This is a genomic window from Streptomyces sp. NPDC050416 (assembly GCF_044458845.1).
GTDB lineage: Bacteria > Actinomycetota > Actinomycetes > Streptomycetales > Streptomycetaceae > Streptomyces.
Genome location: NZ_JBITII010000003.1, coordinates 514964 through 629618, shown reverse-complemented (window position 1 = coordinate 629618; position 114655 = coordinate 514964). Strand labels below are relative to the sequence as shown.

Below are 114655 nucleotides of genomic sequence, written 5' to 3'. Positions count from 1 at the left end.
CGCCCCTGGCTACCGCCCGTACCCGTCCGTGACCGCGGGTGAGCAGCGTGATGATCCGGTCCGCCTCACCCAGCTTCTGGGTGCGCAGCACGATGCCGTCGTCGCGGAACAGACTCATGGCGCCATTCTCGCAGGGTCATGGCGTCAAGGGACCTCGCCCCTGCTGCGGGCGTTGGCGTACTGCGTCGCCGCGCGCAGCCGCTCGGCCGGGGTGGCGTGCCGGACGGCACCGGGGTCGGCGTCCCACTCCTTCCCGCCGCGTACGGCCTCAGCTGCACATAGGGCCCCTCATGCCCCATGACGATGCCGATGCGGCCGCTGCAAGTGTCCACGACGTACGCGCCGACCGGAGGCTTCATCGCGGCACCGCCGCGAGCCGCCGCGCGGTCCGAACGGAACACCGGCCCAATTCCACGAGCGGACAGGGGACTTCCCGCACAAGATTCACGGGGTGAAGCCCCGGTGACGTCAGGACAATTCCGGCCCCGGCGAGTTCTGCCCGCAATTCTTCCACCGCATCCTCCGCTTCTTCGGCGCAGAGCGCCGAGTGTCGTGCCACCACCGTGCTCCCCCTTCTTTCGGAGTTTCACTCTTCGCATCCCTACGGTGACTCTCCGCGCCTAGACTCGGGAAAGGTCTGCGCCCTACAACTGCGGGGCAGCACAAAGGGGTTCGGTAATGGCCAACGGTTCTCGACCGGCGGCGTGGGAATTTCGGTACGGAGCTCAAGCGACGGAAGGAGGAGGCGGGGCTCACGCAGGCGCAGTAGAGGTCGCGGGTTTTTGTCTCCGGCGGATTGCGGATCTGCGAGTTTGGTCGGGTCGGCTGCCTGGACGGAGTTCATACGCACTGTCGGGGCCGCCCGCTTCCTGGCCAGTGTCGTGCCTCCACGACCCGAGTAAAGGGCGCTGCGCGTCGCCTTCGGCGATGGCCCTGCGGGCCTACCCTTGACTCGGCCGGGGAAAGCGGGGTCCCAGGCCGGGTGCCGTTTCGGCCGGCCGCATGACTGACCCGCATCGGCGGGCGCACCCGATCTCGGCGGCAGCCGGGTGGGTCGGCGGCTGACGGTGGGCGGATGGTGATCCGCTGGCACAATGCCGCAATGAGTACGGGTAGGAGCGCGGACGGTATACCGACGGCATTTTCCATGCAGTGGGCCATGCGCCCGGCCGAGTCGGCGGATGTCGAGCCGGTCGCGGAGCTCCGGGCCGTCGTGATGCGCCCGGACCTGGAACGACTGGGCCGCTTCGACGAACACCGGGTCAGGCAGCGCCTACGGGACTCCTTCTCCCCACAGCACGCGTCGATCATCGAGGCAGACGGCACTTTCGCAGGCAGCGTCACACTGCGCCCGTCCGAGAACGGCCACCGGCTGGAGCACTTCTACCTCTCTCCGCACGTACAGAGCCGAGGCCTGGGCACGGCCGTACTCCGATCCCTGCTGACCCGGACAGACACCGCCGGCGATCTCGTCCGCCTGAACGTCCTCCAGGGCAGCCCGGCCCGCCGCCTCTACGAACGCCACGGCTTCACCATCGAAACCCAGGACCCGATCGACATTTTCATGCTCCGACTCCCAGCCTGACCCGGCCGCACGCCCGAAGAGCCCGCAAGTGGAGCAACCAGGCCACCCCAACCCGCCGTTCACAGGCCATCCCTGACCCATACGCTCCACTCCGCACCCGGAAAACCCCGTCAGCCGCCGAGACCACCCGCGTTTCCGGGTGCCTAGTTCAACGCTGGGCGAGGGGTGCCGGGGCCTCCTGGACCGCCCAGCCGTTGCCGTCGGGGTCCTGGAAGAAGAGGAAGGAGCTCCAGCTCAACAACCCGGGGGCCATGCGAGGCTGCCCGGGTGAGTCCGGCATCCCGGACTCCAGCACGATGGAGCAGCGGGAGCCGGGCGGGGTGAGCTGGAGAGGCTTTGGCCCGGTCCAGGTCTGTGACCGGGACGACGATCACCTCACGGGTCCATTCCATACGCGCTCCTCCCCAGGCGGCGTCGGCCCCATGGTCCCTCCGCTACGCGGGCCGCGCCCGTCGGGCGTATCGGCGGGCCACCGCGTGGAACGCCTCCTTCGGCTCCCAGTGCCAGCCGGAGGCGGGGTCGTCCGGGCGGTCCTTGATCGCCTTCGTGATGGAGTACGCCGCGATGTCGAGGTCGAGGCGGGGTTCGTCCGGGCGGTGCGGGGCGTCCGCGCTGACGAACTCGAAGGTCATCGCCGCGTACAGGCCCATCGACTCGAAGACGTCCAGCAGGTCGCCCACGTAGTCGGCCTGGACGCGCTCGCTGCGAACCAGGTCGCCCTTGATCTCCGGCGGCTCCTTGTCGTGGTCGACGACGTCCCAGCCCATGCCGGCGGTCTCGGGCGCACCGACGTAGGCGCACGTGCCGAACTCGGTGATGGCGAGCGGCTTTCCCCACCGCAGGTACCGCTGCAGCTCCCGGACGTACTCGGACCGCTTCGGGAAGTACGAGTAGTAGTCGATGCCGACGATGTCGAAGAGGTTCCAGTCCGGGTCGTCGATGGACTGGGCTGCGGCGTAGCTGAGGTCGCCCTTGAAGACGGAGCGGCCGGTCTTCGCGGCCTTCGCCGTGAAGTCGGCCAGGCGGCGCTGCGTCCCAGGCCAGTCGACCGTGCCGTTCTGCAGGTTCCTGATGCGCTCCAGGGCCGTCTCGCCCGGCAGGATGCCGGGGACGAACAGCCAGAACTCGCAGCCGACGCTGAGGTCGACGCTCGCTCCCTGCCGGCGGAGCCGCTCCGCGAACCGGCCGGTTTCGGCCAGGTGCTCCAGGATGTCCCGCTGCGGGGCGTCTCCGAGCGTCGGCTGCAACCAGATGTGCAGCCCGCGTTCGGCGGCCTCGGCGGCGGTGGCGGTGAGCCGCTCGACGCCGTCCCCGGTGACGTCGAGGGTGTCGGCGTGCAAGTCGTCCCGGATGGCCCGGACATGGGCCCGCATCCGGCGAGCGTTCCACGCGGTCCCCGGCGTCTCACCCTCCCCGACCGTGTAGACGACGCCCCGCCGGCGCAGCCCCCTGCCGTGCCGGGGCTCCGTCGCCCGGGCCTGTCCCGCCGGCCCCAGCGCCCCGGCGGCCCCGACCGCCGCCGCTCCGGCCAGGAACTGCGCCCGGCTGATCCCCTTTGTCTGCTTGGTTCCCTTGGTCTCTTCCATGCAGTTCACTGTGCCGAGCGGACGCCCGGCCCGGCTGTCGGCCGTCGGTCTACGGCGGGGCGACCAAGGTATGAACTCCGTCGGCCGTCGCTGGAACGATCGGTGATGTGCCCCGGGCGGAAGGGGGATGCCGCCAGACCCCACCCGTCAGCGGAGCCCGGCCGCGAGCGCGGCTCCGGTGATCTGCTTGGTGAGGTAGTGGGTGGCGTCGTGGGCGTGAGATCCGTTGGGCACGAGATAGCACGCTATGCCGGGGCCGAAGCATGGCCTGAGGTCCTTCACCAGAGCGACGACGTCCCTCTCATCGGCGACGTTCGTCCATGTCGTCGAGGGAGGTCCCGGCCACGAGCCGATGCCGCTCACGGGCACGGGTTCTATGCGGTCGAAGATCAGGTTGCGTATGCCGAGCGGCGAGCCCAGGGTGACGAAGGACCGGACCTCATGTCCCGCGGTCGCACACAGGGCCTCGTAGGCCACGACACTGCCCAATGAGTGTGCGACCACGACGCGGGTGTCGGGGCCGAGGAGCGCTCGCACCCGGTCCCGAGCCGTCTTGCGCAGTTCGGGATCGGTGAGGTAGCGGTGCGTCTGCTTCAGATCGGAGATCAGAGCCTTCTCGGCGAGTCCGGCGAAGAACCTGGACTGCGACAGGGCGAGCAGCGCGGTCTGTACGGTGCGGCTCGTGCCTGAGAGGAGATTCTGGGCGCCTGGGGCCATGATGTGCGGCTCGGCTGCCGCGGCTTGACCCCACCACCCCATCAGGAGGTCTGTCTCCCAGCCGGGGGACACGTCCCACCAGCCCAGGTGAGGATCGTCCCCGTCCAGCCGTTGCCCCGGGGGCAGGAAGAGGTCTCCGTAGAAGGCCATGGTCACGTCGCCGTCCCCGATCGGTGCCGTGACACCGGCCCGGGTCATTCCATCACGCAGCGCCGGTATCCACTCAGCGAGCAGGGTCCGCTCGCCCGACTGTTGTTTCCCCACACCGTGCACGCACAAGATGCGCGCCATGTCGTCCTCCCGACAGGCCACGTGCCGGCTAGCGGCGAGCGAACGGAGCGGACATGCCCATCTCGAACGCGACGACCTCGTGGCCCGTGCCGACGACGAAGTCCCCGTCGGAGCTGAGTGAAACGGCTCGCGCGGGATAGGGCGTGGCCCAGCGCAGCAGTTCCGTTTGCCGGTCCAGGTCCCAGACGCGCACCGTGTAGTCGTCGCCCACGGTCACGGCGATCGGCACCCCGTCGACACGCCGGGTCGCCACGGCATTCACCACGCCGGTGTGACCGGCGAAGACAGCCACCTCCTCGCTGGTCCGCAGGTCCCAGACGCGCATGGCGCCGTCGTCGCTCACGGTGACAGCCAGCTCCCGGTCGTCCACCCGCGTGCACGCCACTCCGTTGACCACGCCTGAGTGAGCGCGGTGAGAGGCCAGTTGTCGTCCGGTGAACAGGTCCCAGGTGCACATCAGTCCGTCGTCCCCGACGGTGACGACGACATGGCGGCCGTCGAGGCGAGTGCAGACGACCGCGTTGACGACTCCGGAGTGGGCGGTGGTGGAGACGAGTTGCTCGCCCGAGCGCAGATCCCAGGCGCGGACGACACCGGAGGCGTCCCCGGTCACGGCGACGGGGCGCCCCTCGGCCACGGTGGTGTCGAGTCCCCAGATCCAGTCCTCGTGTCCGTGCAGTGCTCTTTCGTGCCGGCAGGTCGCGAGGCTCCAGACGTGCAGGGCGTAGTCTCCCCCACCTCCCACGACGGCTGCCGGGGTTCCGTCGACCACCGCGCAGGCGACGGCGTTCACCGCTCCTGTGTGGCCGGCCAGCACCGCCTTCTGCTCCCCTGTCCGCGCATCCCACACTCGTACGGCCCCGTCCCCGTCGCCGCCCACCGTGAGCGCGACCGACGAACCGGCGACCTCGGCGTGGGCCACGGACCACAGCCAGCCCGTGTGACCGCGGAACCCCCCGGAGGGCGCCGCCGGTCCTGGTGCGGGGGCTTCGTCCGGTACGGAGTCTCCTTCGGCGGCGCCGACTGTCCCGGCCGGGTCTGGCCGCTGTTCCATCACCCAGCGTTGTGCGCCGGCCCGGACGTCCCAGACCTGGACCGAGCCGTCGGCTCCACCGGTCACCGCCACGGGGACACCGTCGACCACGGCGGCCGCGACCGCGTTGACGGCGCTGGCGTGCCCTTCGAGCACGGCACGCGGGGTGCCCGAGGCCAGATCCCAGACACGGACCGTGAAGTCTCCACCGCCGACGACCGCGAGCGGACGTCCGTCGGCGGTCACACAGGCCACTCCGTTGACCCAGCCGGTGTCACCGCTCAGCGTCGACAGTGCCGCGCGCCGCTCCAGGTCCCAGACACTCAGGTGCCCGTCGCCACCACCACCCGATACCGCCACGGGGAGACCGTCGACGCGGGTGGACGATACGGCCCAGACCCAGCTGGTGTGGCCGTGGAACACCGCGCGTTCGACGCGGTTCTGCAGGTCCCACAGGCGTACGGAACCGTCGGCGCCCACACTGACCGCGTGGGGCACGTCGTCCACGGTGGCACAGGTCACTCCGTTCACGGCTCCCGGGTGCCCGACGAGCGAGGCCAGTTGATCCCCCGTGGTGAGGTCCCACAGACGTACCGCCGCATCACCGCCGCCGACGACCGCGACCGGCGCCCGGTTCACGACCGTGCACGCCAGTCCGTTGACGGCGCCGCCCTGGCCGCTCAGTACCGCGAGGCTCTCCCCCGTCGAAAGGTCCCAGACCCGCACGGTGTAGTCGTCACCCCCGGTGAGCGCGACGGAGATGCCCTCCACATCGGTGCAGGCGACGGCGTTGATGGCTCCCTGGTGGCCGGAGAGGACCGAGCGCAGTTCCCCGGTCCGCAGGTCCCATACGCGCACCAGGCCGTCGGTGCCTCCGCTGACGGCGACGGGCACACCGTCGGCCTCTCCACAGGCGACCCCGTTGACCGCTCCCGTCCGTTCGTGCGAATCACGAGTGATCTGACTGTCCGTGGCCCACACCGGACGCCAGGCACTGTTCCGGCTGAGCCTGCGGGCGAGATCCCGGTCCTTGAAGCGCAGCGCGTCGATCGCCAGCAGTTCCCGCCGTATCTGCGGGCTGGCGCGACGGTGGTCACCCGCGGAGGTGCGGTAGAGGTCGGCCAGGCGGAGCGCGGAGTCCGTGGTGAGCCGTTCCAAGGCGGGCAGCAAGGGCGTCGGCTCGGCATGGACGAGGTACTCCGGGTCGGCCATGAGCTCGTCCAGCTCACCGGAGATGGACGCATGGGTGGCGAGATGGCTCAAGGTGTACGGGTGCGCACGCGGCCAGTCGAGGGTCCGGTACGGAGTGCGGGGCACCAGGCGCCTGAGCACCTCGACGTACGCCCGCTGGGCTTCCCGGGCGTCGGTGTCCCGTCGCAGGTGCTCGGCCAGGGCCTGGTGGTAGAGGCGGTACGCCGAGTGGCCGGACTCGGTTGCCTCCACCACGTACCGTCCCGTGGAGCGCTGGAGCCACAGCAGATCCTCGTCGTTGTAGGTGTGTCCCGACAGGCGTGAGGCCAGCGCTCCCCAGACGTCCTCCCAGGGCAGGCCCTGTCCCTCGGCGTAGGCGAGGGGCCGCAGAAGGTCCCGGGCACGGTCCGCCTCCGGGCCGAGGCGCTCGTCCAGGTCCTGTGCCATGGCCGAGTCCGCCGTCCGCGGCAGCGCTCGGCGCCATTCCGGGTCCTGCGGGTCGGCGAGGACGTCCTGCGCGGCGAGGGTCCCCGATACGATGCGCGCCACCAGGAAGCTGGGGAACGCCGCCTCGGCCACGGCGCGGGCGACCTCTATCACCAGGGTGGGGGAAGCGACGGCGTAGCGGCTGTCGGGCTGGGATTCGGTGAGTCCACGCCGGGCGTAGGCACCGAGCGCCGCGCGGTCGGCATAGGTGTCGTTGTCCAGGTCGACGATCTCGACGTCCGTCTGGAGATGGCGGAGCAGATGTGGCCGTGTGCCGAGGAGCAGCCGCAGCTTTCCGTTGCTGAACCGGATGAGCGGCTGGAGCAGTTGTGTGGTCAGCGTGTCCGGCGAGGCCGCCTCGTCGAGGGCGTCGATGATCGCCGTGAAGGGCCGGTCCCGTGCCGCCAGCGCGTCCAGCAGGGTGCCCACCGTGGGCGCCCTGACCCGTGCCGCGGCCGCGAGTCCGTTGAGGATGTCCTCGTCGGTCAGGGCTTGGGCGTAGATGACGACGTCGACGGAGCCGGGGCGGGGCACGGCTCGTTCCGGCAGGTCGAGGAGGTGGATGGGCACGCTGTGGTGGCGTTCCGTGTTCGTGAGCGCGGCGATGAGGCCGAGGACCGCTGTCTTGCCCGATCCGGGCCCGCCCGTCACGACCACCGCAGGCCGTAGGGCGTCAGGTTCCCGTAACCAGTCGGTGAGTTCGGTGAGTGTTCGCCTTCGGCCCGTGAACCACCAGCCTCCCTCGTCCCCGAAGGAGGCCTTGGCACGGACCAGCATGCGCCGGGCCAGTTCCGTTTCCCGCCGCACTGCCTGGGCCTGCCATTCGATCGCCTGCTGCATCGCCAGATCCGCTTCGAACGTGCGGCTGTGCCGCCTGGGGTTGGGGAAGAACGCAGGCACGTCACCGAGCATCTTGGCCGCGTGCCACTCGATGCTCTGGGTAGGGGGCCGCTTGACGTTCGCGTTCATGTGCGCGACAAGAGAGCCCAAATTGAGGTGCTCGGGCTTCTCACCCGCTGTGGCAAGACTGTCCACCGCCGCGGTGAGCAGGTCGGGAAAGGCTTCCACCAGCGCGGACTGGGCCGGCTGCGCGGAGGCGACGAAGGCGATTCCCGCGTTGTCGTTGTCCGGGCTGCGGCGCAGGCTCTCCACGGCCGAGGCCACGGCGTCTCCGGTGCCCTGGCCCGCGTGACAGGTGTCGAGCAGGAAGAGCAACTGCTTGATGTCCGTGTCGTCGAGCAGCACCGAGGCGATCTGGGAGGTCGGCAAGGCCTGTTTGGGTCTGGACAGGTCGCAGTCGGCGGGGAAGAACATGTGCCGGCGTGGCGTCGAACCGAGTAGTTGACCGTGTCCTGCGAGATAAACGGCGACGATGTCGTCCGGGCGCCGGTCCGGGGCCGTGGCGAACCGTTCCAACTGGTCCAGGAGAGCGTTCCGGTCGGGGTCGAGTCCGAGGTCGCTGACGTGTGTGTAGCCGAGGCGGGTGGTGAAGAGGTCGATGATCTTCTGTCGTGCGCTGACCAGGCCCGGGCGGTCCCCGGCGGGTGAGCGGGGCAGATGGGCGACGGCCGTGGCGATCAGGAGTCGCCGGGGCTTCGGCGTGTCCGGCGGGTCATTCGGGCTCACCGGCGCGCTCTCCTTCCACGTTCTCCTGTCCGTCCAGGATGTCGCACACCGACAGGGCCGCCGCCATGCTCGCCGCCTCGTTGGCGTCCGCCGTGTTGTAGGCCATCACCGGTACGGCCAGGAAGCGATCGGCCCCGAGCGCTGTCAGCGCCTCCCATTCGGGCCCGCCGGCCCGGCCGTCGAAGGCGCACCTCAGATTCTTGTCCCGCACGGCGGCCAGGAGCGCCGCCGGGTCCACCAGATCGGGGTGGACCGTGTTCACGAGCAGGGCGCTGGGCCGCATCAGACTGAATTCCTGTGCCGTGAGCTCCGGTTGCTCTCCGGGGCCCGGTCCGGGCCGGTGCAGCGACACGATCTCGCTCCATCGCAGCAGTTCGGACTTCGTGCAGTGCCGTATGCCCAGTGCCGCCTCGGTGTCGGTGTCCCGGCGCGGCGCGGCGTAGCACACCTCCATGCCCAGGCCGAGGCGCGCGATCCGTGCCACTGTCTTCCCGATCCTGCCGAGCCCGATGAGACCGAGGCGTTTACCGGCCACAGTCCGGCCGACCGGGGCCGGGGGATTGTCCGGTCGTCCGGACCGGGCGGCCACCGGGGCGAAGGAGCGGAACTGCGTCAGGATCAGCAGGAGAGTGAACTCCGCGACGGACTGTGTGTTGGCTCCCGGCGTGCTCACCAGCGACACTCCCAGCGAGCGGGCTCGACGCCATCCCGGTACGTAGAGCCGGAAGTCGGTACCGACGAAGGCCACCGCCCGCAGCCGGACGGACGACTCGAAGACCTTGTCAGTGGGGGTCTCGTTGCCTCCGATCAGATAGCCGACGGCACCGTCGAGGGCCTCGATCAGCTCGCCCTCGGTGAGGTCGTCCCGCCTGACCCTCCGAGGCGTGTAGGAACGGGAGGTCATGTACTCGACCGTCGCGTCGGGCACGAGGTCCGTGCCCGTGACGAGAATCTCGGGGTTCGGCATGGATTCCCTCTCAGGGCGCTATGCGCAGGTCCGCAGGGCTGAGACGAAGATGTCGGCGCCACGCTGGAATTCCTCGGGGTCACGCAGCAGCGCTATGCGCACCCATTGCCCCGTGCGGGGTTGCGCAGCGCCGTCTGCCGCCCAGAAGAAGGGCTGCCCCGGCAGTATCTGAAGCCCCTGGCTGCGGCACTGGCGGAGAACTCGGTCGCGTTCGGGCCCGACGTGCAGCCACTCGATACTGAGCGCGGAGTCCGGGCCTGGGGACGAGTCCGGCAGGCATCCGATCCGGCCGCAGGACACGAGCATCTCGCGCAAGGTTCCTCGGTTGCGGCGGGACAGGGCGCGGGCGCGGTGTATCTCGTCGCGATCGGGCGGCATCGTGAGGACGCTGGTGAGCAGCCGGAGATCGAGGCACGACACATTGAGCAGGCAGTGGCTGACGACCTCCGAAACAGGTTCGCGCAGCCGGTGGGTAACGGACAGCACGCTGGCCTTGGTGTCTTGGAGGGACACGGTCTTACCGGTGTCGTCGATGGTGACTACGTCCGCGCCCGCGTCCTCCGCTACCGCGATCAGGTCGACACAGGCCCTGGGGTCCAGCAGCCGGAACGAGGCATCGATGACGATCAGGACGCACTGTGCCGCTCCCCACTCGACGAGGCGTCGCAAAGCGGCTCCGTCCATGCCCGCGCCGGTGGGGTTGTTCGGCAGCACGAGAAAGAGAGCGTCGAGTTCCAGGCGACTCAGCTCGTCGATTTCTGGTTCCGGCAACACCAGCTTCTCGGGTACGGGTACCAGTTCGACACCGGTCATGGTCATGAGAGCGGGGAGATTGTCGAAGGTCGGTGTGATCATGCCGGTCCGGTACCGCCGTACGGCGAGGTACTTGGCCATGATGTCGACGCCGACGGAAGCGGAATAGACAATGTGCGACGACGTTGCTGAGTACTGTTGGCCCGTGTGTTTCCCGAGCGCTGACAGGAATTCACGCTCGACTCGGTGGACCAGCCCGTGGCGCTCTTCCTTCAGGGCCGCCGTGAAGGCGTCTTCGAGAACGCTCATGGTCTCTTGGTGCAGGCTGTGGTTCGCGTGCCCGTCAGCGAGGTCGAGACGCGACACCTGAGCCATCAGCTCGAATTCGGTGAGGTTGCGCGGCTGTTGTGCATTCATCGTCAGAACCGGCAGACCACGAGGGAGAGTGTTCCGCCTCCGGAGAAGTCGCCGGTGGCCAGGATGTCGACGACGTTCGCCGCTGTCTCCCGATGGATGCGCTCGGAGAGGACGGCCAGCCTGTTCCCCGCACTGTCGTCGCCGGGTTCGTGTTCGATGACGGCGGTCCCGTGCACGGCGACCGTTTGCATGGCTTGAAGAGCACCGATGACGAGGTCACAGTAGCCGCGGGTCGGTCCGGTTGGTGGGGCGGCGGGTCCGCCGCCCCATGTCGCCGCCACGATGGCGGACGCCTCGGCGCGCAGGGGCGGCGGTACATCGGGGCCACGCCAGTCGCTGTAGAAGGGCGGCGAGGTGAACATGACCGCCTCCGTTTCCGGAAGCTTCATGTCCCTCCAGTTCGCCGGGTCGGTGGCGTCTCCGCAGAACACTGTGCTGCCGGGAACGGGTGCCGGCGCCCGGCTCAGGTCCGCGACGACCTCCTCATCGGTCAGTCCCCCGCCTCCGTCTGTTTCCTGCAACGCTCGAACCAGCCGTAAGCATCGGAGTTGCGGTTCGTCGTTCGTTGAAGAGGGCCTGGACAGGTCGGCGCCGTGCGATGGTCCGCACTGTGTTTTCGCGAGACTGACGCAGGCTAGCACCGGGTCTATGTCCATGCCGGCGAAACGAATGCCGAGCAGTCGGGCCGCCGTGCAGGAACTCCCCGCACCACAGAAGGGATCGATCACGACCGATGGTGTCGTCGGGGTGAGGTCGCTGATCGTTCTGGCGATCACACGCGCGTTTCCGCTGTTGGAAGCGGTGAACCATCGGTCGACAGGCTCGTCGGGATCCGGCAGGTATTCCTCGAGGCGGCTCGGATTTCCGTACGCACGGATCACCTGTGCCATGAACCCCCCTCGCCTCAGCGCCACGCAGCACGAGTACGCCGACCTGTCTGCCTGGCAAGAGAACTATAGGGAAAGGCGACCGTCAAGATGGCCGTTGACCGGCCAAGTACTGTTCCGGCCGGGGCAGTTGATCGATCACGGGAGGGATCAGTTCCGGCGGCGGCCGCAGGCGAGGAGCATGCCTGTATACCCCTCGCGATTGAGATGTTTATCCATCTCCAGGTGATGAAGGGCGAGATCGTCCGCATGATCCGCCAGCCCCTCCAGCACTTCCTCCGCATCGACGTCATGCGCGGCGAAGTGACGCTTTCCTATGCGGAATCCGCTGGAGTGCTCCATGAAGGCCGCGGCGAAGGGGGAGCCGGGCTGGAGAGCGTGCATGAAGCAGGCCAGGATCTTCCGGAACTGCTCGGCCTTCGTGGTGATCGACTCGGCGACGAAGAACATCGTCCCCATGGACCAGCGCCCCTGACAATGCCGGAGATCGAGAACCTCTCCCTGACTCACCTTGACAGTACTGCGGAAGCGGCTCCTGGGGTCAGGTAAGTGCCTGTACGCCGGATCCCGGCTCAGGAGGTCGTAGAACTTGTCCCAGTGCGCGTCGTAGGAGGGCATCTGGCCGATGAGGTACTTCACGTTGGCGGGAGCCATATCGAACAATGTGAGATTCTCGCACCAGGGGAGCATGGCGAGCGCGGGGTAGAGGTTGGGGCCGGTGCCGACGTCGATCGCGCCGCGCGCACCTTGGGAAGAATGCCGGAAATGATCACTGAAATGGTCGCGGACCTTCGCGATGATCGAGGCGTCGTTGGGATGCATGTCAAGGTAGTTCCTGATGACGTACTCGACCGGATCGAATGATTCCCAGGAAACCTGGAGACTCGTCACATGCCGCTTGGCCACTCGAGGCATCAACCTTCCCCACAAGAGACAGTAATGGCCGCTCTCCCCACTGGCCCTTCGCTCATGCGCAGCGCCACCGAAGAGGATCTGCCCAGCCTTGCGCAACTGGACAGGGATGTCTTCGGGGACGCGGCCTATCCCTTCTTCGTCCTACGCCAACTGTTCGACGTCGGCCATACTCTCGTCGCCGCGCAGGACGGTGACGAGCTCTGCGCCTACGCACTGGCATCCGTGAAGGGGGGCGAGGGATGGCTGCTGAGCCTGGCCGTCGCCCCGCGCCACCGGGGCCACGGCGTCGGGCGCAGCCTGCTGCTGCACATGCTGCTTCACCTGCGAAGCCGACTGGTCCGGAAGGTCGTACTCACCGTCGAACCCTCCAACACCACGGCGATGACGCTCTACCAGTCCCTGGGATTCACCTGCGAGGACGCACCCCGTGAGGACTACTTCGGCCCAGGGGAGAGCCGCCTCCTCATGACCTTGTCCCTGTAAGCCACCCGATCCGTGGCTTCACCGTCCGAAGTTCCGCACGTACCGCCGCTGCCAGGGCGTTTCCACCGCATGCCGGTCGTAGTGCCGGCGCACGTACGCCACCGCCTCCCCGGCGGGTACGCCGTCCAGAACCGCGAGGCAGGCCAGGGCCGTGCCCGTGCGGCCGCGCCCTCCGCCGCAGGCGATCTCCACGCGCTCCCCGGCGGCCCGTTCCCAGGCGGCGGCCAGCACCTCGCGGGCGGCCGCCCGGTCCGACGGGAGGCGGAAGTCGGGCCAGCGGACCCAGCACGCCTCCCAGGGGACCTCGGGCGGCTGCCGGCCGAGCAGGTAGACACCGTAGGAGGGGCGGGGCGCGCCGGGGTCCATGGGGTGGCGGAGACCTCGCCCTCGTACCAGTCGGCCGGAAGGCAGTCTCAGGACGCCGGCGCCACGCTCACTCCACAGCTCAGTCACACCCCTCATCATGCCCGCCCTGATGAGCCGTCAACTCCCGTACTGGCCCAGCGCCATTGGTCCCACATGTGGCGGATACGCCATTCGTGTGCGATCCCTTGACCGCCCCCACGGCCCCTCCTATGGTCGCGCTGACCACAGGACGTAGGACGTCGTATCTCCTCAGCCAGTCCCTTCCCCCCAGACCTCTCGCTGGAGGACCCGTGCGCGACGTGACCCCTGACGTGCCGGCGCCGCACCGCCGGACCTTCCTGAAGTACACGGGCGCGCTGGGCGCGGCCGCCGCCGTCTCCGCGTCGCTGTCGGCCTGTTCGTCCGGGCCGGAGTCGACGAACGACACCGGTGGCGGCGACAGCGGGGCGAACCGGACGCTGACGGCGGTGATCGGCTACGGCAACGACGGCAGCTGGGATCCCACCCAGACGGCGTCCGCGTTCTGCATGGCCGCCAACCACCACATCTACGAGGGCCTGCTCGACACCGACCCGATCTCCCGCGAGCCGTACGCGGCCCTGGCGACCGAGGTGCCGAAGGACCCGGACGGCACGTCCTGGAGGTTCACGCTGCGGGCGGGCGCGACGTTCCACGACGGCAAGCCCGTCACCGCCGACGACGTGGTCTTCGTCTTCGAGCGGATCCTCGACCCGGACACCCAGACCCTCGCCAAGGGCTTCTTCGCGAGCTGGCTGAAGGAGGTCCGGAAGATCGACGCGCAGAACGTCGAGCTCGTGCTCAAGTTCCCCTTCCCGGACGGGCTTTCGCGGCTGACGCTCGCCAAGATCATGCCGAAGCACGTGTTCTCCAAGCCCGGGGCCTGGGACGACGCCATCAAGGGCAAGGCGATCGGCTCCGGGCCGTACCGGCAGACCGCGCACCACCCGAAGTCGAACACCGCCTTCGAGGCGTTCGACGGCTACAACGGCCCGCGCAAGCCGGCCTTCCGGAAGATGAACTGGCTGACCATCGTGGACGCGGCGCCCCGCGTCGCGAAGATCTCGGGGTCGAGCGCGGGCGCACAGATCGCGGACAACATCCCGTACGCCAACATCGCGCAGCTGGAGAGCAGCGGCCTCACGGTCGCCGGCGGGGCCGGGATGAACAACCTGTTCCTGATGTTCAACACCCGGCACAAGCCCTTCGACGACGTGCGCGTACGCCAGGCCCTGCACTACGCCATCGACACCGAGAAGATGGTGGAGGTCGCGCTCAAGGGCCATGGGAAGCCGTCGAGTTCCTTCCTCGACGAGAGCAACCCGTCCTACCGCCGGGCGAAGACCGTGTACGACTACGACCCGGACAAGGCGAAGGCGCTGCTGAAGGAGGCCGGGGTCAAGGGGCTGAGCATCGACATCCTCGCGGTGAACGTGAGCTGGATCGTCGACTGCCTGCCCACCGTCAAGGCGTCCTGGGACGCGATCGGCGTGAAGACGACCCTGTCCCCGCAGGAGACCACGGCCGTGTTCACGAAGATGGACCAGAAGCAGGACTACCAGGTCGTCGCCGCCGCCTCGAACCCCAACCAGTTCGGCCTCGACGCCGACCTGATCATGCACTACAACTACGGGCCCGAGAACCTGTGGATGCAGTACACGCGGTGGGCCGGCGACCCCGTCGCCAAGGCGCTCTTCAGGGACATGGACCGGGCCACCCGGGAGCCGGATCCCGAGAAGAAGAAGGCGATGGTCCAGGACTACATCGACGTCGTCGCCGAACAGGCCGTGCTCTACCCGGTCGTCCACAACGAGCTGATGACGGCATGGGACCCGAAGCAGCTCAGCGGTATAAGGGCCCAGCCCTACCCGGGCATCAACCTCCTCCAGGCCAAGTGGGCCTAGCGGCATGACGGCAGTCCTGCGGATCCTGCTGCGCCGCGTCGCCCTGCTCGTGCCGCTGATGCTCGGCATCGTGCTGTTCGTGTTCCTGGTGATGCGGTTCTCGGACGTCGACCCGGCGTCCGCGTTCTTCCAGGGCGCCAACCCGACTCCGGAGCAACTGCACGACTTCCGCGAGGAGCACGGCCTGCTCGACCCGCTGCCCGTGCGCTACGCCGACTTCGTCGCCGACCTGCTCCACGGCGACCTGGGCACCAGCGCGCTGACCCGGGCGCCGGTGATCGACCAGGTCACCACCGCGCTGCCGCTCACCCTCCAGCTGACCTTCCTGGGCCTGGGCGTCGCGGTCGTGCTGTCCCTCCTGGGCGGCGTGACCGCGGCGATCTACCGGGACCGGCTGCCCGACCAGATCATCCGGGTCGTGTCGCTGACCGGTGTCGCGGCGCCCGGCTTCTGGCTGGCGCTGCTGATGATCCAGTACCTGGCGGTCGACCTGGGCTGGTTCCCGACCGGCGGCTACATCAACCCGGCCGACTCCTTCACCGGCTGGCTGAAGACCATGACGCTCCCCGCCCTCGCCCTCTCCCTGCCCGTGGCAGCCCAGCTGACCCGGATCGTGCGGACGGCCGTGGTGGAGGAGCTGGACAAGGACTACGTACGGACGGCGATCGGCAGCGGGCTGCCGCCGCACGTGGTCGTGGGACGGAACGTGCTGCGCAACGCGCTCATCAACCCGCTCACCGTGCTCGGGCTGCGCGTCGGCTATCTGCTGGGCGGCGCGGTCGTCATCGAGACGATCTTCTCGCTGCCCGGCATGGGGAAGCTGATGATCGACGCGGTGAAGAACGGCGATCCGGCCGTCGTCCAGGGCGTCGTCCTGACCACGGCGGCCGGGTTCCTCGTCGTGAACCTCGTCATCGACGTCCTCTACCTGCTGGTCAACCCGCGACTGAGGGATGCGACCACGTGATGACCCGCATGCTGACCCGAAAGAGCCTCACCGAGGCGCTGTCCCGGCCCGGGGTGCGGCTGCGCGGCTGGCGCCGGCTGCCGTTGCTGTCGAAGGCCGCCGTCTGCTTCCTGGCGGTCGTCGTGTTGCTGGCGCTGCTCGCGCCGCTGCTCGCCCCGCACGACCCGCTCGACCAGCAGCCGCCCGTGGACGGCACCGGGCATCCCTCCGCCGGGCACTGGATGGGCCAGGACAGCCTCGGCCGGGACATCCTCAGCCGGCTGATGTACGGGGCGCGCTGGTCGCTGGCGATCGGGCTCGGCGCCACCGGCCTGGCTCTGGTGGCCGGGGCACTGCTCGGAGCGGTCGCGGCAACCTCGCGCAAGGCAGTCGACGAGACACTGATGCGCTGCCTGGACGTCGTCATGGCGTTCCCGGGCATCGCGCTCGCCGCCGTGCTGGTGGCCGTGTTCGGCGGGGGCATCACGGTGCTGATCTGCGCGATCGCGTTCCTGTTCACACCGCCGGTGGCCCGGGTCGTCCGCGCGAACGTCCTCGACCAGTACGGCGAGGACTACGTGACGGCGGAACGGGTGATCGGCGCCCGGACACCGCACATCGTGCTGAAGCACGTGGCGATCAACTGCGCGGCTCCGGTGCTGGTGTTCTGCACGGTGCAGGTCGCCGAGGCGATCGTCTTCGAGGCGTCGTTGTCCTTCATCGGAGCGGGCGTACGGCCGCCGGACCCGTCCTGGGGCAGTGTCATCGCGGACGGCAAGAACATGGTGCTGACCGGCGGCTGGTGGGCGACGGTGTTCCCCGGCCTGCTGATGCTGGTCACCGTGCTGTCGCTGAACATCCTGTCCGAGGGGGTGTCCGACGCGTGGGCGGCCCCGTCGGCGCGCGAGGTGGAGGTCCCCGAGGACGACGACCACCTCCAGGCGCCGGAGCCCGGCAGCGGGGAGATCGTCCAACTGCCCGGCCTGACGGAAGCGGCCCGGCGGCTGCGGGCCCGGGCCCGTCGTCTGCCCCGGGACGGGCAGCCGGTGCTCGCCGTGGAGAACCTCACCATCGGCTTCGACCAGCGGCACGGCGGCGTCGACATCGTGGACGGCATCGGCTTCGAGGTGCGTCCCGGTGAAGTCCTGGGCCTGGTCGGCGAGTCGGGCTGCGGCAAGTCGCTGACGGCCCTCGCGGTCATGGGCCTCCAGCCGAAGGGGGCGCGCGTCGGCGGCCAGGTCCGGTTCGGCGGGCGCGACCTGCTCGCCGAGCCGATGCGCGTACGCCGCAGACTCCTGGGCCACGAGATGGCGATGATCTACCAGGACGCCCTGTCGTCGCTGAACCCGGCGATGACGATCCGCGCCCAGCTGAAGCAGGTCGTCCGGCGGGGCGGGCGGCGCGGTCCCGCCGAGTTGCTGACGATGGTCGGCCTCGACCCGGAGCGCACCCTGCGCAGCTACCCGCACGAACTGTCCGGCGGGCAGCGCCAGCGCGTCCTGATCGCCATGGCCCTGTCCCGCGACCCGAAGCTGATCGTCGCCGACGAGCCGACGACCGCCCTCGACGTGACCGTGCAGGCCCAGGTCATCGAGCTGCTGCTGCGGCTGCGCGAGGAGCTGGGCTTCGCGCTGATCCTCGTCTCGCACGACCTGGCACTGGTCGCGGACGTCACCGACCGGGTGGCGGTGATGTACGGCGGGCAGATCGTCGAGATCGGCGTGACCGCCGACCTGGTGGAGGCCCCGGCCCACCACTACACGCGCGGCCTGCTCGGCAGCGTGCTGTCGCTGGAGTCGGCGCAGGAGCGGATGACCCAGATCAAGGGGGTCGTGCCGTCCCCGGCCGACTTCCCGGCCGGGTGCCGGTTCGCCGACCGGTGCCCGCGGGCGAGCGGTGTCTGCCGGACGACGGCCCCCCTTCTGACGGGTACGCCGGCGCACACGGTGGCCTGCCATCACCCGGCCATAGAGCTGGCGACGACGGAGACCGAGGCAGTGTCATGAGCGCCCTGATGGAGCTGTCCGACGCCCATGTCGTGCACAAGGCCCGCAGCGGCGGCCTGTTCACCCGCGACCGGGTGTACGCCCTGACCGGCGCCGACCTCGCCATCGCGCCCGGCGAGACCGTCGGCGTGGTGGGCGAGTCGGGCTGCGGGAAGTCGACCCTGGCGAAGGTGCTGGTGGGGGTGGAACGGCCGACGCGGGGCACGGTGTCCTTCCGGGGCCGCGACCTGTGGGCGATGCCGCCCGCCGAACGCCGCCGGACCGTCGGCGGCAGCACCGGCATGATCTTCCAGGACCCGTCGACGGCCCTGAACCGCCGTCTGACCGTACGGCAGATCCTGCGGGACCCGCTGGACGTGCACGACCGGGGCGCTCGCGGGCAACGTGACGAGAGAGTCCGGGAGTTGATGTCCCTGGTCGGCCTCCCCCGGGCCCTCGCCGACGCCCTGCCCGGCCAGTTGTCGGGCGGGCAGCGGCAGCGCGTCGCGATCGCCCGGGCGCTGGCGCTGGACCCGGACCTGGTCGTGGCGGACGAGCCGACCAGTGCCCTGGACATATCGGTCCGCGCCCAGATCCTCAACCTCCTGCTGGATCTGAAGGAACGCCTGGGTCTGGCCCTGGTGTTCGTCTCGCACGACATCCAGACGGTTCGGCGGATGAGCGACCGCGTGATCACCATGTACCTGGGCCGGATCGTCGAGGAGTCCCCGGCCGCCCTGGTCACCGACCGGGCCCGGCACCCGTACACCCGTGCCCTGTTCTCCGCCACGCCCGGCCTGCTCGACCCGATCGAGCCGATCCCGCTGGCCGGTCCGGTCCCGTCGGCGACGCGCCCGCCGAGCGGCTGCCCGTTCCGCACACGCTGCTGGAAGGCGGACGGGACGTGCGCCGAGGTGATGCCGGACTTCTCGGCCGCGTCGGCGCCCGCGCACCGCTTCCGCTGCCACCATCCTGTCCAGGAGGACGAGTCGACCCGCGACCTCGTCCGCCGGAGCGACCCGATGGAGGCTTCATGACCCTCACCCCGCTGACCGGTGTCATCCCGCCCGTCTGCACGCCCCTGACACCGGACCGCGAGGTGGACGTCCCCTCGCTGCTCAGGCTGGTCGACCATCTGGTGGACGGCGGGGTGCACGGCCTGTTCGTGCTCGGCTCGACCTCGGAGGCGGCGTATCTGACGGACGCGCAGCGCAGGCTGGTGGTCGAGTCGGTCACGGCCCACGCGGGCGGGCAGCTCCCGGTGCTGGCCGGGGCGATCGACATGACGACGGCCAGGGTGGTGGACCATGTCGCGGCGGTGACGGCGGCGGGAGCGGACGCGGTCGTCGTCACCGCCCCGTTCTACGCCCGCACCCACCCGGCGGAGATCGCCCGCCACTACCGCGCGGTCGCCGCCGCGAGCCCGGTCCCGGTGGTCGCCTACGACATCCCCGTCGCCGTCCACACGAAGCTGCCGGCGGACGTGGTCCTGGAACTGGCCGCCGACGGAGTCCTGGCCGCGCTCAAGGACTCCAGCGGCGACCTGGCCGCCTTCCGCCAGGTCGTGACCGGGGCCAGGGCCCACCCGGACATCAGCGGCTTCAGCGTGCTGACCGGCTCCGAGCTGATCGTCGACGCGGCGCTCGCGGTAGGCGCGGACGGCACGGTGCCCGGCCTCGGCAACGTCGACCCGCACGGCTACGCCCGCCTGGACCGCCTGTGCCGCGCCGGGGAGTGGAAGGAGGCCCGTGCCGAACAGGAACGGCTGTGCGCCCTGTTCGGCCTGGTCGGCGTCGGCGACCCGGCCCGCATGGGCCCCGGCTCCTCGGCGATCGGCGCCTTCAAGGCCGCGCTGCACCTGCGGGGCGTGATCGACTGCCCGGTCACGGCGGAGCCGCAGGTGCCGTTGTCGCAGGACGAGGTGGAGCGGGTCGGGACGTACCTGACGGCGGCGGGGCTGCTCTAGGACCCGGCAGGGGCGCCGCACTACGACGGAGCCCGGCACAGGCGCCGCACTACGACGGAGCCCGGCACAGGCGCCGCCCTAGGACGGCGTACGCGCCGCCGCCGCCATCACCCGTGTCACGTCGTCCGAGCAGATGGTGAGCGCCGCCCCGACCGTCGCGAGCACGTCCCGCTCGGCCGGTGTGTAGGGCCCGTCCGCCAGGGCGATGCGCGCCCCTTGGAGCAGGATCGATTCGCGGCCGACCGTGGCGAGGTGCGGGGCGAGCGGGTCCAGTGCCTCGTGCAGCTCTATGGCCAGTCCCGCACCGCAGGGTTCCCCGGTGATCCGGCCGGTGTCCGCCTCCAGCGCCTCCACGAGGGCGGCCAGTTGCTCCTCCGTGCAGTCGTCGAAGCCGGCCGCGCGCACGGCGAGCACCGCGGACTCCAGCGCCGTACGGGAACCGGCGCCGCCCGCGGCAAGCACGGCGAGGGCGACGGTGTGCACGGCGTCGCGGAGCATCGCGGAGAAGCGGGTGGTGGTCGGGTGGTCGAGGACGTCCGTGCCGAAGTGGCGGCGGCAGGCGGCGCACTCCACGACCGGGCCGGTCTCGCCGCGCGGCAGCACGGGCAGGCCGAGCAGGGTGAAGCGGCGTTGTCCGGTCAGCCGCTGGTAGTTGCGGTCGCCGCCGCAGCCGGGGCAGAAGAACTCCCCGTCACCGGCGGGCGTCCACGCGGTACGGGTGCCCAGGATGCTCGAGAACCTGGCGGCACGGCCGTTTCGTACCCGTCCTGGCAGCACGTCGCACCTCCGTCACGCCGCACGGCAGCGTCGCCGCGCTTGCGTGATGTTAGCCACATCCGTGAGGAGGAGTCAGTACCCCGGAGGAGACCTTTCCGTGACCCTCACAGGGATTGGCCGGTATGCGACGGGGCTCCGACCGCCGGACATCAGCGGACGGAGCCCTCAAACCGCCTGCGGGGCTGGTCAGCGCGTCGCGCGGTTGACGGCCGAGACGACCGCCTTCAGCGAGGCCCGCGTGGTGTTCGCGTCGATTCCGATCCCCCACAGGACCTTGTCGTCGATCGCGCATTCGATGTAGGAGGCGGCCTGCGCGGAGGCGCCCTCGCTCATCGTGTGCTCCTGGTAGTCCAGCAGGCGTACGTCGATGCCGATGGACTGGAGCGCGTCGAAGAAGGCCGAGATTGGGCCGTTGCCCGAGCCGGTCAGGACGGTGTCCTGGCCGTCGACCGTGGCCTCGACCGTCAGCGTGTCCACGCCGTCGGTGTCGGTCGTCGACTGGTTGTTCTTGACCTGGATCCGGCCCCACGGGTTCTCTGGGTTGGGCAGGTACTCGTCCCGGAAGGCCGCCCAGATGTCCTTGGGCGTGACCTCGCCGCCCTCGGCGTCCGTCTTCGCCTGGATGATCTTCGAGAACTCGATCTGCATCCGGCGGGGCAGTTCCAGCTTGTGGTCGTTCTTCAGGACGTACGCGATACCGCCCTTGCCGGACTGCGAGTTGACCCGGATGACGGCCTCGTAGGAGCGGCCGACGTCCTTGGGGTCGATCGGCAGGTAGGGGACCGCCCACTCGATGTCGTCGACGGTGACGCCCTTGGCCTTCGCGTCGGCCTCCATGGCGTCGAAGCCCTTCTTGATGGCGTCCTGGTGGGAGCCGGAGAAGGACGTGTAGACCAGGTCGCCCACGTACGGGTGGCGCGGGTGGACCTCCATCTGGTTGCAGTACTCCCACGTGCGACGGATCTCGTCGATGTCGGAGAAGTCGATCTGCGGGTCGACGCCCTGGGAGAAGAGGTTCATGCCCAGGGTGACCAGGTCGACGTTGCCGGTGCGCTCGCCCTGCCCGAACAGGCAGCCCTCGACGCGGTCGGCGCCGGCCATCAGGGCCAGCTCGGCGGCGGCGACGGCCGTGCCGCGGTCGTTGTGCGGGTGGATCGACAGGCAGACGTGCTCGCGGCGGGAGAGGTTGCGGCCCATCCACTCGAAGCGGTCCGCGTGGGTCGAGGGGGTCGAACGCTCCACCGTGGCGGGCAGGTTGAGGATGATCTCGCGGCCCGGGCCGGGCTGCCAGACGTCCATGACCGCCTCGCAGACCTCCAGCGCGAAGTCCAGCTCGGTGTCGGTGAAGATCTCGGGGCTGTACTGGTAGCCGAACTCGGTCTCCGGGCCCAGCAGCTTCTCCGCGTACTCCATGACCAGCCGCGTGCCGTCGACGGCGATCTGCTTGATGTCGTCCTTGGAGCCCCGGAAGACGACCCGGCGGAAGACGGGGGCGGTGGCGTTGTACAGGTGGACGGTCGCGCGCTTGGCACCCTTCAGCGACTCCACCGTGCGCTCGATCAGGTCCTCGCGGGCCTGGGTCAGTACGGAGATGGTGACGTCGTCGGGGATGGCCCCCGGCTCCTCGATGATCGACCGTACGAAGTCGAAGTCCGTCTGGCCCGACGCCGGGAAGCCGACCTCGATCTCCTTGTAGCCCATCTTGACCAGCAGGTCGAACAGCGCGCGCTTGCGGGCGGGCGACATGGGGTCGATCAGGGCCTGGTTGCCGTCGCGCAGGTCCGTGGAGAGCCAGCGGGGGGCGGTGGTGATGCGCTGGTCCGGCCAGGTGCGGTCCGGGATGTCGACCTGCTCGTAGCGGCCGTACTTGTGGATCGGCATGGAACTGGGCTGCTGGCGGTTCGCCATGATGCGGGGGCTCCTCAGAGTGTCCGGAAGGACGGCCGACGACGCAGCACCAAGCTCCGCGGGGAGGGAGTCGGCCTCGACTACAGGCCCTCGCCGCGGCAGCTAAGGAGAAGCAGCCCGAAACGCATGATGCGCAGCATGCTAGCCGAGGCCCTCCGGGTGCGCGGGTCCGTATCAGTATGCGGGACCGGACACCCATACGGGACAAAAAGTGCGCTATACCACTTCACCACGGAGAGTGAAGGCCCTTGTCCCGGTATTTCACCAATCATGGTGGCGACTAGTGACAGTACCGTCACGCAGTGCAAGGGTGCCGGGCATGACGACTCACGGGGGCTTCGAGCCCGTCTTCTGCACCATCGTTCCACCCCATGTCCTCGACAAGCTCGCCCAGGCCGAGGACCCCGCGCTCGCCGGACCCGCCCGCCGCACCCTGCAGCGTGACGCCTTCGAGCGCACTCAGCGCCGCCTCACCACGGTCATCGGCGCCACCGCCGTCGCCGCGGTCGCCGACGGCAAGCCGCAGCGCACCGTCCACGACGCCCGGCACGGCACCGACCTGCCCGGACACAAGGTCCGCGGCGAGGGCGACAAGCCCGGCAAGGACGCCACCGTCAACCGCGCCTACGCCGGCCTCGGCGCCACCTTCGAGCTGCTGCTGAAGGCGTACCAGCGCGACTCGATCGACGGCAACGGCCTTCCCCTGAACGCGACCGTGCACTACGACCGCGAGTACAACAACGCCTTCTGGAACGGCGAGCAGATGGTCTTCGGCGACGGGGACGGCGAGATCTTCCTCGACTTCACCATCCCGATCGACGTCATCGGCCACGAACTCGTCCACGGCGTCACCCAGTACACCGCCAACCTCACCTACTTCGGCCAGCCCGGAGCGCTGAACGAGTCCGTGTCGGACGTCTTCGGCTCGCTGATCAAGCAGTACACGCTCGGCCAGACCGCCGCCGAGGCCGACTGGCTGGTCGGCGCGGGCCTGCTCGCCCCGCGGGTGACGGGCAAGGCGCTGCGCTCCATGAAGGAGCCGGGCACGGCGTACGACGACGACGTCCTGGGCAAGGACCCGCAGCCGGCGACGATGGACGACTTCGTGCGCACCGGCCGCGACAACGGCGGCGTCCACATCAACTCGGGCATCCCGAACCACGCCTTCTACCTGGCGGCCACGGCCCTCGGCGGCCACGCCTGGGAACGCGCTGGGCTGATCTGGTACGACGTGCTGACCGGCGGCGAGCTGAAGCAGCAGGCGATGTTCGCCGACTTCGCCACGCTCACCGTCAAGGCCGCGCGGGAGCGGTTCGGCGACGGGGAGGAGCTGGACGCCGTGTCGAAGGCCTGGGAGCAGGTCGGGGTGCGGACCCTGTAGTTCCGTACTAGACAGGTGCCATGCGTATTCAGGTGAGGCGCACGGGCGGATTCGCGGGCATCGAGCGGCATGCCGAGGTGGACACCTCCGGCCGCCCCGATGCCCCCGAATGGCACGCGCTGGCCGAGCAAGCGGTCGCCGCCGGCCGGCACACGCCGCCGATCGGGGTCCCGGACGGGTTCAGCTACCAGATCACCGTGGACGGGAAGACGGTGTACGCGGCCGACCCGCGACTGACGGACGAACAGCGGAAGCTGATCTCGCGCGTGCTGAAGGAAGGTGCTTAACAGGTCTTCCGCAGCAGCCTGTTGACTTCCGTTACCGGCGGTACGGATGATCCAGCGCATGGCGACTGACGCAGGCAACCCGATCCCCCGCTTCCCGGCCGGCTTCCTCTGGGGCGTGTCGACCTCGGCGCACCAGATCGAGGGGGCCGCGGACGAGCGCGAGCCGTCCGTGTGGGACGCCTTCACCGCCGAGCCGGGCCGGGTGAAGGACGGCTCGACGGCGGCGGTGGCCTGCGACCACTACCACCGCCACCGCGAGGACGTGGCCCTGCTGGCCGGCCTCGGCGTGAACGCCTACCGCTTCTCGGTGTCCTGGCCGCGCGTGCGCTCCGAGAAGGGCCTGGACTTCTACGACCGGCTGGTGGACGACCTGTGCGCGGCGGGCGTCCGCCCGGTGCCGACCCTGTTCCACTGGGACCTGCCGGCGGACCTCGACTGGCTGGAGAGGGACACGGCCGCGCGCTTCGCCGAGTACGTCTCCCTGGTCGCCGGCCGCCTCGGAGACCGGGTGACGAAGTGGATCACCCTCAACGAGCCCGCCGAGCACACCCTGCTGGGCCACGCCCTGGGCGTGCACGCGCCGGGCAGGCAGCTGCTGTTCGACGCGCTCCCGGCCGCCCACCACCAGCTGCTGGCCCACGGCCTGGCCGTACGCGCCCTGCGCGCCTCGGGCGCCACGGACATCGGCATCGCCAACTCGCACGGCCCGACCTGGGCGGCGTCGACGGAGGCGGAGGACGTGGAGGCGGCCGAGTTCTACGACGTACTGCTGAACCGCCTGTTCGCGGACCCGCTGCTGCTGGGCCGGTACCCGGACGGCATCGGCGAGCTGATGCCCGGGGACGTCGAGGCCGACCTGAAGGTGATCGCCGAGCCGCTCGACTGGTACGGCGTCAACTACTACGCGCCGACGCGGGTGGGCGCCCCGCAGGGCACCGACATCACGTTCGGCGGTGTCGCCATGCCCGCCGAACTCCCCTTCGCGGTCCGCGAGATGACCGGCCACCCGGTCACCGACTTCGGCTGGCCGGTCGTGCCCGAGGGCCTGACCGAGCTCCTCACAGCCTTCCGGGACCGCTACGGCGACCGGCTCCCGCCCGTCGTCATCACCGAGAACGGCTGCTCCTACCCGGACGTCGACGACCAGGACCGCATCGCCTACCTGGACGGCCACCTCCGGGCCCTGCACCGGGCGCTGGAGGCGGGTGTCGACGTGCGCGGCTACTTCGTGTGGTCCCTGCTCGACAACTTCGAGTGGGCGGAGGGCTACGCACGCCGCTTCGGCCTGGTCCACGTCGACTTCGAGACCCTTCGGCGGACCCCGAAGTCGTCGTACGGCTGGTACCGGGAGGTGCTGCGCGCCCAGGGGACGGGGACTACGGCTTGATGCCCACCCCGGTCCACAGGCTGACCTCGGCGTCCGTCGGGGCGTCGCCGTCGGTGGCGTCGGGCCGCCAGCGGTGGCCGACGGTGACGCCGGGGTCGAGCAGTTCCAGGCCGTCGAAGAAGCGGGCGACGTCCGCCCGGGAGCGGAACCGCACGGGCGTCCCGGCCGAGGTGTAGATGTCGGTGACCTTCTGCCAGGTCGCCGGGTCGAAGTCGGGCGTGCAGTGGCTCAGCGCCAGGGCGCTGCCGGAGGGCAGGACGTCCAGCAGGCGGCGCACGATGCCGTACGGGTCCTGGGCGTCGGTGACGAAGTGCATCAGGGCGTTGAGGGACAGCGCGACCGGGCGGCTCAGGTCCAGGACCTCGGCCAGTTCGGGTGCGTTCAGGAGGGTCTGGGGGTCGTTGACGTCCGCCTCTATGTACGTCGTACGGCCCTCGGACGTGCTGCGCATCAGGCGCTCGGCGTACTTGAGGACGAGCGGGTCGTTGTCGGCGTAGACCACGCGGGCGTCGGGGACCACGGACTGGGCCACCTGGTGCAGGTTGGGCTCGGTGGGGATGCCGGTGCCGATGTCCAGCCACTGGCGGATGCCGTGCTCGCGGGCGAGGACGCGGGTGGCGCGGTGCATGAAGGCCCGGTTCTCACGGGCGCAGACGAAGATGGCGGGGTAGGCCTCGGCGACCCGCTCGGCCGCCTGCTTGTCGACCTCGAAGTGGTCCTTGCCGCCGAGGTAGTAGTCGTACATGCGGGCGGAGTGCGGCCTGCTGGTGTCGATGTCCCGCGCGGCCTGCGAGTTGCTCATGGGGGTGCCTCTCGTGGGGGGTGGTGGTGCGAGTCCGGCTCGGTGGGGCTCAGCGGGCCGAGTGGGCGGAGTGGGCCGAGTGGGCCGAGTGGGCCGTGAGATGGTCGGCGAGGCCCTGCTTGACCCCCGCGACGAACGCGGTGATCTCCTCGGGCGTATAGATCAGCGCGGGACCGGCGGGATCGGCGGACTGCCGTACCGCCACGCGGCCGTCGGCCAGTTGCTTGGTCTCCACGCACTGGCCCCCGTTGGGGCCGCTCCACGGACGTTCCCAGCCCTGTTCCCCGAGGGCCGACGCGGGCATCCCGTTGTAGACGGTGCTCTCGGCGATGGTCATGAGTACTCCTTCCGCATGCGGTTCAGCAGCGCCTTGCTGTCCGCGGACGAGGTCTTCAGCGACAGCCGGTTGTGGGCCTCCAGGTGGGCCACGACGTCGGCGCGCTGGTCGAGGTAGACGGACGCGGAGAGGATCTCGCTGTAGACGATGTCGGGCAGCTCCCGCTCCTCGAACCGGAAGTAGGTGAAGGGCGCGCACGCCCCGACGTGGGCGCCCGCGTCGAACGGCACGATGTCGACGCTGACGTGCTCCAGCTCGGAGGCCTCCAGGAGCCGGTCGATCTGCTCGCGCATCACCTCGGGGCCGCCCACGACCCGGTGCAGCACGGCCTCCTCCATCACCACCCACAGCGTGGGCGCGTCCGGCTTGGTGAGCAGGCTCTGGCGGCGCAGCCGCAGCTCCACGCGCCGCTGGAGGTCCTCGTCGTTGTCGTTCGGGAAGCCCCCGCGCAGCACGGCACGCGCGTACCCGGGTGTCTGGAGCAGGCCCGTGACGTACTGCGGCTCATAGGTGCGCAGGGTTCTCGCGCCGGTCTCCAGACTCACGTAGGCGGTGAACCAGGACGGCATGACATCGCGGTACGGGTGCCACCAGCCGGGCCCGTTGGCCCGCTCGGCCAGGGTGACGAACTCGTCGATCTCCTGCTGCTCCGCCCCGTAGGTCTGGAGCAGCTTCTCGACGTAGAGGATCTTCAGGCCGACCTCGGCCTTCTCCAGGCGGCGGATGGTCAGCGGGGTGACGCGCAGGGCCTTGGCGGCGTCGTCGAGGGAGAGGCCCGCGGTCTGCCGGGCCTCCTGGAGGCGGCGTCCGAGGATCATGCGGAGAACGGTGGGCGCGCCGGCGCCGGTGCCTGATCGCGCGTCGCTCACGCCGTGCCTCCCGGGGGGTCGTCACCGGCGCAAGCCTGGCAGGGAGTTGATCGTTCCGCCAAGCGGCCCGGAGCAGCGATACCTTCCTCCTGAAATTATCAGGCAGATGGTTGCAGCGTGAACTGCTCTGCGAGCATAGTTACTTGTGCGAACAGGGCTCCGGAACCCCCAACTCCACTTTCCGGCCGGTCCGGTTCGCGTCTCGCCCCTTCCTTGACTGCGCCCACCCCCCACGGAAGGCGAACGCCGTGTCCCCCCACACGACTTCCACCCCCCGGTTCCTGGACGCGGTGCGCCCGGGCCGCACGCACTGGCTGGAACTGCCGTCCCACCGGACCAGCGTCAGAGTCGCCCGTCATGCCACGCGGGCGCGGCTGGCCTCGTGGCGGGTACCCGACGACGTGTGCGCGAACGCGGTCCTGCTGGTGTCCGAGCTGGTGACCAACGCCGTGCTGCACACGCCCGGCGCGTGGGTCCTGTGCGGCGTCGGCCGCAGGACGGAGGGGCGTTTCCGGCTGGAGGTGCATGACGGCGACCTCACGGGCCGGGGCATCCCCGACCACTGCCCCGGCCTCGACGACGAGGGCGGCCGCGGCCTGCTGCTCGTCCGCGAGATAGCCGACAGCTGGGGAGTCACGCGCTCGCCCCTCACCGGCGGCAACGCGGTCTGGGCGAGCCTCGCGACGGCGTTATAGCGCGCCCTGGACCCTCAGAACCCCAGCTTCCGCAACTGCCGCGGATCCCGCTGCCAGTCCTTGGCGACCTTCACATGCAGGTCCAAGAAGACCGGGGTGCCCAGCAGCGCCTCGATCTGCTTGCGGGACTTGATGCCGACCTCCTTCAGGCGCTTGCCCTTGGGGCCGATGATGATGCCCTTCTGGCTGGGGCGCTCGATGTAGACGAAGGCGTGGATGTCCAGCAGGGGTTTGTCGGCGGGGCGGTCCTCGCGGGGGAGCATCTCCTCGACGACCACGGCGATGGAGTGCGGGAGCTCGTCGCGGACGCCCTCCAGCGCGGCCTCCCGGATCAGCTCCGCGATCATGACCTGCTCGGGCTCGTCGGTGAGGTCGCCCTCGGGGTAGAGCGCCGGGCCCTCCGGCAGGAGCGGGACGAGCAGGTCGGCCAGCAGGTCCACCTGCCGGCCGCCGACCGCCGACACCGGGACGATCTCCGCCCACTCGAAGCCCAGCTCCTTGCCGAGCTGGTCGATCGCGATGAGCTGCTCGGCGAGCGTCTTGCTGTCCACCAGGTCGGTCTTGGTGACGATGGCGATCTTCGGCGTCTTCTTGATGGACGCCAGTTCCTTCGCGATGAAGCGGTCACCGGGGCCGAGCTTCTCGTTCGCCGGCAGGCAGAAGCCGATCACGTCGACCTCGGCCCACGTCGTGCGCACGACGTCGTTCAGCCGCTCGCCCAGCAGCGTGCGCGGCTTGTGCAGCCCCGGGGTGTCGACCAGGATCAGCTGGGCGTCCGGGCGGTGCACGATGCCCCGCACGGTGTGCCGCGTCGTCTGCGGCTGGTTCGCCGTGATCGCCACCTTCTGGCCGACCAGAGCATTCGTGAGGGTGGACTTGCCCGCGTTGGGACGGCCCACGAAGCAGGCGAAGCCGGCCCTGTGGACAGCCTCGGCCGGCTCTTCGGATGACTGGGTACGAACGCTCATGGCGCCCATTCTCCCTGATCCACGGAGCCCTGCCGCACAGGCGCCCGAACCGCCCGCCCCGTGCCCCCGGCCGCAGACGCCCCGGACCTTCCGGCGCACTCCGGGACGGCCTACGATCACGGCATCCCGGGCCACGGCGCCCCGGTCTCCCCGCCCCTCGTCTCCCCTGCCCAGAAGGTCACCCCAGGCATGAAGCTCATCACCGCGATCGTCAAGCCGTACCGCCTCGACGAGATCAAGAACGCCTTGCAGGAGCTCGGCGTGCAGGGCCTGACCGTGAGCGAGGCCAGCGGCTACGGCCGGCAGCGCGGCCACACCGAGGTGTACCGCGGCGCCGAGTACCAGGTCGACCTGGTACCGAAGATCCGTATCGAGGTCGTCGTCGAGGACGCGGACGCGGAGGCCGTCATCGACGCGGTCGTGAAGGCCGCGCACACCGGCAAGATCGGCGACGGCAAGGTGTGGGCGCTGCCCGTGGACACGATCGTGCGTGTGCGGACGGGAGAGCGCGGGCCGGACGCGCTGTAACGTGCGCGCCCGGCCCGGCCGGGATCAGTCGAACACGAACGGGCCCGGCGACTGCGGCCCGGATGCCGTGCAGGTGATGGTGATGCCGAAGACGGTCATCTTCAGCGAGCCGCCGAAGGCCTCCAGGCTGTCGCCGGAGGCCACGGTGCCGTCGAGGGGGCCGACCTCGACGGGGGCGCCGGCGGCCATCGCGGGGTTCTGGGTGCCGGTGAAGTCGACGGTGCCGCCGCCGGCCTTCGCCAGGGTGAGGGTGGACGCGATCGAGTCCTCGCCGAGGGCGATCGGCGCCGTGATCGCCGAGGACTTGACGGTGAGGGTGGCGGCGGTGCCCTCCTGCGTGGCCGTGAGCGTGGCCTCGCCACTGCCGAAGGTGCCGCAGTCGGCACTGATCGTCGCCGTCTGGGGGGTGACGGCGAGTGCGGCGGGGGCGAAGGCCAGCCCGGTGACCGCGAGGGCCCCGGCCGCCAGGGCGGCACCTGCTCCGATTCGCTTGCCTCTCATGGGATTCCGGCTCCGTTTCCGTGTGGGGGGACGCTCGGCGGGTGAGTGCGAGCACGTCACGCGAGCGCCGAACCTGACGGTCCGTCGGAACTTGCGGTTCCCATTGATGCGCCTGGGACAGACGGCGGCAAGGTTGAATTCGCGCCTAAATTACCGCCGGTTACAGCAGGCTTCAGCCGGCCGTCACGGTGGTCCGGACCGTCCCGTCGGGCCCGGCCACCAACACCGGCGTCCGGGCGCCACCGAGATCCCGTACCGCTGCCCGGTCCTCGTCGGACGCGGTCTCCGCCTCCGTCACCACCGCCGCGGCCTCCAGGGACTTCGCCCCCGAGGCCACCGCCATCGCCACCGCCGTCCGGAGGGCACTGAGCTTCAGGGAGTCGAGGGTCACCGTCCCCGCGACATACGTACGTCCGGTCTCGTCCCGTACGGCCGCCCCCTCGGGCACACCGTTGCGGGCCCGCGCGGAACGGGCCAGGGTGACGATCTTGCGGTCCTCGGGGTCGAGCGCGCTGCTGTCGGTCATGATCCGAGCATACGGAAGCGTCAGGACCGGTCGAGGCGGAGGCGGTCCGCTCGCGGCAGGCCCGCGACGACGAGGTCGTACGAGTCCTCGATCAGCTCCCGGACCAGCCCGTCCGGGAGTCCCCCGTCGCACGTGACCGTGTTCCAGTGCCGCTTGTTCATGTGCCAGCCGGGGACGATCAGGCCCTCGTGCTCGCGGCGGAGCCGGATCGCGTCGTCCGGGTCGCACTTGAGGTTGACCTTCAGGGGACGCGCGTCGAGGTGCGACAGGGCGAAGAGCTTGCCCTGGACCTTGAAGACCGAGATCTCCGGGCTGAACGGGAAGTCCTCGACCGCCGCGTTGAACGACAGGCAGAACGCGCGCAGTTCCTGCGGAGTCATTCCGGCTTCTCCTCCTCGTCCGGCGGAGGATCCGCCGGATCCACCGGCTCCACCAGCACCGTCACGATCTTGTTCCGGCGGCCGGCCGCGGCCTCCGCGGTCAGGCGCAGTTCCCGGCCGTCCGGGAGGTCGACGACGGACGACGCGCCGGCGATGGGAACCCGGCCCAGCGCCTTCGCCAGCAGGCCGCCGACCGTCTCGACGTCCTCGTCGTCGAACGCCTCCAGGCCGTACAGCTCGCCCAGGTCGCCGATGTCCAGGCGGGCGGTGACCCGGTAGCGGTCCTTGCCGAGATCCTCCACCGGCGGCAGTTCGCGGTCGTACTCGTCGGTGATCTCGCCGACGATCTCCTCGAGGATGTCCTCGATGGTGACGATGCCGGCGGTGCCGCCGTACTCGTCGACGGCGACGGCGACGTGGTTGCGTTCCTTCTGCATCTCGCGCAGCAGGTCGCCCGCGTTCTTGGTGTCGGGCACGAAGAACGCCGGGCGCATCGCCGTGGACACCTGCTCGGACTCGGCGTCGCGGCTGATGTGCGTCTTGCGGACCAGGTCCTTCAGATACACGATCCCGACGATGTCGTCCTCGCTCTCGCCGGTCACCGGAATCCGGGAGAAGCCGGAGCGCAGCGCGAGGGTGAGGGCCTGGCGGACGGTCTTGTAGCGCTCGATGACCACGAGGTCCGTGCGCGGCACCATGACCTCCCGGACGAGGGTGTCGCCCAGCTCGAAGACCGAGTGCACCATGCGGCGCTCCTCGTCCTCGATGAGCGACTCCTTCTCGGCGAGGTCGACCAGCGCCCGCAGCTCCGCCTCGGAGGCGAACGGGCCACGGCGGAAGCCCTTGCCGGGCGTGAGCGCGTTACCGATGAGGATCAGCAGCGACGGGATCGGGCCCATGATCCGGGCCAGCGGCACCAGCACGTACGCCGAGACCGTCGCCGTGTTCAGCGGGTGCTGGCGGCCGATGGTGCGCGGTGAGACGCCGACGGCGACGTACGACACGAGGACCATGACCGCGATGGCGATCAGGAGGGCCTCGGTCGTGCCGTCGAACTCCTTCAGGCAGCCGTAGGTGATCAGCGCGGCGGCGGCCATCTCGCAGGCGACGCGGACCAGCAGCGCCACGTTCAGATAGCGGGTCGGGTCGGCGGCGACCTGTGACAGCCTGGCGCTGCCCCTGCGGCCGGAGCGCACGGCCTCCTCGGCGCGGAAGCTGGAGACCCGCGCGAGGCCCGCCTCCGCGCAGGCGAAGAGCCAGGCCACGACGACCAGGACGACCGCGCCCAGGGCCAGTTGCGGACTCATCGGCGGCGCTACGAGACCGTCGGCGCCGGGGAGGGCCCGGTCAGGCCCCGCTCCGCGCGCCAGCCGTCCACGATGGCCGCCTGGAGGCCGAACATCTCGGCCTTCTCGTCCGGTTCCTCGTGGTCGTAGCCCAGCAGGTGCAGCACGCCATGGACGGTGAGGAGCTGGAGCTCCTCGTCCATGGAGTGCTGCGTGTCCGCTTCCTTGCCCTGCCTCTCCGCGACCTCGGGGCACAGCACGATGTCGCCGAGGAGCCCCTGCGGCGGCTCGTCGTCGTCCTTGGACGGCGGGCGCAGCTCGTCCATCGGGAAGGACATGACGTCCGTGGGGCCCGGCAGGTCCATCCACTGGATGTGGAGCTGCTCCATGGCGGCGGCGTCCACGACGATCACCGACAGCTCGGAGAGCGGGTGGATGCGCATCCGCGCGAGCGCGTAGCGGGCGATGTCGAGGATCGCCTGCTCGTCGACCTCGGTACCGGACTCGTTGTTGACGTCGATCGACATGCTGGTGCTCGGTCTACTTCCCCTTGTGCCCGGACTTGCCGCGGCCCTTGTGCGTGCCGTTCTGGGTGCCGTGCTTGGTGTCGTACTGCTCGTACGCGTCGACGATACGGCCCACGAGCTTGTGCCGGACGACATCGTGGGACGACAGCCGGGAGAAGTGGACGTCGTCGACGCCGTCCAGGATGTCCTGCACTTGCCGCAGACCGCTCTTCGTCCCGTCCGGGAGGTCGACCTGCGTCACGTCACCCGTGATCACGATCTTCGAGTCGAAGCCGAGGCGGGTGAGGAACATCTTCATCTGCTCGGGGCTCGTGTTCTGGGCCTCGTCCAGGATGATGAAGGCGTCGTTGAGCGTGCGGCCGCGCATGTAGGCGAGCGGCGCGACCTCGATCGTGCCCGCCGCCATCAGCCGGGGGATGGAGTCCGGGTCGAGCATGTCGTGCAGCGCGTCGTAGAGCGGGCGCAGGTACGGGTCGATCTTCTCGTAGAGCGTGCCCGGGAGGAATCCGAGCCGCTCTCCGGCCTCGACCGCCGGGCGGGTCAGGATGATGCGGTTGACCTGCTTGGACTGCAGGGCCTGGACGGCCTTGGCCATCGCCAGGTACGTCTTGCCGGTGCCCGCCGGGCCGATGCCGAAGACGATCGTGTGCTTGTCGATCGCGTCCACGTAGCGCTTCTGGTTCAGCGTCTTGGGGCGGATCGTGCGGCCTCGCGAGGACAGGATGTTCTGCGTGAGCACCTGGGCCGGGGTCTCCTGGCCGTCGCTCTCCCCGTTCTCGCTCGCCTTGAGCATGGCGATCGAGCGTTCCACTGCGTCCTCCGTCATCGGCTGTCCGGTGCGGAGCACCAGCATCATCTCATCGAACACGCGGGCGATGAGGGCGACGTCCACGGGGTCGCCGGCCGCGCTGATCTCGTTGCCCCGGACGTGGATGTCGGCCGCCGGGAAGGCCTTCTCGATCACGCGCAGGAGGGCGTCGCCGGAACCCAGCACGGTCACCATGGGGTGCTGGGCGGGGACGGTGAACTGCGCTCTCGCCTGCTCCTGCGCGGGGGTGTGAGCTGTGGGTGTCTGAGTCATGGGCCGGCGCTGAAGGCCTGCGGTTCCTCCTCTTCACGGCCGCGCAGCTGAGGGCGGCCTCGCGATTCCCAGGGTACGACGGGGGACTGACAACGCCGTAGGGGTTTTGGGGGTGGGGTTTGCAACCGGGGGCGACAGCGGCTCTTGACCGGGCGATTCGGGGCGACGGTCCTTCCCGGCCGACAGCTTCGGGGGCGACAGCGGCTCTTGGCCGAGTGATTCGGCTGGTGGGTGGGCATAGGCCGGGGGTCCAGGGGGCGGAGCCCCCTGGGCGGCCAGGGCGTCACGCCGAGCGCCGAAAGCCGATCGTGGGTACGGCACGCCGCAACGGCCAGGGCCTGACCAACTCCTCGGACACCAGGTCGGCCAGGAACCCGTACCTCTCCAACGCCACAGCCGACTGCCCCTCCACCGACTGCACCCGCCGCCACCACGCCGCGATCTCCGACCACCCCGGCGCCGACAGCGACCCCCCGAACTCCTGCACCGACAGCGCCGCCGTCAGCCCGGCGAAGGCCAGCCGGTCCGCCAGCGGCCAGTCCGCCAGCGTCCCCGTCACGAACCCGGCGACGAACACGTCCCCCGCCCCCGTCGGATCGAGCGCCTCGACCTCGATCGCCGGCACCTCCGCGGTCTCCCCCGTACGCCGGTCCACCGCGTACGCCCCGTCCGCCCCGAGCGTGACCACCGCGAGCGGCACGTGCTCGGTCAGCGCGTGCGCCGCCGCCCTGGGGCAGTCCGCGCCCGTGTACCGCATGGCCTCCTCCGCGTTCGGCAGGAACGCCTCGCAGTACCGCAGGTCGGGCAGCGCCGCCAGGTCCCACGCGCCGGTGTCGTCCCAGCCGACGTCGCCGAAGACCCGCGTGCCCTTGCTCGCGGCCTGGGCGATCCAGGGCGCGCTCACGCCGGGGGCGAGGGAGGCGACGGCGGCACGCGCGCGGGGCGGGCACTCGGGGACGGGCTCCTCCGGGGGCGGCTCGTGGCCGTGGGAGACCATCGTGCGCTCGCCCTCGTAGGCCATGGAGACCGTCACCGGGGAGTGCCAGCCGGGCACCGTGCGCGACGGGGAGAGGTCGATGCCCTCGCCGTGCTCCAGGGCGTCCCAGCAGTAGTCGCCGTAGTGGTCGTCGCCGAAGGCCGCCGCGAGGGACGTGCGCAGGCCGAGGCGGGCCAGGGCGGTGGCCATGTTGGCGACGCCGCCGGGGCTCGACCCCATCCCGCGCGCCCAGGACTCGGTCCCTCGCACCGGGGCGGAGTCGAGCCCGGTGAAGATGATGTCGAGGAAGACCGTGCCGGTGAGGTAGACGTCCCACGGCGGGTCGTCCGGCGCGCGCAGCGGGGCGAGGGGATCGACCTGGCTCTGGCGGTGCGATCCCTTTCCTGCCGGGCCCTTTCCTGCCGGGGCGGTGGACGCGATCACGATGCGCTCCCTGACGTGGTGCGGATCAGGCCAGTCTGCACCACATCGCTGACAACGTGACGCCGATCACGCCGGACCCACCCGTTCCGTCAGCTCGCACCGGCCCCCCGCGCGCCCTCTGAGCGACCGGAGAGCCGGGGCTACCAGCGGGGCATCGAGGGCGTCACCCACTCCGGGTCGGCGACCCGCATGGCCGCCGCGTCGTCGCGGTCGCGCAGCGCACCGTCGTCGTCCAGCCACCGCCGGTGCAGCACGGCCAGTCGCTCCCGGTCGAGCTCCACGCCGAGCCCCGGCGCGTCGGACACGGTCACCTTGCCGCCCTCGAAGGTGAGCCGCTCGGTGAGCACGTCCTCCGACTGCCAGGGGTAGTGGGAGTCGCAGGCGTGGTGGAGGTCCGGGACGGTGGCCGCCACGTGGGTCATCGCGGCGAGCGAGATGCCCAGGTGGGTGTTGGAGTGCATCGACACGCCGACGCCGAAGGTGCGGCAGATGGCCGCCAGCTGCTGGGTGTTGCGCAGCCCGCCCCAGTAGTGGTGGTCGGAGAGCACCACCTGGACGGCGCCCTTGGTGAACGCCTCCTTGATCTCGGCGAAGGTCGTCACGCACATGTTGGTCGCGAGCGGCACCCCGGTCCGCTCGGCGACCTCGGCCATGGCGGGGGTGCCGAGGGTCGGGTCCTCCAGATACTCCAGGACGTCCCCGAGTTCCCGCGCCACCTTCAGCGAGGTCTCCAGGGACCAGGCGCCGTTGGGGTCGAGCCGCAGCGGGTGCCCGGGGAACGCCTCGGCGAGCGCCCGGACGGCCGCGATCTCCTCGTCGGGCGGGAAGACCCCTCCCTTGAGCTTGAAGGAGGTGAAGCCGTACCGCTCGGCGAACCGGCGGGCCTGAGCCACCACCCCGGCCGGGTCGACGGCGGCCCCCCAGTCGTCCTTCTCGCAGGCGACGCCCTTCGGGTGGCCGGCCCACTTGTAGAACAGGTAGGCGCTGTACTCGACGGCGTCGCGCACCTTGCCGCCGAGCAGCGCGTACACGGGCAGTCCGAGGGTCTTGCCGAGGGCGTCGAGGCAGGCGACCTCGAAGGCGGAGACGACGGAAAGGCGCAGCTTGTCGGCGGTCTGGACGCCGCGCAGCCCGCCGACGTCGACGGCGTTCTCGACCCGGGAGCGGTCGACGGCGACCTGGTCCGCGACCGTGAACAGCCCGTTGAGGTCGCTGACCTGCCGTCCTTTCAGCCGCTCGGCGAAGGGCCGGGCCAGCTCCAGGTACTTGGTGTCGCCGTAGGTCTCTCCCACACCGGTGACCCCGTCCGCCGTGACGACCTCGACGATCAACCGGGGCGTGTAGGGCTGGTGCACGCCCTGCGTGTTGAGCAGCGGCGGGTCCGCGACCAGGATCGGCGTCAGCCGTACGTCGGTGATGTCGAGGTTCACAGGGCGGCTCCTACGAGGTCGAGTCCCGCGGTGAGGAGGGCGGTGAGGGCGGCCAGGTCGGCGGGCGAGGGGTCGGTGAGCGGGGCGCGGACGGGGCCCACCGGGTGGCCGCGCAGCCGGGCCGCCGCCTTCACCAGGGACACGGCGTACCCGGGGACGCGGTCGCGCAGTTCGACGAGCGGGACGTAGAAGCCGCGCAGCAGTTTGTCGACGGTGCCGTGGTCGCCGTCGCGCAGGGCGGTGAAGAAGGCGTCGGCGATCTCGGGGGCGAAGGCGTGGACGGCGGAGGAGTAGGCGGGGACGCCGACGGCGGCGTAGGCGCGGGCCTGGATCTCGGCGGTGGCGGCGCCGTTGAAGAACAGGAAGTCCTCGGGCGCGGCGAGGGTGAGGCGCTGGAGCCGGTCGAGGTCGCTGTGACCGTCCTTGAGGCCGATGACGCCGGGCAGGGCCGCGATGCGCCGGAGCGACTCGGCGGTGAACGTGACCTGGCCGCGCTGGTAGGCGATCAGCGGCAGCGAGGTGCGGGCGGCGATCTGTTCCAGCTGGGCGACGAGTCCGTCCTGCGGGGCGGCGACGAGGTAGTGCGGCAGCACGAGGAGCGCGTCGGTGCCGGCGTCCTCGGCGATGCGCGCGAACCGGACGGCCTGCGCCCAGCCGTAGCCGATGCCCGCGACGACGGGGACGCGGCCCGCCGCCTCCTCGACCGTGATGGTGACGACCTGCCGGTACTCGTCCTCGTCGAGCGAGAAGAACTCGCCGGTGCCGCAGGCGGGGAAGACGGCTCCGGGCGAGGCGGCGAGCCGGTCCGCGACGTAGGCGCGGAAGCCGTCCGGGTCGAGGCCGCCGTCGTCGCGGAAGCTGGTCAGCGGGAAGGACAGCACGCCCCCCGCCATGCCCTTCCGCAGCCGGTGTGTGACCGCACCCGGGCCGGCGCTCACGGTCGTCTCCTCGGTCATCCCCTCGCCATCTCCTTATGTAGACGCCATTTATGTATGAGAATGAAGGTTGGGTAGGCGAGCGTCAACCGCGCGGGGCGGCCCGATTACGATCGGCACATGTCAGACACAGGTGGCGTCCGCGAAGTGAAGTCCGCGGCCCGCACGGTCGAGCTGCTGGAACTCCTCGCGGCGCGCGGCGACCGCCCGGCCCGGCTCCAGGAGCTGGCCGACGAACTCGGCGTGCCGCGCAGCTCGATGTACGCGCTGCTCCAGACCCTGGTCTCGCGCGGCTGGGTCCGCACGGACGTCACCGGATCCCTGTACGGCATCGGCATCCACGCGCTGCTCACCGGCACCAGTTACCTCGACTCCGACCCGCGGGTCAGGGTCGTACGGCCGTATCTCGACGAGGCGTCCGAGGCGCTCGGCGAGACGATCCACATGGGCCGGCTGGACGGCCGGGACGTGGCCTACCTGGCGACGCGGGAGTCGCACGAGTACCTGCGCACGATCAGCCGGGTGGGGCGGCGCCTGCCCGCGCACGCCGGGGCCCTGGGCAAGGCCCTGCTGGCACAGCGCCCGGACGCGGACCTGCCCGAGGGGCCGTACGAGCCGCTGACCCCGAACACGCACACCAGCCGGGAGTCCCTGGCGGCCGACCTCGCCCGGGTCCGGGCCCGCGGCTGGTCCGTGGACCGCGAGGAGGGCGTGATGGGCATCGTCGGCTTCGGGTTCGCGCTGCGCTACGACATCCCGGCGCTCGACGCGATCAGCTGCTCGGTGCCGGTGGCCCGGCTCACGCCGGAGCACGAGGAGCGGATCGTCACCGTGATGCGGGAGATCCGGGCGAAGGCGGAGGCGACGGTTCCGGGGGCCGGATCGGTGCACTGGCGTTAACGGAAACGCCCACTCCACCTGGCGAAAGGCGCTCATCTACCCGGCCTTCACCGCACCAAACGCAACGTGTGCCACATCACACCCTGCGGGTTAACTCGTACGACTACTTGCTTGATACAAATTGCCCGCGCGTTCCTGTCCGTCGACGGTCGTCGCCCATCCCCCACCTCCACCGCTCCTTTCGCATGCCCTGGGAACGCCCGTGCTCGCCCCCCGCACCACCCCCTGGCCCCTCGTCGCCCTTTTCACGGCCGGGTACCTCGCCCCGTATCTGCTGCCGACCACCGTCGGCAGACTCGACTCGGGCCTTCCGCTCTCCGCCACCCAGGCCGGCGCCGTCGGCAGTGCGCTGCTGCTGAGTTCGGCCGCCGCCGGATTCGCCCTGGCCTCACGCGTCGAGACCCTCGGAGCCCGCACCCTCGCCCGGCTCGGGCTCGCCCTCGCCCTGCTCGGCTACGGCGCCGCCGCACTGACCACCTCAGTCCCGGCCGTCGTCGCCGGCGCGATGGTCGGCGGCTTCGGATCCGGCACGGCCACCACCGTGGCCGCCACCCTGATAGCCGCCCAGCGGGATCCGCACCGGGCCTCCACGGCCGGGCTGCTCACCGTCTCCGCCCTCGCGGGCGCCGTGTATCTGACGGTCCCGCACCTCGGCCCGGGGCACGGCCTGCCCCTGGCCGCGATCGCCCTCACCGCCCTGGCCGTATGGCCGTTGACGGGCCGCCTGCCCGCCGGCACGCCCACCGCGCCCACGCGGCACCACAAGGCCCGGCTGCCCCACGCCCGTTCGGGCCTGGTGCTGGCCGCCGCCATGCTCTGCTGGTCGCTCGCCCAGAACTCCCTGTGGGGCGTCAGCGGACAGATCGGGCTGACCCAGGCCCACCTCGGAGAGGCCACCGTCGGAGCGGTCTTCGCCGTGGCGCTGGGCTCCGGACTGACCGGTGTCCTCGCGGCGGGCGCGCTCGGGGCGCGGCTGGGACGCGCCGTGCCGATCGGGGCGGGAACGGTCCTGATCGCCGGCTGCATCGTGCTCAGCGCCTCGGCGACCGACCTGACGAGCTTCGCCACCGGCGAGATCGCCTGGAACACCCTGTATCCGGTGGTGCTGTCGTACCTGATCGGGCTCGCCGCCTCGCTCGACCCGCGCGGCCGCTGGGCGGTGCTCGTCGGCTCGGCGTCCTCGCTGGGCACGGCCGCCGGGCCGCTGGCCGGCAGCGTGCTGTCGGCGCAGGCCGGGTTCCCGGTCATGGGCGCGATCCTGGCCGCCGGCCTGCTGGTGATCGCCCTGCCGATGACCGCCGTCGCCCTGCACACGAGCGGGCGCCCGCTGCTCGCCGGGGCGATCCGCCGCCGCGGCGGCCACCCGGCCGCCCTGGTCGCCGCCACCACGGGCACCCCCACCGGCACGGTCCCCGAGATCGGCGCCCGGGAACAGCAGGTGGTGGAGATCCCCGTGGACGCCCCGGCCGTCCCGGCCCAGCGCGCCTACGGCCAGGCGGGGTCGGAGGTCTTCTGAGGCCTACGGGTGGTCCTCAGCGGAACTCGTAGGCCTCCACCTCGGCGAGATACCGCGCCCGCAGCTCCTCGTCGTCCTCCAGGAACGAGGCGAGGAAAGAGTTGCGGGCGAGCTCGCGCAGCCGCTCCTCGCCCAGCCCGAGGGTGTCGCGGACGGCGTCGAAGTTGTCACCGGCGTACCCGCCGAAGTAGGCCGGGTCGTCCGAGTTGACCGTGCACATGAGCCCGGAGTCCAGCATGGCGGGCAGCGGATGGTCGGCCAGGGTGTCGACGGTCCGCAGCCGGACGTTCGACAGGGGACACAGCGTCAGCGGCACCCGCTCCCGCACCAGCCGCTCCACCAGCGCCGGGTCCTCCACGCAGCGCAGCCCGTGGTCGACCCGCTCGACGCCGAGGACGTCCAGGGCCTCGGTGATGTACTCCGGCGGCCCCTCCTCACCGGCGTGCGCGACCCGCCGCAGCCCGAGCGCGGCGGCGGCCTCGTACACCTCGCGGAACTTCGCCGGCGGATGCCCGACCTCGGCCGAGTCGAGGCCGACGCCGGTGATCCGGTTCAGGTACGGCTTGGCCGCGTCCAGTGTCGCCAGGGCCGACTCGGCGGACTCGTCGCGCAGGAAGCACAGGATCAGCCGGGTCGAGACGCCGTGCCGGGACTGGCTGTCGCCGAGCGCCCGCCACAGGCCATCGACGACCGTGCCCAGTTCCAGCCCGCGGCTGGTGTGGGCCTGCGGGTCGAAGAAGATCTCCGCGTGCCGCACGCCCTGGGCGGCGGCGCGTGCGAGGTAGGCGTTCGCGAGGTCCTCGAAGTCCCGCTCGGTGCGCAGGACGGCCATGAGCTCGTAGTACAGGTTCAGGAACGACTGGAGGTCCTCGAACCGGTACGCCTCGCGCAGCTCGTCCGTGTCCGCGTACGGCAGCGTGAGGCCGTTGCGAGCGGCGAGCTCGAAGGCGAGTTCCGGTTCCAGGGTGCCTTCGATATGAAGGTGCAGTTCGGCTTTGGGGAGGGACATCAATTCATCGTACGGCCGTTTCACCGACGCTTCGGAACCGGCACTCTCAGAAGGTCGTGCGCCACGGTCAGCTCGCCGTCGTACCCGGCGTCCCGCGCCTGCCGCTCGAACTCGTCCGGGTCGGTGTAGCGCTGGCTGAAGTGGGTGAGCACGAGGTGCCGCACCCCCGCGTCCCGTGCCACCCGCGCTGCCTGACCGGCGGTCAGATGCCCGTGCTCCACGGCGAGTTGCTCGTCCTCGTCGAGGAAGGTCGACTCGATGACGAGCATGTCGCAGCCCTCGGCGAGCGCGTACACCCCCTCGCACAGCCGGGTGTCCATGACGAACGCGAACCGCTGCCCGCGCCGCACCTCGCTGACGTCCTCCAGCGAGACCCCGCCGAGCGAGCCCTCGCGCTGGATCCGGCCGATGTCCGGTCCCTTGATGCCGTGCGCGGCGAGCCGCTCGGGCAGCATGCGGCGGCCGTCGTGCTCGGTGATCCGGTAGCCGTACGACTCGATCGAGTGGGACAGCCTGCGGGTGTCCAGCGTGTACGACGGCGTGACCGCGAGGACGCCGTCCCCGTCGGCCGGGACCTCGGTGAGGAAGACGGTCGCGCGGTAGGGCGTGGCGTACTGGAGCCGCTCGTAGAAGCGCTGCCCGGACTTCGGGTAGTGGGCGGTGATCTCGTGCGGCACCTGGTCGAGGTTGATGCGCTGGATGACCCCGGGCAGACCGAGGGCGTGGTCACCGTGGAAGTGCGTGACGCAGATCCGGTTCAGGTCGTGCGCGGCGACCCCGGCCCGCACCATCTGGCGCTGGGTGCCCTCGCCGGGGTCGAACAGGATGCCCTCGCCGTCCCAGCGGAGCAGGTAGCCGTTGTGGTTGCGGTGGCGGGTCGGGACCTGGCTGGCGGTGCCGAGCACCACGAGTTCGCGTACGGACACGGCGTTGTCCTGTTATCCGGGGGGCCATTCGAGGCCGCGGCCGCCGAGCACGTGGCCGTGCACATGCCAGACCGTCTGGCCGGCGCCGCTGCCGGTGTTGAAGACGAGGCGGTAGCTGTCCAGCTTTTCCTCGTCGGCGACGGCCTGGGCCTCGCGGAGCACGTCCGCGGTGAGGGACGGGTCGGCGGTGGCGAGGGCGGCGGCGTTCTCGTAGTGCGCCTTGGGGATGATCAGGACGTGGGTGGGGGCCTGGGGGTTGATGTCGCGGAACGCGACGGTCGTCTCCGTCTGGCGGACGATCGTCGCCGGGATGGTTCCTGCGACGATCTTGCAGAAGAGGCAGTCGTCCTGGGGTTCCCCTGCCATGTCTCCTCCGGGGGTTGGCCGAATTTCGGTCTTGCCGGGCATCGTATCGTCGTCGGGTACGGGTGCGTTTGGGCTGGTCGCGCCCACGCGGCGGAGCCGCAAATCGAGACAGCCCCGCGCCCCTAAGAAGTCGGCAAAGTCGGCGGCGTTTTCGCCGGACTGCCCTCCAGACTCTCCAAAGCGAGTCGGATCGCCTCGTCCAGTTGGGGGTCCCTGCCCGCCGCGTGGTCCTGCGGGCGCTGCACCACCTCCACGTCCGGGTCCACCCCGTGGTTCTCCACCCCCCACTCGTAGCCCTCCAGCCAGAAGGCGTACTTGGGTTGGGTGACCAGGGTGCCGTCGACCAGGCGGTAGCGGCTGTCGATGCCGATGACGCCGCCCCAGGTGCGGGTGCCGACCACCGGGCCGAGGCCCAGGGCCTTGATCGCGGCGTTGACGATGTCGCCGTCGGAGCCGGAGAACTCGTTGGCGACGGCCACGACGGGGCCGCGCGGGGCGTCCTCGGGGTAGCTGTAGGGGCGCATGCCGCGCGGCACGGCCCAGCCGACGATGCGGCGGGCGAGTTTCTCGACGACCAGCTGGGAGGTGTGGCCGCCGCGGTTCTCGCGGACGTCGACGACCAGGCCCTCGCGGGCGACCTCGACGCGCAGGTCGCGGTGGATCTGGGCCCAGCCGGGGGCCTGCATGTCCGGGACGTGGAGGTAGCCGAGGCGGCCGCCGGACTTCTCGTGGACGTAGGCGCGCCGGTCGGCGACCCACGCGTGGTAGCGCAGCGGCTCCTCGTCGGCGACCGGGACGACGACGGCGTGCCGCGGGTCGCCGCCGCCGGACGGGGAGATGGTCAGCTCCACCGGCTTGCCCGCCGTGCCGATCAGCAGCGGGCCGGGGCCGGTCACCGGGTCGACCGGCTGTCCGGCGATGGCGAGGATCGCGTCCCCGGGGCGTACGGCGACGCCGGGCGCGGCCAGCGGGCTGCGGGCGTCCGGGTCGGAGGTCTCCGAGGGCAGGATGCGGTCGACGCGCCAGCTGCCGTCCTCGTGGCGGGAGATGTCGGCGCCGAGCAGGCCCTGGCGGGGGCCTCCGCCGAAGCCGCCACGCGGGGTGACGTAGGCGTGCGAGGTGCCGAGTTCGCCCTGCACCTCCCACAGCAGGTCGACCAGGTCGTCGTGGGTGGCGAGCCGGTCCAGGACCGGCCGGTAGCGGTCGAGGACGCCGGCCCAGTCGACGCCGCTCATGTCCGGTCGCCAGAAGTGGTCGCGCATGATGCGGCCGTTCTCGTCGAACATCTGCCGCCACTCGGCGGCCGGGTCGACGAACTGGCGTACGCGGCCCAGGTCGACGGTGATGTTGGTGTCGCTGTCGTCGTCGCCGGAGGCGCGCCGATCGCTGGGAACGACCTTCAGCCGCCCGTCGGTCCACAGCAGCACCCGCTTGCCGTCGCCGCTGACCTCGAAGTGGTCGGCGTCGACGGCGAGATGCTCCACGCGTTGCTGGGCGAGGTCGTAGCGCTCCAGCTCGGACTTGGGCTCGGGGTCGTCGGGGGTGGCCCGGGACGCGCCGAGCACACCGGCGACCGGGTGGCGCAGCCACAGCACCCCGTCCTTGGCGGCGCGCAGGTTGGAGTAGCGGGCGGCCTCGACCGGGAAGGGCACGATGCGGTCGGCGAGGCCTTCGAGGTCGATCCGGGTGGTGGGGGTGCCCTCGCTGTCGGGGGTCTCCTCCCGGTCGGGCGTCTCGAAGGACCGGCCGTGCCGCTGCGGCCCGAACGGGGAGGGCGTGGTGGCCGCGAGGGTGATCAGATGCGGCCGGGCGCCCTCCACGAAGGCCAGGTCGAAGACGTGCTCGTCGTAGACCGGGTCGAAGGAGCGGGTCGACAGGAACGCGAGGTGCTTGCCGTCCGTCGTGAACGCCGGCGCGTAGTCCTGGAAGCGCAGCGGGGTCGCCTCGGTGACGGACAGGTCGGTGGTGTTGGCGAGCTTCAGCTGCGACAGGGGGCGCGGGCCGGGGTGGGACCAGGCGAGCCAGGAGGAGTCGGGCGAGAAGACGAGCCCGGACACGTCACCGTCATCGCTGCGGTCCACCTCCCGCACCTCGCCCGTCTCCCTCTCGACGAGCAGCAGACGACCGTCGTGACAGGCGACGGCCGCGCGGCTGCCGTCCGGTGCCATGGCGAGGTCCAGCACCCTGCCGAGCTGCCCGGCGGCGAGCCGGCGCGGTGTCGCCCCCGGTGCGAGGCCGGTGGCGGGCGCGAACTCCAGGGCGTCGTCGCCCTCGGCGTCCGTGACCCACACCACCCACTCCTCGCCGTCCGCGCGGAACGTCCGCGGCAGCCGGGCCCGGACGCCGGGCGTCGCGGCCAGGGCGCGGGCCGGGCCGGAGCGGTGGGTGACCCAGTGGACGCTGCCGCGTACGGACACGGCGCTGCCGCGGGCGGTGTGGTCCGGGGACGCCGACCCGAACCACCGGGAGGCGTTCACGGGGAACGGCTGGAGGTCGACGCGCTGTCCGCCGAGCCGCACGTCGAGCCGACGCGGCTCGGCCCCGTCCAGGTCGTCCAGCACCCACAGCTCACCGGCGCTGGAGTAGACGACACGGGTGCCGTCGGTCGCGGCGTGCCGGGCGTAGAACCCGTCGAGTGGCGTGTGCCGGCGCAGGTCGGACCCGTCGGCGAGGGAGGAGTACAGCGCGCCGGTGCCCTCGTGGTCGGAGAGGAAGGCGATCCGGTCCCCCACCCACAGCGGATACTCGATGTTGCCGTCGAGTTCCTCGTGCAGCCGGACGAACTCGCCGTCGCCGTCGCGGTCGATCCACAACTTGCCCGCCGTACCGCCCCGGTACCGCTTCCACCAGGCGGCCTCACGCCCCATCGGCGCGGACAGCAGGACGACGCTCGGCCCGTAGGCGATGTCACCGACCGGCCCGTACGGCAGGGTGGTGGCGGGACCGCCGTCGAGCGGGACGGCACGCGCCCAGGTGCGGCGCAGGCTCGCCTGGCCCTGGGTGCTGATCGCGAGCACGTCGCCGTCCGGGGTCCAGCCGCGCACCTGGGTCTTCAGACTGCCCCAGTACGTCAGGCGCTTGGCGGGGCCGCCGTCGACCGGGGCGATGTGCACCTCGGGGGCGCCGTCGCGGGTGGAGGTCCAGGCGACGGTGGTGCCGTCGGGCGAGATACGGGGCAGGGTCACCGGCACGTTCTCGGCGCTGACCCGCCAGGCCCGTCCGCCGTCGAGAGGAGCGAGCCACACGTCGTCCTCGGCGGTGAAGGCGACCAGGTCACCGTGCACGTGCGGGAAGCGGAGGTAAGCAGGCGATGCGGACTGTGTCACCCGATCACCCTATGCAGGGAGGCCGTCGTACGGACAGGGTTCGGATCACTTGCCCTCGACAGGGCGGCAGTCCGGGTACCGGTCGCACCAGATGGTCTGCGTGACGGTCACGGTGACGGTGGGACCTGGCTGCCCGTTCGAGGGCCCGCCTCCGACGGGCGGCGGGCTGGTGGAGTTGCAGTCGCCGAGCCCGTCGACCTCGAACCACACCTTGCCGTCCACCTTGGCGGTGATGTTCCCGCGCACACAGGCGCCGTCCACCGCGTGGGTGACCTTGCCGTCGACGGTGATGTCCTTCCCGTCGTCGGTCTCCCCCTCGCAGTCGACGGTGACGACGGTCCTCTCGCTCGCCGACGGCGACGGCTTCCCGCCCTGGCCGGAATCCCCGTAGGAGCCGGTGCACGTCAGCCAACGCACGCCCGCCTTCTGCCGGTTGAGCTCCTTGGTGACGGCTTCGTCGGTGGTGTACGCGACGGACGCGGAACTGATCCCGGCACCGGGTTCACACGCCACCACGCCGCCGACGGCAGCCACCGCGCAGGTCACCGCGACCATCACCGTACGGTTGCGCGGCCCTCGCCAAATCCTCCTCAGTGCCCCCATGGAGGGGAGCCTGCCACCGTCGGGCGCCGCGCGGTAGGGCGCAAAGGCGTCAGCCGCGCAGCAGCAACCACTCCTGCAGCTCGACCAAGTTGCCCTCGGGGTCCTTGAGGTGGGCGACGCGCAGGCGGTCGGTCAGGTGGGCCGGGCCGTGGAGGATCGTGGCGCCGCGCATCGTGATCTCCTCGCAGTACCCGTCGAGGGCGTCGACGCGCAGGACGACCAGGGAGCGGTGGCCGTTCGCCGTGTCGCCCAGCTCGTCCAGCACTTCGGCCATCATCGAGCGGTCCTGCAAGGCGATGCCCGCGGAGCCCACCGCGGGGCTGAACTTCTCGTACGGCCCGTCCACCGCTCCCGACTGCGGCTTGAGGCCGAGGACCTCGCCGTAGAAGTGGTAGCAGGCGGCGAAGTCGGTCACGAGCAGTCGTACCTGTGCGAGTTCCACAGTGCCTCCGAGAAGAGTTCAGGTCCAGCGGCCGGTGCGAGCCAGGAGCACGGCCGCGGCCGCCGTCCCGGCAGTCGATGTGCGCAGCACACTGCGCCCGAGGCGATACGCCTTGCCCCCCGCTTGTGCGAACAGCGCCAACTCCTCCGGCGCCACGCCCCCTTCGGGTCCCACGACGAGCACGATCTCCCCGGACGACGGCAGTTCGGCCGTCGCCAGTGCCTCGTCCCCGCTCTCGTGCAGCACGGCGGCGAAGTCGGCGGCGGCCAGCAGCGCGGCGACCTGCTTGGTCGTCGCCGCCTCCGCGACCTGCGGGAAACGCACCCGGCGGGACTGCTTGCCCGCCTCCCGGGCCGTCGCCCGCCACTTGCCCAGCGCCTTCAGTCCGCGCTCGCCCTTCCACTGCGTGATGCAGCGCGCCGCCGCCCACGGCACGATCGCGTCCACACCGACCTCCGTCATCGTCTCGACGGCCAGCTCCCCGCGGTCACCCTTGGGCAGCGCCTGGACGACGGTGAGGCGGGGCTGCTCCGGCGGCTCCTCGACCACCGGGTCCAGCCGGACGATCAGCCGGTCCTTGCCCTCGGTGTCGAGCACGACACCGTCCGCCCAGCGCCCGGCCCCGTCCGTGAGGACGACGTCCTCACCGGGCCGCAGCCGCTTCACGGAGACGGCGTGCCGTCCCTCCGGGCCGTCGAGGACGTGCCGGCCGCCCCCGGCCGCGTCGAAGTGCTCGACCACGAACACCGGAGCCGTCATCGGATTCCGCCTCCGCCCGACAACGCTGTCCGCGCCGCGGCGAGTTCACCGGCCAGCACCTCCACGAGCTGCCCGGCGGGCAGCTCCCGCGCCATCCGGTGGCCCTGCCCGGCCCACAGCGCCATGCCCTGAGCGTCCCCCGCCTTGGCGGCGGCCTTGCGCAGCGGCGCGGTGAGGTGGTGGATCTCGGGGTAGGCGGCGGGCGCGTACGGGCCGTGCTCGCGCAGGAACCGGTTGACCAGGCCGCGCGCCGGGCGCCCGGAGAAGGCCCGGGTCAACTCCGTACGGACGAACAGGGGGTTGGTCAGCGCCTGCTTGTGCAGGGCGTTCGCGCCCGACTCGGCGGTGGCGAGGAACGCGGTGCCGAGCTGGGCCGCGCTCGCGCCCGCCGCGAGGACCGCGGCGATCTGGCCGCCGCGCATGATGCCGCCGGCGGCGATGATCGGGATGTTCACGGTCTCCCGGATCTGGGCGACCAGCGACAGCAGCCCGATGCCGGAGCCGTCCGTCTCGGGGATGTCCCGGTGCGTGCCCTGGTGGCCGCCGGCCTCGATGCCCTGCGCGATGACCGCGTCCGCGCCGGACCGCTCGACGGCCCGGGCCTCGTCGGGGGTGGTGGCGGTGACCAGGACGAAGGTGCCGACCCGGTGCAGGGCGTCGACGACCTCCCGGCTCGGCGCGCCGAAGTGGAACGACACCACCGGCACGGGGTTGTCGCGCAGGACCGCGAGCTTGGTCTCGTACCCGTCGTCGCGTCCGCTGTCGGGGTCGCCGAGCTCGGCCTCGTACCAGGAGGCCTCGCCGGCCAGCTGGTGGGCGTAGACATCGATGGCGGCGGCAGAAGCGGGCGCGGCGCCAGCCGCTCCGGTGGAGCCGGTGCTTGCACCGGGGTACTCCGGCTGAGGCATGAAGAGGTTCACGCCGAAGGGCCTGCCGGTGAGGCTCCTCAGCTGCTTGATCTCCTCGTACATCCCGTCGGCGGTCTTGTACCCGGCGGCGAGGAATCCGAGCCCGCCCGCCTCGCACACGGCGGCGGCGAGCTTCGGCACGGAGACGCCGCCCGCCATGGGGGCCTGCACGATCGGGTGGGGGAAGAGATCGGTCAGCGCGGAGGACATGACCGCATGTTGTCACGTCCTCCGGACTACTCCGAAACCGGCCTGCCGTGTGGCATAGACCAGAGGAAAAGCCACCCTCAGCCCCCCTGAGGAGCCGACGTCAGCGCCCGTTGAACGCGTCCTTCAACCGAGAGAACAACCCTTACTGCCCCGGCTGACTGTGCCTGCCCGGGGGCCGACCCCCGGACCCCCAGCAGCAGCCGGACCGCCGACGTCAGCGCCCGTTGAACGCGTCCTTCAACCGAGAGAACAACCCTTGCTGCCCGGGCTGACTGTGCCTGCCCGGGGGCCGACCGCCGGACCCCCAGCAGCAGCCGGACCGCCGACGTCAGCGCCCGTTGAACGCGTCCTTCAACCGAGAGAACAACCCTTGCTGCCCGGGCTGGAACTGGCCCTGAGGCCGTTCCTCGCCGCGTAGCTTGGCCAGCTCGCGGAGGAGGCGCTCCTGCTCGACGTCCAGCTTGCTCGGGGTCTGGACCTCGACGTGGACGATGAGGTCGCCGCGTCCGCCGCCGCGCAGGTGCGTGACACCGCGGCCGTGCAGGGGGATCGACTGGCCGGACTGGGTGCCCGGGCGGATGTCGACCTCCTCCAGGCCGTCCAGCGTCTCCAGCGGCACCTTCGTGCCGAGGGCGGCCGCCGTCATCGGGAGCGTGACCGTGCAATGCAGGTCGTCGCCGCGCCGCTGGAACTGCGAGTGCGGCAGTTCGTGGATCTCGACGTACAGGTCGCCCGCGGGCCCGCCGCCGGGACCGACCTCTCCCTCGCCGGCGAGCTGGATGCGCGTGCCGTTGTCGACACCGGCCGGGATCTTCACGGTCAGCGTGCGGCGGGAGCGGACGCGGCCGTCGCCGGCGCACTCCGGGCAGGGGGTCGGGACGACCGTGCCGAAGCCCTGGCACTGCGGGCAGGGCCGGGAGGTCATGACCTGGCCCAGGAAGGACCGGGTGACCTGCGACACCTCACCGCGACCGCGGCACATGTCACACGTCTGCGCGGAGGTGCCCGGTGCGGCGCCCTCGCCGTTGCAGGTGTTGCACACGACCGCCGTGTCGACCTGGATGTCCTTCGTCGTGCCGAAGGCCGCCTCGTCGAGCTCGATCTCGATGCGGATCATGGCGTCCTGGCCGCGGCGGGTGCGCGAGCGCGGTCCGCGCTGCGACGCCGTGCCGAAGAACGCGTCCATGATGTCGGAGAAGTTCCCGAAGCCACCGGCCCCGAAGCCGCCCGCACCGCCGCCTCCGGCCTGCGAGAGCGGGTCGCCGCCGAGGTCGTAGACCTGCTTCTTCTGCGGGTCCGACAGCACCTCGTAGGCGGCGTTGATCTCCTTGAACCGCTCCTGGGTCTTCGGATCGGGGTTGACGTCCGGGTGCAGCTCGCGCGCGAGCCGCCGGAAGGCCTTCTTGATCTCTTCCTGCGACGCGTCGCGGCGCACGCCGAGTACGGCGTAGTAGTCCGTGGCCACTACGACTCCGCCAGGATCTGTCCGACGTACCGTGCCACTGCGCGTACCGCTCCCATCGTTCCCGGGTAGTCCATGCGGGTCGGTCCGACCACGCCGAGCTTGGCGACAGCCTCGCCGCCCGAACCGTAGCCGACCGACACGACGGACGTGGAGTTGAGTCCTTCGTGGGCGTTCTCATGACCGATCCGTACGGTCACGCCCGGATCCTGCGCCTCGCCGAGCAGCTTGAGGAGCACCACCTGCTCCTCCAGCGCCTCCAGCACCGGCCGGATCGTGAGGGGAAAGTCATGCCCGAAGCGGGTCAGGTTGGCGGTGCCGCCGATCATCAGCCGCTCCTCGTTCTCCTCGACGAGCGTCTCCAGAAGTGTGGAGAGCACCGTGGAGACCGTACCCCGGTCCTCGTGCTCGAACGCCTCCGGCAGATCCTCCACCAGACTCGGCACATCCGTGAAACGGCGGTTCGCCACCCGGCTGTTGAGCCGCGCGCGCAGATCCGCGAGCGAGGCCTCGCCGAAGGGCGCCGGGCAGTCGACCACGCGCTGCTCGACCCGCCCGGTGTCCGTGATCAGCACGAGCATCAGCCGCGCGGGCGCGAGAGCGAGCAGCTCCACGTGCCGCACGGTCGAGCGGGTGAGCGACGGGTACTGCACGACGGCGACCTGGCGTGTGAGCTGGGCCAGCAGCCGTACCGTCCGCGCCACGACATCGTCGAGGTCGACGGCGCCCTCGAGGAAGTTCTGGATCGCGCGCCGCTCGGGCGCGGTCATCGGCTTGACGCCGGCCAGCTTGTCCACGAACAGCCGGTAGCCCTTGTCGGTGGGGATGCGCCCGGCGCTGGTGTGCGGCTGGGCGATGTACCCCTCGTCCTCCAGGGCCGCCATGTCGTTGCGGACGGTGGCCGGGGATACGCCGAGGTTGTGCCGCTCGGTGAGGGCCTTGGAGCCGACCGGCTCCTCGGTGCCGACGTAGTCCTGGACGATGGCGCGCAGCACCTGAAGCCTGCGTTCACTGAGCATTCGCGCACACCTCCAGAAGTCGTCCGCCTCGTGTCCTGCCTGTGGGCCTGGCACTCTGCGCTTGCGAGTGCCAGCATTCCCCGCCCAGTGTACGGCTGTGAGGTACACCCCCGGCAAGGCTGGTCGCGTGCTGTCATGCCCGGGGCGGCGGTCACCGCTAGCGTCGCTGTATGACAGTGACTTGGGAAGAGCTCGGATGGGAGCGCGTGGCCGCGGGAGTGGGCCGGTGCCGCCTCCCGGTGTGGGACTGCACGGTGGGGCTGGTCGCCGGTGAGGGCGCGGTCCTCATGATCGACGCGGGGTCGAGCCCGGCCGAGGGCGCGCGGTTGCGCGAGCAGGCGCGGTCGCTCACCGGTCACCGTGTGACGCATCTCGCGCTGACCCATCCCCACTTCGACCATGTCTTCGGGGTGGCGGAGTTCACGGACGCGGAGGTGTTCGGCGCGGTGGGCGTGGACGCGCTGCTGACGCGCGTACGGGACCGCGAGGAGCTGCGCGTGGACGGCGTGCGAGGCGGCCTGGCGGAGACCACCGCGCGGGAGGCGGCGGACCGGCTGGTCGCACCCCGCCACCTGGTCTCCGGCGAGTGGACCCTCGACCTGGGTGGCGGACGCCAGGTGCTGCTGGCGAACGTGGGCCCCGGGCACACCGCGCATGACCTGGCGGTCCTGGTGCCGGGCGATCCGGAGGTCGTCTTCTGCGGCGACCTGGTCGAGGAGTCCGGCGAGCCGCAGGCGGGCCCCGACGCCGTGCCGTCGCACTGGCCGGCGGCCCTGGACCGGCTGCTCGACCTGGGCGGCGAGGACGCGCTGTACGTGCCCGGACACGGAGCGGTGGTGGACGCGGCGTTCGTCCGCGCCCAGCGTGACGCGCTGGCGGTGCGTTTCGGCGTGTCTCCGTGACCGCCCCCCGCCTTCTCCTATCGTCATTCGAATGCGCCAGTACTCACCCGATCTGACCCCGCCGTGGAAGAAGCCGCAGCCGGTCCCTGAGGTTCCGGCGGAGCCGGGTCTGGTCGTCGAGGAGGCCGGGACCGGCTTCTGCGGCGCGGTGATCCGCTGCGAGGCGGGCACGGTGACCCTGGAGGACCGCTTCGGCAAGCACCGGGTGTTCCCCATGGAGCCGCGCGGCTTTCTCCTGGAAGGCAGGGCCGTGACATTGGTCCGCCCCTCGCCCGCCGGCCCCACCCGGCCCACCCGCACCGCCTCCGGTTCGGTGGCGGTCCCCGGCGCCCGCGCCCGCGTGGCCCGCGCCGGGCGCATCTACGTCGAGGGCCGTCACGACGCCGAGCTGGTCGAGAAGGTCTGGGGCGACGACCTGCGCATCGAGGGCGTGGTCGTGGAGTACCTGGAGGGCGTCGACGACCTGCCGTCGATCGTCGCCGAGTTCGCCCCCGGCCCGGACGCGCGGCTGGGCGTCCTGGTGGACCACCTGGTGCCGGGTTCGAAGGAGTGGCGCATCGCCCAGTCGGTGACGAGCGACCACGCCCTGGTCGTCGGCCACCCCTACATCGACATCTGGGAGGCGGTGAAACCGTCGTCCCTGGGCATCGAGTCCTGGCCCCGGGTCCCGCGCGGCCAGGACTGGAAGACAGGCGTGTGCAGGGCACTGGGTTGGCCGGACAACACGGGCGCGGCCTGGCAGCGCATCCTGTCGGGGGTCCGCTCGTACAAGGACCTGGAACCGGAGCTGCTGGGCAGGGTGGAGGAACTGATCGACTTCGTAACGGCTCCCTAGCTGCGGGCAGTCGTGCCTCCCCCAGTGCCTTAAGGGCCTGGGAGGTGCCCCCAGGCGGCACGGGTGAGCGCAGCGGCACCCCGCTCCGCCGGGCTGCGCAACGCCCCGGCCCCAGCACCAACGCCGCAGCACATCAGTCCACGAGATCCCGAACCACCGCATCGGCCAGCAACCGCCCCCGCAACGTCAGCACAGCACGCCCCTCCTCGTACGGCCCGGCATCCAGAAGCCCGTCCGACAACGCCCGCCGCGACGCCGCGAGCCCCTCCTCCCGCAGCAACGACAACGGCACACCGTCCCGCAGCCGCAACTCCAGCAGAATCCGCTCGACCCGCCGATCCTCCCCCGACAGCACCTCACGCCCGGCCCCCGGCGACCGCCCCGCCGCCAGCGCCCCCGCATACGCCCCGGGATGCTTCACGTTCCACCACCGCACCCCGCCCACATGACTGTGCGCACCCGGCCCGGCTCCCCACCAGTCGGCCCCCCGCCAGTACAGCTCGTTGTGCAGACAGCGCCCGCCCTCCGAGACCGCCCAGTTGGACACCTCGTACCACTCGAAACCCGCGCCCGAGAGAACCTCGTCCGCGATCAGATACCGGTCGGCATGCACATCGTCGTCGGTCATCGGCACCTCGCCCCGCCGGATCCGCCGAGCCAGCTGCGTCCCCTCCTCGACGATCAGGGCGTACGCGCTGACATGGTCCGGCCCGGCCCCCAGCACCGCATCCAGCGACGCCCGCCAGTCGTCGTCGGACTCCCCCGGCGTGCCGTAGATCAGATCGAGATTGACATGCTCGAACCCGGCCGCCCGGGCCTCCGCGACACACGCCTCGGGACGCCCCGGCGTATGCGTCCGGTCCAGCACCTTCAGCACATGCTGCCGCGCACTCTGCATCCCGAAGGAGATCCGGTTGAAGCCCCCCTCGCGCAGGGCCTCCAGATACGCCGGATCCACCGACTCCGGGTTCGCCTCGGTCGTGACCTCGGCGTCCTCCGCCAGCCCGAACTCGTCACGGACGGCCGCGAGCATCCGCACCAGGTCACCGGCGTCGAGCAGGGTGGGTGTCCCCCCGCCCACGAACACCGTACGGACGGGCCGCGGGTCGTCCCCGAGCACCTTCCGCGCCAGCCGGACCTCGTCGACCAGCGTCTCGGCGTAGTTGTCGCGCGAGGCCAGCACACCACCGGTGCCGCGCAGCTCGGTCGCCGTGTAGGTGTTGAAGTCGCAGTAGCCGCAGCGGGTCGCGCAGTACGGAACGTGCAGGTAGAACCCGAGCGGACGGTCGGCGGCCCCGGCGAGCGCGGACGCGGGCAGCGCGCCGTCGTCGGGGACGGGCTCACCGTCGGGGAGTGCGGAAGGCATGTCCTCCATTGTCCAGCACCCGGGCGGTCACTCGGCCTGGAGGACCAGGAGCGCCAGATCGTCCGCCGGGGGCCGCGCCCCGAACTCGTGCACCAGCCGCTTGATCCTTTCGGCTGTCAGCTCCGCGTCCAGCCCCGCGCATCCGGCCAGCGCCGTCGCCAGCCCGTCCCCGTCGTCGAACTGGCGGGAGCCGGAGCGGCGCTCGGTGACGCCGTCCGTCACGCACAGCAGCGTGTCGCCGGACCGCAGCTCGAAGGTCTCACTGGCGTACGTGGCGTCCTCGACGACGCCCAGGAGCGTCTGGGGCTGCGCGGCCGTGTGGACCTCGCCGCCCGCTCCGAGCAGCAGGGGCAGCGGGTGCCCGGCGGAGGCGACGGTGCAGCGGACGCCGCCGTCGAAGGGGACCAGCTCGCCGTACAGCAGGGACAGGAAGCGCGTCTGGGGGCCGTCACCGGGCGGGGTCGGCCGCGCGCCCGCCGCCACCAGCGCCCGGGCCGCCGCGTCCGCGGCCTCCGTGGCGTCGTCGAGCAGGAGCTGGTTGAGGCGGTCGAGGACATCGGCGACCCGGTAGCCCTCCCGGGCCAGCAGCCGCAGCCAGGGCCGGGCCAGGCCGATCACGACGGCGGCCTCGGGGCCCTTGCCCTGGACGTCCCCGACGGCGAAACACCAGCGGCCGTCGCCCGCCGGGAACAGGTCGTAGAAGTCACCGCTGGGCCCGCCCTTGTCGCACGGCTCGTAGACGAGGGCGCTGCGCACCCCGGGGATCTCGGCCACGGCGCCGGGCAGCAGTCCGCGCTGGAGTACGGCGCTGATGGTGGCCTGGCGGGCGTACTGGCGGGCGGCGCCGATGGCGAGCGCGACCCGGCGGCTGAGGTCCTCGACCAGGCCGGTGATCTCGTCGGGGAAACCGGCGGACCCGGACCGTCCGATGACGAGGGTGCCCAGCGGGCGTCCGCCGGCGACGAGCCGGTACGCCAGGGCCGAGCCCGGCTCGCCGGGGGCGTCACCGAGCGCCTCGCCGGGCCAGGGGTAGTCGGAAGGCCCGGACCCTGACGGGTCGGACGGGTGCGGTGTGTCCTTCTCCAGGGCCCGGCGCAGCTCCTCGATGCGGTTCTCGCTGCCGTGCCAGACCCGGGCCAGCCGAGGCCCGCCCGCTCCGGCCCCGCCGCTCCAGCCGCCGGCGGTGGCCTCGTCCTCCAGCCACACCGCGCACCAGTCGGCCAGCCGGGGCACGATCAGCTGCCCGGCGAGGGCGGCGACCAGGTCCTCGTCGAGCTGTCCGGCGAGGAGGTCGGACGCTTCGGCGAGGAAGGACAGGGCCCCGCGGCCCAGCCAGGAGCCGTCGCGTCCGTCACGGCCGTCGCAGTCCTCGTACCGCTCCCGCCAGTCCCGCAGGTCCTGCCAGTCGCGCAGGTCGCCCGAGCCGCCGCCAGGGTCGTGGGGGTGCCCTGCCTCCCTTGGTCCCCTCGCCCGGGCCTCCTGCCCCGGGGGCGGCTCCGGCGCCAGGATCTCCGCCACGCGCAGCCCGCGCGCCAGCGCGTGCTCCCCGGCGTACGCCTCGATCTGATCGTCGGCGTCACATCCCCCGGCGGGCAGCCGCGCCCACACGGTCTTCCGGCCCGTGCGGTACGTGATGCCCCAGGCCTCGGAGAGCGCGCCGACGAGCCGCAGGCCGCGCCCGTACTCCGGGGTGTCGTGCGGCGTTTCCGGCTCGCCGCCGCGCGGGGCACGTGAGGGGTGGTGGTCGGAGACCTCGACGAGGAGCGCGGCGCTGTCCTTGCCGTCGCCTTCCAGCCGGCATTCCAGCTGAACGTCGGTGCCGGCGTGCACGACGGCGTTGGTGACGAGCTCGCTGACGACGAGCAGGGCGTCGTCGGCGAGACGGTCGGTGAGATGCTCGGCGCCGGGCAGGCCGAGTCCGGTCCACTCGGCGATCGCCGCGCGCAGCAGAGCGCGAGCGGAGCCCGGCGCGAGAGAGCTGCCCGACAGGGTCGCGTACGCCCGCGCACGCTCCTTGGCGGGCGCCCCGGAAACCACGACGGGCGCCTCGGAAACGACCCCGGCCCTCTCGGATACACCCACGGGCACCTCCGCCCCGAGCCCCGACGCCTCCGCCCCGAGTGACGAGGCCTCGGCCCTGAGCGCCGACGCCTCGGAAGGCAGCGCACACGCCTCGGAGACGGCCCCCTCGTGCGGGGGGCCAGGCACCTCCGAAGCGTGCGCAGGCGCCTCTGAGGCACGGGAAGCGGTCTCCCGTTGCGTCGGAATGGCCCCCATGGACAGCTCCCCGGGCAGTTCGTACGAATACGCCACAGTCGATGCCGACAGGGTGACAGACTGGCCACGCCCATAAGCGCCGAGTTACCGAAGTGGGCCGTCATGAGTGAGAACAGTGCTACTCCAGTGGTCGAAGACCGGTACGAAGACGGTCAGATTCGTGCATCCGATCTGCGTCCCCTGCTCGCGGCCATGACAGCCGCCCGGGACGGCGACTTCACCAAGGTGCCGGAAACCGGCCACGGGATGGTGGCCGAGCTCACCGCGGTCTTCAACCAGGTCATGGACCGCGGCATCCACTTCACCACCGAGGTGCAGCGGGTCAGACGTGAACTGGTGCGGTACGGCCGGCTCGACGAGCGGCTCTCGGCCAGTCCGGGTCAAGGCCTGTGGACGTCCCGCGTCAACGACGTGAACCAGCTGCTCGACGCCCTCGTCGCCCCGGCGGCGAACGCCACGCGCGTCCTGGACGCGGTGGCCGGCGGCGATCTGACCCAGCGGGTCGATCTGCACGACGGGACGCGGGAGTTACGCGGCGACCTGCGGCGCCTCGGCCGGGCCGTGAACAAGATGGTGGACCAGCTCTCCCTGTTCACCGGCGAGGTGACGCGGGTCGCGCGCGAGGTCGGCACCGAGGGCCGGCTCGGCGGCCGGGCCAAGGTGCAGGGGCTGTCGGGCAGTTGGCGGGACGTGACCGAGGCCGTCAACACGATGGCGTCCCGGCTGACCGCCCAGGTGCGGGACATCGCGGCGGTCACGACGGCGGTGGCACGCGGCGATCTGACCCGCACGGTCACGGTGGAGGCGACCGGCGAGCTGCTGGAGCTGAAGCTGACCGTCAACACGATGGTCGACCAGCTGTCCGCCTTCGCCGACGAAGTGACCCGAGTCGCCCGCGAGGTCGGCACCGAGGGGCAGTTGGGCGGCCGGGCGCAGGTCCGGGGGGTGTCCGGGGTCTGGAAGGACCTCACCGACAACGTCAACTTCATGGCGTCGAACCTGACCTCGCAGGTCCGCAACATCGCCCAGGTGACGACGGCCGTGGCCAACGGCGACCTGTCCCAGAAGATCACGGTCGACGCGCAGGGCGAGATCCTGGAGCTCAAGTCGACGATCAACACGATGGTCGACCAGCTCTCCGCCTTCGCCGACGAGGTCACGCGCGTCGCCCGCGAGGTCGGAACCGAGGGCAACCTCGGCGGCCGGGCGCAGGTCCGGGGCGTCTCCGGCGTCTGGAAGGACCTCACCGACAACGTCAACTTCATGGCCGACAACCTCACCTCCCAGGTGCGCAACATCGCCCTGGTCTCGACGGCCGTCGCCCAGGGCGATCTCGGCAAGAAGATCACAGTGGAGGCCAAGGGCGAGATCCTGGAGCTCAAGTCGACGATCAACACGATGGTCGACCAGCTCTCCGCCTTCGCCGACGAAGTGACCCGGGTCGCCCGCGAGGTCGGAACCGAGGGCAACCTCGGCGGTCAGGCCCAGGTCCGGGGCGTCTCCGGCGTCTGGAAGGACCTCACCGACAACGTCAACTTCATGGCGCTGAACCTGACCTCGCAGGTCCGCAACATCGCCCAGGTGACGACGGCCGTGGCCAACGGCGACCTCTCGAAGAAGATCACGGTCGACGCCCGCGGCGAGATCCTCGAACTGAAGGACACCGTCAATACGATGGTGGAGCAGCTGCGCGCCTTCGCCGACGAGGTCACCCGCGTCGCCCGCGAGGTCGGCACCGACGGCCGGCTCGGCGGCCGGGCCCAGGTGCTGGGCGTCTCCGGCGTCTGGCGGGACCTGACGGACAACGTCAATTCCATGGCCGACAACCTCACCTCACAGGTGCGCAACATCGCCCAGGTCGCGACGGCCGTGGCGCAGGGCGACCTGTCCCGGAAGATCGACGTGGACGCGCGCGGCGAGATCCTGGAGCTGAAGACCACGATCAACACGATGGTCGACACGCTGTCCTCCTTCGCCTCGGAGGTCACACGCGTGGCCCGCGAGGTCGGCTCCGAGGGGCAGCTCGGCGGCCAGGCCCGGGTCGAGGGCGTCTACGGCACATGGAAGCGCCTGACGACGAACGTCAACGAACTGGCGTCGAACCTCACCACCCAGGTCCGCGCGATCGCCGAGGTCGCCTCCGCCGTGGCCCAGGGCGACATGTCCCGCTCGATCACGGTCGAGACCCGCGGCGAGGTCACCGAGCTCAAGGACAACATCAACCTGATGGTGGCCAACCTGCGCGAGACGACCCGCGCGAAGGACTGGCTGGAGTCCAACCTGGCCCGCCTGGCCGCCCTGATGCAGGGCCACCGCGACCTGATGGAGGTCGCCGACCTGATACTCCGCGAGCTGACGCCGCTGGTGAACGCCCAGTACGGCGCGTTCTACCTGGCCGATCCGGAGCAGGACGGAGCGACGGTTCCCACCAAGGGGCTCGCCTTCATCGCCGGCTACGGCGCCGCCCAGGACGCGACCGTCGAAACCGGCGCCCTCCCGGTGCACGGCCTGGTCGCGCAGGCGGCCCGGGAGAAGAAGCGGATCCTGGTCGAGGGCGCCCCGACCGACTACATCAAGATCAACAGCGGCCTCGGCGAGGCGGCTCCCACGACGATCGTCATCATCCCGATCCTCTTCGAGGCCAAGCTCCTAGGCGTCATCGAGCTCGCCTCCTTCTCCCGCTTCTCCGACGTCCACCTGGCCTTCTTCGACCAGTTCGTCAACACCATCGGCGTCGCCATCAACACGATCATCGCCAACTCCCGCACGGAGTCCCTGCTCGGCGAGTCCCAGCGCCTGGCCATGCAGCTCCAGGAACGCTCGGACGAACTCCAGAAGCAGCAGGGCGAACTCCAGCGTTCCAACGCCGAACTGGAGGAGAAGGCCGCCCTGCTGGCGACGTCGTCGCAGTACAAGTCGGAGTTCCTGGCGAACATGTCGCACGAGCTGCGCACGCCGCTCAACTCCCTGCTGATCCTGGCCCGGCTGCTCTCCGACAACCCGGACGGTCATCTCTCCGACCAGGAGGTGCAGTTCGCGACGACGATCCACCGCTCGGGCTCGGACCTGCTCCAGCTGATCAACGACATCCTGGATCTGTCGAAGATCGAGGCCGGCCGGATGGACGTACGCCCCAAGCGACTCCCCCTCATCAAGCTGCTGGACTACGTCCACGCCACGTTCCGCCCCCTCACCATCGACCGGGGGCTCGCCTTCGAGCTGGCGGTCGGCGAGGACGTACCGCGCGAGATGTACTCGGACGAGCAGCGCCTCCAGCAGATCCTGCGCAACCTCCTCTCCAACGCGATCAAGTTCACCGCGTCGGGCAAGGTCGAGCTGCGGGTCGACCGGGTGAAGGACGTCGAGCGTCAGTACGTGCGGGACACCGACGACGTCATCGCCTTCACCGTGTCCGACACGGGCATCGGCATCGCGCCGGAGAAACTCCCGGTCATCTTCGAGGCGTTCCAGCAGGCCGACGGCACCACCAACCGCAAGTACGGCGGCACCGGCCTCGGCCTGTCCATCAGCCGGGAGATCGCGGGCCTGCTCGGCGGCCGGATCGTCGCCGAGAGCGAACCCGGCAAGGGCTCCACGTTCACCCTGTACGTGCCGGTCGTGAGCCCCGGTCACACGGCGCCCGGACCGGCCCCCGAGGATCCTCCCGGACCGCCCCCGACCCTCGAGCCCGCCACCGCCGGCCCCTTCCCGGCCGCGTACGACACGGACGACACCTGGCCCTCGCCGGCCAGGCTGGAGACGTGGACGTCCGGCAGGCCGGGCCGGATCCTGTCCGGGCGGCGGGTGCTGATCGTCGACGACGACATCCGCAACGTCTTCGCCCTCACCCATGTCCTGAGCCGCGTCGGCATGACCGTGCTGTACGCGGAGAACGGCCGTGAGGGCATCGAGATGCTGGAGCGCAGCGAGGGCGTCGAACTGGTCCTGATGGACATCATGATGCCGGAGATGGACGGCTACGAGACCATCTCCGCCATCCGCCGCACCCCGCGCTGGGCGGACCTGCCCATCGTGGCCCTGACCGCGAAGGCGATGCCCGGCGACCGGGAGAAGTCCATCGCCCGCGGCGCCAACGACTATGTGCCCAAGCCGGTGGACATCGACCGGCTGCTGACGGTCGTGTGCGAACTGCTGGACCCGGACGACACACCGGAACCGGAGGGCACGGAGGAGGTGCGACCGTCATGAGCACCGAACGCGCCGGAATCCTCCTGGTCGACGACATGGAGGACAACCTGACCGCCCTGGAGGCCGTCCTGGCCTCCCTCAACGAGCCCCTGATACGCGCCCGTTCGGGCGAGGAGGCGATGAAGGCCGTACTGCGGCAGCCCATCGCCCTCGTCCTGCTCGACATCCGCATGCCCGGCATGGACGGCTTCGAGACGGCCGCCCACATCAAACGCCTGGACCAGACCCGCGACGTCCCGATCATCTTCCTGACGGGCGCGGACGACGACTCGGGCTACGCCTTCCGCGGCTACGCCACGGGCGCCGCCGACTACGTCACCAAGCCCTTCGACCCCTGGGTCCTCAGAGCGAAGGTCGGCGTCTTCCTGGACCTCTACCGCAAAGGCAGAGAGGTGGAACGCCTACGCGCAGAAGTCCAGGACCTGAAACGCCGGGTGGAAAAGGGTACTCAGGGTCCTACGCCTCGCGAGACCCCTCGTACATCTCCTCGATCAGATGCTTGTACTCCCGCTCCACAACAGGCCGCTTCAGCTTCAGACTCGGCGTGATCTCGCCATGCTCCACATCGAGATCCCGCGGCAGCAACCGGAACTTCTTGATCGTCTGCCACCGCTGAAGCCCCTCGTTGAGCTGCTTCACATACCCGTCCACCATCTCCACCGTGACCGGCGAGGAAACGATCTCCGCGTACGACTTCCCCTCCAGCCCGTTCTCCTTCGCCCACTCGGTGATGGCGACCTCGTCGAGCGCGATGAGCGCCGTGCAGAAGTTCCGGTCGGCCCCGTGCACGAGGATGTTGGACACGTACGGGCACACCGCCTTGAACTGCCCCTCGACCTCGGCAGGCGCGATGTACTTGCCGCCCGACGTCTTGATGAGGTCCTTCTTGCGGTCGGTGATCCGCAGATACCCGTCGGGCGACAGCTCCCCGATGTCCCCGGTGTGGAACCAGCCGTCCGCCTCCAGCACCTCGGCGGTCTTCTCGGGCAGCTTGTGGTAGCCCTCCATGATGCCCGGGCCGCGCAGCAGGATCTCCCCGTCGTCGGCGATCCGCACCTCCGTGCCGGGCAGCGGCTTGCCGACCGTGCCGGTGCGGTAGGCCTCGCCCGGGTTCACGAACGACGCCGCCGAGGACTCGGTCAGGCCGTAGCCCTCCAGGATGTGGATGCCGGCGCCGGAGAAGAAGTACCCGATCTCGGGTGCCAGCGCCGCCGACCCCGAGACGCAGGCCCGCAGGTTCCCGCCGAAGGCCTCCCGGATCTTGGCGTACACCAGCGCGTCGGCGACCTTGTGCTTGGCGCCCAGCGAGAACGGCACGGACGCGGTCCCGGTCCGCCGGAAGTTGTCCTGGGAGACCTTGGCGTACTCGCGGGCGACCTCGGCGGCCCACTGGAAGATCTTGTACTTGGCGCCACCGCCCGCCCGGGCCTTCGCGGCGACGCCGTTGTAGACCTTCTCGAAGATGCGCGGCACGGCCGCCATGTATGTCGGCTGCACCACCGGCAGATTCTCGATGATCTTGTCGACGCGGCCGTCCACGGCGGTGACGTGCCCGACCTCGATCTGGCCGGAGGTGAGGACCTTGCCGAAGACGTGCGCCAGGGGCAGCCACAGGTACTGCACGTCCTCGCCGCTGATCAGCCCGGTCGCGGCGATCGCCTTCGCCATGTACGACCAGTTGTCGTGCGGGAGGCGCACGCCCTTGGGGCGGCCGGTGGTACCGGAGGTGTAGATGAGGGTGGCCAGCTGGTCCTTGGTGATCGCGCCGACCCGCTCCCTGATCAGGTCGGGGTCCTTCTCCAGCCGGGCCGCGCCGCGCTTCTCCAGCTCGTCCAGGGTGAGGATCCAGTCGGCGGTCTCGACCCCGGCCGGGTCGATGACCACGACGTGCGTGAGATCGGGCAGCTCGGCGCGCTTCTCCTGCGCCTTGGCCAGCTGCTCCACGTTCTCCGCGATGAGCACCCGGCTCTCGGAGTCCGACAGGATGTAGGCCGACTCCTCGGCGTTGGTCTGCGGGTAGACCGTGGTCGTGGCGGCGCCGGCGCACATGATGCCGAGGTCGGCGAGGATCCACTCGACGCGGGTGCTGGACGCGAGGGCGACGCGCTGCTCGGACTGCACGCCGAGCTCGATGAGCCCGGCCGCGATGGCGTAGACCCGTTCGGCGGCCTGCGCCCAGCTCAGCGACTTCCAGTCGTCCGGCCCCTGCCCCGAGGACGCGGGCACCGGATAGCGGTAGGCCTCGGCGTCCGGCGTGGCGGACACGCGGTCCAGGAAGAGGCCCGCCACGGAGGGCGGACGGTTCTCGATCAGTGTCTGTGTGTCGCTCACGACATCCTCCGGGGCCCGCGACGGCGCGGCTGGCTCAGGTGCGGCTGGTTTTCACTCACGAGCTGCTGTTCGCGAGCCATTGTTTAACTCACGAGTAACTATCGAGCAGGGATCAGAGTAAAGGCCGACCGGCCCCTGCGTAAGGGTCCGCGGCCTGTCACTTCGTACAGAGAGCTACCCCGCATACGCACAGGGCCCGCCGCACTTTCGCACGACGGGCCCCTGTTCTACCCGGTTTGCCGTGTAACCCACGGTAATCCGTGATTACTTCTTGCCCTTGCCCGACCCCGCGCTGTCATCGCTCGACAGGACGGCGATGAACGCCTCCTGCGGAACTTCCACGGAACCCACCATCTTCATCCGCTTCTTGCCCTCCTTCTGCTTCTCCAGCAGCTTCCGCTTACGGGAGATGTCACCGCCGTAGCACTTGGCGAGGACGTCCTTTCGGATGGCGCGGATGGTCTCGCGGGCGATGACCCGGGAGCCGATGGCGGCCTGGACCGGCACCTCGAAGGCCTGCCGCGGGATGAGCTCCTTGAGCTTCGCGACGAGCCGCACGCCATAGGCGTACGCCTGGTCCTTGTGGGTGATCGCCGAGAACGCGTCGACCTTGTCGCCGTGCAGCAGGATGTCGACCTTGACCAGGCTGGACGTCTGCTCGCCGGTGGGCTCGTAGTCCAGCGACGCGTAACCACGCGTCTTCGACTTCAGCTGGTCGAAGAAGTCGAAGACGATCTCGGCGAGGGGCAGGGTGTAGCGGACCTCGACCCGCTCCTCGGAGAGGTAGTCCATGCCGAGCAGGGTTCCGCGCCGGGTCTGGCACAGCTCCATGATCGAGCCGATGAACTCGCTGGGCGCCAGGATGGTGGCCCGCACGACCGGCTCGTAGACCTCCGAGATCTTGCCCTCGGGGAACTCGCTCGGGTTGGTGACCGTGTGCTCGCTGCCGTCCTCCATGACGACGCGGTAGACCACGTTCGGGGCGGTCGCGATCAGGTCGAGCCCGAACTCGCGCTCCAGCCGCTCGCGGATCACGTCCAGGTGCAGCAGGCCGAGGAAACCGACGCGGAAGCCGAAGCCGAGGGCGGCGGAGGTCTCCGGCTCGTAGACCAGCGCGGCATCGTTGAGCTGGAGCTTGTCGAGGGCCTCGCGCAGCTCCGGGTAGTCCGAGCCGTCCAGGGGGTAGAGGCCGGAGAACACCATCGGCTTGGGGTCCTTGTACCCGCCGAGCGCCTCCTGGGCCCCCTTGTGCTGGCTGGTGACGGTGTCACCGACCTTGGACTGGCGGACGTCCTTCACGCCGGTGATGAGATAGCCAACCTCGCCGACGCCGAGGCCGTCGGACGCCAGCATCTCCGGCGAGTTGGTGCCGATCTCCAGCAGCTCGTGCGTGGCACCGGTGGACATCATCTTGATGCGCTCACGCTTGTTGAGCTGCCCGTCGATGACACGGACGTACGTCACCACGCCCCGGTAGGAGTCGTAGACGGAGTCGAAGATCATGGCGCGCGCCGGGGCGTCTTTCACGCCGACCGGGGCCGGGACCTGTTCGACGACCTTGTCCAGCAGCGCCTCGACGCCGAGCCCGGTCTTGGCGGAGACCTTGAGCACGTCGTCGGGCTCGCACCCGATGAGATGGGCGAGCTCCTCGGCGAACTTCTCGGGCTGCGCGGCCGGCAGGTCGATCTTGTTCAGCACGGGGATGATCGTGAGGTCGTTCTCCATCGCCAGGTAGAGGTTGGCGAGGGTCTGCGCCTCGATGCCCTGGGCGGCGTCGACCAGGAGGATGGTGCCCTCGCACGCGGCGAGTGATCGCGAGACCTCGTAGGTGAAGTCGACGTGCCCCGGGGTGTCGATCATGTTCAGGATGTGCGTCTTGCTCTTGTCGTGGGAGGGGGCCCACGGGAGTCGCACCGCCTGGGACTTGATCGTGATACCGCGCTCACGCTCGATGTCCATGCGGTCGAGGTACTGAGCACGCATCTGCCGCTGCTCGACCACTCCGGTCAGCTGGAGCATCCGGTCGGCGAGCGTGGACTTGCCGTGGTCGATGTGCGCGATGATGCAGAAGTTGCGGATCAGAGCCGGGTCGGTACGGCTCGGCTCGGGCACGTGGCTGGGGATCGCGGGCACGCAGGGTCCTGATTCTTGAGGCGTCCGCAGTGTCTGCGGTCTCGGGTCGGATCGGATCGATACGTAGCCTCCATGGTCCCACGGGTGGGGACCATGGACGGGTTTGGGCCATGAATGAGCCCGCTGGTACCGTGGGGGGCTGTGCCTCATGCCCTCTCGCAGGAGGCACTCCTCAAGAAATCACCCGGTACAGGACCGTGCGGCATCCGTGCGGCTCCGTGCCAGAACCTGAGAAGGCTCATTCGTGGCGAACATCAAGTCCCAGATCAAGCGGATCAAGACCAACGAGAAGGCGCGGCTGCGCAACAAGGCCGTCAAGTCCTCCCTCAAGACCGCAATCCGCAAGGCCCGTGAGGCTGCTGCCGCGGGTGACGTCGAGAAGGCCACCGAGTACCAGCGCGCTGCCGCGCGTCAGCTCGACAAGGCCGTCTCGAAGGGCGTCATCCACAAGAACCAGGCTGCCAACAAGAAGTCGGCGCTGGCTCAGAAGGTCGCCGCGCTCAAGGGCTGACGTCTGATGTGACGCCGGAGGGAATCGAGCGGGCCCTCTCTCATCCGCTCCCGTCCGGCACCCCGAGCTCGTCCGCGGCCTGCGTTCGCCACGCGGGGACGAGCTCACCGGCTTCAACCGAAGGCCCCGGCGCCTCGCCCTTCCCCAGGGTGGGCGGCGGGGCCTTCGGCATGCCCGCGCGGCGGCCGGTGGTCACGACCAGAAGGCGTTGCCCTTGTCGATGTCCTCCAGGCACTCGTCGAGATCGCTGATCTTGTCTCCGACGATCCGGAAGACGATGCCTCCGTTCTCGTCGATGTGCTTGTCGCCCCGGTCGGCGGTGAAGCGGTGCACGCTGACGGCGTGTCCGCGGCCGTCGACGAACACGTTGAGCAGCTCGACCCGGAACGACCCGCCGGTCTCCGAGGAGAGCCGGCCGTAGTAGTCGTTGATGATCGAATCGATCCCCTTGAAGTCCCCCGAGAGCGGATGCGAGCCGGGCACATGGTGCGTACAGTCCCCGGTCATGATGCTGCGGAGGGTGTCCATGTCTCCGCGCTGGAAGGCTTCGTATCCCTTGCGGACGAGCGCTGCGTGCGGGTGTTCAGCCATGGCCTTCGCCACCTCTCCGTCACTTGGCGACATACGGCTGATACACCCGATTCTCCTCCTCGACAGGAGGAGGGCGACTCGATCACGGCACAGTGGAGGCATGACCGCAGAGGACGGAAACGTACTGGCCGGGATCCGCGTGGCGACCAGGCTTCCCGCCCAGGACCTGGACCGGGCGCGGCGCTTCTACGCGGAGAAACTCGGTCTGGAGCCGGTCGACGAACGGCCCGGTGGGCTGCTGTACCGCTGCGGCGGCGCGGAGTTCGTGCTGTTCCGGTCGACGGGAGCCTCGCCCGGCACCTTCACCCAGATGGCGCTGGAGGTCGGCGACATCGAGGCCGCCGTGGCGGAGCTCAAGCGGCGCGGCGTGGTCTTCGAGGAGGTCGACGTGCCCGGCTTCCGCACGGAGGGCGGGATCGCCGAGATCGAGGGGAACTACCCGAGCAAGGGCGCCCGGGGTGAGCGCGGCGCCTGGTTCCACGACAGTGAGGGGAACCTGCTGGGGATCGGTCAGCCCCTGTACTGAGTCCCGCGGCCTCAGCCCCGGCCCCGGGAGCGGGCCGCCCGCGCGATCGTGACCACCGCCTTCTCCAGGGCGTACTCGGGATCGTCCCCGCCGCCCTTCACGCCCGCGTCCGCCTCGGCCACCGCCCGCAGGGCCACCGCCACCCCGTCCGGGGTCCAGCCCCGCATCTGCTGCCGCACCCGGTCGATCTTCCACGGCGGCATGCCCAGCTCCCGCGCGAGATCGGCCGGACGTCCGCCACGCGCCGACGACAGCTTCCCGATCGCCCGGACGCCCTGCGCCAGCGCACTCGTGATCAGCACCGGCGCCACCCCGGTCGACAGCGACCAGCGCAACGCCTCCAGCGCCTCCGCCGCGCGCCCCTCGACCGCCCGGTCGGCGACCGTGAAGCTCGACGCCTCGGCCCGGCCCGTGTAGTACCGCCCGACGATCGCCTCGTCGATCGTCTCCTCGACGTCCGCGACCAGCTGGGAGACCGCCGATGCCAGCTCCCGCAGATCACTTCCGATCGCGTCGACGAGCGCCTGGCACGCCTCCGGCGTGGCGGACCTGCCCACCGCCCGGAACTCCTGCCGCACGAACGCCAGCCGGTCCGCCGGCTTCGTCATCTTCGGGCAGGCCACCTCACGCGCCCCGGCCTTGCGGGCCGCGTCGAGCAGTCCCTTGCCCTTGGCCCCGCCGGCGTGCAGCAGCACCAGGGTGATCTCCTCGGCGGGCGCCCCGAGGTAGGCCTTCACGTCCTTGATCGTGTCGGCCGACAGGTCCTGCGCGTTGCGTACGACGACGACCTTGCGCTCCGCGAACAGCGACGGGCTCGTCAGCTCGGCGAGCGTGCCCGGCTGCAACTGGTCCGGGGTCAGGTCCCGTACGTCCGTGTCGGCGTCGGAGGCCTTCGCGGCGGCCACCACCTCCTGCACGGCACGGTCGAGCAGCAGCTCCTCCTGGCCCACGGCGAGCGTCACGGGGGCGAGAGGGTCGTCATTCGCAGTCTTCCTGGCCATCGCGACAAGCATCCCACGCGGCACTGACAACCAGGCCTACGGTCTTGACCGGGCCTGCGCTTCTCGAGCGGGCCTGCGGTTCTCGGCCGGGCCTACGGTTCCTCCCGCCAGCCCTCCCACTCACCGGCGAACCGGTCCAGCTCGCCGGGATCCAGCCGCTCTTCCTCGTCCCTCAGGACGACCAGCCACTGCGCGTCCTCGGCGTCGTCCTCACCGGCCAGCGCGTCCCGCACCAGCCGCGGCTCCTCGACGACACCGAAACGCTCGGCAAGCGCCTGCACCACTTCTTCCGCCGCGTCCCTGTCGGGCAGCACCAGCACATGTCGCACATCACTCACGCCGGCCATTGTCCGACACCGGCTCGCGCACCGGCCGCTCAGCCCTTGCGGACGACCTGCACGTCGAGGTCGACCTTGATGCTCGGCCCCACGACCGCGATGCCGCGGGCCAGCATCGTCTGCCAGCTCACCGTGAAGTCGTCCCGGTGCAGTTCGGTCGTGGCCCGGCAGGCCGCCCGTACCTCGCCCTCCATGCCGTTGCCCAGCCCCAGGTACTCCGTGTCCAGCGTGACCGTGCGCGTCACGCCGTGCAGCGACAGCGCCCCCGTCACCGCCCACCGGTTTCCGCCCTTGTGCACGAACCGTTCGCTGTAGAACTCGAGGGTCGGGAACTTCGCGACGTCCAGGAAGTCCGCCGACCGCAGATGGTCGTCGCGCATCCTCATGTTGGTGTCGATGGACGCCGCGTCGATCACCACGTGCATCGCCGACCGCTCCAGCGGCTCGCCGAGCCGTATGACGCCCGCGAAGGACTTGAACTGTCCGTGGATGCGGGCCATGCCGATGTGCCGCGCGGTGAACCCGATCGAGGAGTGCGCCGACTCGATCTCCCAGTCGCCGGGCTCGGGCAGCTCCGGCGGCCGGGCCACCTGGAGCGTCACGTCACCGAGCGAGGCGAGCGAGTTCTCGGCGACCTGCGTGGTCGCCCGGTGCGGCGTGTACCCCTCCGCCGACACCGCGATCCGGTACTCCCCGGCGGGCACCGTCGTCATGAACGACCCGTAGGGGTCCGCTCCCCCGCTGACCACCGGACGCCCCATGGCGTCGGTGACCGTGAACTCGGCATGCCGCACCGGCTCGTTGACCGGGTCGAGCGCGCGGCAGGCCAGCACGCCGGCGCTGGGCGGCGTCAGCACCGCCGCCAGGGGGCCCGTCCGTTGCACCCGGTTGGTTCTGTTTCCCAGCCAGCGGCCGATCATCTGGACACCTCGTCCGACTCGAAGTCAGCGGTTTGATCACTCTTCACCGAGGAGGCATTCGACCACCGATGAGGCTTTCGAGGCAACACGGGACCACATCACGGGAATCCAGCACTTGTGCTGGGACTACGCACGAGTAGCACCCATGTGGGCCAAGTGGGGTGTCTGGCCCCTCTGCCCCTTCTGGTCCCACCGCTCCCGGCCCGCCCGCGCGGCCCGGATCAGCCGTCCTGGCCGGTGCCCCGGACCGTCGGCACCGAGCCGAGCTCGATCCCGAACCGCTCCCGGTACACCCCGAGCACCTCCTCGTCCGTCCCCAGCTCCCGCTCCTCCCGGCTGCCGTCGGCTCCGGTCACCGTGAACCTGCGGCCGCTGAGCGTGATCCTCCCTCCGTCCTCCGTGACCCGTGAGCAGACCAGCGACCGCGTGAAGTGCGACACCGGCGACGTGCTGTGCCACCACGCCCCGGCGACGAAGTCCCCGAGCACCCGCGGCCGTACCTCCAGGCGGTACTGCGGTCTGCCGTCGCGGATCACGTCCAGGTCCGCCGCCTCCACCGTGTCGTGCCCACCGCGCATCCCGGCCGCGTCCGGCTGCGCCTCGACGATCCGGAACGTGCCCCCGGGGTCCTCCTGTTCTCCCCTCTCCCCGAACGCCAGCGGCAGGTGGCTGTGCGCCCCGAACCCGACGTCGGCCAGCCAGTCGCCCCCGTCCACCGTCCGCACCCGCAGCGCGAGATGGTCGTACGGGATCCCGAGCCGCTCCCCGTCGCCGTACACCCGCCCCGCGAGCAGCGCCACGTCGTACCCCAGGGCGGCGAGCAACGCCCCGAAGGCGCCGTTGAGTTCGTAACAGAACCCGCCCCGCCGGGCGCCCACCACCTTGTCCAGCAGCCGCTTCTCCTCCAGCACGATCTCCTCGCCGAGATGGATCGACAGGTTCTCGAACGGCACGGCCCTCAGGTGGCGCAGATGCAGCTCGCGGAGCACGTCGACGGTGGGCCACGCCGGGTGCTCGGCTCCCAGACGGCGGAGATAGGCGTCTACCTGTGCTGAGTTCATGCCCTCAGTCTCGCGCCACCCTCAGCCTCCCGCCCTCTCCTACGACCGCCAGTGCGCCGTCCCGGTCCGTCCGCAGCACCACCGCACCCCCGGCGCGCAACGCCGCGACCGTGCCCGGCGCCGGATGCCCGTAGCTGTTGCCGGCCCCGCAACTGATCAGAGCCAGCCGCGGGGCAGCCCGGCCCATCAGGCCCGGGTCCTGATACGCCGATCCGTGATGGGCGACCTTCAGCACGTCCACGCTCTCCAGGGCGTCGGCCGCCGGTGATCTCGCCAGGGCCCGCTGGGCCGGGGGTTCGAGGTCCCCGAGGAGCAGCAGGCGCAGTCCGGCCGACCGGACCAGCATGGCCACACTGGCGTCGTTCGGCCCCTCCACAGCCGGGTGGGCCGGGTGGGCCGGGAGCACCTGCGGGTGGGGGCCCGGTGGAGGGGCCGGGAGCCGGCCTGGCGGCGGGCTCGGGGGCGGCCACACCACCTGCCAGGACAACTCCCCCGCGCGACGCTGTTCCCCGGCGGCGGCCCGCGTCACGGGAACCCGCCGGGCCGCCGCGTGTCTGCGTACGAACGCGGCCTGGTCCGCGGGCTCTTCGAAGCCGGTCGTCTCGATCGCGGCCACCGCCCTCCCGCGCAGCACACCGGGCAGGCCCGCCACGTGATCGGCGTGGAAGTGGGTGAGCACGACCAGCGGAATCCTCGTGATGCCGAGTGAGCGCAGGCAGTGGTCGACGAGCTGCGGATCGGGTCCCGCGTCCACCACCACACCGGCGCCCCCGCCCGCCGAGAGCACCATGGCGTCGCCCTGCCCCACGTCGCACAACACCAGCCGCCAGCCGGGTGGCGGCCAGCCCGTGATCACCCGGGTCACCGGTGGGGGCTGCACCAACACCAGCACCAGCACCAGGCCGCAGACCCCGCACCACCACGGATGCCCGAGCAGCCGCCGTCCCACGAGCAGCACGACCAGCGTCACGGCCGCGAGCAACGCCGCACCCGCCCAGCTGCCCGGCCAGTCCACTCCCGCTCCCGGCAGCGCGGCCCCCGTACGGGCGACCTCCGCGATCCACTCGGCGGGCCACTGCGCGCACCAGGCCAGGGTCTTGGCCACGGGCATCGCCATCGGTGCCGTGGCCAGCGCGGCAAAGCCGAGCACGGTGGCCGGAGCGATCGCGAACTCCGCGATCAGGTTGCACGGCACCGCCACCAGGCTCACTCGCGCCGACAGCACGGCGACGACGGGCGCGCACAGGGCCTGCGCGGCGGCAGCGGCCGCCAGCGCCTCGGCGAGCCGCGGCCGCACCCCGCGCCGCCGCAGCCCGGCGCTCCAGCGCGGCGCGAGCGTGAGCAGGGCGCCGGTGGCCGCGACGGAGAGCAGGAACCCGTAACTCCGCGCCAGCCACGGGTCGTACAGCACCAGCAGCAGCACCGCCGTCGCCAGCGCCGGGATGAGTGACCTGCGACGGCCGGTCGCGAGCGCGAGCAGCGCGACGGCTCCGCAGGCGGCGGCCCGCAGCACGCTCGGATCCGGTCTGCACACGACGACGAACCCGAGGGAGAGCACGCCCCCGAGCACCGCTGTCGCCCGCAGGGAGACACCGAGGCAAGGCGCGAGCCCCCTCCGCTCGACGTGCTGCGCCAGGCCCGGCGGGCCGAGCAGCAGGGCGAGCAGGATGGTGAAGTTGGCCCCGGAAACGGCCAGTGTGTGGGTGAGGTCGGTCTCCTTGAAGGCCTCCTCCAGCTCCGGGGTGATCCGCGAGGTGTCCCCCACGACCAGCCCCGGCAACAGCGCCCGGGCATCCGCCGGCAGCCCGTCGGTCGCCTCCCGCAGCCCGGCCCGCAGCCGCCCGGCGAGTCGCTGACCGGCCGACGGTTCCCCGACCACCTCCGGTTCCGCCCGGCCCCGGACCCGCAGCACCGCTGCGACCCGGTCACCGCCCGTCATCGCGGGAGCCAGCCGCCCGCTGACCCGCAGTCGCGTCGACGGCAGCAGCCCCATCCACGGCGACCGCACCGGCCCCCCGGCGGCAGACTGCCCGCCTTCGACGGTCCCGGTCGCAGAGGGGCCGGCCGGCCCCAAGTCGACGATCATCAGCACCGGCGTCCGCGTCCCCACGGTCGCGCCGCCGGCCCCCTGCACGCGCCGCACCTCGGCCTCGATCAGCACGGCGGTCGGAGCGACGTGATCGCCCCGGACCTTCGGCCGGGTGAGCCGGGGATCGGAGGTCAGCTCCACCTCCGCGGTCGCCGTCGCGTACTCCCGCGCCAGGCCGGGCACAGGCCCCCGGCGCAGGTCGGCCCCGTGCAGCCCGGCCGAGGCGGCAGCCGCGGCCACGCACAGCAGCACGGCCGCGGCCGACGCTCGCGGCCAAGAGGCCCACCCCGCCCGCCGGGCGAGCGGCAGCAGGCCGACGGCGGCCAGACAGCCGGCCACGACGCCGAGGACCCACCCCGGCGACGCGTCCAGCACCAATGCCGCCGTACCCCAGGCCGCCAGGGCGGGTGGGACGAGCCGCAGGTCCGTGGGTCCTTCCTGCCGCGGACGGGAGCTGCCCAGCCGCTTGCCGGAAGCGGCGTGCACGGACGAACGGACGGGAGAGACCGACCCGGAACGGGCGCGAGAGGCCGACCCGGTGGGAAGGACCGACCCGGCGGTGAAGGCCTCAGGCGCCGCCTCGTCCTGCCGCGCCGGCGGCTCATGGGCCCTCCTCATGGCCGTACGAGGTTCCGCAAATCGGCGAAGCGCCGGTCGCCGATGCCGTTCACCTCACGCAGCTCGTCCACCGATCGGAAGCCGCCGTGCTGCGTGCGGTAGTCGATGATGTGCTGCGCCAGCACCGGGCCGACCCCCGGCAAGGTGTCGAGCTGGTCGGCGGTGGCCGTGTTGAGCGAGACGGGAGCCCCCGGCATCACACCGCCCGCCGCCACACCGCCGGTTCCCCCGGCCGCCGTACCGCCCCCTCCGGTCCCCGCCCCAGTGCCCGCAGCGGGAGCCGGTGCCCCGACGATCACCTGCTCTCCGTCCACGAGGAACCGGGCGCGGTTGAGACCGTCGGTCTTCGCGCCGGGCTTCACCCCGCCCGCCGCGCGCAGCGCGTCCGCGACACGCGAGCCGGCCGGCAGCCGGTGGATCCCGGGTTCACGGACCTTGCCGCCGACGTCCACCACGATCTCGGCCGCCCCTGCCGCACCCGCCCCGCCTGTCGCCTTCACCGCCCCCGCGGGCGCACCCGCTCCTCGTTCCGGCTCGGCCTGTCCACCCTGTCCCTGCTGCTCGTAGGGTGCCGCCGCACGCACCACCTCGGGCGGCCGCACGGACTGGGTCCGGCCCGCCCAGAAGTGCTGCACCGCGAACGCCGCGGCGACGACGAGCACCACGGTCAACGCCAGCACGCTCCGCGGCTCCAGGCCACACCTCGCCTGCAACCACACCGGCATGCGCTCCCGCACCGCGAGCCCGGCCCGCTCCCGCCAGGTCCCTTCCCCAAGCCGGCCGTCCCCACCGACTGCCCCAGCGCCCGCCCCACCGTCGACACCGGCACCGGCACCGGCACCGGCACCGACGGGGACACGGACGGACTCCGCATCAGTTTCCACACCGCCTTCCGAGATGGCCCCCGGCCGATCCAGCCCGTGCCCAACACTGCCTACGGCAACCGTCTCCTCGGGCGGACCATGCCCCGACTCCCGCCGCTCCCCGGCCCGTTCGGCATGCTCGCCGAAGAGCACCTCCGCGCGCCGGTGGAGTTCCTCCGCCGAGGCCTGACGATGCCGTGCCCGGCCGCGTGCGACAGGCCGGTGGCGGCGGTGGCGGACACGGCCGTCGGACGCCGGTCCACGGCCCGGCCCGCTGGTCACAGTCGCTGTGCGTGAACGTGATCGAAGTGCCATGCGACGAGGATCAGCCACCTCGGCACACTCGCGATGATCTTGGTCAATTCCCGGGGACAACGGACGGCTTGTGGACAACGCGGCCACCCACACGGGTGATCAGAGGCCGCCGTGCCCCGCCGTGACCGTTCACTGCGGCGAAACCACGACCCCCAGCAACCCGGGCCCCGTGTGTGCCCCGATCACCGCCCCGACCTCGCTGACATGCAGATCGGCGAGCCCGGGCACCCGTGACCGCAGCCGGTCGGCGAGGGCCGACGCCCGGTCCGTGGCGGCGAGATGGTGGACGGCGACGTCGACCCGGGCGCTGCCCGCACGCTCGGCCGCGATCTCCTCGAGGCGGGCGATCGCCTTCGACGCGGTCCGCACCTTCTCCAGCGGTTCGATACGGCCGTCGGCCAGTTGCAGCAGCGGTTTCACCGCGAGCGCCGAGCCCAGCAGGGCCTGTGCGGCACCGATGCGGCCGCCGCGGCGCAGGTAGTCGAGGGTGTCGACGTAGAAGTAGGCGGACGTGCCCGCGGCCCGCTTCTCCGCGGCCGTCACGGCCTCGTCCATGGTGCCGCCCGACTCCGCGGTCTCCGCCGCGGCGAGCGCGCAGAAGCCGAGCGCCATCGCGATCATGCCGGTGTCCACCACCCGCACCGGCACCGGCGCCTGCCGCGCGGCGACGACGGCCGCGTCGTACGTACCGGAGAGCTCCGCGGAGAGATGGAGGGAGACGATACCGGTGGCGCCGGACTCGGCGACCTTGCGGTACGTCTCCTCGAAGAGGGCGGGGCTGGGCCGCGAGGTCGTCACCGGGCGCCGCTTCTGCAAAGCCTGGGCGAGGGCCCGGGTCGAGATCTCGGTGCCCTCCTCCAGCGCCCGGTCGCCGAGGACGACGGTCAGAGGTACCGCTGTGATGCCATGGCGCTCCATCGTCCGGGCCGGCAGGTAGGCCGTTGAATCGGTGACGATCGCGACATGGCGGGACATGAGCTGGAGGTTACCTGCCGTAGTGCCCGTGTGGCAGCCCGGCCCCCGCGCCCTGTGACGCGAGTGGCTGGATCAAGTGGTGCTCTCGGGGCGGGGCTTCTTCTGCCAGGGGTAGGTCGGGCGCGGTCCCGACGGGCTGATGGCGGGCCGTGCCGGCTCGTGCGCCGTGCTGGACTGCGGGGTCTCCGGCCAGGTCTGCCCGGGCGTGGCGGCATCGGCGGCGGGCGCCTCGGGCCACGACCTCGCGGCCGGCTCCGGCTGCGGCTCAGGCTTCTGCTTCGGCGGGGCGGCGGGCCGGGACTCCGGCTCCGTCGTCCAGTGCCGCAGCGCCCCGGCCTCCATGTCGATCTGGGCGCTGAGCGTGTCCAGGTCGTCCCCCGCGAAGCGGTGGGCGCGGTCGCGGGCCGCCCAGCGCAAGGCGTCCGCCGACTGTGTGATGCGGTCGGCGCGCTCACGCAGCTCGGGCAGCCGCTCGGTGAGCGTGGTGCGGTCGGGCTCGGACTCCAGGCGTTTCAGCTCGTCGTCCAGCTCGTGCCCGTGCGCACTGAGCCGTTCGAAGAGGCCGACGGATTCCTTCAGGGACTCGTCCTCGGCGACAGCCGCGCGCAGCGCCTCCTGGGTGGCACGCATCGACGTACGCAGTTTCAGCCGGAGTTGGGCGAGCTCCCCCGCGGCGCCCGGCTGGGCGAAGGACTTGGCGCGCAGGGTGTGGTCCTCGACCGTGCGGCGGGCCTGGGTGAGGCCGCGGTCCACGCCGCGCTTGGCGGCGCCGACCACCTTCACCGTGGCGTACACGCCCAGTCCTAGAAAGAGCACGAAGAGCAGGGCGAATACTGCGATCACTGCTTCCACCGGCTCCTCCTCAGGGCGTCTCGGGACATCTCACGCCGCTCTTCAACGGTAAACGCAACAGGCAGGTCCGGAGTTCCAGAAAAACCCCGAACCTGCCCGTAGGGGACCACCCCGAGAGGGTTCCGCGGTGCCCGGCGCCTATGCGGGAACGATGTTCACCAGCTTCGGCGCCCGCACGATCACCTTCCGGATCCCGGCCCCGCCCAGCGCGGCGACGACCTTCTCGTCGGCCAGGGCGACCTTCTCCAGTTCGTCCTCGGCGATCGACGGCGAGACCTCCAGCCGCGCCTTGACCTTGCCCTTGATCTGGACGACGCAGGTCACGGTCTCGTCGACCACGTACGCCGGGTCGGCCACCGGGAAGTCCTGGTGGACCACCGAGTCCCCGTGCCCCAGCCTGCGCCACAGCTCCTCGGCGATGTGCGGGGCCAGCGGCGCGACCATCAGCACCAGCGGCTCGGCGACGGACCGCGACACCGGCCCGCCCGCCTTGGTCAGGTGGTTGTTCAGCTCGGTGACCTTGGCGATGGCGGTGTTGAACCGCATGCCCTCCAGGTCCCCGCGCACACCGTCGATCGCCTTGTGCAGGGCGCGCAGCGTCTCCTCGTCCGGCTCGGCGTCGACGACGGTCACCTCGCCGGTCGCCTCGTCGACGATGTTGCGCCACAGCCGCTGCAGCAGCCGGAACTGGCCCACGACCGCGCGCGTGTCCCAGGGCCGGGAGACGTCCAGCGGGCCCATCGCCATCTCGTACAGCCGCAGTGTGTCGGCGCCGTACTCGTCGCAGATCTCGTCCGGAGTGACCGCGTTCTTCAGGGACTTGCCCATCTTGCCCAGCAGCCGGGAGACCTTCTCACCCTGGTAGTAGTAGGCGCCGTCGCGCTCCTCCACCTCGGCGGCCGGCACCGCGATGCCACGGCTGTCGCGGTAGACGTAGGCCTGGATCATGCCCTGGTTGAACAGCTTGTGGAACGGCTCGGCCGAGGAGATGTGCCCCAGGTCGTACAGCACCTTGGACCAGAAGCGCGCGTACAGCAGGTGCAGCACGGCGTGCTCGGCGCCGCCGACGTACAGGTCGACACCGCCGTGCGGCTGCCCCTCGCGCGGGCCCATCCAGTACCGCTCGATCTCCGGGTCGACCAGCTGCTCGCTGTTGTGCGGGTCCAGGTAGCGCAGCTCGTACCAGCAGGAACCGGCCCAGTTGGGCATGGTGTTGGTCTCACGCCGGAACGTGCGCGGACCACGGCCGTCGCCCAGGTCCAGCGTGACGTTGACCCAGTCCTCGTTGCGCGACAGCGGCGTCTCGGGCTGGGTGTCGGCGTCGTCCGGGTCGAAGGTGCGCGGCGAGTAGTCCTCGACCTCGGGCAGCTCCAGCGGCAGCATCGACTCGGGCAGCGCGTGGGCGATGCCGTCCTCGTCGTAGACGATCGGGAAGGGCTCGCCCCAGTAGCGCTGGCGGCTGAACAGCCAGTCGCGCAGCCGGAAGTTGACGGTGCCCTCGCCGATGCCGGACCGCTCCAGCCACTCGGTGATGCGCGCCTTGGCGTCGACGACCCCCAGGCCGTCCAGGGAGACACCCTCCCCGGTGGAGTTGACGATCTTCGCGTCGTACGACACGAAGGCGGCGTCCCACGTCGAGGTGTCGGTGCCGCGGCCGTCGGTCGGCTCGACGACGCAGGTGATCGGCAGCTCGAAGGCGCGTGCGAACTCGAAGTCACGCGTGTCGTGCGCCGGGACCGCCATGATCGCGCCGGTGCCGTAGCCCATCAGCACGTAGTCGGCGATGAAGACCGGGATCCGCTCGCCGTTGACCGGGTTGGTCGCGTACGCGCCGATGAAGACGCCGGTCTTGTCCTTGGCCTCGGCCTGCCGCTCCACGTCGGACTTGGACGCGGCCTGCGCGCGGTAGGCGGCGACGGCCTCCCCGGGTGTCGCGTGGCCGCCGGTCCACACCTCGTGGGTGCCCTCCGGCCAGGCGGCCGGGGTGAACTTCTCGACCAGCGGGTGCTCGGGCGCCAGCACCATGTAGGTGGCGCCGAACAGGGTGTCCGGGCGGGTGGTGAAGACGGTGATGCGCTCGCCGTCGATGGGGAAGTCGACGCGGGCGCCCTCGGAGCGGCCGATCCAGTTGCGCTGCTGCAGCTTGATGGCCTCGGGCCAGTCCAGCTCCTCCAGGTCCTCCAGCAGCCGGTCGGCATAGGCCGTGATGCGCATGTTCCACTGGCGCAGCTTGGCCTTGAAGACCGGGAAGTTGCCGCGCTCGGAGCGGCCCTCGGCGGTGACCTCCTCGTTGGCCAGCACCGTGCCCAGCCCGGGGCACCAGTTGACCGGCGCGTCGGAGGCGTAGGCCAGCCGGAACTCACCCAGGACGTCGGCCTTCTCGGCGGCGTTCAGCTCGCTCCACGCGCGCGTGTGGCCCGGTACGGGCCGCTCACCCGACTCGAACTGGTCGATCAGCTCGGAGATCGGACGGGCCTTCTTCGCCTCGTGGTCGTACCAGGAGTTGAAGATCTGCAGGAAGATCCACTGGGTCCACTTGTAGTACTCCGGGTCGATCGTGGCGAACGACCGGCGGTTGTCGTGGCCCAGGCCCAGCCGGCGCAGCTGGGACTTCATGTTCTCCATGTTGGCTTCGGTGGACGCGCGCGGGTGCGTGCCGGTCTGCACCGCGTACTGCTCGGCGGGCAGGCCGAAGGCGTCGAAGCCCAGGGTGTGCAGGACGTTGTGGCCGGTCATGCGCTGGAAGCGGGCGTAGACGTCCGTGGCGATGTAGCCCAGCGGGTGGCCGACGTGCAGGCCCGCACCCGAGGGGTACGGGAACATGTCCATGATGAACTTCTTGGGCTTGGCGACGGTCTCCTGGTCGCCCGCCAGGTCGCCCTTGGGGTTGGGCGCGCCGTAGGTGCCGTCGGCGTCCCAGACGTCCTGCCAGCGTGCTTCGATCTCGGCAGCCGTCGCGGCCGTGTAGCGGTGCGGCGCTGCCACCTCGGAGGCGGCAGCGGGGTTCGTCTCGCTCATGATCCTCAAAGCTCCATCGATCGTCTCTGCCTGCGGCTGTGTCGTTCGAGAAACGAAAAATCCCCTCACACAGGAGGGGACGCCGCGCCGATTCCGGCCACTCGACTCGTCCGGTGGCCGGGACTGATCAGCGCGGCCCGCTAAGCAGAAGGCGTACGGCACGCATGGCGTTAGGGTACCGCAGCCCCCCTTCGCACCGCGACGCGCTTCCGATGGGCTGTCCCGGCACCCGAAAAGCTGAACATGGGTCAAAAGTTACTTCGCGTAACAGCCGCTATGGGACATCACACCAGCCACATTGTCCTTTGATAACAACGCAATAACTCAAACCTCGTACCCATCGGTATGGCGCCGCTTAGAGTGCGGCAGCGGGACCGCTTTCCCGAACCGCTCGGAGTTGCCCCCATGAACGCTCATCGCAGTAACAGCTCGCTACGCCCGGTCACCGGGACGCGGGGAGGCCGGCCGTGACGAACTACGACTCCACCGTGGACGACTCGTTCGCCGACTTCCTCAACTTCGGCGCCGGCGTGCTGTCCCTCGTGTGCCTTTCCTGCTCGGTGATCTGGGGGCTGGTCGCCCAGGACCGGGTCCTGCTGGACACGCGCAGGCGCATCCTGGCGCAGGCCGTGCACCGGACCACCGCGGTCGCCTCGATCGTCTTCCTCCTGGTGCACATCGGAGTCAAGCTGGCGCTCGCCCACACCACGTGGGTCGCGGTGTTCATCCCCTTCGGGCTCATCGCCAGCGACAACGACGAGCTCATGGGCCGGTCGTTCCTCGTCGGCCTCGGCACCCTGGCCAGCATGCTCATGATCTTCGTGGGGGTCACGGGCGTGCTGCGCAACCGTTTCGCGTCCCCGGCGCCCGTCGCGGCCCGCTGGCGGGCCATGCACATGCTGGCCTACCCGGCATGGTGCGCCGCCCTGGTCCACGGCCTCTACGCGGGTCGCCAGGCCAAGCCGATCTTCGTCATCCTGTACTGCCTGTCCCTGGTCGGCGTGGCCGGAGCCCTCGCCCTGCGTGCCGCTCCGCGTCCGGTCAAGCGCAAGGTCGCCGACAAGTTCGCCCAGTTCATCGGCCCCGGGGAGGGCCAGGGACGCAGGGACCTGGAGGAGAGCCGGGCCCGGGCGGGCACGGGCTCCGCGCTGCCCGGCTACGAGAGCCGGGACAAGCCCGTGGGAGCCATGGCCTCCCCGCCGGGCCCGCTGTACGAGAAGGCGGAGCGCCCCGCGCCGCAGGAGTCCACGAACGGCTTCGCCGCGGCCTACCGGGCCGTCTCGAGCCCGCCCCTGGGCCAGCAGGCGTTCGCACCGGGGCCGACCGACCGCGCGGAACTGCCGCTGGACATGCAGCCCACCCAGACCATCCCGACCGTGGACGGCCCCTCCAGCACCTCGGGCAACTGGCCGATCCCGTCCCCGCCGCCGGTCGGCGAGGCCCCGCCGTCGGCCTACGACCCGCTCCAGGACACGGGCTTCAACATCCCGCCCTACGACCCACTGCAGGACACCGGGCAAAGCATCCCGGCCTATGGCAATCCAGGCGCCGCCGGCTATGGATCGAGTGACGTGTACGACACGGGTGAGACGAACGCCGTCTACGACACGTACTACCCGAACGACACGTACAACAGCGGTCCCGCCACTGAAACACTGCCCGGTGCGTCCTACGACTTCGACGCACCGGGATCGGGCGAACCTTGGAACACGCCTTCCGGAGGCTTTAAGTGAACGAGGCTTTGCCTGACGTACCCGAAGTCCGCGTGGTCGGTCTTCCCCAGCTCACGTCCGGCTTCGACCTTGTCGATCGGCTCGATCTGCCCATGCATCTGAAGGTGCACGGGCCACTCGAGCCGATGGGCGGCGAGCAGCTCGCGCAACTCGCCGAACGCATCAACCTCAAGGGTCGCGGCGGCGCGGGCTTCCCCTTCCACAAGAAGCTGCGCTCGGTCGCCGAGGCGGCGATCAAGCGCGGTGTCCGGCCTGTCGTCGTCGTGAACGGCAGCGAGGACGAGCCGGCCTGCCGCAAGGACACGGTGCTGATCAACCGTGCCCCGCACCTGATCCTGGACGGCGCGCTGCTGTGCGCCGAAGCGCTGGGTGCCCGCACGCTCGTGGTGGGGGTCACCCGTGAGTCCACACAGCGCTCCATGGAGGCCGCGCTCGCCGAACGCGGGCTCAGCAACGGCCGCAGATCGGCTCTGCGCGCGCGTGTGCAGCGCAACCCGGTCCGTATGGTCACCGGCGCCGCCGCGTCGCTGATCCGCTCCATCGACGGCGGCCCGGCCATCCCGCCGGGCCGCAAGGTCAGCGCCTCGCAGAACGGCGTCGGCGGCGCGCCCACGCTGCTGTCCAACGCCGAGACGTTCGCCCAACTGGCCATCGCCGCCCGCATCGGCCCGGAGCGCTACGGCAACACCGGCCTGTACGACGAGCCGGGCACGGTAATGCTCACGGTCTCCGGGGCGGTCGCCCGCCCCATGGTGATCGAGGTCCCGACGGGCGTGCCGCTGCGGTACGTCCTCCAGCTCGCCGGCGCGCCGCCGGTGCCCCAGGGCGTGCTCACCGGCGGCTACCACGGCAAGTGGATCGACGCGGCGACGGTCAACGAGGCGATCGTCTCCCGCAACTCCCTGGACGCGGTGGGCGGCGCGCTCGGCGCCGGCGCGATCCTGCCGATCACTCAGGAGACCTGCCCGCTGGGCGAGTCACTGCGCGTCGCCCAGTGGCTGGCGGAGGAGAGCGCGGGCCAGTGCGGCCCCTGCTACCTCGGCCTGCCGGCCGCCGCGCGCGGCCTGGAGGACATCCTCAACGGCGGCGGACCGGCCGCACTGGAAGCCCTCAAGCAGGTCGCCAAGAACGTGAAGCGGCGCGGCGCGTGCTCGCACCCCGACGGCTCCGCGATGTTCATCGAGTCGACCATCAAGGCGTTCACGGACGACCTGGCCGCCCATGTCCTCGGAAACGGCTGCGGACGGCCCGTGGAAGGCGTTCTGCCGCTCTTCGAGGGGGGCAGGGCCCCTACGGGCATCCCGGGCGGCGGCGAGTCCGAGGAGAACGGCCCCAGCCGCCAGAAGATCTTCGTCGACTGGACGCTGTGCCGGGGCCACGGCCTGTGCGCGGACATCCTCCCCGAGGTGTTCCAGCTCGGCGCCGACGGCTTCCCGACCGTGGCGCAGGCGAAGGTGCCGCGGTACGCCGAGGACAAGGCTCTACGCGCGGTGCGCCGCTGTCCGGCGCTGGCCCTGCGCATCGAGGAGGACACGCGCGCTCAGGGCGGCGCGCCGTCCCGCAACCTCCCCGTCCTGTCCCAGGGCCGCGGCCGCCGCGCTCTCGGCCGCTGATCAGACGCCGCACGGCGGGCTTCCCCCAGGGGAGCCCGCCGTAGGCGTTCCAGGGCTACCGCACCCGGAAGCCGCACACGAAGAAGGCGGGCCATCCGATCGGATGGCCCGCCTTCTCATCTGCTGTGGAGCTAAGGAGAATTGAACTCCTGACCTCCTGCATGCCATGCAGGCGCTCTACCAACTGAGCTATAGCCCCTTGCTGCGCCCCTCCGGGTTTCCCCGGCGGCGACGCCAACATTACTGGTCCTCCGGGCCCAACACCAAATCGATTTCGCCTCACACGGAGATGCCCGTTATGCCGGATTTACACCGGCCGTGCGGAGCTAAGCCGTGACGAACGAATAGAACCGCTTGAGCGTGCAGTGCTCCTCCAGAAGCCGGCCGTAGATCGGCTCGCCCTCCAGCTCGCGGTACGTCTCGATCGGGTCGCCCTTTATGATCAGCGCCCGCGCGCACTCCTCGCACCAGTACTGGTAGTCGGGATTGATCGGCTCCATGTCGCGGACGATCGGAGTCCCGCTGCCACACCAGTCGCATTTCCGCCTGTGTGCACCCATCGATCAGCTCCAGCTGTGGCCGCAGGCCGTGCACACGTAGGAGATCCCGCCGTTGTCGCCGAGCATCTGGGCCACGTGCGCGGATCCGCAGGAAGGGCAGCTGAGGCGGGTGGACATCTCCCAGGTCAACGCTGCTCCGAGGAGGTGGTCGACCTCCTCGAGGATGCTCGCAGGCATCGCTACTCCCTCCCGTCGGGCCGCGCCCCCTTCCGGCCGTTTGATTCTGCCACGACCGGACCAATACGGTCAGCGACGCCTCAGTACCAGTCCGGACACGGCAACCCGGCGGGGCCGTAGAGGTATACGCCTCAGAGTGCCCCGATGACTCAAGAGGGAGCATGAAAAATCCCGCCCCCTGACGGGAACGGGATCTTGAAGCGTGGAGCTAAGGAGAATTGAACTCCTGACCTCCTGCATGCCATGCAGGCGCTCTACCAACTGAGCTATAGCCCCTCATGTTCCTTCCCGGCGGGCCGGGCGAACAAGAAGAACTTTAGCGTGCGACCTGCCGGAAAGTGAAATCCGGGTCAGTCGTCGTCGCCGAGCACCGGTTCCGGCAGGGTGCCGGCGTTGTGCTCCAGCAGGCGCCAGCCGCGGGCGCCTTCGCCGAGGACGGACCAGCAGCAGTTGGAAAGTCCGCCGAGGCTCTCCCAGTTGTGGGAGTCCAGGGCGAGGAGGCGGCCGATGGTGGTGCGGATGGTGCCGCCGTGGCTGACCACGACGAGCGTGCCGTCCTGGGGGAGCTTCTCGGCGTGCCGCAGCACCACGGGGGCGGCGCGGTCGGCGACCTCGGTCTCCAGCTCGCCGCCGCCGCGGCGCACCGGCTCGCCGCGCTTCCACGCGGCGTACTCGTCGCCGTACCGGGCGATGATCTCCTCGTGCGTCAGGCCCTGCCAGGCGCCCGCGTACGTCTCGCGCAGCGCCTCGTCGTGGGTCACGTCGAGGTCCGTGAGCGCGGCGAGTTCGGCGGCCGTGTCCGCGGCCCGCTTCAGGTCGGAGGCCACGATCGCGTCCGGCTTCAGGGCGACCAGCAGCCGGGCCGCGCGCCGGGCCTGGGCGACGCCGGTCTCGGTGAGCTCGACGTCCGTGGTGCCCTGGAAGCGGCGCTCCACGTTCCACGCGGTCTGGCCGTGCCGCCAGAGGATGATGCGGCGGCCCCGGCCCGTGCCGGCGGACGCCTCAGTGAAGGAGGTCACCGCCAGTCACCTTCCAGCTCCGCCGCCTCCTCGGCCGCTCGCAGCTTGGCGTGCTCCTCGGCCTTGCCGCGGGTGGCCTTGGCGTCCTCGGGCAGCTCCAGCTCGGGGCAGTCCTTCCACAGCCGCTCCAGGGCGTAGAAGACGCGCTCCTCGCTGTGCTGGACGTGGACGACGATGTCGACGTAGTCGAGCAGCACCCAGCGGGCCTCGCGGTCGCCCTCGCGGCGCACCGGCTTGGCGCCGAGCTCCTTGTTGAGGCGCTCCTCGATCTCGTCGACGATCGACTTGACCTGGCGGTCGTTGGGCGCGGAGGCCAGCAGGAAGGCGTCCGTGATGGACAGCACGTCACTGACGTCGTAGGCGACGATGTCGTGTGCCAGTTTGTCGGCGGCCGCCTGGGCGGCGGTGTTGATCAGCTCGTGAGAGCGGTCGGTCACGGTCACTACAAGGCTTTCCGTCGGCGGTCACTTGCCACCAAGGGTCTCACGGACCGCCGCGCGCCCCCCACGCGATTGCGGGGACCGGGTGGGGGCGCACTCCTGCCGGCTAGTCGGACGACGGCTTGTAGTCCTGCCCGAGGACGACGGCGACGTCGGCGCTCGCCGAGATCTTGCCCTTGGTGACGGAGCCCGGGGGCAGGCCCAGGGTCTTGGCGACCTCGGCCGCGTCGGCCTTGTCGGCGGCGTCGGCGTAGGTGACCTTGGACGTGGCCCGGGCGGAGCCGGGCGTGCCGCCGTCCAGGAAGGTGAAGCCGCCGTTGAGGAGCACGACGCGGGCCTTCTCCGTGTTGTCCTTCACACCGGTGGCGTTCTGGACGGAGACGCTGACGGCGGCGTCCTTGTCGGGGCTCTTGGCGGTGCCGCCGAGGACGTTCTTGACCACGCCCGCACTGGCCTGGGCGCTGAGCGTGCCGTCGCCCTGGACGGGCAGCAGGTCCGTCCGGTAGTCGCCGCCCTTGGCGAGGTCTGAGAGCCCGGCGAGGAAGGAGCCGAGGTCCTTGTCGGTCAGGGACGGGTCCAGGATCTGCGCCAGGGTCTGGATCGTGGTCGTCGCGGCCTGCGGGTCGGAGGACATCTTGCGCAGGACGCCCTGCAGGACCTGCCCGAAGCGCTCCAGCTGGGCGTTCTGGGCCTCGCCGGGGGCGCGGTAGGTGGCGTAGGCGACGGCCATCTTGCCGCTGAGGGTCTGGGCCTTGCCCTTGTTGACCAGGGGGGCCTCGCCCTTCTTCTTGGCGTCGGGGTCGGGGACGGCCGTGTCGGTGTCGACGTCGATGTTGCCGATGAGGTCGACGAGGTTCTGCAGGTAGGGGGTGTCCAGGCGCCAGGTGCCCTGGATGTCGGTGCCGAGGACCGTGTCGAGTGCGTCGCGGGTGCCGTCGGAGCCGTCGTCCTCGACCGACTTGGCGAGTGTCGTCGTGGTGCCGTCGTCGCTGGTCAGGGCGAGGGAGTTGGGCAGCAGGACGGTGGTGCCGCGCTTGGTGGTGGTGTTGTCGACGAGGAGGGCCGTGGCGGTACCGCCGCCCTTGGTGTCGTGCAGGTGGACGACGATCACGTCGCGCTTCTGGGCGCCCGCGGCCGTCGCCGTGCCCGTCGCGGGGCCGTCGGAGGACAGGCCGGGCAGTTTCCCCGCGTACCAGAGGTAACCGACGCCGCCTACCGCGGCGAGCGCGAGGACGACGACCAGGGCGACGATCCGGCTGCGGGCGCGGCGCCGGGCCTCCTCGCGGCGCTCGGTGCGGTTCTCGGTGAACTTCAGCCAGTCGATGACGTCTTCGGAGTTGTCGTCGGGCTCCTCGACGAAGGTGAACTGCTCGGTGTGGTAGTCCCGCTGGGGGCCGCCCCGGACCTCCTCGTCGTCGGCCGGGCCCGCCTGCTGGGGGATGTGGGCGGTCTGTTCGGCGACGCGGGGGTGCCGGCCCGTGCCGGCGCCGGCCGCGGCCTGGCCGTAGGGGTCGTGAGCGGCGGTGCCGCCCTGCTGCTGCCCGGAGGTGTAGGGGTCGTACGAGCCGTAGCCGGGCTGCTGCCCGCCCGTGCCGTAGTCGTACGCGGGCGGGGGCTGCTGCCCGCCCTGGGCGTACGGGTCGTAGCCGTAGACCTGCTGTTGCTGCTGGGCGTACGGGTCGTACGTCTGCTGCTGGGTCTGCTGGGCCTGGACCTGCCGGTAGACAGGCTGGCCGTACTCGTCGTAGCCGACGAGTTCGTACTGGTCGCCCCCGTACCCCGGGTCGTATCGGTCGTTCACCGGTGCCCCTCTCGGCTCACTCGCCGCGGTACAGCTCGCGCTTGTCGATATAGCGCACGACTCCGTCCGGCACCAGGTACCAGATGGGGTCGCCCTTGGCGACTCTCGCACGGCAGTCCGTGGAGGAGATGGCGAGGGCGGGTACCTCGACGAGCGAGACACCGCCCTCCGGGAGTCCTGGGTCGTTCAGGTGGTGCCCCGGGCGGGTGACCCCGATGAAGTGCGCGAGGGAGATCAGTTCCTCGCTGTCCCGCCAGGTGAGGATCTGGGAGAGCGCGTCGGCGCCGGTGATGAAGAACAGGTCCGTGTCGGGGTTGAGCGCGCGCAGGTCGCGCAGCGTGTCCACGGTGTAGGTGGGGCCGCCGCGGTCGATGTCGATGCGGCTCACGGAGAACTGGGGGTTCTCCGCGGTCGCGATGACCGTCATCAGGTAGCGGTCCTCGGCCGGGGAGACCTTGCGGTGGCTCTTCTGCCACGGCTGGCCGGTCGGGACGAAGACCACCTCGTCGAGGTGGAACGCCGCGGCGACCTCGCTGGCCGCCACCAGGTGCCCGTGGTGGATCGGGTCGAAGGTGCCGCCCATGACGCCGAGGCGGCGCTTGCCCGGCTGGGGCCGGCCGTTTCCGGGACCGTCGATCTGGCGGTGCTCCGTGGCGGCACGCCGGGGCTCCGAGTGTCGCTCGGTGCCGCTCGCCGTGTCCTGTGCCGGGTCGTACGGCGTCTCGTTCGCCGGACCGGTAGGCATGTCCTGCTCTCCCATGCGTGCAGACCCTACCGGCCCTGCCTGAAGGGTCCGGCCGCCCCTGTGGTCCCCGGGGCGCCCTGCGGGGGGCGCCCGGCCGGGCTCAGCGGTCGCGGTTGAAGCGGGTGGTGATCCACAGCAGGAGCAGCAGGGCGAAGAGGGCGCCGCCACCGGTGAGGTAGGGGCTGAGGCTCTCGTGGTTACCGCCGTGCTCCTCGCCCTCGGCGGCGAGGGTGACCAACTGGGCAGCGGTGCTGTGGAAGCTCATCTTCGGCAGGACCTATCGCGTGTGGGCGGGTTAAAGACGTCGGCTCATCGTAAGCGGGCGCCCCGACCGCGATCACCCCGACTCCGCCTGTTGTGACACGGAGACGGTGCGCGGTCCCGCCCGGCCGGGGCCCGGCGGGGAACCTTCCCGGTGCCTCAGTCGTCCTTCCGTCTGTAGCCACGCAGCAGGAACCACGCGGTCAGCACACAGCCCACGATCATCACGAGCAGGACGTACCGCAGCATCCCCGGCCCCCCTTGCCGCTCGGCGGCGGCCGTGGCCTCGGCGAGCCAGGCGGCTGCGGGGTGGTGCTCCATGGTGGTGGTCTCCTTCGCTGTACTGCCCGACCACCGTAACTCCGCCTAGGCTGGGCTCTGCCTCGGGGAAGCAAAAGGCCGCACAAGGGGCCGCAAAGGTCATACAGACGCACATGGGGGAAGACATGTCCGACGGCCACGAGCACAACGGGCACGAGCACGTGCCGAGCAGGCAGCGCAGGCGCTTCCCCGGAATCTCCTCGCGTACGTACGAGCACCCGGCCGACCGCTCCGCCCTGGTGGCCCTGCGCAAGCTGAGCGGTTTCGACACGGTGTTCAAGGCGCTCAGCGGCCTGCTGCCCGAGCGCAGTCTGAGGCTGCTGTTCCTGTCCGACTCGGTGCGCGTCTCGGACCAGCAGTTCTCGCATCTGAACGTGATGCTGCGGGACGCCTGCTACATCCTGGACCTGGAGAAGGTCCCGCCGATGTACGTGAACCAGGACCCGCAGCCGAACGCGATGTGCATCGGCCTGGACGAGCCGATCATCGTCGTCACGACGGGGCTCGTCGAGCTGCTCGACGAGGAGGAGATGCGGGCGGTCATCGGGCACGAGGTGGGGCACGCGCTGTCCGGGCACTCGGTCTACCGGACCATCCTGCTGTTCCTGACCAGCCTGGCCGTCCGGGTCGCCTGGATCCCGCTGGGCAACCTCGCGATCATGGCGATCGTGACCGGGCTGCGGGAGTGGTTCCGCAAGTCGGAGCTGTCCGCGGACCGGGCGGGGCTGCTGGTCGGGCAGAATCTCCAGGCGTCCATGCGGGGCCTGATGAAGATCGCGGGCGGCAACCACCTGCACGAGATGAACGTGGACGCGTTCCTCGCCCAGGCCGATGAGTACGAGGCCGGGGGCGACCTGCGCGACTCGGTGCTGAAGATCCTGAACGTGCTGCCGCGCTCCCACCCCTTCACCACCGTGCGGGCCGCCGAGCTGAAGAAGTGGGCGGAGTCGCGGGACTACCAGCGGATCATGGACGGCCACTACCCGCGGCGCGACGAGGACAAGGACACCTCGGTACGGGACTCCTGGCGGGACTCGGCGAACCACTACACGACCCATGTGAAGAACTCCAAGGACCCGCTGATGAAGCTGGTCACGGACCTCGCCGGAGGCGCCGGCGACCTGGGCGACCGTGTCCGCCGGGGCTTCGGCGGCTTCGCGAACCCGGCTCAGAAGCCGCCCCGGGGGCCCGAGACGCCGGGCCCGTCGGACACCCCCTCGGACTCCCCGGGCGACGAGCAGCCGCCGCGCGACGGCAGCTGAGGCGCCCGCACACGCCCTGGGCCCTGGACGTAGGCCCTGGAAGCACGGCCCTGGAAGCCGGCTCACACCCTCGGCTGCGCGCTCGTCGCCAGGGTGCCGCACAGGGCCGTGGCGCTGCCCGTGGCGTAGGGGTCCGTGCCCGCGGGGCCGCCTTCCTTGGCCGTCTGGCCGGCCAGGAGGGGGCGCAGGTGGTTCGTGGAGTCCTCGGCGCAGGAGAGCGGGCCGGCCTGGACGTAGGAGATGACCAGCTGGCCCTGGTGCAGGCGCAGGTCGTCGCGGTCGAAGCGGAAGTGCAGCTCGCGCCGGACGGTGAACAGGGACACTTCGGCCTTGCCACCGGCCCCGGCCGGCCGCAGCGCGTACACGAGCGTGTGGTCGGCGGTGACCTCCAGCGTCGACGAGTTCACCTCGGCGGCCTGGAGCGTGCCCTGGACCCGCACCTTGCGGTCGGCCAGCTCGGCGCGGGACGGGTCGAAGCGGACCAGCCAGCCGGTGGGTGCGTGGCGTCCGTCCGCGGTGGGACGGGCGAAGCTCTGGTCGAACTGGTCCAGCTGGTCGGAGTCCAGCAGGACGCGGACGGCGCGGACCTCACCGCCCATGAGCACGTCCGGGTCGAGGGCGGAGCGGACGACGTAGTCCTTGGCGGTGGTCAGGGCGCTGACGACCTGGCTGTCCGAGAAGTGCGCGGTGCGCCGCGAGGCGGGCAGCGGCACGCCCTCCGCGCCGCTCTTGAACTGTGCGGCGGGGCTGCGCTCGTACAGATACGCCGTGTCGGCCGTGCCGGGCACCTTGCCCTCGGGGGCGAGCGGGATGACGGTCATCCGCAGGGGCTCGGCGGACTCCCGGGCGGCGGGGGTCTGGTAGGGGTGGCGTACCCCCATGTAGATCGCGGTGCCGAAGGCTAGGGCGATCAGCAGGACCAGGACCAGTGCCTGCCGGGACAGGCCCCGGCGCAAGGGAGGCCGGCGTCGCACGGCGGGCGCGTGGTCGGCGATGCGCTCCTGCGCGGAGAACTCCTGGAGGCGGGCAGCACGGACGAACGACTCGTCGAAGACGACGGATCGATACTCTTCCTCTCCACCTCCGGGAGCGCCCTCGGGTGTCCCCTCAGGTGGGTCTCCAGGCCCGCCCATATCTTCAGGGTAGGTCTCCGGAAGCTCGGGTAAACGCCCGGCCGCACCACAAGTTCTGACAGGTCCTCACCAGGAAGGGCGGGTTCCGGTCACGGGTTGTGCGGTATCACCGAGACGGCCGGCGGGGAGTAGTCGGCGGAAGCGGAGGGAGCCGCCCCGCTGCCCTGTTCCAGCCCGGTCGACGTGGGCGCCGGCACGGGTTCCTCGCGGTTGGAGGACGCGCCCCGATAGACCGCCGTGAAGGCCAGCGCGACCATGCCGATGCCCATCACGAGGGCGAGCAGCCAGGCGACGGGGCGGTGCCAGCGGACCTGTTTGGAGTACGGCCCCGTGCCGTAGCGGTCCTCGAGGATGTCGGGGTCGTCCAGCTCGTCCAGTTCGGGATCATGGCCGAAATCGCCGTGCCCGTCCGGACCGTACCCCTCGTCGTACCGCTCGCCTCTGGAGTGGGCGCGGCGCGCCTCCGCCTCGGAGGCTTCGGCTCTCGCCTTGGCGGCGGCCAGGAGGCGCTCCACGGCGGTCGGCTCGTGCACCACGGCCGCGCGTACGAAGGCCTCGTCGAAGACCACGGAGGCGAACTCTTCGTCCGACACCCCGCGGTCGTGGTCGTCGTCGGGCTCCCGGCCGTCAGAAAACGGCGTGCCCCCCACGTCCTCCGGCACGCTTCCAGAGTAGACCTGGGGGGTCGTTTTGGGCAGACGGTATGGAGATTCATCCGCCGGCTGAGACGGCGTGCACGGGGTGCCGCACGGCGCACGCGCGGCCCGGCCACCCCGCCGCACACACACGCGCCGCCTTGCGGACCCCGCGGCAGGCGGCTCAGCGCCGTACGTGCCCGTCCCCGGTGACGATGTACTTCGTGCTGGTCAGCTCGGGCAGCCCCATGGGACCGCGGGCGTGCAGCTTCTGCGTGGAGATGCCGATCTCGGCGCCGAAGCCGAACTGGCCGCCGTCGGTGAAGCGGGTCGAGGCGTTGACCGCGACCGTGGTCGAGTCGACCAGCTGGGTGAAGCGGCGGGCGGCCTGCTGGGAGGTCGTGACGATGGCCTCGGTGTGGCCGGAGGTCCACAGCCGGATGTGCTCGACGGCCTTGTCCAGCGAGTCCACGACGGCCGCGGCGATGTCGTACGACAGGTACTCGGTCTCCCAGTCCTCGGCCGTCGCCTCGACGACGGTGGCCTTGGAGTCCTTGGCGTAGGCCTGCACGCGCTCGTCGGCGTGCACGGTGACCCCGGCCTCCGCGAGGGCGTCCAGGGCCCGCGGCAGGAACTCGGCGGCGATGTCCTGGTGGACCAGCAGGGTCTCGGCGGCGTTGCAGACGCCGACGCGCTGGGCCTTGGAGTTGATCAGGATCTCGACGGCCATGTCGAGGTCGGCCTGCGCGTCGACGTAGACGTGGCAGTTGCCGGTGCCGGTCTCGATGACCGGGACGACGGACTCCTGGACGACCGTGTTGATCAGGGAGGCGCCGCCGCGCGGGATGAGCACGTCGACCAGGCCGCGGGCGCGCATCAGCTCGCGCACGCTGTCGCGGCTCTCGCCGGGCACGAGCTGGACGGCGTCGGCGGGCAGCCCCGCCCCGCCCACGGCGTCGCGCAGGACGCGCACGAGGGCGCTGTTCGACTGGTACGCCGAGGAGGAGCCGCGCAGCAGGACGGCGTTGCCGGACTTCAGACAGAGGGCGGCGGCGTCGACGGTGACGTTCGGCCGGCCCTCGTAGATGATCCCGACGACACCGAGCGGCACGCGGACCTGGCGCAGGTCGATGCCGTTGGGCAGCGTGGAGCCGCGTACGACCTCGCCGACCGGGTCGGGCAGCGCGGCGACGTCGCGGACGTCCGAGGCGATGGCGCGGACCCGCTCGGGGGTGAGCGTGAGCCGGTCGATCATGCCCTCGCTGATGCCGGCCTCGCGGGCCTTGGTGACGTCCTTGGCGTTGGCCTCGACGATCTCACTCGTGCGGACCTCCAGCGCGTCGGCGATGGCCAGCAGCGCGTCGTCCTTGTCGGCCCGTGGCAGCGGCGCGAGGCTCGCGGCGGCGGCCTTGGCGCGGTAGGCGGCCTCGGTGACCGGGGACATGGAGTCGTACGGCGAAAGCGTGGTCATAAGGGAAGCGTAGTGTGCCGGGCGGGACCGTTCACGGCGCGTTCCACACCCCGAGACACCTTCCGAGACATCCGCCGGAGCGGGTCAGAACGGATGAACCCCGACCGGGGACGCCGGCGGGGGCCCGTACCCCTCGGCGATGCGCTGGTGGTAGGTGGCGCGGTCGATGACCTCCAGGCCGACGATCTCCCAGGGCGGCAGCCCGGCGGTCTGCCGGTGCTCGCCCCACAGGCGCAGGGCGACTGCGGCCGCGTCGTGCAGGTCGCGGGCCTCCTCCCAGTAGCGGATCTCCGCGTGGTCGACGGCGTACCGGCTGGTCAGGAGGAAGGGGTGGTCGTGGGCCAGCTGTTCCAGGGCGCGGCGGACGTCGGGGAGCGGGGCCTCCTTGCCGGAGACGCTGAGGGTGACGTGCCACAGGCGCGGGGTGTCACCGGGCTCCTCGCCCTCGAAGCGGTCCCCCGCTGCCACGCTCGTCAGGGCCCGCTCCTCACCGGCCGCGCGGGAGCCTGTACCACCACGGGACGCCGCGGCCCCAGGGCGCACTCGTCTCACGACGGCCTCCTTTGCACTGTGCGCTGCTGCGGAATATGTCCCCGGGACAAAGTTGAGCAGGCCGCGGGAGATCGCGGGGCGGTTTTGCGGAACGTCCACCACCGGGGGCGGATGTTTCGACCCATTACGGGTGCAGGAGCACCAGGTCGTCCCTGTGTACGACCTCACGTTCGTACGCGGGTCCTAGTTCACGGGCGAGCTCGCGGGTGGAGCGGCCGATCAGCCGGGGGATCTCCTTGGCGTCGAAGTTGACGAGCCCGCGGGCCACGGCGTGTCCCGTGTCGTCCCGCAGCTCGACCGGGTCGCCGGCGCTGAACTCGCCCTCCACGGCGGCGATGCCGGCCGGGAGCAGCGACTTGCGGCGCTCCACGACGGCCTGGACGGCGCCGTCGTCCAGGGTGAGGGCGCCCTGCGGGGTGGAGGCGTGCTGGAGCCACAGCAGCCGGTCCGCGGAGCGCTTGCCGGTGGGGTGGAAGAAGGTTCCGGTGTCCTGGCCGGTCAGGGCGTCGGCCGCGTGGACGGCGCTGGTGAGCACGACGGGGATGCCGGCGGCGGCGGCGATCCGGGCGGCCTCGACCTTGGTGACCATGCCGCCGGTGCCGACGCCGGCCTTGCCCGCGCTGCCGATCTCGACGCCCGCGAGATCGGACGGGTCGCGCACCTCGGCGATGCGGGAGGTGCCGGGCTTGCCGGGATCGCCGTCGTAGACGCCGTCCACGTCGGACAGCAGGACCAGCAGGTCGGCGCGGACGAGGTGGGCGACGAGGGCGGCGAGGCGGTCGTTGTCGCCGAAGCGGATCTCGTCCGTGGCGACGGTGTCGTTCTCGTTGACGATCGGGAACGCGCCCATCGCGAGCAGCTTGTCCAGGGTGCGGGAGGCGTTGCGGTGGTGCGCCCGGCGGCTCATGTCGTCGGAGGTCAGGAGCACCTGGCCGACGCCGACGCCGTAGCGGGCGAAGGAGGCGGTGTAGCGGGCGACCAGCAGGCCCTGGCCGACGCTGGCGGCGGCCTGCTGCCGGGCGAGGTCCCTGGGGCGGCGGCGCAGGCCCAGCGGGGCGAGCCCGGCGGCGATGGCGCCGGAGGAGACCAGGACGATCTCGCGCTCACCGCGGCCGCGGACCTTGGCGAGCACGTCGACCAGCGCGTCCACGCGGTCCGCGTCCAGGCCGCCCGAGGCGGTGGTCAGCGAGGAGGATCCGACCTTGACGACGATCCTGCGGGCCTCGCCCACGGCCTGCCTTGCCCCTGCCACGTCCCCGTCCGTCCCCTCGCGTCGATGCGGTCGCTCACCAGGAAATCTACGGGACGGGCGCACGGGGCGCGGCGCCGGTCCACGCTACGGACGGTGCCGCTCGGGTCACGGGAGCAGCGTCGCCCTGCTTGAGTCCTGCCCCACCCCACGACAGGAATGCGATCTTCCGCTACGGTCCGACGACACGCGGGACGGCAGCCGCCCCCCACGCCTTGACGACACGCGCGTGTCGTCGGGAGGTCGCCGCACGTTAACCCGGACGGCCGACCTGCGCCGCGCCGAACCGACGCTCCTGGAGTGACCGCAGTGCCCCTACCTCTCCCCCGCCCACCGGCCCTGCTGAAGGGGCTGGTCACCATCGTCCTGGCCGCCGCGTTCGCCGCTCAGGCGGTCGCGGCGCTGCTCCCTCACGTCCCCCTGCTGCTCGCCGCGACCACCGTCTCCCTGGCCACCGAGGGCGTCCTGTACCGGTGGCAGCGGGGGGTGCTGTCGCTGTTCGCCAAGTCGCACGCGGACATCACCGTGCGGCACGTCCTGCGGGACCTGTTGCTGGTCGTGGGTCTGCTGCGGCTCGGCGAGCAGGACCGGGAGACGGTGTACGCCCCGCTCGTGGCCGGGCTGCTCGCCTTCTACGTGCTGCACTGCGCGATCCAGGCGCTCTCCGTGCTGGTGCGCCGGACCCGCACCCTGCCGGTGGTGACCCGGAACATCGACGCCTCGGCCCTGCGGCTGTCCCCGGCCCCGCCCGTGCTGCTGCGCCGCCCCGGCCACCGGCTGCTGGTGTTCGGCCTGCCGGCGACGGCCGGGCTGCTGGCCGCCGCGCCGGGCGACGAGCCGGTGTACGCCGCCGCGGGCATCGCGCTCTCCCTCGCGCTCGCGCTGACCGGCCTCGGCGCGCTGCTCCTCCGGTTGCTGCCGGGACGCCGCCCGGCCGGTGAGCAGGAGGTGCTCGCCTGGTTCGACGCGTGGCTGGCCGAGTACCGGCCGACCGTGGGCCTGTACTTCTCCGGCGGCGCCTCCTCGGCCTACCAGGCGAACATGTGGCTGGAGCCGCTCGCCAAGCTCGACGGGAAGCCCGTCATCGTGCTGCGCGAGCGGTTCATGGTGCAGAAGATCGCGGCGACGGACATCCCGATCGTGTGCCTGCCGAAGGTGTCGACGCTGATGCGCCTCGAGCACTCCACGCTCCAGGTCCTCATCCACCCGTCGAACTCCGGCAAGACCTCCCAGGTACTGCGCATCCCCACGATCCGGCACACCTTCGTCAACCACGGCGAGAGCGACAAGCTGTCCTCCTGCAACCCGTACGCGAAGGCGTACGACGAGGTCTGGGTGGCCGGCCCCGCCGCGCGCGAGCGGTACGCGCTGGCCGAGGTCGGGGTCGAGGACAAGGACGTGGTGGAGACGGGCCGCCCGCAGCTGGACGGCGTGCTCCCCTACGCGGGCCCGCCGACAGGGACGTACACGACCGTGCTGTACGCGCCCACCTGGGAGGGCTGGGACGGCAACCCCGGCAACACGTCGGTGATCGCGGCCGGTGAGAACCTGGTGCGGGCGCTGCTCGCGGACCCGGGCGTGCGGCTGCTGTACAAGCCGCATCCGCTGACGGGCTCGGTGGACCCGCGCGCGGGCGCGGCCGATCTGCGCATCCGGGAGCTGATCCGGTCGGCCAACCGGGAGCGCACGGGGGCGCGTCGCCCCACGGCCGGTGCGGAGCTGGCCCGCCTCACCGAGGAGCTGGACCGGCTCACCACGGCCGACTTCCGGTCCGGGGCCGACACGCTGGAGCGGATGCTCGTGCAGTCGGCGCCGGAGCCGGGCCGGGCGGAGGCGGTGGCACGGGCGACTGCGGCCTGGGAGGAGGCGTACTGGGCCTCGCTGCCGGAGGGCGAGCACCAGATCATCACGGACGCCCGGCCCGCGCTCTACTCCTGCTTCAACGTGGCCGACCTGCTGATCAGTGACGTGTCGAGCGTGATCAGTGACTTCCTGGCGAGCGAGAAGCCGTACGCGGTGGCCAACACCAGCGGGCTGCCCGAGGAGGTCTTCCGTACGGCGTTCCCGACGGTGGCGGCGGCGATCGTGCTGACACCGGACGCGGCCGGGGTGCCGAGCCTGCTGGAGACGGTCCGGCACCCGGAGAAGGACACCCTGGCCGAGGCACGCGCCGCGTTGAAGCTGCGCCTGCTGGGCCCTGCCGATCCGCCGTCGCAGGAGCGCTTCAACGCGGCCGTACGGGCCCTGTGCGCTCAGGCCCGGGACCACCGGGCACGGGTGTCGGAGCGCTTGGCGGCGGAGCGTCCGGCCGCGGAACTGCCCGGCCAGCGCACACAGCCGGCGAGCGGCGGGGCGGGTCTGCCGACGACGGCACCGCGCTAGCGGCACGGCGGCACGAACCAGCAGACGAACCGACCGAACAACCGCGGGGCCGTGGGCGATCACCCATCGGCCCCGCGCCCGCGTTCACGCCGCCGGCCGCACCTCACGCGACGTCAGCACCCGCCGGGCCTTGCGCACCGCCCGGCGTACGAACGTGTCGACGCCGCCCTCGCGGTAGCCCGGGAAGGCACGGGCCTCGCGCGGCTCGGCGAGGTACACCGAGTCGGGGATGCCGGCGGCGCGGTCGCGGAAGTGCGGGTAGACCAGGTAGACGCGGCGGCCCTTCTTCTCCAGCAGCGCCGCCGCCTGCTTCTTGGCCTTGACGAACTTCACGACGTCCAGCAGCAGTTCGGGACGCTGCTCGGCGACCAGATGCAGCCGCAGCCGCTCGTGCACCTTGAGGCGCTGGGCGACGCCCTCGGTCCAGTACGCGTCCATCAGCGGCTTGGCCAGCTCGAACTTGTGCCGGCGTATCTCCTCGCTGTCCGTCAGGTACTTGGGCCCGAACTGCGGCAACAGCGTGACGAGGAACGGCCGGACCATCAGCTGGTCGCGCCGGCCGCCCGCGGGGACGAGCTCGGCGATCAGGTTCATCAGGGCCCGCGCGGAGTCGAAGCGCAGCGTGTAACTGCCGCTCTTGGTCACGTGCTTGCCGTCGTCCCGGCCGACCAGGTAGTAGCAGGTGTGGTCGGCGACCACGGAGACGCCGTCCGCCCGCAGGTACGCCTCCATCGTGAACAGGGCGTCCTCACCGGTGAACAGCGACTCGTCGAACCGCATGCCGTGCCGGTCGAGCAGGGCGCGGCGGAACAGCTTCTGCGCGCTGAGCGTGAACTTGATGTTGGACGAGTAGACGTCCGTGCGCTCCACCGTCTTGCCCCACATGGACTTCGGCGCCGAGCGGTTGACGCCCTCGACCTTGCCGAGGACGACGTCCGTTCCGGCGCGGTCGGCCATGTCGACCATCCGCTCCAGGGCCTCGGGCCCCAGCCGGTCGTCGGCGTCGAGGAAGAAGACGTAACGCCCGGTCGCCTTGCCCAGACCGACGTTGCGCGGGCCGCTGGGGCCGCCGGAGTTCTGCTGCCGGATCACCAGGACATGCATGGGAGCGCGCTCGGCGAACTCCTCCAGGTACTCCCCTGTACCGTCCGTCGATCCGTCGTCCACCGCGATGACCTCGACGCGCTCCGGATCGATGGTCTGCGCCTCGACGGACGAGAGGCACTCGATCAGATACGGCATCGCTTCGTACGCACCGATGATCACACTCACATCAGGCTGCGCCACGGTCACGTTTCCCCCTAGTCAATGGGATATTCCCCCCGTATCGCCTCATTCGCTACTTGGTAGACGGGTGATCGGGGCAAGCGGTTGCCTCGACCACACGTTTTGGTGAGTCACCTCACATGGTGAACCGTCAGGAAGCGGGGAAACGAAAGAGTTCGGCCCCCGAGGAGCACTCCTCGGGGGCCGAACTCTGCAGCGGGCGGCGGCGGTTCAGCCCGTGCCGACACCGTCCGTGTCACCGGCGGAGGACACCCGCTGCCCGGGCACCGCGTTCGCCAGTTCCGACTCGGCCGTGGCGGCCGCGACCCGTGACTCCTGGCCGACGTTGCGCGTCTCGGCCTTGAGCGCGAGGTTCGCGACGGCGGTGTTGAACTGGTCGATGGAGGCCGGCTCGTCCGGGCCCAGCAAGTACTGCTTGAGCTCCTTGCGGTCCTCGGCCAGCGGATCGGCGGCCGGGTCGCGGACGGCGCTCAGCAACTCGCCCAGCTCGTCCGCGCTGTTGGAAAGGATCACCGCGGCACGCACGGCCGTGTTGTTCCGCTTGAACTCCTCGGCGCCCACTTCCGCGGAGTCCGTGACCGCGTACGGCTTGCCGCTCGCGATGAAGTCGGACACCACGCTGGAGATGTCGGAGACCATCGCGTCGGAGACGTTGAAGCAGTCGTACAGCCGCGGCTCGGCGCCGGTGATGACCCGGTGCTCCCAGGTCGGGAAGGAACGCCAGTAGGCGTCGTTCCACTCGGCACGCAGCCGGGCGACCTCCTCGTGCCGGGCGACGTCGACCTGCCCGTCACGGGTGGCCTCGGCCTCGTCGCGGCCCTTGTCGCCCGTGCCGACCAGCTGGGCGATCCGGGTCTCGATCCGGGCCAGCTCGGCCTTGGCCTGCGCCTGGGCGGCGCTGTCGGTGACGAAGCGCGAGTCGGCGGCACGCTCGGCGGCGGCCTTCTGGACCAGGGCGGTGATGCGCTGGTGGGCGGCCTTGGCCTCCTTGCTGCGCGTACCGGTGAAGGGGTGCGGCTTGTACAGGACGCGCACCGGCGGGTCGGCCGTGACCAGCTTCCTCACGATGTTCTCGCCGGCCAGCAGGATCGAGGTGTTGCCGGGGTTGTCGTCCCAGCCCTCCCAGGTGGGGGCGTACAGGACGGTCGGGATACGGCCCTCGGGGACGCCCTGCCAGGTCTGGATCGGGGCGAGCTGCGGGCGGCCGACCTCGACGATGTCCTCGTCGCGGACACCGACGTCGGCGATGGCGTAGCGGTCGCGGCCCGCGCGGCCGGCCGTCCACACCTCGTCGTAGACCTTGCTGAACGGGTTGACGCTGGCGAGCTTGTCACTGTCGCCGTGGCCGATGAAGACGTGCTTGATGGTGGGCACGCGCAGCATGTGGATGTTCTTGCCGACGTTCGCCGCGTAGAGCGCGACCCGCACCGTGGACAGGTCCATGTTCATCAGGTGCACCCCTCCGGGCACGCAGATGACGGGGACCGTGGTCGGCGCGAGGTTGTTCAGGATGGCCCGCTCACGCAGGATGATCAGCGGCTTGGAGTCCAGCTTCTCCATGGTGTCCAGCCACATGTTGACCTGGTACGCGGAGTCCTTGGAACCGGAGAAGTACAGGACCGTCTCCGGCTTGTACTCGCCCAGCCAGTCGTCGACGGCGGCCAGCACCCTCTCGGCGTTCGGCGGGATCTTCTTGCCGCGTACGTACGGCATGAGCGCCAGGACGTACAGGGTGGCGAGGGCCACCGTGACGCCGATGCCGATGAATCCGATCAGGGCCGACTTCACCTGCGCGGCGAGCAGGATGCCGACGACCGCGAAGAGGTCGAGGTGCAGCATCTTCTCGGCGGAGCGGTGCAGCAGCTTGCGCGGCGGGGCGTCCGGGATGCGGATGCGCGACTTCAGGTCGACGTTGCGGGTGGCGACCGGCATGCGGCGGCGGTTGCGGATCAGCTGTACCAGCGCGCCGTGCGGGGCCTGCAGACCGTAGAAGGCGATGAAGCAGGCGATCGCCCCGTAGTAGATCAGGTTGTCCGCGTAGGACAGCCGGGCCAGCAGCAGGATGAGCAGCAGCTCCCGGATCAGGAAGCGGATCGACAGGCCGGCCCGGACCTTGCCGAGGCGGTTGATCAGGTAGCTGCCCTTGCGGTGCAGATAGTGGTCCGCCAGGTACGTCACGGCGGCCGCTGCCGCGAAGGCGGGGACGCTCGGGACGAGCGCGGCCAGCATGAGGGCGGGGAAGCCCGCCACCATGAGGACCGCCGCGGCCAGCTCGGCCGCGCTGCCCACCCGGGCGACGCGAATAGCGGTGGATATCACGGAGAAACCTGCTCTTGGGAGGGGTGTGCCGGTCTTGGTTCTAGAATGCGGCTGGTCTGTGAATATTCGCGAGACTGTATGGATTCAGGCCCCTGCGAACACCCCTGTCGACAAACGTGAACAGGAGAGCGCAGAGGCCTGAATTACCGAAGTCTATTTGGCGCCAATTATTACACGCCGTCCTGCCGGTCCAGCACCGAGGCGAGCGCCTGCTCGAAGCCGGAGGCACGGGCCGCACCGGCGGTCGGGTCCTGCTGGCGGACATCGATGACGTGACCGGTCAGCTCGGACAGCAGCACGTCGAGCGAGGTGCGGGCCACGGCCTCGGAGGACAGCAGCGAGCCGGCCGGCTCCTGGCCGAACGCCTTCGTGCGCATCGGGGTGGCCGTGCGCTCGGGGTTGATGCAGTTGACGCGGACGCCGTCGCCGGCCCACTCGTCGGACAGGGCCTGGGTGAGGTTCACCATGGCGGCCTTGGTCGAGGAGTAGAGGCTGTACTCGGCGCGACCCCGGGTGTAGCTGCTGGAGGTGTACAGCAGCAGCTGGCCCTTGGTCTCGGACAGGTACTTGTACGACGAACGGGCGATCTGCACCGGGGCCAGGTAGTTGACCTTCAGCGCCTCTTCGATGGTGGCGTTGTCGGTCTCGGCGAGCTTGCCGATGCGCAGCACCCCGGCGGTGTTGACCACGTAGTCGATGCGGCCGGTCTCCGCGTAGGCCTTGGACAGGGCGTCGTCGACCTCCTCCGGGTTCTCCACGTGGGTGCCGGTGGTGGAGCGGCCCAGCGCGTAGACCGAAGCGCCGTAGGACTCGGCGAGTTCGGCGATGTCCTTGCCGATGCCGTAGGAGCCGCCGAAGACGACTACCGTCTTGCCGGTCAGCAGCTCGCGGTAGGCCTCCTCGGAGACCTGCTCGGGCGCGGCCGTGGAGGCCAGCTGAAAGAGCTTGTCGGCGATGAAGACGTCGACGGGCTGCGTGACCTTCATGTTGTACTCGTCACCCGCGACGACGTGGATCGGCACGTCCGGCAGGTACTTGAGCACGACGGAGCAGTCGTCGGTGGCCTGGAAGTTGGGGTCACCGGCGGCGACCTCGTAGGCCCGGCGGATCGTGGACAGCTTGAAGGCCTGCGGGGTCTGGCCGCGGCGCAGCCGGGAGCGGTCCGGGATCTCGGTGATGAACTCGCCGTCCTCGCCGTGCGTGCGCGTGACGATGATGGTGTCGGCGGAGGGGATGGCCACGTCGACGGCCTGGTAGCGCTCCAGCGCGGTGACGCAGTCGTCGATGACGCGCTGCGACAGCAGGGGGCGCACGGCGTCGTGGAAGAGGACGTTGGCGTCCTCGCCCTCGGCCAGGCCCTCGCCCAGGGCCGCGATGGCGCGCTCGGTGGTCTCGTTCCGCGTGGCGCCGCCCTCGATGATCTTCGAGACCTTCTTGAATCCGGCCTTCGCGACAATCTTCTCGATGTCGGGTACATAGCCCGGCGCCATCAGCACGATGATGTCGTCGATCGAGTCGGCGTTCTCGAAAGTGGTCAGCGTGTGCTCGATGACTGCCTTGCCGGCGATCTTCAGCAGCTGCTTGGGGATCGACAGACCCACGCGCTGACCGGTGCCACCGGCCAGGATCACTGCGGTGGTACGGGGCTTGGCTATGTGCTGGGACACAGGTGACCTACCTTGGGGCGACAGGGAACTTGGAAATGGTCCCACTTGTGGTTACCGCAGTGCAAGGTGAGCGACCTCCGCCGCATATGTGCGCGCAACCTGTCATTCACCTCCCACTCCCGGTGATTGGTGAGACGGCTGCGCGGGCCCCGGGGAAATGCGCTGTGAGTAACTCCACAGATGCTCAGCGACGTCGGAGCCGCTCGGGACGGCGGTGACCGAGGACCTCCACGAGTTCCTTGGACGATGTCCGGTGCACGGTACGCGCTTTGAAGGTGCCCTGCGTACCGGCCCCGCCGCTCGCCGCGCAGGGCGGCGCGTCCGTGGTGCGCGGATCTTCACGTCCCGGGGCGAGGGGCTGCACGCGTTCTTCATGGGCCCGGGCGCGAATACGGCCCTCGGCCGTTCATTGCCGCGGAATTCCTGATTAAGATTCCGCAGCTTTTCGGTCTCGGCGAGAGCAATAGGCCGGGAGCCCGGGTCGGACTTCTCACACGGCGCACGCGCGGCGCACGAGGAAGAGCCCGGCACTCCGAGGAGTACCGGGCTCACGCGTGCGTCAGGGGCCGGGTCACACCACCTCGACGCCCGGCCGGCCCGCCTCGACCCGCAGCCTGGCCATCGTGCTCGGCGTCGCCGACGGCTGCCGTACGGTGTCGACCACCCTCACCTGGGCGTCGATGCCGGCGCGGCCGATGTCGAAGAGGTGGTAGCCGCGGTGGGCGTCCAGCAGTTTCCAGTGCGGGTTGTCCGGGCGCCGCGGGTCCCACTCCTTGCGGAAGGCCGCCTGGTCCTGGTCGCCGTTGCTGGAGATGGAGGTGCCGACGAACTCGGCGCCGACGACCGCGGAGTCCGCGTCGGCGTAGTCCTCCTTGAGGTCGCTGATCATCGTCAGGTGCCGGTCGCCGGAGAGCACGACGGGGTTGCGGACCTTCTTGAACTCCTGGAGAAACCGGTTGCGTTCGGCCTGGTAGCCGTCCCAGGCGTCGTAGAACCAGAGCTTGCCCTCGCCGACCTGGAGGTCCGTCTCGGCCATCATGATCTGCGAGGCGATCAGGTTCCAGCGGGCCGGGGAGTTCTGCAGCCCGTTCAGCAGCCACTGCTTCTGCCCTGCGCCCAGCATGGTCAGCGACGGGTCCTGGGCGCCGGCCTGGCTGGTGGCCTGGTCGCTGCGGTACTGCCGGGTGTCCAGGACGTTGAGCCGGGCCAGGCGGCCGAACTCCAGACGGCGGTGCATCTTGATGTGCGGGCCGTTCGGGACGGCGGTGGCACGGACCGGCATGTGCTCGTAGAACGCCTGGTAGGCCGCGGTCAGCCGGGCCACGAACGCGTCGTGCGGCTGCTTGTCCGGGTCCTGGGGGATCTCGCCGGCGAAGTCGTTGTCGACCTCGTGGTCGTCGAAGCTCACCACGAACGGGGCGTTCGCGTGCATCGCCGCGAGGTCGGCGTCGGTGCGGTACTGGGCGTACCGGTTGCGGTACTGGGCGAGGCTGAACGGCTCCCCGGACCCCTCGTGGCGTCGTACGCCCGTCGCCGACGGCGTGGACTCGTAGATGTAGTCGCCGACGAACACGACCACGTCCGGGTCCTGCTCCAACATGTCGGCGTATGGCGTGAAATAGCCGTGCTGCCAGTTCTGGCAGGAGGCCAGCGCCATGCGCAGGGAGCCACCGGAGCTGTAGGGGTGGGGCGCGGTACGGGTGCGGCCGATGGGCGAGAGCTGCCCGCTGGTGCGGAAGCGGTACCAGTACGCACGGCTCGGACGCAGCCCGCGTACGTCCACGTGAACGCTGTGCCCGTACTCGGGCCGGGCCTGGGCGGTGCCCCGGCGGACGACGTTTCTGAACCGGTGGTCCTCGGCGAGCTGCCACTCCACGGGCACCACCCGGTCGGGCATACCGCCGCCGTTCAGCGGGTCCGGGGCGAGCCGGGTCCACAGCACGATGCCGTCCGGCAGCGGGTCTCCGGAGGCGACGCCGAGGCTGAACGCGCCGTCGGGCAGCGGCGTCTCGGCTCCCTGGGCGGTGGCCGGGAGCCACAGCTGGGCGGAGGCCGCGGCGCCGAGGACCGCGGCACCGGCGGTCAGAAAACGGCGTCGGTCGGGGGATACTGCTCCGGTCATCGACTGACTCCCTTACCTCGCTGGCCACTTGGACTCTGGGAAGCTTCACGCTCGCGGGCGGTCCGCCCGCTGAACGCCGGAGTTCACGTACATGACAACTAAGCAGACAAAAGGAGACCCACCGCCAGCGTTGGAACAAGCCGTTGCCGGGGCGGGTCTGACAGATGATCAGCCAGGGATCACCGGGCGAAGCCGGCGCCGAGCGCGGAGCCGTCCGCGACGGTGCCGAAGCTGACGGGGTCCGGTGGCGGTGGGGCATTGACCGGGTTGGGGAACGCCCAGACTCCCCCGTCCCGGTTCTCGCCGGTGGCGCTGACGAACAGCTCGGGCCGGCCGTCGCCGTTGACGTCGAGCAGCCTGGTCCTGACGCCGAAGAAGTCGTCCCGCTCCGCCTCGCCCGGGACGTTCGTGGTGTTCCGGTTCATGGCCACGGCACCGTCCGGTCAGCCCGGACTTCCCGCCGCGCAGAACGGTGAACTGCCCGGCCGCGTACCCGTCCCCGACGCTCTCGCCCCCGCTGCCGGTGGAGACATCGGCGTAGCCGTCGCCGTAGACGTCGGCGACGGAGATGGTGTCGGGGCCGTCGGCCGACCCGTACACGACACCGATCTAACCGCCCTTCAGCAGCGGGTCGTCCAGCGGGACTTCACCCGAGCCGCCGAGCCGTGTTCACGTGGCCGATCCCGAAGCTCTCGCCGCTCCGCGCTGCGGGCGAGGTCGACGCCCTTCGCCGAGCCGTGCACGACGGCCACTTACCCGGCGCGGGTCTTGCCGCCCGCCTTGCCGCGCGGGTCGGCGACGGTCAGGTCCTGACAGCCGACGCCGTTGAAGTCGTCGCTGAGCTTCGCCGCGGCGGGGGTGGCGGGGGCGCCGGCGGCGTGCGCGGTCATCGGGGCGGTGACGGCCGCGACCTCGGTGCACGGCGATGGCCGCCGCGACACCGGCTCCCTTGCCGTGGTCCGTCAACCGCCGGAACCCTGAAAGGGATCAGAACGGCTCGAAGTCGTCGAACTCCCGCTCCGCCTCGTCCCGCTCGGCCTGCCGGTCCCTGCGGCGCTGCGCGGCCGGTCGCGCCTCCTCCAACCGGTGGTCCTCACCGCGTCGGCCGAGCATTTCGGCCCCGGCCATCACGGACGGCTCCCAGTCGAAGACCACGGCGTTCTCCTCGGGACCGATGGCGACACCGTCGCCGCCCCGGGCCCCGGCCTTCATGAGTTCCTCTTCGACCCCGAGCCGGTTGAGCCGGTCCGCCAGGTAGCCGACCGCCTCGTCGTTGTTGAAGTCGGTCTGCCGCACCCAGCGCTCGGGCTTCTCGCCACGCACCCGGAACAGCCCGTCGTCCTCGCGCGTCACGGTGAAGCCCGTGTCGTCCACGGCCTTGGGCCGGATCACGATCCGCGTGGCCTCTTCCTTCGGCTTCGCGGCCCGCGCCTTCGCCACGAGCTCCGCGAGCGCGTACGACAGCTCCTTCAGCCCCATGTGCGCCACGGCCGACACCTCGAACACGCGGTATCCGCGCGCCTCCAGGTCGGGCCGCACCATCTCGGCCAGGCCCTTGCCGTCCGGTACGTCGATCTTGTTCAGGACGACGAGCCGCGGACGGTTGTCCAGCCCGCCGTACTCCCGCAGCTCCGCCTCGATGGCGTCGAGGTCGGAAACCGGGTCGCGGTCCGACTCCAGCGTGGCGGTGTCCAGGACGTGCACGAGCACACTGCACCGCTCCACGTGCCGCAGGAACTCCAGGCCCAGGCCCTTGCCCTGGCTGGCCCCCGGGATCAGACCGGGCACGTCGGCGATCGTGTACACCGTCGAGCCGGCCGTGACGACACCGAGGTTCGGCACGAGCGTGGTGAACGGGTAGTCGGCGATCTTCGGCTTGGCGGCGCTCAGCACCGAGATCAGCGACGACTTGCCCGCACTCGGGTATCCGACGAGCGCCACGTCGGCGACGGTCTTCAGCTCCAGGACGACTTCGCGCACGTCTCCCGGCTCGCCGAGCAGCGCGAACCCGGGCGCCTTGCGCCGCGCGGACGCCAGCGCCGCGTTGCCGAGCCCGCCCCGGCCGCCCTGCGCGGCGACGAACGACGTGCCGTGCCCGACCAGGTCGGCGAGGACGTTGCCCGCCTTGTCGAGGACCACCGTACCGTCCGGCACCGGCAGGACCAGGTCCTGTCCGTCCTTGCCGAAGCGGTTGCCGCCCTCGCCGGGCTTGCCGTTGGTGGCCTTGCGGTGCGGGGAGTGGTGGTAGTCGAGGAGCGTGGTGACGGACTGGTCGACGGTGAGGATCACGTCCCCGCCGCGACCGCCGTTGCCGCCGTCGGGTCCGCCGAGCGGCTTGAACTTCTCACGGTGGACGGAGGCACAGCCGTGACCTCCGTTACCCGCGGCGACATGTAGCTCGACGCGGTCCACGAAGGTGGTCATGGTGGGTGCCTCCAGTGATGTACGGCCGTTGTGTACGGGTTGTACGGGGTTGTTCTCTGCGTAACACGCGAAAGGCGGACCCGCTTCCCGTGAGGGAAGTGAGGTCCGCCTCGCGAAAGCTTCCGGTCAGGCGACCGGAACGATGTTCACGACCTTGCGGCCACGGTGGGTGCCGAACTGCACCGAACCGGCCTGGAGGGCGAACAGCGTGTCGTCGCCGCCACGGCCGACACCGGCGCCCGGGTGGAAGTGGGTGCCGCGCTGACGGACCAGGATCTCACCCGCGTTGACGACCTGACCGCCGAAGCGCTTCACGCCGAGGCGCTGAGCGTTGGAGTCACGACCGTTACGGGTGGACGATGCGCCCTTCTTGTGTGCCATCTCTCCTCAGTCCCTTACTTCGCAGCCGCGGGGATCTCAGTGACCTTGATCGCCGTGTACTGCTGGCGGTGGCCCTGACGACGGCGGTAACCGGTCTTGTTCTTGTAGCGCAGAATGTCGATCTTCTGGCCCTTGTGGTGGTCCACGACCTCGGCCTGGACCTTGATGCCGGCCAGGACCCACGGGTCGCTGGTCACGGCGTCGCCGTCGACAACGAGCAGGGTCGAGAGCTCGACCGTGTCGCCAACCTTGGCAGTGGAAATCTTGTCAACCTCAACGATGTCGCCGACAGCAACCTTGTGCTGGCGACCACCGCTGCGCACGATGGCGTACACGCGGACTCACTCTCTCGCTCGGGGAAACGGCACCCCCGCAGGCCAGCCGCCCGACAAAAGAGCGGCCTCTCCTGGGCGCCCGGCGCCCGGAGGATGAGGTTTACGGGGATGTGGCGCGTCATTCGACACGCCGACGGTCAAGGTTACGGGGCCGCGGCCAAGAGGGTCAAACCGAGCCGGGCCCGCCGCCTGTGCGACCGGTCACGCCGGTCGCGTCCGCCGGGGCGTACGCAGGTTCGCGCACGCCCCGGCGGACGTCGAGGCGGTCAGTCCTCGTCGGTGGAGGCCGAGACGGAGGAGCGGGACTGCTCCGCCGCGACGGTCTTCTTCGACGTGGTCTTCTTGGCGGCGGTCTTGGTCGTCTTCGCCGCCGCCTTCTTCGCCGTCGTCTTCTTGGCCGCGGTCTTCTTCGCCGCGGTCTTCTTGGTGGCGGCCTTCTTCGCCGTGGCCTTCTTGGCCGTCTTGCGGGCCGTCTTCTTGGCCGGGGCCGACTCCTCGGCGGCTGCCTCGGCGACCTCCTGCGGGGCGGCACCGTCAGCCGCGGCGGGCTGCGGGGCCTCCTCGGGAGCGGCCGACGGGACGACCACGACGGCCGCCTCCTCGGGCGCGGTGGACACGGTGGGCTTGCGCACGGCACGGCGCCGCGGACGGGCCGGAGCGGCGCTCTCGGCGAGCGCCGGTGCGGCCGCCTCGGCAGCCGCCGCGGGCTGTTCAGCCTGCTCGGCCTGCTCGGGCGCCGGTGCGGCCTCGGTCGCGGCAGGCGCGGTCTCGGACACCGTCACCACGGTCGCCTCCGCCCCCGCCGGAGAACCGGCCGGCGCGGACACCTTGCGCGTCGCCCGCCGACGGCCACGGCCCTTGGGCGCGGCCTCCTCGGCGGCCGGAGCCTCGACGACCGGGTCCTCGACGGCGCTCGGCTCGGCGTGCGCCTCGGCGGCCGGCTCCGGCTGCACCGGGCGGGCGACCTCCTCGGCGGCGGTCACGTCCTGAGCCGTCGGCACCTCGGCCGGCTCGGCCTTCCTATCCTGCTCGGCCGTCGGCTCCGCCGTCTCACCGCGCGGCGCACCCGCCGGAGCGGACGCCCGCCGACTCGCCCGGCGCCGCGACCGACCGCGCGTGGCCGCGGCCTCTGCCTCCGCGGCGCTGCTGTACAGCTCCTCGTCGGGCTCGAAGACCGGCTCGGGCAGCGCGATCGGCTCGGCGATCTCGGCACCGACCTCGGCCTCGGTCTCCGCCTCCTGCTCGGCGGTCTCGACGGCCGCCTCGTGCAGGTGCGGCTGGTCGGCGGCACCGGCACGGGCACGCTTCTTGCGCTTGCCGCCGCCTCCGCCGGCGCTGGTCGGCTGCTCCATGTGCACGATGACACCGCGTCCGTTGCAGTGGACGCAGGTCTCGGAGAAGGACTCCAGGAGCCCCTGCCCGACCCGCTTGCGGGTCATCTGCACGAGCCCCAGCGAGGTCACCTCGGCCACCTGGTGCTTCGTACGGTCCCGGCCCAGGCACTCCAGCAGGCGCCGCAGCACCAGGTCCCGGTTGGACTCCAGCACCATGTCGATGAAGTCGATGACGATGATGCCGCCGAGGTCGCGCAGCCGCAGCTGGCGGACGATCTCCTCGGCCGCCTCCAGGTTGTTCCTGGTGACGGTCTCCTCGAGGTTGCCGCCCTGACCGGTGAACTTGCCGGTGTTGACGTCGACGACGACCATCGCCTCGGTCCGGTCGATCACCAGCGAACCGCCGCTGGGCAGCCATACCTTGCGGTCCAGCGCCTTGGCGAGCTGCTCGTCGATCCGGTACGTGGCGAAGACGTCGACCTCGGAGGTCCACCTCTGGAGCCGATCGGCGAGGTCCGGCGCGACGTGCGAGACGTAGCCGTGGATGGTCTGCCACGCCTCGTCGCCGCTGACGACGACCTTGGAGAAGTCCTCGTTGAAGATGTCGCGCACGACCCGGACGGTCATGTCCGGCTCGCCGTACAGCAGCGTCGGCGCGTTGCCGCCGTTCTTGGCCTTCTTCTGGATGTCCTCCCACTGCCCCTGGAGCCGCTCGACGTCCCGGCGCAGCTCGTCCTCGCTCGCGCCCTCGGCGGCGGTGCGCACGATGACGCCCGCGTCCTCGGGGACGATCTTCTTGAGGATCGTCTTCAGCCGCGCCCGCTCGGTGTCGGGCAGCTTGCGGCTGATGCCGGTCATGGAGCCCTCGGGCACGTACACGAGGTAGCGCCCGGGGAGGGAGACCTGGCTGGTCAGGCGGGCACCCTTGTGCCCGATGGGGTCCTTCGTCACCTGGACGAGCACGGACTGCCCGGACTTCAGGGCGGACTCGATGCGCCGCGGCCCGTTGGCCATGCCGAGCGCCTCGAAGTTGACCTCACCGGCGTACAGCACCGCGTTGCGGCCCTTGCCGATGTCGATGAAGGCGGCCTCCATCGACGGCAGCACGTTCTGCACCTTGCCGAGGTAGACGTTGCCGACGTACGAGACCGCCTGTTCCTTGTTGACGTAGTGCTCGACGAGCACGCCGTCCTCCAGGACGCCGATCTGCGTACGGTCGCCGTGCTGGCGGACGACCATCACGCGCTCGACGGCCTCGCGCCGGGCCAGGAACTCGGCCTCGGTGATGATCGGGACGCGCCGGCGGCCCTGCTCGCGGCCCTCCCGGCGGCGCTGCTTCTTGGCCTCCAGACGGGTCGAGCCCTTGATGGACTGCACCTCGTCGGACGGCTCGGCCTTGGGGCGGGGCTCGCGGACCTTGACGACCGTGCGCTCCGGGTCGTCCTCGGACGGCTCGGCCTCGGGCGCGCTGTCACCGGCACGGCGACGGCGGCGCCGGCGACGGCGGCTGCTGCTGGAGCCCCCGCCGGACGACTCGTCGCGGTCGGCACCCTCGTCGGACTCGTCCTGGTCCTCCTCGGTCTGCTCCGCGGTGTCCTCGGCGTCCTGCGCGGCCTGTGCGGCGGCGACCTGCTCGGGCTCGGCGTCCGTGCCCTCGCCGGCCTCGGCGTCGGTCTCGGCCGACTCACCACGCCGACGGCGGCGGCCGCCCCGGCGGCGGCGACGGCGCGAGCCGCCGCCCTCGGAGTCGTCCTGATCGTCACCCTCGGCGGACTCCTCGGGCTCCTCCGCCTCGTCGACGCCGCTCTCGACGGCGGCGCTCTCGGCGGGAGCCTCGGCGGCCTGGGCCTCGGGCTCGTCCGCGGCACCCCGGCGACGACGGCGGCGGCGCGACCCGCTGGCCTGCTCCTCCCGCACCTCCGCCGGCGCGGACTCCTCCGCCTCCTCGGGCTCCTCGGCACCGGCCGCTTCGGCTGCGGCCGCGGCGGCGGCCCGCTCCGGCGTCTGGAACTGGGGCTCGGTGAACACGGGCGCCTGGAACAGGGCGACGGCGGGCCGCGCGGGCCGCGCCGACGTCTCGTCCTCACCGGAGGCCTCGGCACCGGCGGCGCCCCGCGGGGACTTCGAGCCCCGGGAGGACTGCGCGGGCTCGGCGAAACCACTGGCGGCCCGGCGGACGACCCGGCGACGGCGCCGCGGAGTGGCGTCCTCGGCGGGCTCGGACGCCTGGGCGGCTTCGGCGGGGGCCTCGGCGGCAGCGGCCTCGTCGGTTCCGTCGGACTCGGCGGCAGGGGATTCGGTCACGGGTGCCTTCGCCTCCTCGGCGGGCGTGCCGGCGGGGGCCTCGGCGGGCCCACCGGACACGGCAGCGGCGGCCTCGGCGGGCGCGTCGGTCGTGGTGACGGAGCCGGACCGGCCCGCGTCGGCGGTTCCTTCCGCCGCCTGTGCGGCGGCGGGTGCTGCGGTGGGCGCCGTCACCCGGCGCGTGGCACGCCGGCGACTCCTGCGCGGCGCAGCCTCCTCGGCGGCCTCGGCGCCACCGGCGGCCTCAGGGGCGCTCGGCTCTGCCTGTGCGGCGGCGGCAGCGGGCGCCACCGTCTCCACCGGCTCCGCCGGAGCCGCGGCGGGCGAGGTCACCGTGCGCGTCGCACGACGCCGGGTGCGCCGGGGAGCGGCATCGGACACCTCTGCGGGCGCGGCCACCTCGGCGGGCGCGGCGGTCTCGGGCTGCTCCGGCGCCTCGGAGGCGGCGGGAGCACCGGCGGTCACCGGCACCACGGTCTCGGCGGCCTCAGCGCCCGCCGGAGCCCCTGCGGGCGCGGCGGCACGGCGAACCGCGCGGCGCCTCTTCGGAGCGGCGGGCGCGGCCTCCTCGGCGCTCTCGGCAGCCTGGGGAGTCTCCTGCGCCGCCGCGGCGGTCTCCTCGGCGGCGGTCTCCTCGACCTCGCCGGCCTCTACGGCGTCGGCCGCGAGGTCGTCGGGCTCCGCGGCCGGTATGGCCGGCGTGACGGTCTCCACGGGAGCGTCGGAGGAGGCGCCGACGGGCGGACCCGCCGGCCGGGAGGCGGCACGGCGCCGCCGCCGGGGCGGCAGGGTGTCGCTGGGGGTGTTCTGTTCGGAGTCCGTGGCGGACTCTGTGGGTTCGGTCGGTCCGAGCATGCGGGCTTTTCTCCCGTCAGGCTCCCGGGCGCCGCACCTGGTCCGGCTGTGCCGGTGACGTCCGCGGCTCGCGCTGTGCGCGTCGCCGCCGTCCGGGGCGCGGGCGCCGCACGGGAGCTCTCTGTGTCCTGTCTCGCCGGTTCCGTACGCCGAATGCGTACGGCCTGGCGAAAGTCTTCTGGTCGGTGCGCTGCCCGACCCAGGTGGCTCCCGAGTCCGAGGGCGGCGCTACGACGTCCGTCCCTTCGCGGAACCTACGCCGGCGCCGTCGCGGCGGCAGGCGGTTCGGCCTTTGAGCGGGCCTCCGCTGCCTCGCGGTCGGGCGCGAGCGGGTCGGTCACCGTGCCGGTCTCTTCATCGAACAGCCCCTGCGCCAGCCTGGTCACCGCTGCGGGGACCGGCGGCGCCAGGTCGGCCACGGCGCGGAGACCGGACAGGACGTCGTCGGGTCGTACGGCAGGCGTCACGTGCCGAACAACCAGCCGCAGTATCGCACAGGGCTGGTCGGTCGGCCTATCAGCCTGGGAACTCTGTGTTTCCGTGAGGCCGGGGATCTCCAGGCTCACGACGGCGGAGCGGGCGTCGAAGGTGCGGACGCCGTTCTTCATGAGGCGCTGGACCTCGACGGTTTCGGCCGCGTTGAAGGCGTCCACCGCCCGGCGGGCTTCCTCCTGGGACACGCCGTCCAGTCGCAGCTCCCACACGGAAGCCGTCAGCCGGTCGGCCAGCCCCGAGGTGTGGGCCTCGACCGCCTCGACGATGTCGAGCCCGGCGGGCATCGACTCGTCGAGAAGGGCCCTGAGCTGCTCCGGGTCGCGGGGCGCGGTGAGCGCGATCTCCAGATACTCCGCCTCACTGCCCGTGCCGGTGGGTGCGGCATTGGCGTACGACACCTTCGGGTGCGGCGTGAAGCCGGCCGAGTACGCCATCGGCACCTCGGCACGGCGCAACGCACGCTCGAAGGCGCGCTGGAAGTCACGGTGGCTGGTGAACCGGAGGCGGCCGCGCTTGGTGTAGCGCAGTCGGATGCGCTGCACCGCGGGTGCGGGCGGCGGGCCTTCGGGCTGTCGCTTGCCCAGTGTCGTTCAGTCCTTCGTGAGAGCGGTCGTACTGCTACCAAGAGTACGTGCCTCGCGGCCCGAAGGTTCCCCGAGGTCGACCGGCTGCGGCTGCCCGGGCTCACCGAAGAGCATCCGCCGGAAGTCGGCGCGCGCCTGACGTACGGATTCCCGGGCGGAGGCCAGCGCCTGCCGCGTGGCCCGTCCCACACTGCGGGCGGCCTCGGCGGCGGGCCGCAGGACGGCGTCCCGCACGACGTGCCCGACGGGCGTCAGCACGCTCCGGTACACCCACCGCACCGGCTCGACGAAGATCCACCTCAGGAGTGTCGCGAGGAACCGCCCGACGGCGAGCGAGATGTGCCCGGCGATGCGCCAGGCATGCCCGAGGGCGTCCCACACCTCGCGTCCGATGACGGCGAGGACGCGTCCGACCGGGGCGAGGACCCAGCGCCAGAGGGCGAGCACGGGCAGGACGAACAGAACCCGGGCGATCCAATAGAGGGCCGTTCCGATGCCGGTGACGACCCTGCCCACCAGCCACACCAGCCCCTTGGCGCACCAGGCGATCGCCCGCCCGACGGGCGCGAGCACCCACGTGTACAGCCACACGGCGGGTACGACGACGAGATACCGGGCGAGCCACGCCACGACCGCGAACACGCCGGCCCCGACCGCGGCGAGCACGGCGCCGAGCCCCTTCAGCACCCACATCACGGCACGCCCGACCGGCGTGAGCAGATACGAGTACACCCAGCCGAGCGCGGCGCCGACGCCCCGGGCGACCCAAGTGGCGACCCATTCGATCGCGTGGCCCACCGGCGTCAGCACCTGCCGGTAGAACCACACCAGCGGCACGACGAGCACCACGTTCCCGAGCCACCCGAGCGCCTTGGCCACAGGCACGACGACATACCGCCACAGCCCCACGAACGGCCAGACGAACACCGCCCGCCCGAGCCACAGCAGCGCCCGGCCCAGCGGCCGCAGCAGCACGTCGTTCAGGAACCGCCCGGCCACGACGAGCGCGTCCCACACCATCCGCACGGGCACGACCAGCACGAGCACGACGATCCGCACGGGAATCCGGATCGCGACGGCGAGACACCCCTCGGGCGCCGCCTCACGCACCGGCGGCGCGGACGGTTCGGGTACCCGTTTCCGCAGATCGACTCGCGTCCCGGAGCCCTCGCGGGCCGGTTTCTCCAGATCCATACCGTCGTAGACGCCTCAGCGGCCCGTCCGGATCCAGCACCGCACAGCCCCGCCCCGTTCTTCCGCAGATCCTCCACCTGGCGTGATGATCATACGGCTCACGCGCCCGCGACCGGCGCGTGCAGCAGCCGGGGCGACTCCTCAAAGCCGCACCGGGCGTACGCGGGGATCGCCCGCGGGGTCGAGTGCACGGTCACCCGCTCCAGCCCGAGCTCCCGGGCCCCGTCCAGAACCGCCCGGATGAGCGCACCGCCCACCCCGCCGTCGCGCGCCTCGGGTACGACGTACACGCACTGGAGATCGCCGGAGGCCCGCCGGGGCGCCCGCGGCGTGGGCACGCGCTGCACCACCGCCAGCCAGGCCATACCGATGACGACGTCGTCGTCGCGCACGACCACCATGCACCGGTGCGACCCGGCGTTGTCCCGGGCCCATTCGACGAAGTGCCGTACGAATTCCTCGCGTTCGCCGAGGGCCTCGCCACCGTTCTCGACGAGCCACTCCCAGCGAAGTGCCGCCACGGCCGCCAGTTCGCCGGACTGAGCCGGCCGGATGCTGATGTTCTCCATCAGTGCATTGTCCGGTCGGCGGCTCCGTCCGCCTCCCACCGCAGCAGATCCCCCGGCTGACATTCGAGGACCTCGCAGAGGGCGGCGAGGGTGGAAGCGGACCGCCT

General features: G+C 71.0%; 99 protein-coding genes, 2 tRNA genes and 2 pseudogenes (2 of these 103 cut by a window edge). 24 read left to right on the top strand and 79 right to left on the bottom strand.

All coding sequences use genetic code 11. From position 1 onward, the window contains the following. On the bottom strand, positions 1 to 118 hold the beginning of the coding sequence (gene recO, locus ACIBL4_RS12385; protein WP_356924168.1) for a DNA repair protein RecO. The gene continues 629 nt to the left of window position 1, outside the view; 118 of the gene's 747 nt are visible here — the first part of the coding sequence; its start codon is at positions 116 to 118; its stop codon lies beyond the left edge, outside the window. Between the two features lie 26 nt (positions 119 to 144). Next, a pseudogene (locus ACIBL4_RS12380) lies at positions 145 to 359 on the bottom strand (hypothetical protein). A gap of 788 nt (positions 360 to 1147) precedes the next feature. Here ACIBL4_RS12380 and ACIBL4_RS12375 point away from each other — a divergent pair. After that, complete coding sequence (locus ACIBL4_RS12375) at positions 1148 to 1585, top strand: GNAT family N-acetyltransferase (protein ID WP_399409021.1); 438 nt, start codon at positions 1148 to 1150, stop codon at positions 1583 to 1585. Between the two features lie 148 nt (positions 1586 to 1733). On the opposite strand, the gene ACIBL4_RS12370 is transcribed toward ACIBL4_RS12375, so the two are convergent. The 8 genes from ACIBL4_RS12370 to ACIBL4_RS12335 all read right to left on the bottom strand — a co-directional run bounded on the left by ACIBL4_RS12370 (position 1734) and on the right by ACIBL4_RS12335 (position 12445). Then, the gene (locus ACIBL4_RS12370; RefSeq protein ID WP_399409019.1) at positions 1734 to 1865 is read right to left on the bottom strand and encodes a hypothetical protein; all 132 of its coding nucleotides are present in this window, start codon (positions 1863 to 1865) and stop codon (positions 1734 to 1736) included. A gap of 154 nt (positions 1866 to 2019) precedes the next feature. Beyond that, positions 2020 to 3171, bottom strand: a complete 1152-nt coding sequence (locus tag ACIBL4_RS12365) for an abortive phage infection protein (protein ID WP_399409017.1) — start codon at positions 3169 to 3171, stop codon at positions 2020 to 2022. Positions 3172 to 3318: 147 nt separating this feature from the next. Beyond that, positions 3319 to 4179 carry a hypothetical protein gene (locus tag ACIBL4_RS12360; RefSeq protein WP_399409015.1) on the bottom strand — a complete coding sequence of 287 codons (861 nt, stop codon included), beginning with the start codon at positions 4177 to 4179 and terminating at the stop codon, positions 3319 to 3321. Between the two features lie 28 nt (positions 4180 to 4207). Next, positions 4208 to 8515: a caspase family protein gene (locus ACIBL4_RS12355; RefSeq protein WP_399409013.1), complete on the bottom strand. Its 4308-nt coding sequence runs from the start codon at positions 8513 to 8515 to the stop codon at positions 4208 to 4210. Next, entirely contained in the window at positions 8502 to 9482 is a 981-nt protein-coding gene (locus tag ACIBL4_RS12350) for a 2-hydroxyacid dehydrogenase (protein WP_399409011.1), read from the bottom strand. Before ACIBL4_RS12350 ends, ACIBL4_RS12355 begins: the two co-directional genes overlap by 14 nt. 18 nt (positions 9483 to 9500) lie before the next feature. Beyond that, positions 9501 to 10652, bottom strand: a complete 1152-nt coding sequence (locus ACIBL4_RS12345) for a pyridoxal phosphate-dependent aminotransferase (RefSeq protein WP_399409009.1) — start codon at positions 10650 to 10652, stop codon at positions 9501 to 9503. Positions 10653 to 10654: 2 nt separating this feature from the next. Then, positions 10655 to 11542: a hypothetical protein gene (locus ACIBL4_RS12340; protein ID WP_399409007.1), complete on the bottom strand. Its 888-nt coding sequence runs from the start codon at positions 11540 to 11542 to the stop codon at positions 10655 to 10657. A 147-nt stretch (positions 11543 to 11689) separates the two neighbouring features. Then, the gene (locus ACIBL4_RS12335; RefSeq protein ID WP_399409006.1) at positions 11690 to 12445 is read right to left on the bottom strand and encodes an SCO2525 family SAM-dependent methyltransferase; all 756 of its coding nucleotides are present in this window, start codon (positions 12443 to 12445) and stop codon (positions 11690 to 11692) included. A 63-nt stretch (positions 12446 to 12508) separates the two neighbouring features. Here ACIBL4_RS12335 and ACIBL4_RS12330 point away from each other — a divergent pair, with 63 nt between their 5' ends. Beyond that, a complete protein-coding gene (locus ACIBL4_RS12330) occupies positions 12509 to 12937 on the top strand; it encodes a GNAT family N-acetyltransferase (RefSeq protein ID WP_399409005.1) in 429 nt (142 codons plus the stop codon). Positions 12938 to 12955: 18 nt separating this feature from the next. Here the strand turns inward: ACIBL4_RS12330 and ACIBL4_RS12325 are convergent, their stop codons facing one another. Continuing rightward, entirely contained in the window at positions 12956 to 13399 is a 444-nt protein-coding gene (locus tag ACIBL4_RS12325; RefSeq protein WP_399409003.1) for a protein phosphatase, read from the bottom strand. A gap of 194 nt (positions 13400 to 13593) precedes the next feature. Here ACIBL4_RS12325 and ACIBL4_RS12320 point away from each other — a divergent pair, with 194 nt between their 5' ends. The 5 genes from ACIBL4_RS12320 to ACIBL4_RS12300 are packed head-to-tail and all read left to right on the top strand — an operon-like array spanning position 13594 to position 20122. After that, a complete protein-coding gene (locus ACIBL4_RS12320) occupies positions 13594 to 15225 on the top strand; it encodes an ABC transporter substrate-binding protein (RefSeq protein ID WP_399409001.1) in 1632 nt (543 codons plus the stop codon). Between the two features lie 4 nt (positions 15226 to 15229). Beyond that, positions 15230 to 16192: an ABC transporter permease gene (locus tag ACIBL4_RS12315; protein ID WP_399409000.1), complete on the top strand. Its 963-nt coding sequence runs from the start codon at positions 15230 to 15232 to the stop codon at positions 16190 to 16192. Positions 16193 to 16200: 8 nt separating this feature from the next. After that, positions 16201 to 18177: a dipeptide/oligopeptide/nickel ABC transporter permease/ATP-binding protein gene (locus tag ACIBL4_RS12310; protein WP_399409347.1), complete on the top strand. Its 1977-nt coding sequence runs from the start codon at positions 16201 to 16203 to the stop codon at positions 18175 to 18177. Then, the gene (locus ACIBL4_RS12305) at positions 18174 to 19193 is read left to right on the top strand and encodes an oligopeptide/dipeptide ABC transporter ATP-binding protein (RefSeq protein ID WP_399408998.1); all 1020 of its coding nucleotides are present in this window, start codon (positions 18174 to 18176) and stop codon (positions 19191 to 19193) included. Before ACIBL4_RS12310 ends, ACIBL4_RS12305 begins: the two co-directional genes overlap by 4 nt. Further along, complete coding sequence (locus ACIBL4_RS12300) at positions 19190 to 20122, top strand: dihydrodipicolinate synthase family protein (RefSeq protein WP_399408996.1); 933 nt, start codon at positions 19190 to 19192, stop codon at positions 20120 to 20122. Before ACIBL4_RS12305 ends, ACIBL4_RS12300 begins: the two co-directional genes overlap by 4 nt. A 78-nt stretch (positions 20123 to 20200) precedes the next feature. Here ACIBL4_RS12300 and ACIBL4_RS12295 read toward each other — a convergent pair whose 3' ends face one another. Then, positions 20201 to 20899, bottom strand: coding sequence for a TerB family tellurite resistance protein (locus ACIBL4_RS12295; RefSeq protein WP_399408994.1), 699 nt, complete (start codon positions 20897 to 20899; stop codon positions 20201 to 20203). Between the two features lie 186 nt (positions 20900 to 21085). After that, positions 21086 to 22807: a 2-isopropylmalate synthase gene (gene leuA / locus ACIBL4_RS12290; RefSeq protein ID WP_399408992.1), complete on the bottom strand. Its 1722-nt coding sequence runs from the start codon at positions 22805 to 22807 to the stop codon at positions 21086 to 21088. A gap of 319 nt (positions 22808 to 23126) precedes the next feature. Between leuA and ACIBL4_RS12285 the strand changes: the two genes are divergently transcribed. Genes ACIBL4_RS12285 through ACIBL4_RS12275 form a run of 3 tightly spaced genes read left to right on the top strand, consistent with a single transcriptional unit; the run spans position 23127 to position 25862 of the window. Continuing rightward, complete coding sequence (locus tag ACIBL4_RS12285) at positions 23127 to 24188, top strand: M4 family metallopeptidase (protein ID WP_399408990.1); 1062 nt, start codon at positions 23127 to 23129, stop codon at positions 24186 to 24188. A 20-nt stretch (positions 24189 to 24208) separates the two neighbouring features. Beyond that, on the top strand, positions 24209 to 24475 hold the full coding sequence (locus tag ACIBL4_RS12280; RefSeq protein WP_020273176.1) for a protealysin inhibitor emfourin: 267 nt from the start codon (positions 24209 to 24211) through the stop codon (positions 24473 to 24475). A 58-nt stretch (positions 24476 to 24533) separates the two neighbouring features. Then, complete coding sequence (locus ACIBL4_RS12275; protein ID WP_399408988.1) at positions 24534 to 25862, top strand: GH1 family beta-glucosidase; 1329 nt, start codon at positions 24534 to 24536, stop codon at positions 25860 to 25862. On the opposite strand, the gene ACIBL4_RS12270 is transcribed toward ACIBL4_RS12275, so the two are convergent. From ACIBL4_RS12270 to ACIBL4_RS12260, 3 genes are read right to left on the bottom strand one after another with little or no spacing between them, the layout of a single operon-like run. Next, entirely contained in the window at positions 25852 to 26664 is an 813-nt protein-coding gene (locus ACIBL4_RS12270; RefSeq protein WP_399408986.1) for an SAM-dependent methyltransferase, read from the bottom strand. The two genes, ACIBL4_RS12275 and ACIBL4_RS12270, sit on opposite strands and share 11 nt — an antisense overlap. A gap of 49 nt (positions 26665 to 26713) precedes the next feature. Then, entirely contained in the window at positions 26714 to 27001 is a 288-nt protein-coding gene (locus ACIBL4_RS12265; protein ID WP_399408985.1) for a DUF397 domain-containing protein, read from the bottom strand. Further along, a complete protein-coding gene (locus ACIBL4_RS12260) occupies positions 26998 to 27870 on the bottom strand; it encodes a helix-turn-helix domain-containing protein (protein WP_399408983.1) in 873 nt (290 codons plus the stop codon). Before ACIBL4_RS12260 ends, ACIBL4_RS12265 begins: the two co-directional genes overlap by 4 nt. Positions 27871 to 28118: 248 nt before the next feature. Here ACIBL4_RS12260 and ACIBL4_RS12255 point away from each other — a divergent pair, with 248 nt between their 5' ends. After that, complete coding sequence (locus tag ACIBL4_RS12255) at positions 28119 to 28565, top strand: ATP-binding protein (protein ID WP_399408981.1); 447 nt, start codon at positions 28119 to 28121, stop codon at positions 28563 to 28565. A gap of 14 nt (positions 28566 to 28579) precedes the next feature. On the opposite strand, the gene era is transcribed toward ACIBL4_RS12255, so the two are convergent. Further along, positions 28580 to 29542 (bottom strand): GTPase Era, encoded by a 963-nt coding sequence (gene era / locus ACIBL4_RS12250; RefSeq protein WP_399408979.1) that lies wholly within the window; start codon positions 29540 to 29542, stop codon positions 28580 to 28582. Positions 29543 to 29722: 180 nt separating this feature from the next. On the opposite strand from era, the gene ACIBL4_RS12245 reads away from it, so the two are divergent. After that, positions 29723 to 30061 (top strand): P-II family nitrogen regulator, encoded by a 339-nt coding sequence (locus tag ACIBL4_RS12245; protein ID WP_399409345.1) that lies wholly within the window; start codon positions 29723 to 29725, stop codon positions 30059 to 30061. Between the two features lie 24 nt (positions 30062 to 30085). Here the strand turns inward: ACIBL4_RS12245 and ACIBL4_RS12240 are convergent, their stop codons facing one another. The 9 genes from ACIBL4_RS12240 to ACIBL4_RS12200 form a co-directional block, all read right to left on the bottom strand. After that, positions 30086 to 30562: a hypothetical protein gene (locus ACIBL4_RS12240; RefSeq protein WP_399408977.1), complete on the bottom strand. Its 477-nt coding sequence runs from the start codon at positions 30560 to 30562 to the stop codon at positions 30086 to 30088. 172 nt (positions 30563 to 30734) lie between these two features. Next, positions 30735 to 31088 (bottom strand): cytidine deaminase, encoded by a 354-nt coding sequence (locus ACIBL4_RS12235; RefSeq protein WP_399408975.1) that lies wholly within the window; start codon positions 31086 to 31088, stop codon positions 30735 to 30737. Positions 31089 to 31108: 20 nt separating this feature from the next. Then, a complete protein-coding gene (locus ACIBL4_RS12230; RefSeq protein ID WP_399408973.1) occupies positions 31109 to 31468 on the bottom strand; it encodes an MmcQ/YjbR family DNA-binding protein in 360 nt (119 codons plus the stop codon). Beyond that, positions 31465 to 32775: a hemolysin family protein gene (locus ACIBL4_RS12225; protein ID WP_399408971.1), complete on the bottom strand. Its 1311-nt coding sequence runs from the start codon at positions 32773 to 32775 to the stop codon at positions 31465 to 31467. The genes ACIBL4_RS12230 and ACIBL4_RS12225 overlap by 4 nt, the downstream gene beginning before the upstream one ends. Before the next feature lie 8 nt (positions 32776 to 32783). Beyond that, positions 32784 to 33281: an rRNA maturation RNase YbeY gene (ybeY, locus tag ACIBL4_RS12220; protein WP_399408969.1), complete on the bottom strand. Its 498-nt coding sequence runs from the start codon at positions 33279 to 33281 to the stop codon at positions 32784 to 32786. 13 nt (positions 33282 to 33294) lie between these two features. Next, on the bottom strand, positions 33295 to 34362 hold the full coding sequence (locus tag ACIBL4_RS12215; protein WP_399408967.1) for a PhoH family protein: 1068 nt from the start codon (positions 34360 to 34362) through the stop codon (positions 33295 to 33297). Between the two features lie 283 nt (positions 34363 to 34645). Beyond that, positions 34646 to 35782, bottom strand: coding sequence for a carbohydrate kinase family protein (locus ACIBL4_RS12210; protein WP_399408965.1), 1137 nt, complete (start codon positions 35780 to 35782; stop codon positions 34646 to 34648). A gap of 140 nt (positions 35783 to 35922) precedes the next feature. Continuing rightward, positions 35923 to 37212 (bottom strand): glucarate dehydratase family protein, encoded by a 1290-nt coding sequence (locus ACIBL4_RS12205; RefSeq protein ID WP_399408963.1) that lies wholly within the window; start codon positions 37210 to 37212, stop codon positions 35923 to 35925. Next, a complete protein-coding gene (locus ACIBL4_RS12200) occupies positions 37209 to 38168 on the bottom strand; it encodes a 5-dehydro-4-deoxyglucarate dehydratase (protein WP_399408961.1) in 960 nt (319 codons plus the stop codon). Before ACIBL4_RS12200 ends, ACIBL4_RS12205 begins: the two co-directional genes overlap by 4 nt. Before the next feature lie 99 nt (positions 38169 to 38267). Here ACIBL4_RS12200 and ACIBL4_RS12195 point away from each other — a divergent pair, with 99 nt between their 5' ends. After that, positions 38268 to 39047: an IclR family transcriptional regulator gene (locus tag ACIBL4_RS12195; RefSeq protein ID WP_399408959.1), complete on the top strand. Its 780-nt coding sequence runs from the start codon at positions 38268 to 38270 to the stop codon at positions 39045 to 39047. Positions 39048 to 39249: 202 nt separating this feature from the next. Continuing rightward, entirely contained in the window at positions 39250 to 40563 is a 1314-nt protein-coding gene (locus tag ACIBL4_RS12190) for an MFS transporter (protein ID WP_399408957.1), read from the top strand. 16 nt (positions 40564 to 40579) lie between these two features. On the opposite strand, the gene ACIBL4_RS12185 is transcribed toward ACIBL4_RS12190, so the two are convergent. The 10 genes from ACIBL4_RS12185 to hrcA form a co-directional block, all read right to left on the bottom strand. After that, the gene (locus ACIBL4_RS12185) at positions 40580 to 41572 is read right to left on the bottom strand and encodes an adenosine deaminase (protein WP_399408955.1); all 993 of its coding nucleotides are present in this window, start codon (positions 41570 to 41572) and stop codon (positions 40580 to 40582) included. A 20-nt stretch (positions 41573 to 41592) separates the two neighbouring features. Then, entirely contained in the window at positions 41593 to 42498 is a 906-nt protein-coding gene (locus ACIBL4_RS12180; RefSeq protein ID WP_399408953.1) for a ribonuclease Z, read from the bottom strand. 12 nt (positions 42499 to 42510) lie between these two features. Next, a complete protein-coding gene (locus ACIBL4_RS12175; protein WP_399408951.1) occupies positions 42511 to 42864 on the bottom strand; it encodes a histidine triad nucleotide-binding protein in 354 nt (117 codons plus the stop codon). A gap of 122 nt (positions 42865 to 42986) precedes the next feature. Next, positions 42987 to 46190, bottom strand: coding sequence for a S41 family peptidase (locus ACIBL4_RS12170; protein ID WP_399408949.1), 3204 nt, complete (start codon positions 46188 to 46190; stop codon positions 42987 to 42989). Between the two features lie 45 nt (positions 46191 to 46235). Next, entirely contained in the window at positions 46236 to 46745 is a 510-nt protein-coding gene (locus ACIBL4_RS12165; protein ID WP_399408947.1) for a hypothetical protein, read from the bottom strand. Positions 46746 to 46842: 97 nt separating this feature from the next. Beyond that, on the bottom strand, positions 46843 to 47235 hold the full coding sequence (locus ACIBL4_RS12160) for a VOC family protein (RefSeq protein WP_399408945.1): 393 nt from the start codon (positions 47233 to 47235) through the stop codon (positions 46843 to 46845). An 18-nt stretch (positions 47236 to 47253) separates the two neighbouring features. Further along, complete coding sequence (locus ACIBL4_RS12155; protein ID WP_399408943.1) at positions 47254 to 47994, bottom strand: 16S rRNA (uracil(1498)-N(3))-methyltransferase; 741 nt, start codon at positions 47992 to 47994, stop codon at positions 47254 to 47256. Beyond that, entirely contained in the window at positions 47991 to 49112 is a 1122-nt protein-coding gene (locus tag ACIBL4_RS12150) for a nitronate monooxygenase (protein WP_399408941.1), read from the bottom strand. Before ACIBL4_RS12150 ends, ACIBL4_RS12155 begins: the two co-directional genes overlap by 4 nt. A gap of 328 nt (positions 49113 to 49440) precedes the next feature. After that, positions 49441 to 50577 carry a molecular chaperone DnaJ gene (gene dnaJ / locus ACIBL4_RS12145; protein ID WP_274816221.1) on the bottom strand — a complete coding sequence of 379 codons (1137 nt, stop codon included), beginning with the start codon at positions 50575 to 50577 and terminating at the stop codon, positions 49441 to 49443. Next, complete coding sequence (hrcA, locus tag ACIBL4_RS12140) at positions 50577 to 51593, bottom strand: heat-inducible transcriptional repressor HrcA (protein ID WP_086563135.1); 1017 nt, start codon at positions 51591 to 51593, stop codon at positions 50577 to 50579. The genes dnaJ and hrcA overlap by 1 nt, the downstream gene beginning before the upstream one ends. A 170-nt stretch (positions 51594 to 51763) precedes the next feature. Here hrcA and ACIBL4_RS12135 point away from each other — a divergent pair, with 170 nt between their 5' ends. Together ACIBL4_RS12135 and ACIBL4_RS12130 are read left to right on the top strand one after the other, a co-directional pair. Further along, entirely contained in the window at positions 51764 to 52495 is a 732-nt protein-coding gene (locus tag ACIBL4_RS12135) for an MBL fold metallo-hydrolase (RefSeq protein WP_399408938.1), read from the top strand. Positions 52496 to 52526: 31 nt separating this feature from the next. Then, positions 52527 to 53330, top strand: a complete 804-nt coding sequence (locus ACIBL4_RS12130) for a DUF3097 domain-containing protein (RefSeq protein ID WP_399408936.1) — start codon at positions 52527 to 52529, stop codon at positions 53328 to 53330. Positions 53331 to 53463: 133 nt separating this feature from the next. On the opposite strand, the gene hemW is transcribed toward ACIBL4_RS12130, so the two are convergent. Both hemW and ACIBL4_RS12120 read right to left on the bottom strand, forming a co-directional pair. Further along, on the bottom strand, positions 53464 to 54696 hold the full coding sequence (gene hemW / locus ACIBL4_RS12125; RefSeq protein WP_399408934.1) for a radical SAM family heme chaperone HemW: 1233 nt from the start codon (positions 54694 to 54696) through the stop codon (positions 53464 to 53466). Positions 54697 to 54723: 27 nt separating this feature from the next. Next, a complete protein-coding gene (locus ACIBL4_RS12120) occupies positions 54724 to 56733 on the bottom strand; it encodes a SpoIIE family protein phosphatase (RefSeq protein ID WP_399409343.1) in 2010 nt (669 codons plus the stop codon). Positions 56734 to 57075: 342 nt separating this feature from the next. Between ACIBL4_RS12120 and ACIBL4_RS12115 the strand changes: the two genes are divergently transcribed. Together ACIBL4_RS12115 and ACIBL4_RS12110 are read left to right on the top strand one after the other, a co-directional pair. Next, a complete protein-coding gene (locus tag ACIBL4_RS12115; protein WP_399408932.1) occupies positions 57076 to 61182 on the top strand; it encodes a HAMP domain-containing protein in 4107 nt (1368 codons plus the stop codon). Further along, entirely contained in the window at positions 61179 to 61730 is a 552-nt protein-coding gene (locus ACIBL4_RS12110; RefSeq protein ID WP_399408930.1) for a response regulator, read from the top strand. The genes ACIBL4_RS12115 and ACIBL4_RS12110 overlap by 4 nt, the downstream gene beginning before the upstream one ends. Here ACIBL4_RS12110 and ACIBL4_RS12105 read toward each other — a convergent pair. Both ACIBL4_RS12105 and lepA read right to left on the bottom strand, forming a co-directional pair. Continuing rightward, on the bottom strand, positions 61639 to 63513 hold the full coding sequence (locus ACIBL4_RS12105; protein WP_399408928.1) for an AMP-dependent synthetase/ligase: 1875 nt from the start codon (positions 63511 to 63513) through the stop codon (positions 61639 to 61641). The two genes, ACIBL4_RS12110 and ACIBL4_RS12105, sit on opposite strands and share 92 nt — an antisense overlap. A gap of 264 nt (positions 63514 to 63777) precedes the next feature. Further along, positions 63778 to 65646, bottom strand: coding sequence for a translation elongation factor 4 (gene lepA, locus ACIBL4_RS12100; protein ID WP_356924124.1), 1869 nt, complete (start codon positions 65644 to 65646; stop codon positions 63778 to 63780). 244 nt (positions 65647 to 65890) lie between these two features. On the opposite strand from lepA, the gene rpsT reads away from it, so the two are divergent. Then, entirely contained in the window at positions 65891 to 66157 is a 267-nt protein-coding gene (gene rpsT, locus ACIBL4_RS12095; RefSeq protein WP_010042013.1) for a 30S ribosomal protein S20, read from the top strand. Positions 66158 to 66349: 192 nt separating this feature from the next. Here rpsT and ACIBL4_RS12090 read toward each other — a convergent pair whose 3' ends face one another. Next, positions 66350 to 66748, bottom strand: coding sequence for a nuclear transport factor 2 family protein (locus ACIBL4_RS12090; RefSeq protein ID WP_399408925.1), 399 nt, complete (start codon positions 66746 to 66748; stop codon positions 66350 to 66352). Between the two features lie 100 nt (positions 66749 to 66848). Between ACIBL4_RS12090 and ACIBL4_RS12085 the strand changes: the two genes are divergently transcribed. Then, the gene (locus ACIBL4_RS12085; RefSeq protein WP_399408923.1) at positions 66849 to 67274 is read left to right on the top strand and encodes a VOC family protein; all 426 of its coding nucleotides are present in this window, start codon (positions 66849 to 66851) and stop codon (positions 67272 to 67274) included. 11 nt (positions 67275 to 67285) lie between these two features. Here the strand turns inward: ACIBL4_RS12085 and holA are convergent, their stop codons facing one another. From holA to leuS, 9 genes are all read right to left on the bottom strand, one after another. Continuing rightward, complete coding sequence (gene holA / locus ACIBL4_RS12080) at positions 67286 to 68275, bottom strand: DNA polymerase III subunit delta (RefSeq protein ID WP_399408921.1); 990 nt, start codon at positions 68273 to 68275, stop codon at positions 67286 to 67288. 92 nt (positions 68276 to 68367) lie between these two features. Continuing rightward, positions 68368 to 68613 carry a hypothetical protein gene (locus ACIBL4_RS12075; RefSeq protein ID WP_306967019.1) on the bottom strand — a complete coding sequence of 82 codons (246 nt, stop codon included), beginning with the start codon at positions 68611 to 68613 and terminating at the stop codon, positions 68368 to 68370. A gap of 38 nt (positions 68614 to 68651) precedes the next feature. Next, positions 68652 to 69533 (bottom strand): YceI family protein, encoded by an 882-nt coding sequence (locus tag ACIBL4_RS12070; RefSeq protein WP_399408919.1) that lies wholly within the window; start codon positions 69531 to 69533, stop codon positions 68652 to 68654. A gap of 221 nt (positions 69534 to 69754) precedes the next feature. Then, entirely contained in the window at positions 69755 to 70594 is an 840-nt protein-coding gene (locus tag ACIBL4_RS12065) for an arylamine N-acetyltransferase (protein ID WP_399408917.1), read from the bottom strand. Positions 70595 to 70598: 4 nt separating this feature from the next. Further along, complete coding sequence (locus tag ACIBL4_RS12060; RefSeq protein WP_399408915.1) at positions 70599 to 73169, bottom strand: ComEC/Rec2 family competence protein; 2571 nt, start codon at positions 73167 to 73169, stop codon at positions 70599 to 70601. Between the two features lie 128 nt (positions 73170 to 73297). Continuing rightward, positions 73298 to 74479 (bottom strand): helix-hairpin-helix domain-containing protein, encoded by a 1182-nt coding sequence (locus tag ACIBL4_RS12055; protein WP_399408913.1) that lies wholly within the window; start codon positions 74477 to 74479, stop codon positions 73298 to 73300. Between the two features lie 129 nt (positions 74480 to 74608). Continuing rightward, positions 74609 to 75454 carry a DegV family protein gene (locus tag ACIBL4_RS12050; RefSeq protein ID WP_399408911.1) on the bottom strand — a complete coding sequence of 282 codons (846 nt, stop codon included), beginning with the start codon at positions 75452 to 75454 and terminating at the stop codon, positions 74609 to 74611. Between the two features lie 72 nt (positions 75455 to 75526). After that, a complete protein-coding gene (locus tag ACIBL4_RS12045; RefSeq protein ID WP_399408909.1) occupies positions 75527 to 76306 on the bottom strand; it encodes a hypothetical protein in 780 nt (259 codons plus the stop codon). Between the two features lie 138 nt (positions 76307 to 76444). Continuing rightward, positions 76445 to 79324, bottom strand: a complete 2880-nt coding sequence (gene leuS / locus ACIBL4_RS12040; RefSeq protein ID WP_399408907.1) for a leucine--tRNA ligase — start codon at positions 79322 to 79324, stop codon at positions 76445 to 76447. A 467-nt stretch (positions 79325 to 79791) separates the two neighbouring features. Here leuS and ACIBL4_RS12035 point away from each other — a divergent pair, with 467 nt between their 5' ends. Next, entirely contained in the window at positions 79792 to 81057 is a 1266-nt protein-coding gene (locus tag ACIBL4_RS12035) for a cytochrome b/b6 domain-containing protein (RefSeq protein ID WP_399408905.1), read from the top strand. Then, positions 81054 to 82670: an NADH-quinone oxidoreductase subunit NuoF family protein gene (locus ACIBL4_RS12030; protein WP_167537343.1), complete on the top strand. Its 1617-nt coding sequence runs from the start codon at positions 81054 to 81056 to the stop codon at positions 82668 to 82670. Before ACIBL4_RS12035 ends, ACIBL4_RS12030 begins: the two co-directional genes overlap by 4 nt. Positions 82671 to 82796: 126 nt before the next feature. Here the strand turns inward: ACIBL4_RS12030 and ACIBL4_RS12025 are convergent. The 10 genes from ACIBL4_RS12025 to ACIBL4_RS11980 form a co-directional block, all read right to left on the bottom strand. Next, positions 82797 to 82869: transfer RNA gene (locus ACIBL4_RS12025), tRNA-Ala, on the bottom strand. A 127-nt stretch (positions 82870 to 82996) separates the two neighbouring features. Further along, positions 82997 to 83230 carry a hypothetical protein gene (locus ACIBL4_RS12020; protein ID WP_006136074.1) on the bottom strand — a complete coding sequence of 78 codons (234 nt, stop codon included), beginning with the start codon at positions 83228 to 83230 and terminating at the stop codon, positions 82997 to 82999. Positions 83231 to 83233: 3 nt separating this feature from the next. Then, positions 83234 to 83407 carry a hypothetical protein gene (locus ACIBL4_RS12015; RefSeq protein ID WP_356924112.1) on the bottom strand — a complete coding sequence of 58 codons (174 nt, stop codon included), beginning with the start codon at positions 83405 to 83407 and terminating at the stop codon, positions 83234 to 83236. A 203-nt stretch (positions 83408 to 83610) separates the two neighbouring features. After that, positions 83611 to 83683, bottom strand: a tRNA-Ala gene (locus ACIBL4_RS12010). Positions 83684 to 83757: 74 nt separating this feature from the next. Then, positions 83758 to 84432 carry a histidine phosphatase family protein gene (locus ACIBL4_RS12005; RefSeq protein WP_399409341.1) on the bottom strand — a complete coding sequence of 225 codons (675 nt, stop codon included), beginning with the start codon at positions 84430 to 84432 and terminating at the stop codon, positions 83758 to 83760. Next, complete coding sequence (gene rsfS / locus ACIBL4_RS12000) at positions 84423 to 84869, bottom strand: ribosome silencing factor (protein ID WP_020269542.1); 447 nt, start codon at positions 84867 to 84869, stop codon at positions 84423 to 84425. The genes ACIBL4_RS12005 and rsfS overlap by 10 nt, the downstream gene beginning before the upstream one ends. Positions 84870 to 84972: 103 nt before the next feature. Then, the gene (locus tag ACIBL4_RS11995; protein WP_399408902.1) at positions 84973 to 86667 is read right to left on the bottom strand and encodes an LCP family protein; all 1695 of its coding nucleotides are present in this window, start codon (positions 86665 to 86667) and stop codon (positions 84973 to 84975) included. A gap of 16 nt (positions 86668 to 86683) precedes the next feature. Continuing rightward, on the bottom strand, positions 86684 to 87427 hold the full coding sequence (gene nadD / locus ACIBL4_RS11990) for a nicotinate-nucleotide adenylyltransferase (protein ID WP_399408900.1): 744 nt from the start codon (positions 87425 to 87427) through the stop codon (positions 86684 to 86686). Positions 87428 to 87512: 85 nt separating this feature from the next. Continuing rightward, entirely contained in the window at positions 87513 to 87677 is a 165-nt protein-coding gene (locus tag ACIBL4_RS11985) for a hypothetical protein (RefSeq protein ID WP_010041970.1), read from the bottom strand. Between the two features lie 155 nt (positions 87678 to 87832). Beyond that, a complete protein-coding gene (locus ACIBL4_RS11980) occupies positions 87833 to 87994 on the bottom strand; it encodes a hypothetical protein (protein ID WP_399408898.1) in 162 nt (53 codons plus the stop codon). A 125-nt stretch (positions 87995 to 88119) separates the two neighbouring features. Here ACIBL4_RS11980 and ACIBL4_RS11975 point away from each other — a divergent pair, with 125 nt between their 5' ends. Then, a complete protein-coding gene (locus ACIBL4_RS11975) occupies positions 88120 to 89256 on the top strand; it encodes a M48 family metallopeptidase (protein WP_399409339.1) in 1137 nt (378 codons plus the stop codon). Between the two features lie 62 nt (positions 89257 to 89318). Here the strand turns inward: ACIBL4_RS11975 and ACIBL4_RS11970 are convergent, their stop codons facing one another. From ACIBL4_RS11970 to proB, 5 genes are all read right to left on the bottom strand, one after another. Next, positions 89319 to 90389, bottom strand: a complete 1071-nt coding sequence (locus ACIBL4_RS11970; protein ID WP_399408896.1) for a hypothetical protein — start codon at positions 90387 to 90389, stop codon at positions 89319 to 89321. Positions 90390 to 90478: 89 nt separating this feature from the next. Then, positions 90479 to 91051, bottom strand: coding sequence for a hypothetical protein (locus ACIBL4_RS11965; protein WP_399408894.1), 573 nt, complete (start codon positions 91049 to 91051; stop codon positions 90479 to 90481). Positions 91052 to 91208: 157 nt separating this feature from the next. Next, on the bottom strand, positions 91209 to 92495 hold the full coding sequence (locus ACIBL4_RS11960) for a glutamate-5-semialdehyde dehydrogenase (RefSeq protein ID WP_399408892.1): 1287 nt from the start codon (positions 92493 to 92495) through the stop codon (positions 91209 to 91211). An 84-nt stretch (positions 92496 to 92579) separates the two neighbouring features. Further along, on the bottom strand, positions 92580 to 93038 hold the full coding sequence (locus tag ACIBL4_RS11955) for a hypothetical protein (protein ID WP_399409337.1): 459 nt from the start codon (positions 93036 to 93038) through the stop codon (positions 92580 to 92582). A 133-nt stretch (positions 93039 to 93171) separates the two neighbouring features. Continuing rightward, positions 93172 to 94278 carry a glutamate 5-kinase gene (gene proB, locus ACIBL4_RS11950; protein WP_399409335.1) on the bottom strand — a complete coding sequence of 369 codons (1107 nt, stop codon included), beginning with the start codon at positions 94276 to 94278 and terminating at the stop codon, positions 93172 to 93174. Positions 94279 to 94605: 327 nt separating this feature from the next. Here proB and ACIBL4_RS11945 point away from each other — a divergent pair, with 327 nt between their 5' ends. After that, the gene (locus tag ACIBL4_RS11945; protein WP_399409333.1) at positions 94606 to 96678 is read left to right on the top strand and encodes a hypothetical protein; all 2073 of its coding nucleotides are present in this window, start codon (positions 94606 to 94608) and stop codon (positions 96676 to 96678) included. 84 nt (positions 96679 to 96762) lie between these two features. On the opposite strand, the gene ACIBL4_RS11940 is transcribed toward ACIBL4_RS11945, so the two are convergent. From ACIBL4_RS11940 to ACIBL4_RS11875, 14 genes and pseudogenes are all read right to left on the bottom strand, one after another. After that, a complete protein-coding gene (locus ACIBL4_RS11940) occupies positions 96763 to 97971 on the bottom strand; it encodes a glycosyltransferase family 2 protein (protein WP_399408890.1) in 1209 nt (402 codons plus the stop codon). Between the two features lie 204 nt (positions 97972 to 98175). Continuing rightward, positions 98176 to 100254, bottom strand: a complete 2079-nt coding sequence (locus ACIBL4_RS11935) for a hypothetical protein (protein ID WP_399409331.1) — start codon at positions 100252 to 100254, stop codon at positions 98176 to 98178. Between the two features lie 200 nt (positions 100255 to 100454). Further along, positions 100455 to 101951 (bottom strand): D-ribitol-5-phosphate cytidylyltransferase, encoded by a 1497-nt coding sequence (locus tag ACIBL4_RS11930; RefSeq protein WP_399408888.1) that lies wholly within the window; start codon positions 101949 to 101951, stop codon positions 100455 to 100457. Positions 101952 to 102522: 571 nt separating this feature from the next. Next, complete coding sequence (locus ACIBL4_RS11925) at positions 102523 to 104073, bottom strand: alkaline phosphatase D family protein (protein WP_399408886.1); 1551 nt, start codon at positions 104071 to 104073, stop codon at positions 102523 to 102525. A gap of 179 nt (positions 104074 to 104252) precedes the next feature. Beyond that, complete coding sequence (locus ACIBL4_RS11920; protein ID WP_399408884.1) at positions 104253 to 104498, bottom strand: hypothetical protein; 246 nt, start codon at positions 104496 to 104498, stop codon at positions 104253 to 104255. A gap of 327 nt (positions 104499 to 104825) precedes the next feature. Further along, entirely contained in the window at positions 104826 to 105014 is a 189-nt protein-coding gene (locus tag ACIBL4_RS11915; RefSeq protein ID WP_399408882.1) for a hypothetical protein, read from the bottom strand. 46 nt (positions 105015 to 105060) lie between these two features. Beyond that, on the bottom strand, positions 105061 to 106497 hold the full coding sequence (gene obgE / locus ACIBL4_RS11910) for a GTPase ObgE (RefSeq protein ID WP_356924098.1): 1437 nt from the start codon (positions 106495 to 106497) through the stop codon (positions 105061 to 105063). A gap of 126 nt (positions 106498 to 106623) precedes the next feature. Then, positions 106624 to 106878, bottom strand: a complete 255-nt coding sequence (gene rpmA, locus ACIBL4_RS11905; protein ID WP_010041940.1) for a 50S ribosomal protein L27 — start codon at positions 106876 to 106878, stop codon at positions 106624 to 106626. A 14-nt stretch (positions 106879 to 106892) separates the two neighbouring features. Beyond that, entirely contained in the window at positions 106893 to 107213 is a 321-nt protein-coding gene (gene rplU / locus ACIBL4_RS11900) for a 50S ribosomal protein L21 (protein WP_004931419.1), read from the bottom strand. 266 nt (positions 107214 to 107479) lie between these two features. Then, positions 107480 to 111706: a ribonuclease E/G gene (locus ACIBL4_RS11895; protein ID WP_399408880.1), complete on the bottom strand. Its 4227-nt coding sequence runs from the start codon at positions 111704 to 111706 to the stop codon at positions 107480 to 107482. Between the two features lie 254 nt (positions 111707 to 111960). Then, entirely contained in the window at positions 111961 to 112743 is a 783-nt protein-coding gene (locus ACIBL4_RS11890) for a TIGR03936 family radical SAM-associated protein (protein ID WP_399408878.1), read from the bottom strand. 48 nt (positions 112744 to 112791) lie between these two features. After that, complete coding sequence (locus tag ACIBL4_RS11885) at positions 112792 to 113979, bottom strand: hypothetical protein (protein WP_399408876.1); 1188 nt, start codon at positions 113977 to 113979, stop codon at positions 112792 to 112794. A 98-nt stretch (positions 113980 to 114077) separates the two neighbouring features. Next, complete coding sequence (locus tag ACIBL4_RS11880; protein WP_399408874.1) at positions 114078 to 114548, bottom strand: GNAT family N-acetyltransferase; 471 nt, start codon at positions 114546 to 114548, stop codon at positions 114078 to 114080. Then, positions 114548 to 114655: pseudogene (locus ACIBL4_RS11875) on the bottom strand (helix-turn-helix domain-containing protein) (it continues 121 nt past the right edge of the window). Before ACIBL4_RS11875 ends, ACIBL4_RS11880 begins: the two are co-directional and overlap by 1 nt.

Excerpts from the sequence above, each read along its gene's own strand:
- ACIBL4_RS12230 (WP_399408973.1), bottom strand. The coding sequence starts at position 31,468 with ATGACTCCGCAGGAACTGCGCGCGTTCTGCCTGTCGTTCAACGCGGCG.
- ybeY (WP_399408969.1), bottom strand. The coding sequence starts at position 33,281 with ATGTCGATCGACGTCAACAACGAGTCCGGTACCGAGGTCGACGAGCAG.
- leuA (WP_399408992.1), bottom strand. The coding sequence starts at position 22,807 with ATGGCGAACCGCCAGCAGCCCAGTTCCATGCCGATCCACAAGTACGGC.
- ACIBL4_RS12150 (WP_399408941.1), bottom strand. The coding sequence starts at position 49,112 with ATGTCCTCCGCGCTGACCGATCTCTTCCCCCACCCGATCGTGCAGGCC.
- ACIBL4_RS12130 (WP_399408936.1), top strand. The coding sequence starts at position 52,527 with ATGCGCCAGTACTCACCCGATCTGACCCCGCCGTGGAAGAAGCCGCAG.
- hrcA (WP_086563135.1), bottom strand. The coding sequence starts at position 51,593 with ATGCTCAGTGAACGCAGGCTTCAGGTGCTGCGCGCCATCGTCCAGGAC.
- ACIBL4_RS11885 (WP_399408876.1), bottom strand. The coding sequence starts at position 113,979 with ATGGATCTGGAGAAACCGGCCCGCGAGGGCTCCGGGACGCGAGTCGAT.
- ACIBL4_RS12305 (WP_399408998.1), top strand. The coding sequence starts at position 18,174 with ATGAGCGCCCTGATGGAGCTGTCCGACGCCCATGTCGTGCACAAGGCC.
- ACIBL4_RS11895 (WP_399408880.1), bottom strand. The coding sequence starts at position 111,706 with ATGCTCGGACCGACCGAACCCACAGAGTCCGCCACGGACTCCGAACAG.
- ACIBL4_RS12340 (WP_399409007.1), bottom strand. The coding sequence starts at position 11,542 with ATGGCACAGGTGATCCGTGCGTACGGAAATCCGAGCCGCCTCGAGGAA.
- ACIBL4_RS12085 (WP_399408923.1), top strand. The coding sequence starts at position 66,849 with ATGACCGCAGAGGACGGAAACGTACTGGCCGGGATCCGCGTGGCGACC.
- ACIBL4_RS12285 (WP_399408990.1), top strand. The coding sequence starts at position 23,127 with ATGACGACTCACGGGGGCTTCGAGCCCGTCTTCTGCACCATCGTTCCA.
- ACIBL4_RS11980 (WP_399408898.1), bottom strand. The coding sequence starts at position 87,994 with ATGGAGCACCACCCCGCAGCCGCCTGGCTCGCCGAGGCCACGGCCGCC.
- ACIBL4_RS12330 (WP_399409005.1), top strand. The coding sequence starts at position 12,509 with ATGCGCAGCGCCACCGAAGAGGATCTGCCCAGCCTTGCGCAACTGGAC.
- ACIBL4_RS12070 (WP_399408919.1), bottom strand. The coding sequence starts at position 69,533 with ATGATCGGCCGCTGGCTGGGAAACAGAACCAACCGGGTGCAACGGACG.
- ACIBL4_RS12135 (WP_399408938.1), top strand. The coding sequence starts at position 51,764 with ATGACAGTGACTTGGGAAGAGCTCGGATGGGAGCGCGTGGCCGCGGGA.
- ACIBL4_RS12175 (WP_399408951.1), bottom strand. The coding sequence starts at position 42,864 with ATGGCAGGGGAACCCCAGGACGACTGCCTCTTCTGCAAGATCGTCGCA.
- ACIBL4_RS12065 (WP_399408917.1), bottom strand. The coding sequence starts at position 70,594 with ATGAACTCAGCACAGGTAGACGCCTATCTCCGCCGTCTGGGAGCCGAG.
- ACIBL4_RS12090 (WP_399408925.1), bottom strand. The coding sequence starts at position 66,748 with ATGGCTGAACACCCGCACGCAGCGCTCGTCCGCAAGGGATACGAAGCC.
- ACIBL4_RS12350 (WP_399409011.1), bottom strand. The coding sequence starts at position 9,482 with ATGCCGAACCCCGAGATTCTCGTCACGGGCACGGACCTCGTGCCCGAC.
- ACIBL4_RS12360 (WP_399409015.1), bottom strand. The coding sequence starts at position 4,179 with ATGGCGCGCATCTTGTGCGTGCACGGTGTGGGGAAACAACAGTCGGGC.
- ACIBL4_RS12020 (WP_006136074.1), bottom strand. The coding sequence starts at position 83,230 with ATGGGTGCACACAGGCGGAAATGCGACTGGTGTGGCAGCGGGACTCCG.
- ACIBL4_RS12240 (WP_399408977.1), bottom strand. The coding sequence starts at position 30,562 with ATGAGAGGCAAGCGAATCGGAGCAGGTGCCGCCCTGGCGGCCGGGGCC.
- ACIBL4_RS11925 (WP_399408886.1), bottom strand. The coding sequence starts at position 104,073 with ATGACCGGAGCAGTATCCCCCGACCGACGCCGTTTTCTGACCGCCGGT.
- ACIBL4_RS12365 (WP_399409017.1), bottom strand. The coding sequence starts at position 3,171 with ATGGAAGAGACCAAGGGAACCAAGCAGACAAAGGGGATCAGCCGGGCG.
- ACIBL4_RS12325 (WP_399409003.1), bottom strand. The coding sequence starts at position 13,399 with ATGAGGGGTGTGACTGAGCTGTGGAGTGAGCGTGGCGCCGGCGTCCTG.
- ACIBL4_RS12165 (WP_399408947.1), bottom strand. The coding sequence starts at position 46,745 with ATGGTCGCGGTGACCTGCGCGGTGGCTGCCGTCGGCGGCGTGGTGGCG.
- rpmA (WP_010041940.1), bottom strand. The coding sequence starts at position 106,878 with ATGGCACACAAGAAGGGCGCATCGTCCACCCGTAACGGTCGTGACTCC.
- ACIBL4_RS11970 (WP_399408896.1), bottom strand. The coding sequence starts at position 90,389 with ATGGGCGGGCCTGGAGACCCACCTGAGGGGACACCCGAGGGCGCTCCC.
- ACIBL4_RS12370 (WP_399409019.1), bottom strand. The coding sequence starts at position 1,865 with ATGCCGGACTCACCCGGGCAGCCTCGCATGGCCCCCGGGTTGTTGAGC.
- nadD (WP_399408900.1), bottom strand. The coding sequence starts at position 87,427 with ATGGGAGAGCAGGACATGCCTACCGGTCCGGCGAACGAGACGCCGTAC.
- obgE (WP_356924098.1), bottom strand. The coding sequence starts at position 106,497 with ATGACCACCTTCGTGGACCGCGTCGAGCTACATGTCGCCGCGGGTAAC.
- ACIBL4_RS11880 (WP_399408874.1), bottom strand. The coding sequence starts at position 114,548 with ATGGAGAACATCAGCATCCGGCCGGCTCAGTCCGGCGAACTGGCGGCC.
- ACIBL4_RS12015 (WP_356924112.1), bottom strand. The coding sequence starts at position 83,407 with ATGCCTGCGAGCATCCTCGAGGAGGTCGACCACCTCCTCGGAGCAGCG.
- ACIBL4_RS12115 (WP_399408932.1), top strand. The coding sequence starts at position 57,076 with ATGAGTGAGAACAGTGCTACTCCAGTGGTCGAAGACCGGTACGAAGAC.
- ACIBL4_RS12185 (WP_399408955.1), bottom strand. The coding sequence starts at position 41,572 with ATGTCCCTCCCCAAAGCCGAACTGCACCTTCATATCGAAGGCACCCTG.
- ACIBL4_RS12055 (WP_399408913.1), bottom strand. The coding sequence starts at position 74,479 with ATGGCACTTCGATCACGTTCACGCACAGCGACTGTGACCAGCGGGCCG.
- ACIBL4_RS12265 (WP_399408985.1), bottom strand. The coding sequence starts at position 27,001 with ATGACCATCGCCGAGAGCACCGTCTACAACGGGATGCCCGCGTCGGCC.
- ACIBL4_RS12155 (WP_399408943.1), bottom strand. The coding sequence starts at position 47,994 with ATGACGGCTCCGGTGTTCGTGGTCGAGCACTTCGACGCGGCCGGGGGC.
- ACIBL4_RS12215 (WP_399408967.1), bottom strand. The coding sequence starts at position 34,362 with ATGACTCAGACACCCACAGCTCACACCCCCGCGCAGGAGCAGGCGAGA.
- ACIBL4_RS12315 (WP_399409000.1), top strand. The coding sequence starts at position 15,230 with ATGACGGCAGTCCTGCGGATCCTGCTGCGCCGCGTCGCCCTGCTCGTG.
- ACIBL4_RS12310 (WP_399409347.1), top strand. The coding sequence starts at position 16,201 with ATGCTGACCCGAAAGAGCCTCACCGAGGCGCTGTCCCGGCCCGGGGTG.
- ACIBL4_RS11920 (WP_399408884.1), bottom strand. The coding sequence starts at position 104,498 with ATGAACCGGAACACCACGAACGTCCCGGGCGAGGCGGAGCGGGACGAC.
- ACIBL4_RS12200 (WP_399408961.1), bottom strand. The coding sequence starts at position 38,168 with ATGACCGAGGAGACGACCGTGAGCGCCGGCCCGGGTGCGGTCACACAC.
- ACIBL4_RS12225 (WP_399408971.1), bottom strand. The coding sequence starts at position 32,775 with ATGAGTCCGCAACTGGCCCTGGGCGCGGTCGTCCTGGTCGTCGTGGCC.
- ACIBL4_RS12280 (WP_020273176.1), top strand. The coding sequence starts at position 24,209 with ATGCGTATTCAGGTGAGGCGCACGGGCGGATTCGCGGGCATCGAGCGG.
- ACIBL4_RS12110 (WP_399408930.1), top strand. The coding sequence starts at position 61,179 with ATGAGCACCGAACGCGCCGGAATCCTCCTGGTCGACGACATGGAGGAC.
- ACIBL4_RS12050 (WP_399408911.1), bottom strand. The coding sequence starts at position 75,454 with ATGTCCCGCCATGTCGCGATCGTCACCGATTCAACGGCCTACCTGCCG.
- ACIBL4_RS11985 (WP_010041970.1), bottom strand. The coding sequence starts at position 87,677 with ATGAGCTTCCACAGCACCGCTGCCCAGTTGGTCACCCTCGCCGCCGAG.
- hemW (WP_399408934.1), bottom strand. The coding sequence starts at position 54,696 with ATGCCTTCCGCACTCCCCGACGGTGAGCCCGTCCCCGACGACGGCGCG.
- ACIBL4_RS11975 (WP_399409339.1), top strand. The coding sequence starts at position 88,120 with ATGTCCGACGGCCACGAGCACAACGGGCACGAGCACGTGCCGAGCAGG.
- holA (WP_399408921.1), bottom strand. The coding sequence starts at position 68,275 with ATGGCCAGGAAGACTGCGAATGACGACCCTCTCGCCCCCGTGACGCTC.
- leuS (WP_399408907.1), bottom strand. The coding sequence starts at position 79,324 with ATGAGCGAGACGAACCCCGCTGCCGCCTCCGAGGTGGCAGCGCCGCAC.
- ACIBL4_RS12270 (WP_399408986.1), bottom strand. The coding sequence starts at position 26,664 with ATGAGCAACTCGCAGGCCGCGCGGGACATCGACACCAGCAGGCCGCAC.
- ACIBL4_RS12195 (WP_399408959.1), top strand. The coding sequence starts at position 38,268 with ATGTCAGACACAGGTGGCGTCCGCGAAGTGAAGTCCGCGGCCCGCACG.
- era (WP_399408979.1), bottom strand. The coding sequence starts at position 29,542 with ATGGGCGCCATGAGCGTTCGTACCCAGTCATCCGAAGAGCCGGCCGAG.
- ACIBL4_RS12300 (WP_399408996.1), top strand. The coding sequence starts at position 19,190 with ATGACCCTCACCCCGCTGACCGGTGTCATCCCGCCCGTCTGCACGCCC.
- ACIBL4_RS12375 (WP_399409021.1), top strand. The coding sequence starts at position 1,148 with ATGCAGTGGGCCATGCGCCCGGCCGAGTCGGCGGATGTCGAGCCGGTC.
- ACIBL4_RS11960 (WP_399408892.1), bottom strand. The coding sequence starts at position 92,495 with ATGACCACGCTTTCGCCGTACGACTCCATGTCCCCGGTCACCGAGGCC.
- ACIBL4_RS12275 (WP_399408988.1), top strand. The coding sequence starts at position 24,534 with ATGGCGACTGACGCAGGCAACCCGATCCCCCGCTTCCCGGCCGGCTTC.
- ACIBL4_RS12235 (WP_399408975.1), bottom strand. The coding sequence starts at position 31,088 with ATGACCGACAGCAGCGCGCTCGACCCCGAGGACCGCAAGATCGTCACC.
- ACIBL4_RS12245 (WP_399409345.1), top strand. The coding sequence starts at position 29,723 with ATGAAGCTCATCACCGCGATCGTCAAGCCGTACCGCCTCGACGAGATC.
- ACIBL4_RS12345 (WP_399409009.1), bottom strand. The coding sequence starts at position 10,652 with ATGAATGCACAACAGCCGCGCAACCTCACCGAATTCGAGCTGATGGCT.